General features: G+C 44.1%; 105 protein-coding genes, 4 tRNA genes and 3 pseudogenes (2 of these 112 running past the window's edge). 53 read left to right on the forward strand and 59 right to left on the reverse strand.

Going from position 1 to position 115,343, the window contains the following annotated elements; all coding sequences use genetic code 11:
• A protein-coding gene (gene pabB, locus EHO57_RS06835) for an aminodeoxychorismate synthase component I (protein ID WP_135644146.1) crosses the window boundary here: on the reverse strand, positions 1 to 504 show its start. Its footprint begins 1,332 nt before the window's first position; the window shows 504 of its 1,836 coding nt (coding positions 1-504); it begins with the start codon at positions 502 to 504; its stop codon lies beyond the left edge, outside the window.
• Positions 505 to 577: 73 nt separating this feature from the next.
• Here pabB and EHO57_RS06840 point away from each other — a divergent pair, with 73 nt between their 5' ends.
• Positions 578 to 2,704: an MASE1 domain-containing protein gene (locus tag EHO57_RS06840; protein ID WP_246050571.1), complete on the forward strand. Its 2,127-nt coding sequence runs from the start codon at positions 578 to 580 to the stop codon at positions 2,702 to 2,704.
• A 45-nt stretch (positions 2,705 to 2,749) separates the two neighbouring features.
• Positions 2,750 to 3,376 carry a TetR/AcrR family transcriptional regulator gene (locus EHO57_RS06845; protein WP_135644152.1) on the forward strand — a complete coding sequence of 209 codons (627 nt, stop codon included), beginning with the start codon at positions 2,750 to 2,752 and terminating at the stop codon, positions 3,374 to 3,376.
• Positions 3,377 to 3,394: 18 nt separating this feature from the next.
• On the opposite strand, the gene EHO57_RS06850 is transcribed toward EHO57_RS06845, so the two are convergent.
• Positions 3,395 to 4,324, reverse strand: coding sequence for an alpha/beta fold hydrolase (locus EHO57_RS06850; RefSeq protein WP_135644156.1), 930 nt, complete (start codon positions 4,322 to 4,324; stop codon positions 3,395 to 3,397).
• A gap of 218 nt (positions 4,325 to 4,542) precedes the next feature.
• Here EHO57_RS06850 and EHO57_RS06855 point away from each other — a divergent pair, with 218 nt between their 5' ends.
• Positions 4,543 to 5,433 carry a hypothetical protein gene (locus EHO57_RS06855; RefSeq protein ID WP_135644159.1) on the forward strand — a complete coding sequence of 297 codons (891 nt, stop codon included), beginning with the start codon at positions 4,543 to 4,545 and terminating at the stop codon, positions 5,431 to 5,433.
• A gap of 131 nt (positions 5,434 to 5,564) precedes the next feature.
• Here EHO57_RS06855 and EHO57_RS06860 read toward each other — a convergent pair whose 3' ends face one another.
• On the reverse strand, positions 5,565 to 7,064 hold the full coding sequence (locus tag EHO57_RS06860; RefSeq protein ID WP_135644161.1) for an aminotransferase class I/II-fold pyridoxal phosphate-dependent enzyme: 1,500 nt from the start codon (positions 7,062 to 7,064) through the stop codon (positions 5,565 to 5,567).
• A 77-nt stretch (positions 7,065 to 7,141) separates the two neighbouring features.
• On the reverse strand, positions 7,142 to 8,206 hold the full coding sequence (gene prfA, locus EHO57_RS06865) for a peptide chain release factor 1 (protein WP_135644163.1): 1,065 nt from the start codon (positions 8,204 to 8,206) through the stop codon (positions 7,142 to 7,144).
• Between the two features lie 40 nt (positions 8,207 to 8,246).
• Between prfA and EHO57_RS06870 the strand changes: the two genes are divergently transcribed.
• Positions 8,247 to 8,870 (forward strand): hypothetical protein, encoded by a 624-nt coding sequence (locus tag EHO57_RS06870; protein WP_135644165.1) that lies wholly within the window; start codon positions 8,247 to 8,249, stop codon positions 8,868 to 8,870.
• Between the two features lie 23 nt (positions 8,871 to 8,893).
• A complete protein-coding gene (locus EHO57_RS06875) occupies positions 8,894 to 9,994 on the forward strand; it encodes a hypothetical protein (protein WP_135644168.1) in 1,101 nt (366 codons plus the stop codon).
• A 7-nt stretch (positions 9,995 to 10,001) separates the two neighbouring features.
• Here EHO57_RS06875 and EHO57_RS06880 read toward each other — a convergent pair whose 3' ends face one another.
• From EHO57_RS06880 to EHO57_RS06905, 6 genes are all read right to left on the reverse strand, one after another.
• Positions 10,002 to 11,051, reverse strand: a complete 1,050-nt coding sequence (locus tag EHO57_RS06880; RefSeq protein WP_135644171.1) for a hypothetical protein — start codon at positions 11,049 to 11,051, stop codon at positions 10,002 to 10,004.
• The gene (locus EHO57_RS06885; protein ID WP_135644174.1) at positions 11,048 to 11,515 is read right to left on the reverse strand and encodes an NUDIX hydrolase; all 468 of its coding nucleotides are present in this window, start codon (positions 11,513 to 11,515) and stop codon (positions 11,048 to 11,050) included. Before EHO57_RS06885 ends, EHO57_RS06880 begins: the two co-directional genes overlap by 4 nt.
• A gap of 34 nt (positions 11,516 to 11,549) precedes the next feature.
• Positions 11,550 to 13,121, reverse strand: a complete 1,572-nt coding sequence (locus tag EHO57_RS18925) for an MDR/zinc-dependent alcohol dehydrogenase-like family protein (protein WP_425460774.1) — start codon at positions 13,119 to 13,121, stop codon at positions 11,550 to 11,552.
• A 69-nt stretch (positions 13,122 to 13,190) separates the two neighbouring features.
• Complete coding sequence (locus EHO57_RS06895; protein ID WP_135644177.1) at positions 13,191 to 13,853, reverse strand: rhomboid family intramembrane serine protease; 663 nt, start codon at positions 13,851 to 13,853, stop codon at positions 13,191 to 13,193.
• Positions 13,850 to 14,539: a TetR/AcrR family transcriptional regulator gene (locus EHO57_RS06900; RefSeq protein ID WP_135644180.1), complete on the reverse strand. Its 690-nt coding sequence runs from the start codon at positions 14,537 to 14,539 to the stop codon at positions 13,850 to 13,852. The genes EHO57_RS06895 and EHO57_RS06900 overlap by 4 nt, the downstream gene beginning before the upstream one ends.
• A 66-nt stretch (positions 14,540 to 14,605) precedes the next feature.
• Positions 14,606 to 15,502 (reverse strand): fructosamine kinase family protein, encoded by an 897-nt coding sequence (locus EHO57_RS06905; RefSeq protein WP_135645409.1) that lies wholly within the window; start codon positions 15,500 to 15,502, stop codon positions 14,606 to 14,608.
• A 67-nt stretch (positions 15,503 to 15,569) separates the two neighbouring features.
• Here EHO57_RS06905 and EHO57_RS06910 point away from each other — a divergent pair, with 67 nt between their 5' ends.
• On the forward strand, positions 15,570 to 16,553 hold the full coding sequence (locus tag EHO57_RS06910) for a glycosyl hydrolase family 18 protein (protein WP_246050574.1): 984 nt from the start codon (positions 15,570 to 15,572) through the stop codon (positions 16,551 to 16,553).
• 4 nt (positions 16,554 to 16,557) lie between these two features.
• On the opposite strand, the gene EHO57_RS06915 is transcribed toward EHO57_RS06910, so the two are convergent.
• Positions 16,558 to 17,289, reverse strand: a complete 732-nt coding sequence (locus EHO57_RS06915; RefSeq protein WP_135644183.1) for a hypothetical protein — start codon at positions 17,287 to 17,289, stop codon at positions 16,558 to 16,560.
• Positions 17,290 to 17,520: 231 nt separating this feature from the next.
• On the opposite strand from EHO57_RS06915, the gene purT reads away from it, so the two are divergent.
• Entirely contained in the window at positions 17,521 to 18,684 is a 1,164-nt protein-coding gene (purT, locus tag EHO57_RS06920) for a formate-dependent phosphoribosylglycinamide formyltransferase (RefSeq protein ID WP_135644186.1), read from the forward strand.
• Between the two features lie 17 nt (positions 18,685 to 18,701).
• Here purT and EHO57_RS06925 read toward each other — a convergent pair whose 3' ends face one another.
• Positions 18,702 to 21,122, reverse strand: coding sequence for a 1-acyl-sn-glycerol-3-phosphate acyltransferase (locus EHO57_RS06925; RefSeq protein ID WP_135644188.1), 2,421 nt, complete (start codon positions 21,120 to 21,122; stop codon positions 18,702 to 18,704).
• A 278-nt stretch (positions 21,123 to 21,400) separates the two neighbouring features.
• On the opposite strand from EHO57_RS06925, the gene EHO57_RS06930 reads away from it, so the two are divergent.
• Positions 21,401 to 22,180 carry an LIC13411 family adhesin gene (locus tag EHO57_RS06930; protein ID WP_246050576.1) on the forward strand — a complete coding sequence of 260 codons (780 nt, stop codon included), beginning with the start codon at positions 21,401 to 21,403 and terminating at the stop codon, positions 22,178 to 22,180.
• Positions 22,181 to 22,246: 66 nt separating this feature from the next.
• Here EHO57_RS06930 and EHO57_RS06935 read toward each other — a convergent pair whose 3' ends face one another.
• The 4 genes from EHO57_RS06935 to EHO57_RS06950 all read right to left on the reverse strand — a co-directional run bounded on the left by EHO57_RS06935 (position 22,247) and on the right by EHO57_RS06950 (position 25,164).
• Entirely contained in the window at positions 22,247 to 22,609 is a 363-nt protein-coding gene (locus tag EHO57_RS06935) for an LIC13410 family lipoprotein (protein ID WP_135644190.1), read from the reverse strand.
• A gap of 69 nt (positions 22,610 to 22,678) precedes the next feature.
• Complete coding sequence (locus EHO57_RS06940) at positions 22,679 to 23,128, reverse strand: MarR family winged helix-turn-helix transcriptional regulator (protein ID WP_135644192.1); 450 nt, start codon at positions 23,126 to 23,128, stop codon at positions 22,679 to 22,681.
• Entirely contained in the window at positions 23,125 to 23,610 is a 486-nt protein-coding gene (locus EHO57_RS06945; protein WP_135644194.1) for a glutathione peroxidase, read from the reverse strand. The genes EHO57_RS06940 and EHO57_RS06945 overlap by 4 nt, the downstream gene beginning before the upstream one ends.
• Positions 23,611 to 23,778: 168 nt before the next feature.
• Positions 23,779 to 25,164, reverse strand: coding sequence for an outer membrane beta-barrel protein (locus EHO57_RS06950; RefSeq protein WP_135644196.1), 1,386 nt, complete (start codon positions 25,162 to 25,164; stop codon positions 23,779 to 23,781).
• Positions 25,165 to 25,319: 155 nt separating this feature from the next.
• On the opposite strand from EHO57_RS06950, the gene EHO57_RS06955 reads away from it, so the two are divergent.
• Entirely contained in the window at positions 25,320 to 27,113 is a 1,794-nt protein-coding gene (locus EHO57_RS06955; RefSeq protein WP_135698311.1) for a monovalent cation:proton antiporter-2 (CPA2) family protein, read from the forward strand.
• Here the strand turns inward: EHO57_RS06955 and EHO57_RS06960 are convergent.
• Together EHO57_RS06960 and EHO57_RS06965 are read right to left on the reverse strand one after the other, a co-directional pair.
• Positions 27,110 to 27,946 carry an endo alpha-1,4 polygalactosaminidase gene (locus EHO57_RS06960; RefSeq protein ID WP_135644200.1) on the reverse strand — a complete coding sequence of 279 codons (837 nt, stop codon included), beginning with the start codon at positions 27,944 to 27,946 and terminating at the stop codon, positions 27,110 to 27,112. The genes EHO57_RS06955 and EHO57_RS06960 overlap by 4 nt on opposite strands.
• Positions 27,947 to 28,163: 217 nt before the next feature.
• Positions 28,164 to 28,235, reverse strand: a tRNA-Gly gene (locus tag EHO57_RS06965).
• A 62-nt stretch (positions 28,236 to 28,297) separates the two neighbouring features.
• Here EHO57_RS06965 and EHO57_RS06970 point away from each other — a divergent pair.
• A complete protein-coding gene (locus EHO57_RS06970; protein ID WP_135644202.1) occupies positions 28,298 to 29,824 on the forward strand; it encodes a carboxypeptidase M32 in 1,527 nt (508 codons plus the stop codon).
• 3 nt (positions 29,825 to 29,827) lie between these two features.
• The gene (locus EHO57_RS06975) at positions 29,828 to 30,166 is read left to right on the forward strand and encodes a hypothetical protein (protein WP_135644204.1); all 339 of its coding nucleotides are present in this window, start codon (positions 29,828 to 29,830) and stop codon (positions 30,164 to 30,166) included.
• Positions 30,167 to 30,230: 64 nt separating this feature from the next.
• Here the strand turns inward: EHO57_RS06975 and EHO57_RS06980 are convergent, their stop codons facing one another.
• The 4 genes from EHO57_RS06980 to EHO57_RS06995 form a co-directional block, all read right to left on the reverse strand.
• A complete protein-coding gene (locus EHO57_RS06980) occupies positions 30,231 to 30,557 on the reverse strand; it encodes a YnfA family protein (RefSeq protein WP_135644206.1) in 327 nt (108 codons plus the stop codon).
• Complete coding sequence (locus tag EHO57_RS06985) at positions 30,557 to 31,039, reverse strand: DUF1801 domain-containing protein (RefSeq protein ID WP_135644208.1); 483 nt, start codon at positions 31,037 to 31,039, stop codon at positions 30,557 to 30,559. The genes EHO57_RS06980 and EHO57_RS06985 overlap by 1 nt, the downstream gene beginning before the upstream one ends.
• 132 nt (positions 31,040 to 31,171) lie before the next feature.
• Positions 31,172 to 31,981, reverse strand: a complete 810-nt coding sequence (locus EHO57_RS06990) for a hypothetical protein (protein ID WP_135644210.1) — start codon at positions 31,979 to 31,981, stop codon at positions 31,172 to 31,174.
• Positions 31,968 to 32,393 carry an ABA4-like family protein gene (locus EHO57_RS06995; protein WP_135644212.1) on the reverse strand — a complete coding sequence of 142 codons (426 nt, stop codon included), beginning with the start codon at positions 32,391 to 32,393 and terminating at the stop codon, positions 31,968 to 31,970. Before EHO57_RS06995 ends, EHO57_RS06990 begins: the two co-directional genes overlap by 14 nt.
• A 120-nt stretch (positions 32,394 to 32,513) precedes the next feature.
• On the opposite strand from EHO57_RS06995, the gene EHO57_RS07000 reads away from it, so the two are divergent.
• Entirely contained in the window at positions 32,514 to 33,164 is a 651-nt protein-coding gene (locus EHO57_RS07000; RefSeq protein WP_135644214.1) for a TetR/AcrR family transcriptional regulator, read from the forward strand.
• Between the two features lie 26 nt (positions 33,165 to 33,190).
• Here EHO57_RS07000 and EHO57_RS07005 read toward each other — a convergent pair whose 3' ends face one another.
• Complete coding sequence (locus tag EHO57_RS07005; RefSeq protein ID WP_135644216.1) at positions 33,191 to 34,009, reverse strand: PhzF family phenazine biosynthesis protein; 819 nt, start codon at positions 34,007 to 34,009, stop codon at positions 33,191 to 33,193.
• A 175-nt stretch (positions 34,010 to 34,184) separates the two neighbouring features.
• On the opposite strand from EHO57_RS07005, the gene EHO57_RS07010 reads away from it, so the two are divergent.
• Positions 34,185 to 34,832 (forward strand): NADPH-dependent F420 reductase, encoded by a 648-nt coding sequence (locus EHO57_RS07010; RefSeq protein ID WP_135644217.1) that lies wholly within the window; start codon positions 34,185 to 34,187, stop codon positions 34,830 to 34,832.
• A gap of 19 nt (positions 34,833 to 34,851) precedes the next feature.
• Here EHO57_RS07010 and EHO57_RS07015 read toward each other — a convergent pair whose 3' ends face one another.
• The 3 genes from EHO57_RS07015 to EHO57_RS07025 are packed head-to-tail and all read right to left on the reverse strand — an operon-like array spanning position 34,852 to position 36,192.
• The gene (locus tag EHO57_RS07015) at positions 34,852 to 35,241 is read right to left on the reverse strand and encodes a DUF423 domain-containing protein (protein WP_135644219.1); all 390 of its coding nucleotides are present in this window, start codon (positions 35,239 to 35,241) and stop codon (positions 34,852 to 34,854) included.
• Positions 35,222 to 35,815: a hypothetical protein gene (locus tag EHO57_RS07020; protein WP_135644221.1), complete on the reverse strand. Its 594-nt coding sequence runs from the start codon at positions 35,813 to 35,815 to the stop codon at positions 35,222 to 35,224. The genes EHO57_RS07015 and EHO57_RS07020 overlap by 20 nt, the downstream gene beginning before the upstream one ends.
• Entirely contained in the window at positions 35,812 to 36,192 is a 381-nt protein-coding gene (locus EHO57_RS07025; RefSeq protein WP_135644223.1) for a TRL-like family protein, read from the reverse strand. Before EHO57_RS07025 ends, EHO57_RS07020 begins: the two co-directional genes overlap by 4 nt.
• A 91-nt stretch (positions 36,193 to 36,283) precedes the next feature.
• Between EHO57_RS07025 and rocD the strand changes: the two genes are divergently transcribed.
• From rocD to EHO57_RS07045, 4 genes are all read left to right on the forward strand, one after another.
• On the forward strand, positions 36,284 to 37,519 hold the full coding sequence (rocD, locus tag EHO57_RS07030; RefSeq protein ID WP_135644225.1) for an ornithine--oxo-acid transaminase: 1,236 nt from the start codon (positions 36,284 to 36,286) through the stop codon (positions 37,517 to 37,519).
• A 27-nt stretch (positions 37,520 to 37,546) separates the two neighbouring features.
• Complete coding sequence (locus EHO57_RS07035; RefSeq protein ID WP_135644227.1) at positions 37,547 to 37,876, forward strand: hypothetical protein; 330 nt, start codon at positions 37,547 to 37,549, stop codon at positions 37,874 to 37,876.
• Between the two features lie 138 nt (positions 37,877 to 38,014).
• A complete protein-coding gene (locus EHO57_RS07040) occupies positions 38,015 to 39,790 on the forward strand; it encodes a cation:proton antiporter (protein ID WP_135644229.1) in 1,776 nt (591 codons plus the stop codon).
• Positions 39,791 to 39,797: 7 nt separating this feature from the next.
• Positions 39,798 to 39,989: a DUF1289 domain-containing protein gene (locus tag EHO57_RS07045; protein ID WP_135644231.1), complete on the forward strand. Its 192-nt coding sequence runs from the start codon at positions 39,798 to 39,800 to the stop codon at positions 39,987 to 39,989.
• 114 nt (positions 39,990 to 40,103) lie between these two features.
• Here the strand turns inward: EHO57_RS07045 and EHO57_RS07050 are convergent, their stop codons facing one another.
• Positions 40,104 to 41,240 (reverse strand): glycosyltransferase family 4 protein, encoded by a 1,137-nt coding sequence (locus tag EHO57_RS07050; RefSeq protein WP_135644233.1) that lies wholly within the window; start codon positions 41,238 to 41,240, stop codon positions 40,104 to 40,106.
• A gap of 137 nt (positions 41,241 to 41,377) precedes the next feature.
• Here EHO57_RS07050 and folE point away from each other — a divergent pair.
• Positions 41,378 to 41,938 (forward strand): annotated as a pseudogene (gene folE / locus EHO57_RS07055) (GTP cyclohydrolase I FolE); the annotation flags it as partial.
• Here the strand turns inward: folE and EHO57_RS07060 are convergent.
• The gene (locus EHO57_RS07060) at positions 41,895 to 42,635 is read right to left on the reverse strand and encodes a lysophospholipid acyltransferase family protein (protein WP_135644237.1); all 741 of its coding nucleotides are present in this window, start codon (positions 42,633 to 42,635) and stop codon (positions 41,895 to 41,897) included. The pseudogene folE and the gene EHO57_RS07060 overlap by 44 nt on opposite strands.
• Before the next feature lie 236 nt (positions 42,636 to 42,871).
• Here EHO57_RS07060 and acs point away from each other — a divergent pair, with 236 nt between their 5' ends.
• The 5 genes from acs to mtnP all read left to right on the forward strand — a co-directional run bounded on the left by acs (position 42,872) and on the right by mtnP (position 49,979).
• Positions 42,872 to 44,839 (forward strand): acetate--CoA ligase, encoded by a 1,968-nt coding sequence (acs, locus tag EHO57_RS07065; RefSeq protein WP_135644239.1) that lies wholly within the window; start codon positions 42,872 to 42,874, stop codon positions 44,837 to 44,839.
• Complete coding sequence (locus EHO57_RS07070; RefSeq protein WP_135644241.1) at positions 44,836 to 45,630, forward strand: cobalamin-binding protein; 795 nt, start codon at positions 44,836 to 44,838, stop codon at positions 45,628 to 45,630. The genes acs and EHO57_RS07070 overlap by 4 nt, the downstream gene beginning before the upstream one ends.
• A gap of 72 nt (positions 45,631 to 45,702) precedes the next feature.
• Entirely contained in the window at positions 45,703 to 47,298 is a 1,596-nt protein-coding gene (locus tag EHO57_RS07075; protein WP_425460775.1) for a methyl-accepting chemotaxis protein, read from the forward strand.
• A gap of 136 nt (positions 47,299 to 47,434) precedes the next feature.
• Positions 47,435 to 49,036 (forward strand): methyl-accepting chemotaxis protein, encoded by a 1,602-nt coding sequence (locus EHO57_RS07080; RefSeq protein ID WP_135644246.1) that lies wholly within the window; start codon positions 47,435 to 47,437, stop codon positions 49,034 to 49,036.
• Positions 49,037 to 49,115: 79 nt separating this feature from the next.
• Positions 49,116 to 49,979 carry an S-methyl-5'-thioadenosine phosphorylase gene (mtnP, locus tag EHO57_RS07085; protein ID WP_135644247.1) on the forward strand — a complete coding sequence of 288 codons (864 nt, stop codon included), beginning with the start codon at positions 49,116 to 49,118 and terminating at the stop codon, positions 49,977 to 49,979.
• Here mtnP and EHO57_RS07090 read toward each other — a convergent pair.
• Entirely contained in the window at positions 49,970 to 50,827 is an 858-nt protein-coding gene (locus EHO57_RS07090) for an alpha/beta hydrolase (RefSeq protein WP_135644249.1), read from the reverse strand. The two genes, mtnP and EHO57_RS07090, sit on opposite strands and share 10 nt — an antisense overlap.
• On the reverse strand, positions 50,824 to 52,185 hold the full coding sequence (locus EHO57_RS07095; RefSeq protein ID WP_167882261.1) for an alkaline phosphatase D family protein: 1,362 nt from the start codon (positions 52,183 to 52,185) through the stop codon (positions 50,824 to 50,826). Before EHO57_RS07095 ends, EHO57_RS07090 begins: the two co-directional genes overlap by 4 nt.
• Positions 52,186 to 52,242: 57 nt before the next feature.
• Here EHO57_RS07095 and EHO57_RS07100 point away from each other — a divergent pair, with 57 nt between their 5' ends.
• Complete coding sequence (locus EHO57_RS07100; protein ID WP_135644253.1) at positions 52,243 to 54,045, forward strand: methyl-accepting chemotaxis protein; 1,803 nt, start codon at positions 52,243 to 52,245, stop codon at positions 54,043 to 54,045.
• Positions 54,046 to 54,061: 16 nt separating this feature from the next.
• On the opposite strand, the gene EHO57_RS07105 is transcribed toward EHO57_RS07100, so the two are convergent.
• The gene (locus tag EHO57_RS07105) at positions 54,062 to 58,003 is read right to left on the reverse strand and encodes a PAS domain S-box protein (RefSeq protein ID WP_425460768.1); all 3,942 of its coding nucleotides are present in this window, start codon (positions 58,001 to 58,003) and stop codon (positions 54,062 to 54,064) included.
• 202 nt (positions 58,004 to 58,205) lie between these two features.
• Here EHO57_RS07105 and EHO57_RS07110 point away from each other — a divergent pair, with 202 nt between their 5' ends.
• The 3 genes from EHO57_RS07110 to EHO57_RS07120 all read left to right on the forward strand — a co-directional run bounded on the left by EHO57_RS07110 (position 58,206) and on the right by EHO57_RS07120 (position 63,735).
• Positions 58,206 to 61,187, forward strand: a complete 2,982-nt coding sequence (locus EHO57_RS07110) for a DUF2339 domain-containing protein (protein WP_135644255.1) — start codon at positions 58,206 to 58,208, stop codon at positions 61,185 to 61,187.
• Positions 61,177 to 62,061 (forward strand): M48 family metallopeptidase, encoded by an 885-nt coding sequence (locus tag EHO57_RS07115; protein ID WP_135644258.1) that lies wholly within the window; start codon positions 61,177 to 61,179, stop codon positions 62,059 to 62,061. The genes EHO57_RS07110 and EHO57_RS07115 overlap by 11 nt, the downstream gene beginning before the upstream one ends.
• Before the next feature lie 510 nt (positions 62,062 to 62,571).
• Entirely contained in the window at positions 62,572 to 63,735 is a 1,164-nt protein-coding gene (locus EHO57_RS07120) for a hypothetical protein (RefSeq protein WP_167882262.1), read from the forward strand.
• Between the two features lie 70 nt (positions 63,736 to 63,805).
• Here the strand turns inward: EHO57_RS07120 and EHO57_RS07125 are convergent, their stop codons facing one another.
• The 6 genes from EHO57_RS07125 to EHO57_RS07150 all read right to left on the reverse strand — a co-directional run bounded on the left by EHO57_RS07125 (position 63,806) and on the right by EHO57_RS07150 (position 69,225).
• The gene (locus EHO57_RS07125) at positions 63,806 to 64,690 is read right to left on the reverse strand and encodes an SHOCT domain-containing protein (protein WP_135644260.1); all 885 of its coding nucleotides are present in this window, start codon (positions 64,688 to 64,690) and stop codon (positions 63,806 to 63,808) included.
• Positions 64,641 to 64,901, reverse strand: coding sequence for a carbon storage regulator CsrA (gene csrA / locus EHO57_RS07130; RefSeq protein WP_135584564.1), 261 nt, complete (start codon positions 64,899 to 64,901; stop codon positions 64,641 to 64,643). The genes EHO57_RS07125 and csrA overlap by 50 nt, the downstream gene beginning before the upstream one ends.
• The gene (fliW, locus tag EHO57_RS07135) at positions 64,902 to 65,351 is read right to left on the reverse strand and encodes a flagellar assembly protein FliW (protein WP_135644262.1); all 450 of its coding nucleotides are present in this window, start codon (positions 65,349 to 65,351) and stop codon (positions 64,902 to 64,904) included.
• A 100-nt stretch (positions 65,352 to 65,451) separates the two neighbouring features.
• The gene (locus tag EHO57_RS07140) at positions 65,452 to 66,717 is read right to left on the reverse strand and encodes a flagellar hook-associated protein 3 (RefSeq protein WP_135645419.1); all 1,266 of its coding nucleotides are present in this window, start codon (positions 66,715 to 66,717) and stop codon (positions 65,452 to 65,454) included.
• Positions 66,718 to 66,750: 33 nt separating this feature from the next.
• Positions 66,751 to 68,661, reverse strand: coding sequence for a flagellar hook-associated protein FlgK (gene flgK, locus EHO57_RS07145; RefSeq protein ID WP_135644264.1), 1,911 nt, complete (start codon positions 68,659 to 68,661; stop codon positions 66,751 to 66,753).
• Positions 68,662 to 68,688: 27 nt separating this feature from the next.
• Positions 68,689 to 69,225, reverse strand: coding sequence for a flagellar protein FlgN (locus EHO57_RS07150; RefSeq protein ID WP_135644266.1), 537 nt, complete (start codon positions 69,223 to 69,225; stop codon positions 68,689 to 68,691).
• Between the two features lie 236 nt (positions 69,226 to 69,461).
• On the opposite strand from EHO57_RS07150, the gene EHO57_RS07155 reads away from it, so the two are divergent.
• Positions 69,462 to 70,640, forward strand: coding sequence for a M23 family metallopeptidase (locus EHO57_RS07155; RefSeq protein WP_135645421.1), 1,179 nt, complete (start codon positions 69,462 to 69,464; stop codon positions 70,638 to 70,640).
• Between the two features lie 48 nt (positions 70,641 to 70,688).
• On the opposite strand, the gene EHO57_RS07160 is transcribed toward EHO57_RS07155, so the two are convergent.
• Positions 70,689 to 71,822, reverse strand: a complete 1,134-nt coding sequence (locus EHO57_RS07160; protein WP_135644268.1) for a citrate synthase/methylcitrate synthase — start codon at positions 71,820 to 71,822, stop codon at positions 70,689 to 70,691.
• A gap of 73 nt (positions 71,823 to 71,895) precedes the next feature.
• Here EHO57_RS07160 and EHO57_RS07165 point away from each other — a divergent pair, with 73 nt between their 5' ends.
• Together EHO57_RS07165 and EHO57_RS07170 are read left to right on the forward strand one after the other, a co-directional pair.
• Positions 71,896 to 73,146 carry a citrate synthase family protein gene (locus EHO57_RS07165; protein WP_135644270.1) on the forward strand — a complete coding sequence of 417 codons (1,251 nt, stop codon included), beginning with the start codon at positions 71,896 to 71,898 and terminating at the stop codon, positions 73,144 to 73,146.
• Positions 73,147 to 73,219: 73 nt separating this feature from the next.
• A complete protein-coding gene (locus tag EHO57_RS07170; protein ID WP_135644272.1) occupies positions 73,220 to 73,789 on the forward strand; it encodes a DUF1569 domain-containing protein in 570 nt (189 codons plus the stop codon).
• Positions 73,790 to 73,793: 4 nt separating this feature from the next.
• Here the strand turns inward: EHO57_RS07170 and EHO57_RS07175 are convergent, their stop codons facing one another.
• Positions 73,794 to 74,882 carry a hypothetical protein gene (locus tag EHO57_RS07175; RefSeq protein ID WP_167882276.1) on the reverse strand — a complete coding sequence of 363 codons (1,089 nt, stop codon included), beginning with the start codon at positions 74,880 to 74,882 and terminating at the stop codon, positions 73,794 to 73,796.
• Here EHO57_RS07175 and EHO57_RS07180 point away from each other — a divergent pair.
• On the forward strand, positions 74,881 to 75,495 hold the full coding sequence (locus tag EHO57_RS07180) for a hypothetical protein (RefSeq protein WP_135644276.1): 615 nt from the start codon (positions 74,881 to 74,883) through the stop codon (positions 75,493 to 75,495). The genes EHO57_RS07175 and EHO57_RS07180 overlap by 2 nt on opposite strands.
• 111 nt (positions 75,496 to 75,606) lie before the next feature.
• Here the strand turns inward: EHO57_RS07180 and hpt are convergent, their stop codons facing one another.
• Both hpt and EHO57_RS07190 read right to left on the reverse strand, forming a co-directional pair.
• Positions 75,607 to 76,149: a hypoxanthine phosphoribosyltransferase gene (gene hpt, locus EHO57_RS07185; protein WP_135645423.1), complete on the reverse strand. Its 543-nt coding sequence runs from the start codon at positions 76,147 to 76,149 to the stop codon at positions 75,607 to 75,609.
• Positions 76,146 to 76,640, reverse strand: coding sequence for a SixA phosphatase family protein (locus EHO57_RS07190; RefSeq protein WP_135644278.1), 495 nt, complete (start codon positions 76,638 to 76,640; stop codon positions 76,146 to 76,148). The genes hpt and EHO57_RS07190 overlap by 4 nt, the downstream gene beginning before the upstream one ends.
• Positions 76,641 to 76,718: 78 nt before the next feature.
• On the opposite strand from EHO57_RS07190, the gene EHO57_RS07195 reads away from it, so the two are divergent.
• Positions 76,719 to 77,393: a hypothetical protein gene (locus tag EHO57_RS07195; protein ID WP_210410021.1), complete on the forward strand. Its 675-nt coding sequence runs from the start codon at positions 76,719 to 76,721 to the stop codon at positions 77,391 to 77,393.
• A gap of 83 nt (positions 77,394 to 77,476) precedes the next feature.
• Here EHO57_RS07195 and EHO57_RS07200 read toward each other — a convergent pair whose 3' ends face one another.
• The 5 genes from EHO57_RS07200 to EHO57_RS07220 all read right to left on the reverse strand — a co-directional run bounded on the left by EHO57_RS07200 (position 77,477) and on the right by EHO57_RS07220 (position 83,056).
• Positions 77,477 to 78,574 (reverse strand): quinone-dependent dihydroorotate dehydrogenase, encoded by a 1,098-nt coding sequence (locus tag EHO57_RS07200; protein ID WP_135644280.1) that lies wholly within the window; start codon positions 78,572 to 78,574, stop codon positions 77,477 to 77,479.
• A 10-nt stretch (positions 78,575 to 78,584) separates the two neighbouring features.
• Positions 78,585 to 79,652 (reverse strand): ABC transporter permease, encoded by a 1,068-nt coding sequence (locus tag EHO57_RS07205; protein WP_135644282.1) that lies wholly within the window; start codon positions 79,650 to 79,652, stop codon positions 78,585 to 78,587.
• A complete protein-coding gene (locus EHO57_RS07210) occupies positions 79,649 to 80,584 on the reverse strand; it encodes an ABC transporter ATP-binding protein (protein ID WP_135644284.1) in 936 nt (311 codons plus the stop codon). Before EHO57_RS07210 ends, EHO57_RS07205 begins: the two co-directional genes overlap by 4 nt.
• Positions 80,585 to 80,681: 97 nt before the next feature.
• A complete protein-coding gene (locus EHO57_RS07215; RefSeq protein WP_135644286.1) occupies positions 80,682 to 81,686 on the reverse strand; it encodes a patatin-like phospholipase family protein in 1,005 nt (334 codons plus the stop codon).
• A gap of 125 nt (positions 81,687 to 81,811) precedes the next feature.
• Positions 81,812 to 83,056 (reverse strand): class I SAM-dependent RNA methyltransferase, encoded by a 1,245-nt coding sequence (locus EHO57_RS07220; protein WP_135644288.1) that lies wholly within the window; start codon positions 83,054 to 83,056, stop codon positions 81,812 to 81,814.
• 54 nt (positions 83,057 to 83,110) lie between these two features.
• Between EHO57_RS07220 and EHO57_RS07225 the strand changes: the two genes are divergently transcribed.
• The 9 genes from EHO57_RS07225 to EHO57_RS07265 all read left to right on the forward strand — a co-directional run bounded on the left by EHO57_RS07225 (position 83,111) and on the right by EHO57_RS07265 (position 86,606).
• Positions 83,111 to 83,196, forward strand: a tRNA-Ser gene (locus EHO57_RS07225).
• 12 nt (positions 83,197 to 83,208) lie between these two features.
• Positions 83,209 to 83,297: transfer RNA gene (locus tag EHO57_RS07230), tRNA-Ser, on the forward strand.
• A gap of 40 nt (positions 83,298 to 83,337) precedes the next feature.
• Positions 83,338 to 83,784, forward strand: a complete 447-nt coding sequence (locus EHO57_RS07235; protein ID WP_135644290.1) for a hypothetical protein — start codon at positions 83,338 to 83,340, stop codon at positions 83,782 to 83,784.
• Complete coding sequence (locus EHO57_RS07240) at positions 83,738 to 84,169, forward strand: hypothetical protein (RefSeq protein ID WP_135644292.1); 432 nt, start codon at positions 83,738 to 83,740, stop codon at positions 84,167 to 84,169. The genes EHO57_RS07235 and EHO57_RS07240 overlap by 47 nt, the downstream gene beginning before the upstream one ends.
• 10 nt (positions 84,170 to 84,179) lie before the next feature.
• Positions 84,180 to 84,256: transfer RNA gene (locus EHO57_RS07245), tRNA-Arg, on the forward strand.
• A 293-nt stretch (positions 84,257 to 84,549) separates the two neighbouring features.
• Positions 84,550 to 84,729: a hypothetical protein gene (locus tag EHO57_RS07250; RefSeq protein ID WP_135584600.1), complete on the forward strand. Its 180-nt coding sequence runs from the start codon at positions 84,550 to 84,552 to the stop codon at positions 84,727 to 84,729.
• The gene (locus tag EHO57_RS07255) at positions 84,713 to 85,204 is read left to right on the forward strand and encodes a WbuC family cupin fold metalloprotein (protein ID WP_135644294.1); all 492 of its coding nucleotides are present in this window, start codon (positions 84,713 to 84,715) and stop codon (positions 85,202 to 85,204) included. The genes EHO57_RS07250 and EHO57_RS07255 overlap by 17 nt, the downstream gene beginning before the upstream one ends.
• Positions 85,205 to 85,598: 394 nt before the next feature.
• Entirely contained in the window at positions 85,599 to 85,880 is a 282-nt protein-coding gene (locus tag EHO57_RS07260; RefSeq protein WP_135644296.1) for a hypothetical protein, read from the forward strand.
• Positions 85,881 to 85,895: 15 nt separating this feature from the next.
• Positions 85,896 to 86,606 (forward strand): lysophospholipid acyltransferase family protein, encoded by a 711-nt coding sequence (locus EHO57_RS07265; protein ID WP_135644298.1) that lies wholly within the window; start codon positions 85,896 to 85,898, stop codon positions 86,604 to 86,606.
• Here the strand turns inward: EHO57_RS07265 and dapF are convergent, their stop codons facing one another.
• The gene (gene dapF / locus EHO57_RS07270; RefSeq protein ID WP_135645428.1) at positions 86,607 to 87,476 is read right to left on the reverse strand and encodes a diaminopimelate epimerase; all 870 of its coding nucleotides are present in this window, start codon (positions 87,474 to 87,476) and stop codon (positions 86,607 to 86,609) included.
• Positions 87,477 to 87,628: 152 nt separating this feature from the next.
• Between dapF and EHO57_RS07275 the strand changes: the two genes are divergently transcribed.
• Positions 87,629 to 88,489: a class I SAM-dependent methyltransferase gene (locus EHO57_RS07275; protein WP_135644300.1), complete on the forward strand. Its 861-nt coding sequence runs from the start codon at positions 87,629 to 87,631 to the stop codon at positions 88,487 to 88,489.
• Between the two features lie 162 nt (positions 88,490 to 88,651).
• On the opposite strand, the gene EHO57_RS07280 is transcribed toward EHO57_RS07275, so the two are convergent.
• Complete coding sequence (locus EHO57_RS07280) at positions 88,652 to 89,407, reverse strand: HAD family hydrolase (protein ID WP_135644301.1); 756 nt, start codon at positions 89,405 to 89,407, stop codon at positions 88,652 to 88,654.
• A gap of 117 nt (positions 89,408 to 89,524) precedes the next feature.
• On the opposite strand from EHO57_RS07280, the gene EHO57_RS07285 reads away from it, so the two are divergent.
• From EHO57_RS07285 to EHO57_RS07295, 3 genes are all read left to right on the forward strand, one after another.
• Positions 89,525 to 91,129 (forward strand): NAD(P)-binding protein, encoded by a 1,605-nt coding sequence (locus EHO57_RS07285; RefSeq protein WP_135644303.1) that lies wholly within the window; start codon positions 89,525 to 89,527, stop codon positions 91,127 to 91,129.
• Positions 91,129 to 92,292 carry a hypothetical protein gene (locus EHO57_RS07290; protein ID WP_135644305.1) on the forward strand — a complete coding sequence of 388 codons (1,164 nt, stop codon included), beginning with the start codon at positions 91,129 to 91,131 and terminating at the stop codon, positions 92,290 to 92,292. Before EHO57_RS07285 ends, EHO57_RS07290 begins: the two co-directional genes overlap by 1 nt.
• Positions 92,293 to 92,406: 114 nt before the next feature.
• A complete protein-coding gene (locus tag EHO57_RS07295; protein WP_135644307.1) occupies positions 92,407 to 92,778 on the forward strand; it encodes a VOC family protein in 372 nt (123 codons plus the stop codon).
• Between the two features lie 63 nt (positions 92,779 to 92,841).
• Here EHO57_RS07295 and EHO57_RS07300 read toward each other — a convergent pair whose 3' ends face one another.
• Positions 92,842 to 93,042, reverse strand: a complete 201-nt coding sequence (locus EHO57_RS07300; protein ID WP_135644308.1) for a hypothetical protein — start codon at positions 93,040 to 93,042, stop codon at positions 92,842 to 92,844.
• A gap of 68 nt (positions 93,043 to 93,110) precedes the next feature.
• Positions 93,111 to 93,845: an LIC10067 family putative lipoprotein gene (locus EHO57_RS07305; protein WP_135644310.1), complete on the reverse strand. Its 735-nt coding sequence runs from the start codon at positions 93,843 to 93,845 to the stop codon at positions 93,111 to 93,113.
• A 124-nt stretch (positions 93,846 to 93,969) separates the two neighbouring features.
• Here EHO57_RS07305 and EHO57_RS07310 point away from each other — a divergent pair, with 124 nt between their 5' ends.
• The gene (locus EHO57_RS07310; RefSeq protein ID WP_135644311.1) at positions 93,970 to 94,743 is read left to right on the forward strand and encodes an enoyl-CoA hydratase/isomerase family protein; all 774 of its coding nucleotides are present in this window, start codon (positions 93,970 to 93,972) and stop codon (positions 94,741 to 94,743) included.
• A gap of 71 nt (positions 94,744 to 94,814) precedes the next feature.
• Complete coding sequence (dcd, locus tag EHO57_RS07315) at positions 94,815 to 95,345, forward strand: dCTP deaminase (protein WP_135644312.1); 531 nt, start codon at positions 94,815 to 94,817, stop codon at positions 95,343 to 95,345.
• A gap of 15 nt (positions 95,346 to 95,360) precedes the next feature.
• On the opposite strand, the gene EHO57_RS07320 is transcribed toward dcd, so the two are convergent.
• The 4 genes and pseudogenes from EHO57_RS07320 to EHO57_RS19065 form a co-directional block, all read right to left on the reverse strand.
• The gene (locus tag EHO57_RS07320) at positions 95,361 to 98,552 is read right to left on the reverse strand and encodes a SpoIIE family protein phosphatase (protein WP_135644314.1); all 3,192 of its coding nucleotides are present in this window, start codon (positions 98,550 to 98,552) and stop codon (positions 95,361 to 95,363) included.
• 189 nt (positions 98,553 to 98,741) lie between these two features.
• Positions 98,742 to 99,677, reverse strand: a complete 936-nt coding sequence (locus EHO57_RS07325) for a hypothetical protein (RefSeq protein WP_342776452.1) — start codon at positions 99,675 to 99,677, stop codon at positions 98,742 to 98,744.
• Positions 99,674 to 101,539: pseudogene (locus tag EHO57_RS19060) on the reverse strand (SpoIIE family protein phosphatase); the annotation flags it as partial. The gene EHO57_RS07325 and the pseudogene EHO57_RS19060, both read right to left, overlap by 4 nt.
• 1,013 nt (positions 101,540 to 102,552) lie before the next feature.
• Positions 102,553 to 102,859, reverse strand: a pseudogene (locus EHO57_RS19065) (HAMP domain-containing protein); the annotation flags it as partial.
• 184 nt (positions 102,860 to 103,043) lie between these two features.
• Between EHO57_RS19065 and EHO57_RS07335 the strand changes: the two are divergent.
• Positions 103,044 to 104,342, forward strand: a complete 1,299-nt coding sequence (locus EHO57_RS07335) for a dicarboxylate/amino acid:cation symporter (RefSeq protein ID WP_135644316.1) — start codon at positions 103,044 to 103,046, stop codon at positions 104,340 to 104,342.
• On the opposite strand, the gene EHO57_RS07340 is transcribed toward EHO57_RS07335, so the two are convergent.
• Positions 104,339 to 106,777 (reverse strand): ArnT family glycosyltransferase, encoded by a 2,439-nt coding sequence (locus tag EHO57_RS07340; protein ID WP_135698312.1) that lies wholly within the window; start codon positions 106,775 to 106,777, stop codon positions 104,339 to 104,341. The two genes, EHO57_RS07335 and EHO57_RS07340, sit on opposite strands and share 4 nt — an antisense overlap.
• A gap of 103 nt (positions 106,778 to 106,880) precedes the next feature.
• Here EHO57_RS07340 and EHO57_RS07345 point away from each other — a divergent pair, with 103 nt between their 5' ends.
• Positions 106,881 to 108,191, forward strand: coding sequence for an MATE family efflux transporter (locus tag EHO57_RS07345; protein ID WP_135644319.1), 1,311 nt, complete (start codon positions 106,881 to 106,883; stop codon positions 108,189 to 108,191).
• Here the strand turns inward: EHO57_RS07345 and EHO57_RS07350 are convergent.
• Both EHO57_RS07350 and EHO57_RS07355 read right to left on the reverse strand, forming a co-directional pair.
• A complete protein-coding gene (locus EHO57_RS07350) occupies positions 108,181 to 109,629 on the reverse strand; it encodes a Vgb family protein (RefSeq protein WP_135644321.1) in 1,449 nt (482 codons plus the stop codon). The two genes, EHO57_RS07345 and EHO57_RS07350, sit on opposite strands and share 11 nt — an antisense overlap.
• Positions 109,626 to 110,570 carry a site-2 protease family protein gene (locus tag EHO57_RS07355; RefSeq protein ID WP_135644322.1) on the reverse strand — a complete coding sequence of 315 codons (945 nt, stop codon included), beginning with the start codon at positions 110,568 to 110,570 and terminating at the stop codon, positions 109,626 to 109,628. Before EHO57_RS07355 ends, EHO57_RS07350 begins: the two co-directional genes overlap by 4 nt.
• 141 nt (positions 110,571 to 110,711) lie before the next feature.
• Between EHO57_RS07355 and cysE the strand changes: the two genes are divergently transcribed.
• Both cysE and EHO57_RS07365 read left to right on the forward strand, forming a co-directional pair.
• On the forward strand, positions 110,712 to 111,425 hold the full coding sequence (cysE, locus tag EHO57_RS07360; RefSeq protein ID WP_135644323.1) for a serine O-acetyltransferase: 714 nt from the start codon (positions 110,712 to 110,714) through the stop codon (positions 111,423 to 111,425).
• 99 nt (positions 111,426 to 111,524) lie between these two features.
• Positions 111,525 to 111,791 (forward strand): hypothetical protein, encoded by a 267-nt coding sequence (locus tag EHO57_RS07365; protein WP_135644324.1) that lies wholly within the window; start codon positions 111,525 to 111,527, stop codon positions 111,789 to 111,791.
• 138 nt (positions 111,792 to 111,929) lie between these two features.
• On the opposite strand, the gene mpl36 is transcribed toward EHO57_RS07365, so the two are convergent.
• Positions 111,930 to 112,835: an RlpA family plasminogen-binding lipoprotein MPL36 gene (gene mpl36 / locus EHO57_RS07370; protein ID WP_135644325.1), complete on the reverse strand. Its 906-nt coding sequence runs from the start codon at positions 112,833 to 112,835 to the stop codon at positions 111,930 to 111,932.
• A 103-nt stretch (positions 112,836 to 112,938) separates the two neighbouring features.
• Here mpl36 and EHO57_RS07375 point away from each other — a divergent pair, with 103 nt between their 5' ends.
• A complete protein-coding gene (locus EHO57_RS07375) occupies positions 112,939 to 113,847 on the forward strand; it encodes a tetratricopeptide repeat protein (protein ID WP_135644327.1) in 909 nt (302 codons plus the stop codon).
• Positions 113,801 to 114,826, forward strand: a complete 1,026-nt coding sequence (locus EHO57_RS07380) for a tetratricopeptide repeat protein (protein WP_135644328.1) — start codon at positions 113,801 to 113,803, stop codon at positions 114,824 to 114,826. The genes EHO57_RS07375 and EHO57_RS07380 overlap by 47 nt, the downstream gene beginning before the upstream one ends.
• Here the strand turns inward: EHO57_RS07380 and folP are convergent.
• Positions 114,823 to 115,343 carry the 3' portion of a dihydropteroate synthase gene (gene folP / locus EHO57_RS07385; RefSeq protein ID WP_135644329.1) on the reverse strand. Its footprint extends 352 nt past the window's final position, so 521 of the gene's 873 nt are visible here — the last part of the coding sequence; its start codon lies off the right edge, out of view; its stop codon occupies positions 114,823 to 114,825. The genes EHO57_RS07380 and folP overlap by 4 nt on opposite strands.

Genomic DNA, 115,343 nt, shown 5'->3' on the forward strand with positions numbered 1-115,343 from the left:
GAAGAACAATTTTTCTAAAGATCCTTCCTGTCGGATCCGTAAAGGAAACGTATAATTCACTTGGTATACTTCGCCTTTATACAAATAGTCTTGGATCTTTCGGATCGCTTCCTTATACTCCTTTTGTTCTAGGCTTGGATCTAATGCGGCGAAATAGCCACGGTCCTGAAACTTTTCCTCCCAAGAAATGAGCTCTTCCGCCTTTACTTTGTGATACTTTTGAAAAACACCAAACCAAAGAAGTGGCTCGCTCCGAAATTCAGAACCATTCTCATAATCCTCGTTTAAGAACAGTTCTCCGACCTCATACGAGATCCAACCTGCCGCAAAATTACCTTTGGCTATTCTATCTTGAATTTCTAAGAGTATTTTCCTTACTTCGCTTCGTCGATTAGTAGTAAGGATTTCATTCGGCTCCGCGATGATAGGAATGCCTTCCGACGAAAAACCGCTTCCTAAAAATATAAACGGTCGATCGGGATTGTTGCGGAGATCCGGAATCATGATTTGGCCTTAAGTGCCTTATTCTCACCTGCTTCCGAATCCTAAAAGCGAAATGAAAACGATTCGGGGATTAATGTTAGAACAGTCCAAAAGAATTTTAACGTCCGTAGCCAAGATTTGTCTAGTTGCTCTCGTGTATTTTCTACTCGGGAAACTGGGACATAGCCTGAGCGTGTTTTCAGACTATGCTTCTCCCATTTGGCCGGCGTCCGGTTGGAGCCTTGTCACTACTCTTCTTTGGGGAAGGATTTCCTTGCCCGGGATTTTTCTAGGCTCCCTGATTTATAATAGTCATATTAAATCCGAATTCTTGTCTCATCCGGAGGCTTGGAAATTTGTCTCAATCGCTGCGATCATCGCCCTGGGAAGCACTGTCCAAGCAGGATTAGGAGCATATCTCTATAGACGATTCATTCCGAGATTGGACTTAACTCAGAGCACATCTTCGGTGGTTCGATTCCTTTGGATAGAGACCCTGGTTTGCATGATCGCTCCAACTATTGCCAATGCCGGTTTGTTCCTAGCCGGTGTTGTGGATGCTCATTCCATTCTACCCACTTGGATCATTTGGTGGATGGGAGACTCTCTGGGAGTCTTTGTTTACTTTCCATTTTTCTTAAGTTGGCTCGGACCGAATATTACTCAATTCAGGGCTCACTCTTGGAAAGAGAGCCTAGGACTGGTTTCCTTTTTGCTTTTGCTTGGAGGAGGGATATTTTATTTCTTCCGGGTAAATGAGATCCCGGCCTACTTTCCATTGTCCTATCTACTCATTGTAGTCATCGCACTCGCTTCTCTCCGATTCGGCGGAAAGGAATCTTCTCTAGTAATGATCGTCGTTTCGATCTTGGCAATCGTAGGAACGATCAAGGGAAACGCCTATTTCTTCGTTCCTTCTAAGGAAGTCGCTTTACTCGCTCTCCAGAGTTTTCTATCCGCGGTCTCTATCGCATCTCTTCTTGTATTGGCAGTTGTCCAAGAAAGAGCGGTAGTTGAAGACGAGCTAGTTCAATCGCATCAGGATCTCGAGAAGTTAGTAGCGGAAAGAACCAAGGAGTTAGATCAATCCTATCATTTCTTGGGAACTAGCGAGGCCATTTACAAAGGGCTTTTCGAGAACGTCCCGATCGCGATCTTCGAATGCGATTATAGAGGTGTAAAAGAAAGATTAGAAAGTCTTCCTAAACTCACCAAATGGGAATTCAACCGATTCCTAAAGACGAACCAGGATTTCGTTTCCGAATGTTATGATTCGGTACGGGTCATAGATGCGAACCGTGAGTCCGTGAGATTATTCCAAGCAAAATCGAAAGAAGAAGTGCTTTCTCTTGCAGTGGAATTCTTTCGAAAAGAGAACCAAACTTCTTTTAGAAAATTACTGTTTAGGTTGAATTTCGGGACCAGGATCCTGCAGACAGAATCAGTACTGTATGATAGCGAAGGGAAACCTTTCGAAGCCGCAATCCGTTGGTCTCTTGCCCCTGAGTTCGAAGACACTTTCTCTTCCGTTATCATCACAGTCGTAGAGATCACTGAGAAAAAACAGGCAGAGAGACAGCTCAAGGCTTCCCTCAAGGAAAAAGAAGTGATGTTGAAGGAGATCCACCACAGAGTAAAAAATAATCTGCAGGTCATCTCTAGCTTATTCAGTCTCCAGTCCGAATACGAAAACGATCCCAAGATCCACGACGCATTCTCCGAAAGCCAGAACCGGATCCAAACTATGGCTTTGATCCATGATGAACTCTATCAATCAAACGATCTGGGAAATGTAGAATTCTCCGGATATTCCAAGAGACTTGCGGAGAAGATCCGAGCCGCTTACAAGATAGGAGGAGAAGTTCAACTGGAAATATACTCCGAGATCATTCATCTGGAGATCAGCCTTGCTATTCCTCTAGGATTGATCCTGAACGAATTACTTACCAACTGTCTTAAATACGCATTTCCGAAGGACTTCATTCCGGAAGGAGGAAGGCCCATTGTTCAAGTCCGCCTGAAGAAAAACGGGAATACCGTTAGCATGGAAGTCTCGGATAATGGGGTTGGGCTTTCCAGTGAATTGGATCAGATCTCCACCCCTTCTTTCGGTCTTACTTTGGTCCAAGTACTTACCAAGCAATTGAAAGGGAAGCTGGACTTTTCCGGTTCCAAAGGAACAGGCACAAATTTCCAAATCCGTTTTGATCTTCCGGATTAGGAAAATTCCTTGCGTATCCTTCTCCAAATTGGAGGAAGGAAACCTATGAGAACAAAGGCTCCTAGTCCGATCGCAAACAGAGCGGAAGCCAGAAGAGAACAAATACTCGAAGCGGCTCTGGATGTCTTTTCAGAGAAAGGCTATCATGATGCCGGCATCGCAGACATTGCGAACAAACTGAATATAGGACATGGGACCTGTTATCGCTATTTCAAGAATAAGCTGGATATCCTACATGCCTTGGTTGATCGCATCCTAGTTGGACTACTCGAAGTAGTAAAAAAAGAAAGCCCCGAAAAATCCAGCACCCTAGAAGAATATAGAGCTCAGATCAAAAGCATAGGTATGGAATTATTCCAGCTATTCAGTAAGGATCCTCGCCAAGCAAAGATCGTTTTCTTCGAAGCGATGGCTTTGGACGAAACGGTAAAAAGAAAAGTGCAGTTGGGAATCGACAAGAGTGCCAGGCTAACAGAACTTTACTTAAAGAACGGAGTCAAAAAAGGTTTTCTTAGAAAGGAATTAGATACGAGAACCGCTTCTCAAGCAGTAAACGCAATGATGTTTGAGGGAATTCGCATCAGCCTTTCTTCAAAGGGAGATTCTAAATTCGCGAAACGTTGGCTAGAAGAAATGCCCATCCTTATGTTAGAAGGAATGGGCAAACGATAACTCGGAACCGAACGGATCTTAATTCTCTAAGAACTTGACTAGATCCTTAGAAGTCTGTTCCGGAATTTCTTCCATGGGAATATGACCTGCTCCTTCATATGCAATGAACTTGGAGTTCGGTATATCCTTGGTCCAGTTTTGAGCATACTCCAGCTTTAACCAACGATCGTTCGTTCCCCACATGATCAGGGTCGGGGTCCTGACCTGTTTGATCGCCTCGGAAATCTTTGGATCTGTAAACTTTTCTCTAGCAAATCTAAAGAAATAATTATAGGCTTCTTTGTTTCCTTCCCTTCTTGAGAGATCCACATACTTATCCTTCGTTGCTTGGGTTACTTTAGAAGGATCTCCATATACTTCCATCACGCTATTCTCTACCAGAAAACTAGGAAGCATATGCCTAGCGACGGGGCTAACTACGGGATGACTTGCAAGACCGATGATAAAAGGCAAAGGTTGTGCATATCCGGCAGCGTCGATGAGAACCATCTTCTTCACTTTTTGAGGATACTTCAAAGAGTAGTTCCAAGAGATATATCCCCCCATAGAATTACCGACTAAATAAAAAGAATCCACTTTCAAGGATTCCAAGAAACGATTTACGATCTCTACGCCTTCCTCTAAATTCAATTTTTCTATATCTTTAGGCGGCCCGGTAAGTCCATGTCCCGGCAGATCTATCCGAATGACTCTATAATGAGATTTTAATGTTTCGGCCCAAGCATCCCAGGTATGCAAAGAAGCGCTCACCCCGTGAAGCAAAACGACTACTGGCCCCTTCCCTTCATCCCTATAATGAATGTTAAGATCGCCGATCGGCGCGAACTTAGATTCGGAGTTTGCATACTTCGCTTTCAATTCTTCAAAAGGATCCGAGCCCAAGCCCAGAAATCTGCAAGACTGAAAGAGAAAGATCCCCAACAAAAAAACATGTACTATTCTTTTCATATTTCTTACCTAACTAGTTTCTGTTCCCCTTTAATGGAACAGGAACATAGACATTTCCTCTCATTACGGTGTATAGAGAATTTTTGAAAAACCCAACTGAACACCGATCAATATATTTTTAACCACGATTTTCGCTTATCTATCGAACATTTTTCTATTGACAAAACTGAATGACATGTCATTCTTATATTCAACCCCTGGTGAGGAGATCAAATCCAATGGTACAAGTGGATGTTTTTTGGGCCTACGGCCTGGGAGCCGGTTACGCAATGGCCGCAGCTCGCCAAATCAAAAAATTGCAATCCGGAGAGAAGACGAAAGGTAGCCTTCCTTCCGTGACAAAAGAAGAAGGAAAAAATCCTTTTTGGAAGAATATATACTTCATTACCAATCTTCTCTATCTTTCCTTATTGTTCGCGCCTTCCGGTCTTTATCTGGTTTGGCAATTCACAAGTTGGGAAACCATGCATGCGGGAGATAAGGGAATGCCTGGATGGCTCGTCGCTCTCTTTGGACTAACGAATGTTTCCCAAGGTATATTAGGCTTTTGGGTTGTTTGGGCCTTGTTAAAGGCAGGTAAAAACTTCTTAGCTTATTTGCAGATCCCTCTCGGATATTTCGGTATGTTCTTCATTTTGGTTCATGGTTGGGACGGAACTGGTTACAAAAGATTCTTTTCCGAATCATTGGATCAATTCCAGAACGGTTGGACTTGGAACACGGCTGCCAACTGGTTACTTTCCGACGTAGCCATTACATTGTACGTAATGGGAGTGATCCTAGTCCCTGTGTTGATCTACACATTATTGAAGATCGAAAAGGAAGGTTGGGAATTGGGGGGAAGCGGAGAATTCACTGTCCGAAATTCTCCGTCGGCATTCTCTTCTACAATTGCTTTCTTAGCGACTGTGTTTGTGGGAGCACTGGGACTCGCTATTCTCTGCAGTGCGATCTTGCATCAACTCGGTTGGATCTTAGGAACTCTATTCTCGGTTGCGGGAATCTATCTATTAGGAATTTCTAAATTCGGGATCTTTCCACTTTTATATAGAGCGGTTCTACAAACGAAGGAAGAAGGAAAACTGCAGACGGCGCATTCTGCTGCCTAAAGCCAAACAACAAATGAAAGTTTTGATCCAATGAAAGGATCAGATCATAATTGGATATAAAGATAATTCTTTCGCTGTCGCTTGTACAGAACGATAAGAAAGTATTGAACGGTCCAAGACCAAGCCCTGGGTTAATCTCCTAGGGCTTTTTTGTACTCCTGGATTAAAAATTCAGGATTCTCGCGACCGATAGAAATCCGGATCAGACTTGGATCCAATCCTACTTCTCTTAAGAAACCTCTACCTGCCTCGGTGGAGACCAATTCATAATGAGCTAAATACATATAAAGCATGTTTAATGTGAATTCAGTTCCGAAACTTGGACCTTTGAGTAGGTTCAGAGAATCATAAAAAGACTCTAGAGGAACCGCAGGCTCTATCGTGATCACTCCGCAATGCAGATCCTTGTCTCTTGCGATCTTAGAAAAATTCCCGTGATTTTCCTCGGAGCCACTCCAATGAACCGCTTTGATTTTAGGATGTTTTGCAAAGAAGTCCGCAAGGATCGCAGCGTTTCTACCAATCTCTCTCACTCTTTCCGAGTAGCCTTGTAGCTCAAAGGCCATTCGCTCGACATCTCTGCGATACGGAGTCTCTAAATACTGAGGACATTCTTTCTTCAATCTTTCGAAATACGGAGAGTTAGGATTTAAGAAGAGTGCTCCCATCATTACGTCCGCATTCCCAGATGCGAATTTAGTCAAACTTTCTACGATAATATCTGCATATGGTGTCAGGTCTACTACTGCGGAACCTGCAACAGAAATATCCGCCACCAAAGGTATTTTATATTTTTCTAATAGTTTTTTCAGCTCAGGATAATCCGGGACCTGGATCAAAGGATTTGTAGGGGACTCCGTTAGGATGGCCGCAACCTTATCTCCTTCCTTCTCCAAGAATTCTTCGAGCTCCTTTAGGTCGTTTACTTCGTGAAAGATACGAGAGCCTCTGGAATATTTTTCTAGGATGCGGATATTGTCCACATATAGCCACCCCAGTCGGAGCCAGATATTCTTTCCTTCTTCTTCTCGGATTTGATCCAATACCTTGAAAGAAGCATACACAGCATTCATTCCGGAAGTAGCCAGATGAACGCTTAAGCCTTTGTTTGGATATAAGGAAGAAAGGGATTGTATGACCCGATCGTAAGGATCCTCTTGTACGGAATCTTCTTTGTAAATGGAATCGATGAGTCCTTTCTTAAATAGATAGTCCTCAGCCTTGCGAGAAGAAACAAGACAACCCGTATGTTGGATAAAAGATAATACCTTGGATTCCGCTTCCTTGTCTTGCGGAATAGTGAGAGTAATTATACCCTCATCTTCTAGGATAACGGCTCCTTCTATTTGAAAGAATGAAACGATATGATCCGCAGCTTTTCGAGAATTAAGAATGAACTGAGGCCCTTCCACTCCCTTGGACTCTCGATTGAAGTCCAAGATCCTTTCGATATACGCGTGAGCGACGAAGCGAGGGTATCCGGCTTTCAAACGAGAAAGTGTCTCCACTCTTTTTTCTTCGTAACCGATCACATCAGCTACTTCGGGGAGGCTCATGGAAACTGCGTGTATATTTGCGAAAGGGATCCTTTCTCCGCAAACCCTGCGATGCGGTTCTATCTCTTGAATCATACTACCAATACCATCGCAAAATTTAGGATCTAAACTTCAATCTTAATCGGTATGGTCTTAGAATTTCTAAGATCATTCTAAGACGCTTGGGCGCTTGCCAATCTTTTCACTCTGTCCTCTTCCGTTAAGGCGTTGATCAGATCGTCCAAGTCCCCTTCCATTATAGCCGAAAGATTATGACTAGTAAACCCGATACGATGATCTGTACATCTTCCTTGCGGGAAATTATAAGTGCGTATCCTTTCGGAACGATCTCCGCTTCCTACCATTTGTTTCTTCATAGCATCCGCGACAGCCTTCTTCTCTTCTGCCTGCTTCTCAAGGATCCTAGCGCTCAAGATACGCATAGCCTTAGCCTTGTTCTTATGCTGGGACTTCTCGTCCTGACAAGCGACTACAACTCCAGTCGGAATATGCGTAATACGGACCGCAGAGTCAGTCGTATTTACGTGCTGCCCTCCCGAACCGGAAGACCGATATACGTCTATCCTCAAATCGTTCTCATTGATATTGATCTCGGATTCTTCGGCTTCCGGCAAGACTGCAACCGTAACAGCACTGGTATGGATCCTTCCTCCGGACTCAGTCGCAGGGATCCTTTGGACCCTGTGAGTTCCCGCTTCGAATTTAAAGAGATCGTACGCTTTATCATTCTCGAGTGCGAAGATGATTTCCTTGAGTCCGCCAATCCCAGTCGGAGAAGACTCCACTATCTCGTGTCGGATGCCTTGCTTGTCGGCATATCTGGTGTACATTCGGAATAGATCGGAAACGAAAAGGCCAGCCTCTTCTCCGCCGGTCCCAGCACGGATCTCGATCAGTATGTTTTTGCCTGAATTCGGATCTGGGGGAAGAAGAAGGATCTCCAATTCTTTCTCTAAAGAATCGATCCGGTCGACGGCAGCGTTCTTCTCTTCTTCGTACATGGAACGCATGTCTCCGTCTTTTTCTGTCTTCAGAAGTTCTTCTGCGTCCTTCTTGTCTTGGAGTAATTTTTTATATTCGGTGATCTTGTCGAATAAGGGCGTAAGTCGGGAACGTTCCTTATAAAGGCGCTTTAAATCATCCGGATTGGATGCCGTCGTGAGTTCGTCGGATATTTTAAGGTATTTTTGTTGTATTTTTTCTAGTCTGTCTAACATAGAAACAGTATCCCATTGCCTTGGTACCCTACTCCTCTACATGGAAAACTACAATTCGATTCTTTCCGCAGTTTCCGATCAGATACTGAACCTACTGTCTGGTCTCAATTCTTACCGCAGTCCTTACGCCAAGACCATTGGTTCCCCTTCTCATTTTGTTGAGGAACTAACGCAAAAGGCATCTCTCCAAACCGGAGCCGCAAGTGCAGTGCTTGCTCTTCCCCCAGGAAAGTTGGGAGCCTTAACTTTGGCTCCAGAAGCTGTACTAGTCTTACGGATCCAAGGCAAACTGATAAAGGATATTGCCGCTCTTTACGGAAAAGAACACCAAGTGAATCCGGAGCTTCTTGCCTATTGCTTGTTCCAAGACAAGACTTCCTTCTTTGGTAATTTCCTAAAAGATCTAGGTGCCCGAGTTTTGATCCGTCCTGTTACCTGGACTATCTTGGAAGAAGCTACCTTCCAGATCGCGAAAGGATTCTTCCGTGGTAGAAAATTGCAAAGACCAAAGAAAAGATTTTGGCTTCCGTTATTCGGTTCTCTGCTATCCGGAGGTTATTCCTTCTTTGAGACTAGACAGATAGCAACGAGAGCCCAGAAATTATTCTCTAAAGATATTATTAGCGTCCCTTCCGACGAGCCTTGGGCTGAGGAAACTGCCTGAACCGATCCTATAAATTACAAACCATTCTTCGTATCTTCGCTTCTATTCTTTTCTTCCTTCTGATCCTTTCTTGCAAAAGCAAGCAAGAGAGCCTGATCGAAGAGATCAACGAATTAGTAGAAGACCAAAACTACGAGAAGGCTTCTTCTCAACTCAAAGACTATCTAGTTAAACCAAAATCGGACGATGAGATCCTTTCCTTAGAAAAGCCGGAGACCACCAGGATCGTAGAGCTTTCGTACGATAGAAAGAGATTGGTCTATCTCGAAGACAGCAAGTTGACATGGAAAGACTTGGTAGAAGGAAATAAGGAAACTAAGAGCTTGGACGAAGTGCCTGCCTCTATTTCCGTTTCTTCCAACGCAAACTTTGCTTTAGCGGAATATCCGATGGCAAACGGCTGCAGGTTATTCGCGATCTCTCTTAAGAATAACGACCTTCATTATGAAGCAGGGGCTCAGATCTCTTGTAGGAATAGAGGAGGAATTGCGGACGACGGTTCCAAGATCTACTACTTCGTAGACAACCAATTGTATGAGGAAAAAACAGTAGAGCCTCGCACTCCTAAAATGATCCTTCCCAAGGAGAAGATTGCGCCTCCGTTCCCAAATCTAAAGGCTCGCTTCTTTTTGTATCCGATCGGAAAGGACTTCTTACTCTTCTCAGGAAATGCAGGATCTTATTATCTATATTACGTGCAACCCGACAAGAAGACCTCGGAGAAAATAGACCAAGAGATCATCAGTCCTCTTCTGTATTATGGGACCGGAGACGCTGCGTATTATCTTGGCGGTTCGATCGGAAGACTTCATTTGCGAAGGCTTCAATTCGGAAAAGGAAAACCTTCCGTGAACAAATTGTTTACAGTGAGTAGAAAAGAGATCAATCCTTGGAAACTACCCGCTAAGAATGAGTTCGTTTCTAATTATTCAGGCAAGGTCCATCTTTGGGGACCTTCTCGCAAGAGCCAAGTTCTCCCTTTGCTATGCGAAAGGATCTGGGTTGTGGATCAGAACAAGATCCTATGCGAGAATGAAACGAAAGAATTTTATATCACGGGCCTGGACTTTCCAGAAGAAGACTGGACCATCCTGAAACTCTACGAAGAGTCCAGAGATAAGTAACTTCCTATTAGAAGAAGATATTGATGAGAAGATTTCCCTTTTGTCCTTCTAAGGGCTCGGGAGACCCGTATCTGGTTTTAGCAAAGCTCTTTCCAGGAAATTCGTAATCCCAAGTCTTTCCGGAAAATTGCACCTGGCCGCTGGACTCGAAACTAGAATTCTTGATCCATTCTCTGAACTTTCCTTCGTCTTCGACTGAACCAAGACCGATCCATTTACTGATATAGGTTTTCTTTACCATCTCATCCAAGGCGGGAGATTTTAGATCTTCGGTAAATACGACCCCGATTCTTCCGAAAGAAAGATTGGCTACCCAGACATTCGGAAGGATCTCATTCGGATTCGCTTGTGATCTTTTTTCTAGTTCAGAATCCCTGGATCTGTTCCTAAGTAAGGAACCTTCCGCAAACTTTCCTTCCGAGTCGAAAATATAAGCTCGTTCTTCCCAAGTACCACCAGGTCGGATCGTAAGTTTTCCTTCTTTCATTTCAGGAGAAGGAAGACAAATAGAACCTGCAAGGATCTGCACTCCGTAGATCTTGGAAAGAGTACTGAAAATTCTTTGGTAACTTTCCTTGGATGCCTCCGCGATCTGAAAGGTAGAGGTATCCTCTCCCAGAGAGAAAGAAGCGAGGTTCTTAGGTAATATCCTTTGGAAGAAAACAGCCATGTTCCAAGCAGATTGCTCCTTCTCCGCATCTAAGATCTCTTTGCGGGAGTCTATTAAGAAAAAGTAATTTCCTATTTCGGGAGGATACGCCACGATCGTTGTCTTTTGCAGCCATCCTTTTTCTTTTGCAAGAAGAAGAGGTTCTTCTAACCAGGCTCTGAGCCTGTCTTCTCTGGTAAAATATTCCGGCTTAAATTCTAATTGGACGATGAGTAAATTTCCGGATCTTCTGTCCCAACCCAGAGTTACTGTTTTTGTTTCTTTCTTAGAAACACGATTCTGGAACTCTTCGTCGCTCAAATTCGTAGCGGATAGAACCCAACCTATAAATAGGAATATAGGAAGTAATAGCAATGAGACGATTGCGTTTCTAGCAAATGGGCTCATAGCAGCCATCCTTTTGCTTCTAATTTCCCGTCGGGGATCAGAGGAGCGTATTCTTTTTGATAGAGCTTGAATGCGTCCAACATGTATTCGAAGAATAAACCGGTTGGATCGAAGGAAATTGCATCCACCCAATCCAAATAATCGTGTTCGTCCGAGATTTGGATCTCTCCCGATAAAAATTCTCCATGATATGCGATGATGACACAGGGATGATTTCCTTCGCTGACCCTATGCTTATGGACCATGATCGGTTTAGGATGGATCTTGATCTGGCAAGAATCTCCCATCTCTTCCTGTAATTCTCTGGAAAGACTGACAAGCCAATCTCCATAGAATTCGTCCTCGTTCATTCTGCCTCCGGGCAGATCGCCGAAACCGGACTTTTTATCTCTGAGGATAAGAAGATCTTTTCCCTTTCTCAAAAAAACTTTCTGCGTAATTTGAAAGAACCCGTGTTTGCTCAAAATTCTCGGCTCCGAAAAGTAACTAAATACTCGGTCAGGAGGCTCTATGCCTGACAATCACTTTTATATTCTCCGATTTTCTCGCGGCAAGATAGGCCTCTGGGATGGATTGAGAGTCATATTCCCCGCTGATCAATGCGTCCGAAACAGTTTCCAAGAAGCCAGGTTCCGATTCCAATAGTTCTCTCGTTCTGTGAAAATCACCGCAACGACTCGAGCTCAAGATCCCGCCTGTAAGGATCCAAGCCAGAAAAGGATTTGGATCCTTCTTTCCATTTTGAGAGATGAGGATAGAACCTCTGGGTCGAACCAAAGATCTTTCTTCTCCTGCTTTTGGGCGAAGGATAGGATCCAATTCGGAACTGGAACCTGCGATCGCAAAATCAAAATGGGGCAAGGTTCCCTGAAATTCCGGGCCTTGTAAAAAGGCCTCCGCCTCTTCTATACTTCCAACGAAGAATCGATGATTGCCTTTCGCTTTTAATTGATCGATCCAAATCTGTTCTTCTTCAGTAAGTTCAACTTGAGAAGATTGATAGATCCAGATCGGAGAAGTCTCCTGGATCCCCCAGATCAAATCCGAAAGATCAGGCCGAAGATAGGAAATGGATATCTCATCCACAACCATTTCCGTAAGATGAGAAATTCCCAGAGAAGTCTGACCGTTCGTTGTCTTTCTATGGATCTCTTTAGAGGTAAGAAACATAGCAGTCTCTAGTCCGGAAGGAGAGCCTGTGGTATCGAATACAAGATCGAAGGCATTTTTACAATCGGACCATTCGATCGGTTTAGATCCTTCTTCAGATCGATTCAATTCTTTCCCGATACGATCCTTCCCGGATGTATCGAATGATTTTCCAGTAAGGGCTTCTTCGGATTGATTTGACCCACTTTCGGATCGATCGATTGCGTTTCCATTGGGATCAAACTTCTTTTCGATCCCGGCTTCTTCCTTGCCTAAATTAGGAAAATAGAATACTTTATCCGCACCTACTGCAAAGGAAAGATCCTTTAGATCCTCATGTCTCAGGATGGAAACGATCTCGTAATTCAAATGATTCCTTTTTCGATACAGATCCAAGGCCGCAATCAAAAGAGAACCAAGACGTCTCGGCCCTAAGACGGCGATCTTTCGCGGCAATTCTTTTCCCTTTCTATTCAACGCGACTTCTACCCCATGCAAAGAAGCCGCAAAGGGTTCTAGTAAAACTGCTTCCTTGTCCTTGAGGGTTCCCGTTTCTATAAGAGTTCCCACAGGAGCTAAAATATAAGGCCCAAATCCGCCAGGAAGTCGATCGATCCCCAATACCATTCTAGTAGGACTATGCGTGGGAATTCCTACCCTGCAAAAAGGATCCTTTTCTTCGCCCCTTGCCTCGACTGTATCATTTATTTCTAATACGTATTTCTTTTTTGTAGAAGGATCCGAAACCAAGACCTCATGCCCGATCACCTGGGGCAAAGCGAACGGAAGAAATCTCCTGTCCAGATCGGTGGAACAGATCCCGCAGAGTTCCGTTTTGACGAGTCTATACCCTTTTCCGAGTTCTAAATAAGGAAGAGCATTTCGTTGGATCTTCCAGCCGGTTTCTTCCGAGCCTTCCATTTCGTACACGGATCTGCTAAAGGAGTCATCCGAGTTATAATCGAAGGCTGTAAAACTCACAAACTGCAATTATCTAGCTCCGACAAAGAATCCCAGTATAAGCAATAGGATCACGAATACGACATTCAATACAAAGCCGGTATGTAACTCCCTTTTGATCTTATTATTCATGAAATAAGCCGCAAAGACTACGGAGAGGAATCCTCCCAAGTGTGCCCAATGCGCCACTTGGTCTTTCGAGAACAAATTCGTGATATCGGAATACACCATCAGCCAGGCTACTGCAAACACAGGAAACGGATAGTTTCTCTTCTTTACTCGAATGGAGAAGGGAGAAAGAAGCGCCGCTACTGCAGCAAGACCGGAAACCGCACCGGAAGCTCCGATCGCCGGTTGGTGCTCTCCTAAGATAATTCCACGAACGAAAGAATCCAATCCTCCCGAAACGATAGCTCCCATGAAGAAGAATAGAAGCCATTTGGTTCTTCCGACTTTATATTCCACGATCCTTCCTAAAAAGAAAAGGAAGATCATATTCCAAAACAAGTGCATGAAGTCCGCATGCAGGAAAGCCATTCCGACCCATTTCCAAGGATAGAATTCCCCGGGACGACTGATAAAGAATGCATTCAGGATCTCTTCGGGAACCAGAAAATACAGAACGAATTGAGAAATAGAAATCAGCCCGACAAAGAATGCGGTTAGAGGAAATTCGAATAGATACGCCCTCACTTCTCCCCTCTCTGAATATAATAATTCAAGTACGACTTCAACATGGTCTTCAATTCCTGGAGGATTCCATCTGCCAACGCTTGGTCTTGGCTTTCCCTCAACCAACGACTCAAAACAGAATCAGTCACCTCGACCATGATCCGGGACATCACAGTCATCTCTTCTTTTTTTTTCATCCAAGGAATAACACCAAAGAATAAATCGCTTACGAAATTTGCGATAGCCCTGTTATTCTCGCGATCTATACTAACCAGTTGAGGATCCAAATTCTTATTCGACCAAATAGGGATAAAGCCAGGTTCGGTCTTATAGAATCGAGCAAAAGCATCGATGAGTTGGTCCACTAAGGATTCCCAGTTCGACATATCGGGCTTGCTATCGATAAAGTCCATGACCATATCGTTCACCCGAGCCAAATGCCTTTCGCCCGCAGCGCTGATGATAGCATGTTTGTTCGGAAAATATTGGTATAGGGAACCGATCGGTATCCCCGCCTTCTGAGCGATCAAATTAGTAGTGATCGCTTCTGTTCCCACTTCATCCAAGAGACCAGTAACAATATCTAAAATGTATTGTACTCTTTCGATCGCCCTCTTTTGAGAAGGGGACTTTCTCAGATTCATTTTTTCAGGCTTGTCCTGGGATGAAGAAGCGCGGGTGCTTTTCTGTTTTTTAGCTTTGGGCAAAGAGGTATCCCCGGACTCGGATTGATTCTTACTAAAGAACAGTTCCCGAAGATTCCTTCAAGAAAACTATTTCATACCGTAATAGCGAAGTATATGCCTGAGGCTGGTTAGATAGGAAGCGCCGAATAAATTGATATGCACTAATACAGGATACAATTGCCAGAATTGGATCCTGTCCTTTAAATTACCCGGATCCTCCATGCCGCAGGTGGCAAGTATCTCTTGCATTTCCTCCAGGTTCAGAGGGCTTCCGAATAACTGCAGCATCGCCAGGTCTTGTTCCGGATGAGAATAAGAAACGGAAGGATCGATCAAGTATGCATGTCCGTTCTTTGCCTGGAGAACGTTACCGGACCATAGATCCCCATGTACCATTCTTGGTTGGACACGATCCAATCCCCATTCTTCCGAGAACTTCTGAAAAATAGTTTGGATGGAACCAAGATCCTTGTCGGTTAATAATTTGCGAGTTTGGGCCAATTCGATCTGGGGCTTTAATCTTCTTTGCCAATAGAATTCGGAGAAGGTAGAAAACCACCCGTTCGCTTGCGGAAGGGATCCGATGAAATTATCCCTTTTCCAACCCCAGGATCCGAATTCGGTTCTATACAGATTTTTTAAGCTAGCAATTAGATCCTGTCTGAATCCGGCAGAAGAGCCTGTATCGATAAACTCCATCGCAAGAAGGGAGGTCTTTTCCAGATGCACTGTCCCGAGACATTCGGGGACCCTTACCCCAAGTCTGCACAATTGCTCCAGACCTTCTGCTTCTGCCTCCGCCATTTCTTTTTTGGGAATGATCTTGATCGCAAGACGAGAACCATCCGGTAGTTTGGCAAGGTATAGCTCGAACAGGCTGGCAGAATGAAAACTGATCTCAGCCTTCTTATTAGAGGATAGAATACCGAGCCGGTCTAATCCGTCTCGGATCAAGTCCTCCATGCCTGTATTCGTGATTGCCATCATTCGCATCCTTCCCAATTCTTCGACCCGGGATCTCCTATAAAAATCGGTGTCCGACTCTTCAGGATTGAAGAAAAATCAACAATCGGTTTCCTTATTATTACAGGACGAAGAAATGAATATCATTCCTATGCTTAGAATCTGTTTTACGATCCTGGCGCTGGCATCTCTATGTCCCTTATCCGCCCAAGAAAGCGGAGTATGGAAATATGCTCTAGGCAAGGACCTGAGCTTTAAGTCTTCCAAGTTCTGGGAGAAGGAATTCCAACCCGGGACGACTCTCTGTTTTACCGGAACAAGTATAAGTCCGGATTCCAAAGTAATACATCATCCCCCGCCTTCGGAGCTTCTGTTACATGGGAACAAAAAAGGAGTCCGCTGGTTCCCCTTAATTACCTTCTCCTCTCCCAAGACAGGAGAGAATATTCTGTCTTCTCCCACTCACAGAAGGGAACTGATCCATAACCTAGAAAAGTTCTTAGACCAATACCCGTATTACCAAGGGATCCATTTGGATTTCGAAGGAATGTCTACGAGTGTTGGTCCTCAATATAAGGATTTCTTAGTTCTCCTATATCCTAGAATGCAGAAGAAGAAAAAGGTCCTTTCACTCGCACTGTTTCCTCAGGAGAATTTTATACCTGAACTGGCTCAGTTCCACTCCTTTGTCTATCGGCAAAATCTCGCGGACGAAGTGGTGCTTATGGCCTACGATTATCACTCCCCTAAGACGAAACCTGGACCTGTAACCGATTACTCTTGGATGCAGAAGAATATGACCCTTCTTCTCAAGACATATAAGCCGGAACAGGTTTGGTTAGGGATCCCTTTATACGGTTATTTTTGGGAGAAGGGTACGGAGGCCCCTAAGGTCCTAACCTATTACAAGGACGGAAAATTCGCTTTGGACCATGGAAAGGAAAAGCAAGGCATCTATTTGATCCAAACTAAAACAGGAGAAGGTAGTCTAATCATCGATACCTCTCTTTGGTCAGAATATGCAAAAAACGTAAAATTAAGAGGATTGGCCTTTTGGAGAATCGGATTCTAGTAGATCATCTCATTCCGTAAACGATTCGAACCTGATGACTTTTGCCGTTCTCATCATTAATATTGCTCGTGCCCTTGTACTCCATGATCCTTTTGGATCCCATATCGTACACAAGATCGATTGGTTTTACGAAAACAGAAAGAAATGCGCTGTCTATCCTCAATCTAAGGAACAAGGAAGACTTTCCATTAAATTCCCCTTCCTTGGTCTTTTCTACAGTAAAGCGGAACTTATCTCTCTCTACAGGAACAAGAAAGTAAAGGCTCAGCTTCTTACCGGAACGCAATTCCTCCCAATGATCTTCTACAAAATAATCGAAGCCTCCATCCAAAGCAGAGGGACCATTATTCTCCAGGACCTTTTCCTGTAGAGGGTCACTGGTTTTGCGACGAGCATATAATTTCACAGAGTTCCCACCTAGGAAACTTCCTCCTTCCAAATACCCATCCCTATCATCATCTAATTGAAAGTCTGGAATATTCCTATTCTTAGCAAAGCTGATCCTCTTCTTGGCGAAGATCCTTCCTTCCGGATCCTTATATGTAACCAGAGAATGTGTGTGCTTTCCGTTCTCCCAATATTCCTCGTGATAATCTCTATAAAGTAGTTTGCCGGTTTCTAGATCGTATGCAGTGCCGATAAATCGTATTTGTTTCGCTCCAGTCCCCTGCAAATAATTAGGATAGGCACTTAGAAGAATCGTAAAAAGGGAAATAAATAGAATCTTTCGAAACATAGAGGAAGTTACTCGTTCTTGCGCGTATTTTCGGATCCGCGATCCTAAATTCTTATTTAGACTGCTTTTGTAAGAGAGTTCAATTTCCAGGCCCTAATAATTTCTCCCCGTTCTCCTGAAATTCTTTTGTTCGAGTTTGCGAGCGATCTTTCTAAACGGCGGAGTGCAAATCGGGCCTTCTATTTTTTCCTTCCCTTCCTTATTCGTATTTAGAAATTCTCCCAAGAACCTATGAAAAAGAAAATCCTTCTACTCGGCTCGGGAGAGCTAGGCAAAGAATTCGTGATCGCGGCCCAAAGATTGGGGCAATATGTGATCGCCGTCGACAGTTACGATGGAGCACCGGCTATGCAAGTAGCCCATGAAAGAGAAGTCATAGATATGCTGGACGGAAATGCCCTAGACCAAGTGGTCGCAAGGCATAAGCCCGACCTGATCGTTCCAGAGATCGAAGCAATTCGCACGGAACGATTTTACGAATATGAAAAGCAAGGATACCAAGTGGTTCCAAGCGCTAAAGCGGCTAACTTCACCATGAATCGAAAATCGATCCGGGACCTGGCCGCCAAAACTTTGGGATTAAAGACCGCAAAGTACGAATACGCATCCACTTTGGATGAATTAAAGAAGGCAATCGAGACTATAGGGATCCCTTGCGTAATCAAACCTTTGATGTCTTCTTCCGGAAAGGGTCAGTCTGTGATCAAGACTACTGAAGACATAGAACCGGCTTGGATCGCATCGCAAACCAAAGGAAGAACGGGCGCGTCCGAGATCATTGTAGAAGAATTTATCCAATTTGAATCCGAGATCACTCTTTTGACTGTGACTCAGAAAACCGGCCGCACCCTATTCTGTCCTCCCATCGGTCATAGACAAGAGAGAGGGGATTACCAAGAGAGTTGGCAACCTACCGAGATCTCCGACTCCCAACTGAAAGAAGCGCAAGAAATGGCGGATAAGGTGACCCGAGAACTAAGCGGTTCCGGGATCTGGGGAGTAGAATTCTTCTTAGCAAAAGACGCAGTCTATTTCTCAGAACTTTCTCCTCGTCCTCATGATACCGGAATGGTTACTTTGGCGGGCACTCAAAACTTCAACGAGTTCGAATTGCATTTGAGAGCCGTGCTAGGACTTCCGATTCCCGAGATCGTTCTGGTCCGAAAAGGAGCGAGTGCGGTAATACTTGCGGAGACAGAAGGGAATATCCCGAATTTCCAAGGTATAGACAAGGCGTGCGAAATGCCCGAATCGGATCTACGGATCTTCGGTAAACCGATCACTAAGAAGTACAGAAGGATGGGAGTCGCACTTACGTATACGAACAAGGACGAATCCATTTCTATGCTCCGCAAGAGAGCGACGCTGATCGCGTCTAAAGTAAAAGTAGATTAGTGAGAAGGTGTCGGATCTCAGGTTGGATCCGGCACCATATTCGCATAATACTGCAATAGCTCATTGTCCAGAGCCTTGATACTGTTTCCTTCTCTTTGGATAAACTTTCTGGCCAGTAATACTTTGATCCCTCGATTCAGTATCTCGGCAGTATCCTTAGTCAGATAATTTCCCTTTCTGGTCAAAAGCCTTTCCGAGATCATCTTTTCCAGGTCGGCGAGATTGATCTCTCCTCCTGCTTCCAATAGAAGTTTTGCGACTAACTGGTTCGGCAATATCCTATGGTGTGCCTGCCATTCTCTAGAGATCTCCATAGAAATGGAAAGAGTAGGATCATCTTCATGAATATAGCGAGATACCGGGATCGGTTCGCAGAGATCCATATACACTTCCGTTCTCTTAAAAAGAAAATCCTTATAGGAAAGATGAACATCCTTGCCCGCAAACTCCACATCTTCCGGAACGTTTTCGTAGGAAAGAACGATAGGTACGACTAACACTTCGCTTCCGGTATGCTTGAACGCATCTACGGATGTGGAAAGAATTCCTGTCTTGATCGGGATAATCCCGCCTGTTCTCGAGCGAGTCCCTTCCGGATAAACCAAGGTAGGAATTCCTGCTTCTAACATCATCGTGGAATATTGGGTCAAGCATTCCAAATAAAGAAGGTTCCGATTCCTTTTTCGGTCCACCATGTACGCACCGAGAGATTTTAGAACACGAGCGAGTCCCGGAGTTGCCATCACTTTCTTGTCGGCCGCATATCTGGGGACCGGAAGACCCAACCAGCGCAAACCGAATGCGACTTCTATCGAATCCAAATGAGATCTATGGGTCGGAGTATAAAGAATATCATAACGGGAAGCGAGCGCCTTGATCTCCTTGATCTGTCCTCCTATTTTCGGAAGGCCGCTCCCAGGTTTGAATCCTCCGATCGCAAAACGAGCTGGAGCTACTAAATGGATCAAGGACTCTCGGAAGAAGGGACTATATTCGTCCGCAATCTCCGAAACATAGAACTCCACAAGTTTTTCCAAGTTTCTGGTATGATTCTTTTCGTAAGTCTCCTCCGCCTCTTCCCAAAGTTTTATTTCCTTCGGAAGAAGTAAAAGATCCGTGCCTGCTTCTGTCTCTACTGCTTCCGAATATCTTTTCTCTAAAGACTTGATCTGCAGGCTCGCTTGCTTCAGGATCCTATCTGCCATTCCAGGTTGGGAATGCACATGACGAAGTACTCTTCTTCTCAGAGCTTGCTGGAATTCTTTTCCGGAGGCAAGAGTCAATCCGAAGCGCTTGCGAGCTGTACGGGAAATATTTCGGATATCGTCGCTTGTGGATTTGGAGACGAATCGGATCATTTCCGTAGGAGATACCTTGCGAGTTAAAACCTCGAAGAGAGTCGTATAAAAAGGAAGCTCCACCTTCTTCTCTTCTGCAAGATCCAAAATAGTGGAAAGAGAATAGGCCCCTTCTACATGACTCTCACTCTGGCTCATTTCTTTTTGGATGAATTCTTTAGGATTGAAAAATAATTCTATCCTCTCCAATAGATTTGGAGAGTCCTCGCCCGAGATCAGCTTTCGGATGAATCTTTGGCCGTAAGCCCTATTCCTACTGGATCTAGAAGTAGCAGTGGTGATCAAGTCCGCCAATCCGAATTCCATAGCAGGCTTTGTAGGGAGTTCCAGTGCGTTCAATAGATCGAGTATTTCAGAAAATCCTAAACTGATCAGTTCTCCCTCGAAATTGGAGCCGCATTCCGGGATCCCACTTAGGATCCCGCAAGCGATAGCGATCGGATTCTTCATGACCCCGACCAATTCCAAGGCGCGAATATCTTCAAAAGTCTTAATATGATTTCTTGGGCCCGAGAAAAGCCCTTCTATGACTTCTGATCCTCGCTCTCCACTGGAAGCTATAGAGAAAAAGCTATGCTTTCCCTTTGCCATTTCCGAAAGAAGGTTCGGACCGGCAACTGCGACGTATTCCAGATCCAGTTTGTCTTTTATTTCACGTACTTTTAAAACATAATCGGAGAATGTGATCGCATTCGTTTTCTTTCTGGTAGAAGAGGATACAAGCCCCTTAGTAAAAACTACAATTGTGTGTTCACCATTCTGAGAAAGAACAGAAGAGATCCTATCGATTACGTTCTCCGTTTGTCTGGAAGGAACCGCAATAATAATGATCCAAGATCCTTCGGATAAGAATTCAAAATCACTGACGATCCGGATATTATCGGCAAGAGGAACATGATCGTCCAGGAACTCGGCGCTCCTGTCCTTCTGCATTCTATCCGCATTTTTCTTATCGAAGTACCAAAGATAAAGATTCTCTGCCTTTTCCGAAAGGGATACCGAAAGATGGACTCCCATAGGACCGCCGCCGAAAATTGCGACGTTCTTATAACGGGATGGAGCTTCTTCCAAATCAATCATCAACTCATTCCAATTTAATGTTTATTTTTCCGGATACTTTCCCAATGGATTAAAGGAAGAAAACCAATAAAATTCACATGCTTTTTGCGATTGCCTTTCCCGTTTAAACCGAAAGCGTAGCGGTAACGCCTCGTATTAAGAAGTGCAATTGTCTTTCCATTGCGATGAATGAAACATTGAACTCAATTTTTCAAAGAAATTCCAGTTTTAAATCCGTATCTGCCCGATTTGGAAGAATAAAAAACGCAAGCTCCTCCTCGATTGCAAAAAGATCCTCTTTGATTACAAAACCGTTTTATTTCTCCCCTATCTTTCTTCTCACATTCTTAATGATCGATTGTTCATCCTATTGGGCTCACCGAAAAAACGATCTAGCGGACGTATTCACTGCCGGAGTAGAAAGTCCTGGTTACGGACTAGGAGTTAGGATCGGTCCGTTAGCTGGTGGATTCATTTTTCAGGGAGGAGAATCCGCACCCGGTAAAAGAGATCTAGGCACAGGTTATGGGCTCAGAGGAGGAAGTTACGGACCCTACAGATCCCAACAGCTCGTATTCGGCTTCTTAGGTGGAGAAAAATTCCATTCCCTTCCCAATACTCCGGAACCTACGAATCCGAGTCAAAAAGTGGAAACAAAACCTCAGGGGCAGGATCCGAATTCTTCCCAAGGATTTTTATTATTACCGGACGCTCCGGAGGGAGAAGAAGATCCGAATCCGACTCCCGAGTTAGCGAACGAAAGACAAAACACTAAAAGTTTTGAGATACGATATTTAAAATTTTATAATAACCCGGTCGAAGAAAGAAGAAAGGCTAAGAAGGCACTCTTTTATAAAAAATTCCTGGAAAGCCTAGATCCCGAAAAGAAGAACGAGGCAATCCAAGCTTACTTGGCCCAGAATCCCAAAAGTAAGGATGATTATCCTCTTGGGTTCCTATTCGAAGTTGAGATTTATATTTCTATTAAGTATGGGATCCGATTGGGTTTCAATATAGGGGAATTCCTGGATTTCCTATTCGGATTTACCGGCTTGGATCTAATGGAAGACGATCTATAATCTTTAATAAGAAGAAATAAAAAAGGCCGCGATCGCGGCCTTTCTCATACAAGTTCAAAAATCCGATTAAAGTTTGTATTCGTATTTTTTGATCACGCCTTTTTTATCTACGATCACTCTGATGAATTTGGTGTTTTCGTTGATACGGGAAGGTTTCTCAGCAAGGGTTTTGTACGAATTTTTTTGGTAGGTGGTAGATTCCATGTACCATTCTAATAGAGATCCGTCTTGGGTATTTTCTTCGACAGTAGGAGTTCCCAAAACCGCTTCGGCCTTGATCCTCTTGTCCCCTTCTTTGATCATGCTTGCTTCGATCGTGCGGATGTCCGAGTTAGGTTGGTATGCAGGCTCGGATTTTTTTTCCTCGGAGGAACAAGCTCCCAAAAAAAGAACTGCGACAAATAAAATCGCAGAAAGTATTCGTTTCATTCTAAAACTCCTTCAGCGCGAGTAGGCGCCATTTAAAGCGGCTCTATAGTTTTCGACAAAACGGATTTGTCACGCCGAATTTCTTACTTTTTCCTCTAGCTGATAGAGAAGTTTGTCTAAATCTTTTTTCATAGACAGCACTTTCTCAATAGTCATTCCGGAACCTTCCAACAAGAGTTCCGGAATACAAAGTGCTTTCTTACGTAGGTTGCGACCTTTGATGGTCAATCGAACTACAAGGGAACGTTCATCCTCATCCGACCGGGTCCTCGTTAAGAATCCCATCTTCTCCAGCTTCTTCAACAAAGGAGTGAGAGTACCCGAATCCAATAGCAAACGATCGCCTATATCTTTCAGAGCTATCGAATCCTTTTCCCAGAGAACGAGTAGTACCAGGTATTGGGGATAAGTTACGCCCAATTCTTCCAGAAGCGGACGGTACAATGCCGTTACCGCCCTGGAAGTCGCGTAAAGAGAAAAGCAGATCTGCTTTTCTAACTTTAAGGATTCGTAATTCAATTGGATAAGAGTTCCAGGATCTTGCTGTCTATTTTTTCAGGCGGAGTAAGAGTTGCGAATCTTTTGATCACATTTCCTTTCCTATCAACTAAGAACTTAGTAAAGTTCCACTTAATGGATTTGCCGAAGAGACCAGGCGCCTTCTTCTTTAAGAATTGATATACAGGGTGAGTTCCTTCTCCGTTCACTTCGATCTTTTTGAAAAGAGGAAAGCTCACTCCGAAATTCACTTGGCAGAAGTTTTGGATCTCCGAATCGGTTCCAGGCTCTTGGTGACCGAATTGGTCGCATGGAAAGCCAAGAATTTCCAATCCTTGGGACTTGTATTTCTCATACATTTCTTGGAGGCCTTTGTATTGAGGAGTGAAGCCGCACTGGCTTGCGGTATTTACGATCAGTAAAACTTTTCCTTTATAGTCCTCCAATTTTTTTTCGGTTCCGTTGTTTAGAGTAGCAGTTAGTTCGTATAAATTCTGAGCCACGTCTTAGTACCTCCTAGTTTACAAAATAGATTGTATACAATTTAATTTTGTTCAATTCTTTTTTAGAAGAATTCCAAAATCTTTCTACATTTTCGTCTATAAAAGTCCGCAAGACCATGGTCGGTTTGAATCTGTAAGAACCAATATTAAAGAGAAAATTTGAGGAGCTTAGATCTTAAGAGACAAAGAAAAGATAAACATTCGATCCAATCTGGAAGTAGTATTATGTTCATATGGATATATGGAGTCCATAGAACGTCTGTATTGGTATGTAAATCTGAGTAAGACTGCTGGATCCGGATTGTAATCCAAGGTTGCCGTGGCACCTCCTGTTTCGAATCCGTCCTTGGTATTCGTCACGATGATCATCTGATCCCGGTCCAAATATCTCTCGAAACGGGTACCAATTCTCCAATCCGGCAAGAATCGATACGCGATCCAAATATTCCCAACATAGACCTGTCTATACGCATTCGTGTCTCCACGAACGTAATAGGAAGCGTCAGGAGTGTATACTAGATCCTGGCTACTCGCTCTATGTTGGTACGCAACATCGAAAGAAGAAGCCAAGGTTAATGAATGAGTCGGCTTCCATTCCGCGATAAAGTTATTATAATATCGCATTTCCTTTGGGACCGCAGTGGGTTGCTCATTCCCCATAAACGTGTTCCAGCGAAGCATAATATTAGGGCGAGGATTGTATTCTAAACGAAAACCTCCGGACATATCCTTATTATTGTCCGTTACCACTTGGTAACCGTTATCCAAATGCAATTGGTACGAGAGTTTGTCTGTGATCTTGCCGCTTAAACGAAAACCGGAAACATAGTACGGAACGTAGTCCAGAGAGAAAGCCCTTGTATAAACGAAATTCTCATGAGAGATCCAAGACTCATATCCAAGATGCCCGAAGTAGATCCCGGCATCCAACCAAGTCGATTTTCCTAGTTTGATCCCACCGTAAGCTTCTTGCATGTTCCGAATGGATAACTCGTTCGAAGTTTTTCCGGTTGTCCCTTCTCCCACATAATTCGCAACAACCGAGGTACCGAACTGCAATGCCAATCTTCCTCGGTACTTATCCGTTTCTACCTTACCGTCCACGTACGCAAGATTGATATTGTATTCGTTTGTGCGAGTCGCTTGGGTGGTATAAGCGAGCTCTTTTGAATCCGGGCGATTGAGACTTGCATTATAATAACCGTCCACAAAAAACCCGAATTGGACAGGTATGACAGTACTCTCCTTCTTTTTAGGATTCAACTCTTCTGACTTGGAAAAAGTCTCCTCCTCTTCTTCTCCTTCTTGCGTTTCCTTTTGAGAAGAAGAGGATGCGTCCTTCTCTTGCGGGGACTTGGAACCCGATTTGGGAGCCTTGTCGGATCCGTTCCCCTCGGCCGATCCTTCTCCCGAATTTTTACCTCCGGATGGACTCTGTTGAGTGAATACTCTGGAAGGTTTCTGAGAGACCGAATTTTCTTCGGCTTCCGATTCGGAGACAGGAAAAGAAAAACCTATGGCAATCAGGATCGCGGTGATAAATTTATTCTTCATCGATTCCAATCGCTTTCCAGGCAAACTTCAAATCCATTCATTTTCAGTAGACTAAATTTTCTTTACGGGACCTTAACGATCCGATAGACGTTTATAACGCTTTTCTCAGAAAAAAGTCTAATTAAAATTAATCCTCACAAAAAGGAAACGCATTGATGGAAGAAAAAAGCCTGTTACTGACCGCCATTATTCTACTTACTACGGCAGTTTTATGTGTGCCCATTTTCAAAAAACTAGGAATCGGATCGATTATAGGGTACGTGGTGGGAGGGATCTTGATCGGTCCTCATGGAATACGCTTGGTGACAGGGGGCACTGAGATCCTTCATTTTGCGGAATTTGGAGTTGTATTGCTTCTGTTCTTGATCGGATTAGAGCTTCGCCCCCAAACTCTTTGGGTCCTAAGAAAACCGGTCTTTGGCATGGGACTCTCTCAGGTTGCATTCACCTCCTTCCTGCTCGCTGTTGCCATCGGTTATCTATTTCAATTGGGATTCTTGGCATCCATCATTTTAGGACTGAGTTTATCGCTTTCTTCTACCGCATTTGCTCTTCAATCTTTAGCGGAGAAGAACCAATTAAAGACATCTCACGGAAGATCCGCCTTCGCCATTTTACTTTTCCAGGACTTGGCCGTTATTCCCGTTATGGCAATTCTCCCTATGGCGGCTCTTACGCCGGAAAACTCAGGAGGAAATGGATTAGATTTTTATAAATTAGGTACGGCAGTATTTGCGATCTTCGTAGTGATCCTGAGCGGACGTTTTCTGATGCGGCCTCTATTCCGTCTGATTGCAGCTTCCGGAAACCACGAAATATTCGTAGCGCTATCCCTTCTTCTTGTATTGGGAGTTTCACTCGCAATGGAAAAAGTAGGACTGTCCATGGCCCTGGGTTCCTTCTTGGGAGGAGTGCTACTTGCAGATTCGGAATATAGACATGAATTGGAAGCCAACCTAGAACCTTTCAAAGGACTTTTACTCGGACTATTCTTCTTAGCAGTGGGAATGTCCATGAACTTGGAGATCCTTCTCCAACATCCATTGCTCATCTTGGGGCTGGCATTGGGTCTCATGTCCATCAAAGGGGTCGTGTTATTTGTCATCGGAAGGGTTGCAAAACAAAACTCGGATTCTTCCGTCAACCTTGCGGTAAGTATTTCTCAAGGTGGGGAATTCGCATTCGTGATCCTAAATGTGGCCTCCCAACTAAATGTATTGAGTAGGGAAATTGCGGATTATTCCATCGTCATCGTCACTGCATCCATGATGCTCACTCCTTTCTTCGGAATATTTAAGGAAAAATTCGTGAATCCTTATATTAACAAAGAAGAAGAAAAGCCTGCGGATCCGATCCATGAGCAGAATAGAGTGATCATCGCAGGCTTCGGAAGGGTGGGCCAGATCGTTTCTCGTATGCTCTATTTGCATAAGATCGGATTTACCGCTCTAGAGCATAACGCAGACCAAGTGAATGCCGCCAGAAAATTCGGGCACAAGATCTATTACGGAGATGCGAGTCGTTTGGATCTATTAAATGCGGCGGGAGCGGCGCAAGCAGAGATCCTTGTCTTGGCGGTTCAGGACGTGGAGCTATCGGTAAAGATCGCGACGATCGCTAAGGAGAATTTCCCGAATCTGAAGATCATTGCAAGAGCAAGGAACCGAGCTCATTATTTCGATCTTTTAGAACTAGGGATCGAAACGATACGCAGAGATACCTTCGCTTCTTCTCTTGAGCTTGCAGAAGAAACACTGAAGGATCTAGGATTCATGCCTTCGGAAGCGCAGTATTTCATTGAGAAGTTCAGAAGATACGACGAGGCAATGGTCAAGCAACAGTACAAACTTCGTCATAATGAAAAAGAACTGATCGCATTCTCCAGGAATGCAATTCGTCAATTAGAAGATGCGTTCGCGGCGGACATGGTGCAAAAGGAAGCTTCTTAAGGACAAGGATCCCGATAGGCATCCAAGCTTTGGTGTTTTAGAAAACCGGATAAACGGAGACCGGCGGATTGGGAGCAGAAATCGCTTTTGGTTGTTCCGTTTTCCGTATACTCGATCTGAAAAACTGCAGAACCCTTATTGGGAAAGACAGCTTCCTCAGAGCACCAACCGTCCACATAACAACTTTCTGTGATCGCCCAATCAAAGTGAGAGATCAAATTCGGAATTTGATCAGGATCATTCTTTAAACCGGCAGACATTCCTCTGGACCTGGCTGCGTTACTCACCCATTTATTAAAGCGTATCTGGTCCTCTGCAGTCAAAGGAAAGCCAGTACTATTTTGATAGCCATCCATATTATCCGGATCAATCCCGTCGCAGCCTTGGTTTTTAGCCTTCTCAAAACGAGCGGAAAGAATGGGACCTAGAAGATCTAGTCTTCTGATATCCAGCCATTGTTCGTCCGGAAAACCGGAGTATGCATTTCCCAAAATTTCCGGAGGGAACTTACTCGCATCGGATCTATAATTTTCATAAGAACCTACATCTATATAACAGATCACTTTCTTCCCGTTAGAATGCAATCGATGGATTACAGTCGGGTCCGAATCCGTAAGATCGGAATCTATATCAAAAACGTCTGCATCCACGGACTCATCCAAGGTGCCGCTAAATTGGATCTGAAAAGTAGTCCCCGGCGCTGGGATCCAAACCTTAGTTAAAAGATAGAATAGTATGGCGTCCTTTTCTCCGTTTGAAGTATTCTTGCAGGAACTCAAACAAAACGAGAAGATCAGAAGGCAGAAAAGAAAGAATCTAAAGAAGAGCATCATCCCATCGAAGCGAATTCGATTCAGATATTAGAGGGGTATTTTTGCAAATTCTCCAAGAACTAAACTTTAGGAGATAAAAATCTAGCTTAGAAAATTTACTTTGAAGAGAATACGTTTATTAAAGAAGAGACTCGACCTCTACACAGTTTCGTTTTCTGACGAAACCGTTCGAGCCCGTCTGCCGGGATTTTATAGTTATTAAGATGAGTTTGATTTTTGCGGGCAGAGGGACTCGAACCCTCACTAGAAGCTTGGAAGGCTACGGTGCTAGCCATTACACCATGCCCGCGATAGGATAGAGTCAGTTTTTGGTTGGAGGGCAGGAAGTCAATCGAAAAGAATGATTTTTGTATGTGGGAATCAGAACTAGCCAATTGGGAAAAAGAACTTCCGGCCTTTCGGGCGTATCGAGACGAATTTAGGACTATCTATCATCTCAGAAATATTACTGGGATCCTTCATTGGGATATGGAAGTTACCATTCCTCAAGAAGCCCAAGAAGAAAGAGGAGACCAACTTAGTTTGCTCTCCGGCTTGGCGCATAAATCGTTTGTCTCGGATTCCTTTCGAGCCCTGGCCGAAAAAGCTAAGGAAGAAAATTCCAGGTTAGATCTTCCCGGCAAAGAACTGAGGACAAGAGAACTAGATCTTTTGTTCAAGGATCTGGATCGTTCTTCCTGTTTACCTATCTCCTGGGTCGAAGAATTTTCCAAGATCACGAGCCAGGCCCATTCGATCTGGGCCGACGCCAGAAAGAAAAACGACTCCGCCTCCTTCCTTCCTGTGCTAGAAAAAATTATAGATCTGAGTTTTCAAAAAACGGAGTTCTTTGGCTTTCAGACAGAAGCATACGATGCTCTTTTGGATGAATACGAACCAGGAGCAAAGGCTTCCGATCTTGAAACTCTCTTCTCCGATCTGAGAAAATCTTTGGTACCATTACTTGCAAAAGCCAAGGATGCAGAGTTTCCCTTTGCAGGTGAGTTCTCGATCGAAAAGCAAGCTCCTTTCAATCAGGAATTGCCTGTTTTATTAGGTTTATCTAAAGAAGGGTTTCGTTTGGATGCGAGCGCTCACCCATTCTCTACTTCTCTCGGAAGTGCTGACAAGAGGATCACAACTCGTTACGAAACATCGGACCCTCTTTCTTCTGTGTATTCCGTTCTACATGAGACGGGCCATGCTCTTTATGAGTCAGGAATTTCTTTGATCCCCGGAAATCCATCTCCATTAAAGGATTCCGTTTCTTTGGGAGTGCATGAATCCCAAAGTCGACTCTGGGAAAATCAGGTAGGTAGATCCAAAGAATTTTGGGAAGGAATGTATCCTCTCTTCTTGCAAAAGCTTGGGCTCTCCGAATCTTCTCTCCCGTTTGCTAAGCTATATTCTTTCGTGAACAAGTCGAAGCCTTCTCTCATTCGTGTAGAAGCGGACCAGATCACGTATAATCTCCATATCATTCTTAGATTCCAAATTGAAAGAGCGATCTTCAAAAAGGAAATCTCAGTGAAGCAGATCTCTTCTGCTTGGAAAGAAGGAATGAAGGATCTCTTAGGGATCGATGTGCCTGACGATTCTAAGGGGTATTTACAAGATGTGCATTGGAGCGGAGGAGCCTTCGGCTATTTTCCTACGTATTCTTTAGGAAATATTTACGCGGCCCAACTCTACTCAGCCTTTCTGAAACAGAATCCGCAGTTTTCGGACGAGTTGAAAAAAAGAGAAACTTCTTCTCTCTTGGGATGGCTTCGAAAAAATGTTCATAGTAAGGGAAGAAGTTTAGAGGCTAAGGACCTGATTCGAAAAGCAACGGGAGAAGAACCCAATGCAAAGTATCTGGTAGAATATCTTGGCTCAAAAATCGCAGAACAAGGTTAGAAGATGAGCGGCGACGATAAAGAAGAATTAACATTGAAGTCTTTCGAAGAATTATCCTTCTTCGATAATCTTGCTCTTTTCTATCTTTGCAATGAGACCCCGCCTCAGACTCTTGCTCTAGCATTCCTAGTAGGAGACAAGAAAGTCTGCGGTTCGATGTTGGGGGTCATGGATTCCAAGAGACGAGCCTTTGTACATGAACTCATGGCAAAGCAAAACGATTTCCCGGAAGAAAAGAAACAGGCAGCAGTGCAAGGACTTCTAATCATCGCGGACGGATTGATCAGCAGGAACCTGATCCGCAAACAAGGTAAATTCTACTTCGGAACAGAGAGAGGTTAAAGCGGACCCGCTGAACACTCGGCGCAACTTTAGATCCGATTTATAGTTTCAGATCCGATCACACTCATCTAGGCGCGTAATAAATAATCGCTACTCCGAATAAGGCAACCGTAGACCCGATGAGATCATACTTGTCGGGCTGGAATCCGTCCACCTTCCAAGCCCAAAGCAAAGACATTACGATAAAGAACCCGCCGTACGTGGCATATACTCTTCCAAAAGAAGAAGGTTGGAATGCGGCGACCACTCCGTACAAGGCAAGTATTGCTCCGCCCAAAAATAAATAGAGAACAGACTTAGATTCCTTGTACCAAAGCCAAACCAAATATCCGCCGCCGATCTCGCAGATCCCGGCTAATATAAAGATCATTATAGATTTGAAATATTCCATCAGGATTTTCCCTTCCTTGTACTCGGTTTCTTGTCTGCAGATCTTTTCGCTAGCACTCTTTTGAGATCGATCCCTTGTGCTAAAAATTTCTTATCCTTTGTCCCGGGAGGCAAGGCCAATCCTTGTGAAATAAATCCTTGGATTGCAGAAAACTGGATCTCTTTTAAGGACCTATATTCCAAATATCGAATTTGCTTTTGATCTCCTAAAAGAACTTTCTTTGGATCTCGGTATAAGATTCCCCATTCGAATATCAATTGCACTCTTTCAGGAAAAGGAAAGATCCCGCAAACATATCCGGAGCTCTTGTCCCTGTAACCAATTGCCTTCCAAACCGGATATCCTCTCTCTTGCAATTCCGGGAAATGGGATTGAATGGATTTTCGAAGTTCGTCGACTATCTCCAGGATCTCTTCGGGCATAGGTTGGAGTATTTCCTGAATGATCTGTAGGTTTTTTTCCGGAGAACAATTTTCCTTCATACTTATAACAAGAGATGCTCTGGAATTCTATTACAGTAAATTTTTAAGGTAAGAAGGAAAACAAGGAACTGTTTTTATAGGATTGGGATCCCGGACCGGTCAAAAATATGACAGATCCAGGATCTCGTTTTTCTAATAGAGTGGTCTTCCGAGTATCGCATTAATAAAAACTGCGGCCACGAGTAGTGCATAACCGATCGAAACTGCAAATATGGAAACTCTTCCCCAGTTTTGTTTGATAGAGATAAAACCGAAGATCGGTAGCACCTGCAAGGCATGGATCCCGGCAAAATGAGCGATCCGAATATCCCCTCCGTTCTTACTCCAATTCACAAAGGGAAGTCCAGGTCCTCCATCAGGCACTCCTACAGAATGCGCTAATCTCGCAGACATCAATACTCCGAAGATAGAAGCTACTGCAAAGATCCATAGAGAAAATCGGATCCCTATCAGCAGTCGTTCGTCGATTTTAGAAGAGAGAAGTTTGAACTTACGGTCCATCAGGATCGCAACCGGTATCATTGGAAAAATGAAAAGTCCCATGATGCTGTAGATCGCTCCATCCAAGGCAGTACTCTGATTGAAATGGGAAATTACCCCTCTTCCTGCTTGCACAGTGATCAGAACCAATTCGACCATTAAAGAAACGATAAAGTACTTTTCCAATCTACTGGCGAAAGAGGGAAACTCTTTCAGTTCTGCCAAGAACCAACCCATGGTCCAGAGAAAGATCCATATAGAGACCGCAAACTTCATAGGCTTGATCCATACATTTAAACCTAAAAGCGTCCTTGGGTCCAATGTGGATAAGAGAAGAAAGACCGGGATCGCAATCAGAGAGACCAATCCCGTATAATAAGAACCCGGTTGATTCTTTCTGAGTTTAGAGAAAAATCCGTTACCTTCTGCCTGATTTAGGCTGAAACTATTAGATGCTTGCACGGTCTCCTCCTTTGATCCAGCGGATCACTTGAAAGAGCAAGTAACCGACTGGGCCGAACATTAGAGTCAAGAATAAACATGGGACTAGGATCCATCTGGAAATTCCCAACGCTTCGGCTTCTTTGGTTTCCCAAACCCCTAAGAATAGATCGAACGCAAGATAATGCACCCAACCCGCAAGAAGCACCCAAGGGTTTGAGAACAATAATGCAACTCCTTGCAGAGACTGGAAATTACCCTCTCCTCCAAAATTGAATGCCAAGACGATCAAATACAAAAGAGAAAGCGCAGCGGACCACGCCCCGCTTCTTACGGAGATCTTGGTAATCTTCTGGTTTGGAATAGCTGCGAGTAAGATCCAACCGACGATCGCGAAACGACTTGCTATCGTAAAAATCAATTCTGGACTCATAAAAATCTCTCCACCCCCTTCTATTAAAAGAGGTTTTACTTGCTAAAAGGAACGGATCCTTGTATGTTACTATTGGTAATACCAAATGTTACCAACGTCAACATTTTTTGGAAATATTTTATGCCTGCTAAGAAAAAAACAAAGAAGCCGGAAGGGGCCTATCATCACGGAAATTTGGCGGAAACTCTTAAGAACCTTGCTTTAAAACGCCTGGAGCTAAGCAAAGATTCCGGGTTTACGATCCGAGAGATCGCAAGAGAGGCAGGAGTCAGCCATGCGGCTGCCTATAGGCATTTTCCTTCTCGCATTGATCTACTCGCAGAGATCTCCAAAGAAGGATTCATTAAGATCACAGAAGCGTTTACAGAATCGGAAAAGACAGCTTCTCCCAATGATCCTTTCGATCGATTGCAAAAATTGGGTCTAGCCTATATTCGCTTTTGTATCCAGCATCCAGGATATTATAGAGCTATGTGGCATACCGATCTAGGCTGCATAGACGATATGACAGAATTGCAAGAAGCGGGTAAGCAATCCTTTCTGAAACTTTGGGAGACTATCTTAAGCTGTGAATCCCAAGGAAATGCAGGATTCTCTCCCAGAGAAATGGCGGCTGCGGCCTGGTCCATCGTTCATGGATATTCTGTTCTCATCAGCGAAGGCCAGATGGAAAATCCACTTCTTCAGATCAATAAGAAGAACGCGATCGAAGAAGCGGAGAAGATCCTGAAAATCCTGAACGTCGGTCTTATAAAAAGGACCGGGAAGTAAGATAGCTTGCAAACTCTAAGTAGTTTTCATTCTAGATAAAAGTTCCCTTTCATATAGAGTTTGCAAGTCCCTCCGATGCGAACCCTTTCTCCCAGGTCTTCGCAGAGAAGATGCCCTCCCCTCTTAGAGGTTTGATAGGCTTTCAGATTTTTCTTTCCTAATCTCTCAGACCAATACGGGATCAAAGTGCAATGAGCGGAACCAGTGACAGGATCTTCAGGAACCCCTTTGGCAGGTGCAAAGAATCTGGATACAAAATCATAAGGCTTTCCTGGATCCGCAGGAGCAGTAACGATTGCTGCAAAATACGGTAGCTCTTTGATCTTTTCAAAATTAGGAACAAGATCTTGCACATCCGATTCCTTCTCGAAAAGAAAAACAATATCTCTGGCTGCGAGCACCTGCTTAGGAAGTTTGCCAAAGCATTCCCCGAAATCCTTTACAGATTGATCGAGAACGACCGGTGCTCTCGATGGAAAATCCAGATAATATATGCCCTTCTCCTTAAAGACTTGTAAGATCCCACTTTTAGTATGGAAACGAAGAGAAGTAGGAAGAGTTTCGGCCCCTTCTTCTAATTCGTAGATCACAAAGGCGGAAGCGAGAGTTGCATGTCCACAGAGATCTACTTCTACTCCAGGAGTGAACCATCTCAGATCGAACTCTCCCGATTTTCCATTGGGGCGATAAAATGCCGTCTCGGATAGATTATTCTCCGCGGCTAATTGCAAGAGCAACGAATCAGAAGGCCATTCTCCCTTCCAAGGTACGACTGCGGCAGGATTTCCCTTAAATAGGGAATCGGCGAAAGCATCTATCTGATAGATCTTATATTCTTCTTTCATATCGTAACTCGGAAGATAACTCTTTCTTCGGAAAGAATACAGCTACAGTTTTCCTTCTTTTTTCCAATACAGAAATTATAGACAACCTTATCTACAAAGAAATGTCTAAGGACATGATGTGCAACCAATCAAGCACATCGACATGTTTCTTCGGAAAGTATTTAAGGAGAAGGAAATGAAAATCGGGATCTTAGGAACCGGAATGGTCGGAAACACGATCGGATCCAAGTTAATCGAAAAAGGATACGAAGTCAAAATGGGCTCTCGATCCGTGCAAAACGAAAAAGCCGCAGAATGGGTGGCCAAATCCGGAAGCAAAGCCTCTCAAGGAACGTTTAAAGATGCGGCTGCATTTGGTGAGATCTTATTCAATTGCACCAAGGGAGAAGTAAGTATAGAAGTTCTTCGCCAAGCGGGCGCCGAAAATCTAAAAGGCAAAATATTAGTAGATGTCTCGAACGCCCTTGACTTCTCGAAAGGAAGACCTCCGGGACTTCTTACGGATAGTCACAATTCTTTGGGAGAAATGATCCAAAAGGAATTTCCGGATGTGAAGGTGGTCAAGACCCTGAATACTACAAACTGCTCGATCATGGTGGATGCTTCTTTGATCAAAGGAGAACACGATATCTTCATTTGCGGAAATGACGCTGCCGCCAAGAAAACGATCTCCGACCTTCTCGTTAAAGACTTCGGTTGGAAGAATATTGTAGATCTAGGAGATATCGTGGGAGCAAGGGCAGCAGAGATGCTACTCCCTTTATGGGTCCGCCTATACGGGATCTACGGACATGCAAACTTCAATTTCCATATCGTAAAGTAGATCCTAGTACGAAAAAGTTTCAGTCTTTCTGAATGAAAGCGGAGTAAGCCATAGAGGACCAACCGAGAAGAAGGGCCACTCCTCCGAAAGGAGTGATGGCTCCTAGGATCCTCACTCCACTGATCGCGAGAATATAAAGAGAACCGGAAAAGATCAAAACACCGGAGAAGATCAGCCAGAATCCTATTCGTAAGGATTTGGATTCTGTCGTTTTTTCGCTCAGTGCCAATGCCAATAACACGACCGAATGGATCAGATGATATTTAGATCCTGTATCGAAAATTGCCATTAGGTCTGGAGTTAAGATCGATTTTAATCCGTGAGCCCCGAAGGCTCCCAAGGCGACTCCTAGGAAACCTAGAAGCCCTGCGAAAAAGAGTAAGTTAGAATTAGAATTTTTGGATGCCATAACTATGAAACCGGAGACATTTCCTTCTGAATAATCCAAAGATATACATCGTGTTTTCCACGTCCAGACGACTATCGAATAATGCTTCGATAGAATATTCCTTCATTAGATCCTGTAGTTCTTCATAAAAACTCTTTCGACCGAAAACGAAATGTATGGGAATGAATGAGTCGTTAGAACCCTGTTTAACTGGTAAGAATAATCGAACCCCGAATTGGCAGCCCTTGCTTTCTCCCTCGAAGCGAACGATCCTATGTTCCGACCAATCCCATCCATCCAAGGAAGCATGAAACATATCTTTATGAGGTAAAGAAGTAGTAGTACGGATCAAACCATCAAAGACTCCTGTCCTCAATTTCGTAGAACTCGCACCGAAATGGATGGAAGGGTCCCGAAAGTTCACACCGTTGATGCTTACATCGTTATCGGGAGGTATTCCTAAACCGGTAGGATAAGGTTCCGGATTTCTTCGGACAAGAGCGCGGTTCTCCATCATAGGGACGCAGAAATTCAGGCTCATGCATTCCGCAAGAACCAAGAGAAGAAATAGGATGTTTCGGTTTACTGAGCTCATTCCTTCTTCAGAAGTCTTTGCGGAAGCTTGACCCCAATCCCGCTCACTCTCGTACATTTCTCAAAGTAAAGAGCGAATAAGAAAGACCTATAACTGTAATCTGTCTGCACATCGAATAGAAGATCGGCCTTGTCCTTGATCGCATTCTGAACGGCAGCCTCATAACTCTCGTCTCCGGTATACACTGCCCAAAGCCAACTAGTGCCACAGGAGGTCCCTTCTAATTTTCCGATCGGTTCCATTCCTCTTACATCCGAATAACTTTGAGAATAGTACCAACCGGGAGATTTGATATTGGTATAAAGACAGTTCGTAAGGAACATAATCGCAGAAAATAAAGGGATCAGGAACGGAACTCTACGAAACGAATTTTGCATTTGCTAATTTTCAACAAGTTGAAACACAAAAGTCAAGGTAAAATACCGAAATCTCCTTGTGCCTCTCTTCGCAAAGGAGAATGAAGTAACGATGCGGACGCAATCCTCACAATTCTATCTAGATATCGAAAAGAAATACGGTGCCTTCAATTACGAACCACTTCCGGTCGTTTTGGAAAAAGGTAGAGGTATCTTTCTTTGGGATACGGAAGATAGAAAGTATTTCGATTTTCTTTCCGCGTACAGCGCAGTGAATCAAGGACATTGCCATCCTCGCATCATCGACACTCTCAAATCCCAAGCCGAAAAATTGACCTTAACTTCTCGCGCCTTTTATAATGATCAACTCGGTCCTATGGAGAAATTTTTATGTGAGACCTTCGGCTTCGATCGAATGGTTCCCATGAATACTGGGGTCGAGGCGGCTGAGACCTCAGTCAAACTCGCAAGACGCTGGGGTTACCAAGTGAAGAAGATCCCAAAAGACCAGGCCAAGATCGTATTCGCAGCAGGAAACTTTTGGGGACGAAGTCTAGGCGCGATCTCCGCATCCACAGATGACAATAGCAGAGGCGATTTCGGCCCATTTATTCCCGGATTTTCTATCATTCCTTTCGACGATCTGGACTCTTTAGAGAGGGAACTCAAGGATCCGAATGTTGCAGCATTCATGATGGAACCGATCCAAGGAGAAGCAGGAGTCATCCTCCCTAAACCAGGATATCTACAAGAAGTTCGCAGGCTTTGCTCCGAACATAATGTTTTACTAATATTTGATGAGGTACAAACAGGCCTTGGAAGAACGGGAAAACTTTTAGCTGGGGATCATGAAGCTGTAAAACCGGATCTTCTGGTTCTCGGCAAGGCCCTCTCCGGTGGAACTCTGCCTGTCTCGGCAGTCCTTTCTTCTGATGAAGTCGTTCTTACTTTGAAACCTGGGACCCATGGCTCCACCTTCGGAGGGAATCCATTGGCGGCGGCAGTTGCCACTACGGCCGTGCAAGTCTTATTAGATGAGAATCTTTCCGAGAACGCCGAAGCAAGGGGAATAGAATTCAGACAAATGCTTAGCCGACTCAAAGAAGAATATCCGGACAAAATCCGCGAAGTCCGAGGCAAGGGTTTATTAAACGCAGTCGAATTCTTTCCGGATGAAACAGGTCCCAGAGGAAAAAAGATCTGCTACAAGCTCTTGGATGTGGGAATACTCGCCAAGCAAACACATGACCATACGATCCGTTTCGCTCCTCCTCTTTGCATCACTAAAGAAGAGCTAGAAGAGGCGACGTCCCTGATCTTATCCTCTATCCGTAAAACCCTTGACTAATCTTTCAAAATTCGGTTTTTTGAAAGTATGCAAGCCGAAGATAAAAAATACATCAGAGTGTGGCAGAAGCTAAGCGTATCCGAAGTTTCTTCTCAATTGATGATCATAGACGATCTGTACGGCACTTGCGGCAAATGCAAACATCTAGGCTTGAATTATACCAAGGATAGAGCCTGCCCTGAATGCGGGACCAAATTCAAGTATTTAGCTACGAATCTCAAATCTGCGGCCGAGATCGCAAAAGTACTGGCAAGGATAGAAAAGGAAAATCTGGATTTCATCCTGATCGATAGAGAGGATTATAATCTATCCAAGGCCAAAGACGCGGTAAAGGATCTGTTCAAATCTCAGGACTGAGACCTTAAAAGTCGAATTCGCTTATCGGAGAGGCTCTCCGAAAATCAAAGAAAGTGAATGGACTGATTGCAGGAATTATTTCTTTTTGTAATATCGTAAAATCTAATTTACTTCGAAGGGAGAATTCGGACCGATCAGATGGAACATTCGCTCAGCCTATTAACAGATATCGCACTCAGTATCATATTTGCCACGCTTTTCTCCCATATCGCTAAAGCGCTAAAGCAACCCTTAGTCCTTGGATACGTAGTCGCCGGATTGTTCATAGGACCCTTACTCGGACCTTATATCGACTCCAAACTCCATATAGGCTACGTTCATAGCGAGGACAGTATAGAGCTGATCTCGGAGATCGGGCTCATCCTATTATTGTTCATCATCGGACTTGAGATCGATCTGAAAGAATTAGCTCGCATGGGAAAATCCATGTTCGCTCTGGGAGTTCTGCAATTTTTCTTGGGAGTGATTGCGGCTTGGTTCGCATTTAGGACCTTCTTCCCACCGGCTCCCGGAAATTTCGATCTGCTTTATTTCGCGATCGCATTGTCCCTCAGTTCTACGATGATCGTAGTCAAACTTCTCCATGATAAATTCGAGATCAGTACTGTTGCCGGAAGACTGACCATAGGGGTTTTAGTCCTACAAGATATCTGGGCGATCCTTTTCATGGGAATACAACCGGATCTACAAGACCCTCAGATCTGGAATGTGTTAGGATCCTTAGCAAAAGGCTGCGCTCTTGTATTGATCGCATTCGTGATCAGTCGCTACGTTCTCTCTAAACTCTTCTTATTTGCGGCTTCTAAACCGGAATTAGTACTGATCACTTCTATTGCCTGGTGCTTCTTCTTATGCGGTGTCGCAGAAAAAGCGGAGCTCTCCAAGGAAATGGGAGCCTTGATCGCAGGAGTGAGTATCGCTGCGTTCCCATACGGCGCGGATGTGATCAGCAAACTCTCTGGGATCAGGGACTTCTTCATTACTCTATTCTTCGTAGCATTAGGAATGAAGATCCAATCTCCAAGTGCAAGCGATCTAGGAATAGCATTCTTAGCGATAGGATTCGTCCTGCTCAGTAGAGTGCTGATCATTGCGCCTACAGTTTATTTCTCAGGCAAAGGATTGAGAGCAGGGATCGTAGCCGGATTGAACCTGGCTCAAATCTCCGAGTTCTCCTTAGTCATCCTTGCTTTGGGTGTTCAAAAAGAACATATCGGAAAAGAGTTACAGGCAATCGTACTCACTTCCATGATTATCGCCTCTATTATCTCCACCTACGTGATCTTATTCAACGACAGGATCGCAAGAGGGATCATGGCATTCGTCTCCTTATTCGGGGTAAAAGACAAAGGAGAACCGTTAGAATCCCAGATCACCGGCGAGACCAAAAGAGATATCGTTATCCTTGGATATTTCCGGATCGCACAGGGATTGATAGAAGGGATCGAAAAAGACAGACCTTCTTGGTTAAAGAGGATCCTGGTAGTGGACTTCAATCCTATCTACAGACAGACCTTAGAATCCAAAGGAGTTCGTTGGGCCTACGGAGACTTGGCGAATCCGGAAAGCCTTCATCATTTAGGGATCGAAGAAGCGAGATACGTAGTCTGTACTGTCTCCGACATGATCTTAAAAGGCACGACCAACCGAAGACTATTGGAATCCTTAAAAAGCATCTGCAGACATCACCAACCTAGGATCATTCTTACTACGGACGATCCTAAAGAAGCGGACGTGCTTAGAAATAATGGGGCTGCCCATGTGATCGTCCCAGGTAGATTGTCCGGACTTTCCCTGTTCACAGAATTAAGGGGAATGGTCGAAGATAGCGGCGGCTTAAGTTCTGAAAAAACAGCAAAGCCGAAAGCCAAAAAGACTTCGTCCAATAAGAAGAAGGCTGCAAGAGCCAAATAGTTTTTCTATGATTGTTCGTTCGCCCTGCATCAAAATCTGCACCATGGATCCTGAAACAGGGCTCTGCGAAGGTTGCTTTCGGACCTTAGAAGAGATCGGTCGCTGGGTCATATACACGGAAGAAGAAAGAAAAGCAATCCGGATCAAGATCGAAGAGAGAAAGGAAACTCTCGGAAAAGATTACTTTCGAAATCTATAATTTTCCTTTTTGCAACACGCATTTAAAAACGTTTTAAGTCCTTCTATCGAAATTCGATAAGCAATTCAAACTTCCATTGATAAAGCTTTCGATTGATCCCACAAAATCGAGAGCTTATTGAGTATTTCTCATTTTGAGAACTCTAAGATACTCTCCCACAACTTGATGCGCCGACTTCTTCCAATTGAACCGTTTCGCATTCAGAAGACCCGATTTCACTTTCGAGTTTAATTTCTTTGAAGATGCAAGCAAACCAAGTAGATTGGTCTCGAACTCTTGGGAATTTGTAGGGTTAAAATAGAAGGCAGAATTTCCTAAGATCTCAGGCAATACGCTCGCATCCGAAGAATACACAGGACATCCGGAGGACTGGGCTTCTACCGGAGGAAAACCGAAACCTTCGTAGAGAGAAGGATACACGAGTAAGCCAGCGGCAGAATATAAAATGCTTAATTCATCTTCCGACAGATACGGAAGTACATGGATCTTATGCTCCCAACCTTTTGCTTCTTCTTTCAGATACTCAGGTAGTTTGCCTCCCGCGCCGGCGATCACCCAGTTCTGTTTGAGTTTTTTCTCCGACCAAAGAGACTTGAAAGATCTCAAAACGAATCCGAGATTCTTATGCTCCTTGCCTATTCCTACGCTCAGTAAGTATCCGGATGCCAAATCGTATTTTTGCAAGAACGACTTCTTCTCCGAATTGCTTCGCGGATAAAATACATCTTGGTCCAGACCGTTATAGATGGTCTTCATTTGATCGAACGAAAAATCAAATACCTCATGCACATCCTTGGCTGTAAAATCGGAGACGGTAATTACGGAAGCGGACCTTCTTCCGATCATCCAAAACACCAAGCGAAGATAGATCTGTTTTAATAAGGAAGAATGAAACTGTTTCATTCTGAACGGAATGATATCGTGAATGGTTACGATACAACGATCCAAATATTTCAACGGAGCATTGAAATGAGGAATATCCAATAGATCAAAATTCTCCATCTCACGAATTCCTTTCCATTCGGAAAGGGAGTAGATACCTGCCCGATATTCCAAAATTTGGTATTGTTTCAAAACTTTCGGTGCTAGGTTTTTCTTTAAAAGTTCCGGATCTCCTAGGAGAGTGATGGCGATATTCTTTTTAGAGGCAAGCCCCGCCAGTTCGTTCAGAATTCCTTTGATACGTGATCCGATCCCGGAATGGGCGATCATTCTTGCATCGAAACCGATTTGAATCCATTTTTGAGCCATCGAACTTGTAAAGGCCATCCTATAGAACTAAGTCGGAATGGCAAGCCGTTCGATCGCTTTTCCCTTGAAAACAGGATTAAACTGCTGAGACTTGTCCAGATCATAGTCTAAATAAAAATATTTTCCTCGTTCGGGCGGAGATACAATTGGAAGAAGAAGTCACAAACATACTGAAAGCGATCGGAGAAGATCCTTCGAGAGAAGGACTCGTAAACACTCCTAAGCGAGTTCGCAAATCCTACGAATTCCTAACTTCAGGTTATAGAGCGGATATGAACTCTATCGTAAACGGAGCTATCTTTGAAGAGGATAGTCAGGGTATGGTTCTGGTTCGAGACATAGAAATGTATTCCCTCTGCGAACATCATCTTCTTCCTTTTTTTGGAAAGGCACATGTAGGCTATATTCCCAATAAGAAGATCATCGGTATCTCTAAGATCCCTAGGATCGTAGATGTGTTTGCGAGAAGATTACAGGTACAAGAAAGAATGACCGAGCAGATCGCTTACGCACTTATGGAAGTGCTAGATCCTCTCGGTGTAGCAGTAGTGATCAAGGCAAAGCATCTTTGCATGATGATGAGAGGAGTAGAAAAACAGAACTCCGAGCTTTTCACTTCCTGTATGCTCGGAGAGTTCAAGACCAATATGGTGACTAGGAGCGAGTTTCTAGATCTAATTCGGACTGGTTCGACCTAACAGATTTTTTGCTTCTAAGCTCTTCTGCTTTTTGCTCTGCTCGAGCTTTGTTTTCGAGCATTGCTTTCTCCACTCGCAACCTTTCTTTTTCGAAACCGGCCTCGTCCAGATCTCTTGGAATTAGGATCGGTTCCCCGTAAGAGATCACAAAGGTTGTGAATGGTTTAGGGATCCTGTGCTTGTCCCAAGACTTAGCAATCCACTGTCTTGTGCATTCATAATGAAAAGGTAAGATAGGGACCTGAGATACTTGGGCGGCCGCGATGACTCCCGGTTGAAGGATCAAAGCCGGACCTCTAGGCCCGTCAGGCGTGAACGCAGCGGGAAGATTTTTTCTCAAGTGAACGATCATTGCCTTTAAGGCCTTTGAACCGCCTTTGGAAGAGCTCCCGCGAATACTTCCGTTACCGAATCGGTGCACCACTCCTGTAATGAAATCTCCATCCTTTGATTCGGAGATCAAAACGGCTAACTTACGATTTCTATTCAGATAAGGTGAATAAAGAACGTTCGTATGCCAAATGCTGAGAATAAACGGCTTTTTCAAAGGATAAAGAGAGTTAAAATGCTCCTTACCTAATTCCACCTTTCTTGAGGTGAGTCCGATGATCCTCTGTAAAAAAACGACTAGAGTGGGCACCAACCAAACTAATAGCTTACGCTTAAAACTATTGCGAGTATCCAATTTTTCCGACATTGGGGCGAGCTTGTTGAAACGCGGTCGGGGAGCATTCCTTTTTTTATAACAAACAAGATTTTATGTAAAGCGCCTGAAGTAGGAAGAGTTGCCTTCAATCGGAAAATTCAAAGCGGCTGCCCTATTCATTTTTTCCGCCAAGCTTTTATCAGGATCGCATTCCTGTTTCCGTATGAGAGAATGAGTGGACAGCCATATTTTATTTAACATCTTACTTGATTTTGCGGAGGAGAACGATGGCAAAAGAAAGAATCGTCCAACCATTTTCTCATTTTAAGAAAACGGCAAACATCACTCTAAAAGATTATAAGGCATTATATAAGGAATCCATTGAGAACCCCAAAAAATTTTGGGGAAGGGAAGCAGGAAATCGACTTACCTGGTTTAAGAAATGGGACAAAGTACTAGAACACGATTTTAAGAACGCTAAAGTAGAGTGGTTCAAGGGAGCTAAACTAAACGTCTCCTATAATTGCTTGGACCGACATCTGGATACTCCTCTTAAAAACAAAGCTGCCCTGATCTGGGAAGGGGACAACCCTCTCGAGTCTAAGACCTATACCTATCACGATCTTTATAGAGAAGTGAACAAGTTTGCGAACGTACTAAAAGCGAATGGTATCAGGAAAGGGGATGTAGTCATGGTGTACCTGCCCATGATCCCCGAACTCGCGATTACAATTCTTGCATGTACTAGGATTGGAGCGATCCACTCCGTAGTTTTCGGAGGCTTCTCCCCCGAAGCATTAGTGAGTAGGATAGAAGATTGCAAACCTAAGATCATCATCACGTCCGACGGAGGATACAGAGGCGGAAAGAGTCTGGATCTGAAGAAGGCTGTAGATACTGCATTGGACCAAACCAAGGAGAAAGTGAACGATGTAATCGTGGTCCGAAGAACGGGAGAAGAAACCGTTCTTAATTGGAAAGAAGGCAGGGACCATTGGTGGCATTATCTCATGAACGATCCGGAACTTCCCGCGTATTGCGAACCGGAACAAATGAATGCGGAAGATCCTCTCTTCATTCTGTATACCTCGGGCTCCACAGGAAAACCGAAAGGGGTTCTGCATACTACGGGCGGATACTTGCTCGGAGTGAATATGACCTTTTATTATGTATTCGATATCAAGCCTACGGATACATACTGGTGTACTGCAGATATCGGTTGGGTCACCGGTCATAGTTATCTTGTCTACGGTCCTCTTTCGAACGGGGCTACTTCTCTCATGTTTGAAGGAGTTCCTACATATCCGGATGCAGGAAGATTCTGGGACGTGATCGACAAACATGGAGTTACCATCTTCTATACTGCGCCTACCGCGATCCGTTCCTTAATGAGAGAAGGAACCGATCTAATCCAGAAACGAAGCCTGGAATCTCTAAGATTGATCGGCTCCGTAGGAGAACCGATCAATCCGGAAGCCTGGGAATGGTACTTCGAGAATATCGGAAAATCCAGATGTCCCGTAGTAGATACTTGGTGGCAGACAGAAACGGGAGGCATCATGATCTCGCCTTTGCCGGGGGCAATCGCTCAAAAACCAGGATCGGCTACCCTTCCCTTCTTCGGAGTGGAGCCGGTATTACTGGACGATGGCGGAAAAGAGATCAATTCAAAAGGAGAAGTTAGCGGCAATCTAGCGATCAAATCTCCTTGGCCTTCTATGATGAGAGCCGTGTACAAAGACCCAAAAAGATTTTACGATACTTACTTCTCCATTTATAAAGGTTACTACTTTACGGGGGACGGAGCAAGAAGGGACAAAGACGGTTATTATTGGATCACCGGTCGCGTAGACGATGTGATCAACGTCTCCGGTCATAGAATTGGTTCCGCAGAAGTGGAAAGTGCCCTTGTAGAAAATCATTCCGTGGCAGAGGCTGCAGTCGTAGGCTTCCCTCATGATATCAAGGGCCAAGGGATTTACGCATATGTTACCGTAAAAGAGGGAGTGACCACAAATGACTCACTCAAAAAAGAGCTGATCTCCACGGTGGAAAAGATCATCGGTAAGATTGCAAGACCCGATGTGATCCATTGGGCTCCCGGACTCCCTAAGACTAGATCCGGAAAGATCATGAGAAGGATCCTGCGTAAAATTGCAGGCGGAGAATTCGAAGGCTTGGGTGATATTTCCACTCTAGCGGATCCAAGCGTTGTAGAAAAATTAATAGAGGACAAGAAGAAGTATCACAGTTGAGTCGCGTTGGGCCGGAAAGAATCGTTTGTTTAACGGAAGAAACGACCGAACTTCTCTACCTTTTGGGAGAAGAGGATAGAATCGTAGGTATCTCTGCGTACACTGTCCGTCCTCCCAGAGCCAAGGAAGAGAAGCCAAGAGTTTCCGCGTTTATCAACGGGAATATAAAGCGTATCAAGGAACTGAATCCGGACTTGGTCATTGGGTTCTCAGATATCCAAGCGCAATTAGCTCATGATCTAGTCAAAGAAGGACTGAACGTTCTCGTAACCAACCAAAGAAGTTTGGAAGAAATATTTCAAACTATTCTAATGGTAGGCGGACTGATCGGAAAATCGACCGAGGTGATCCGTTTAGTAGAAAGCTATCGCAAAAGACTGGAAGAGATCCGATCCAGATCTTCTTCTAAGCCTAAGATACGGATCTTCTTCCAAGAATGGGACCAACCCATTATTACTGGGATCCGCTGGGTTTCCGAGCTCTTAGGGGTTCTCGGAGCAGAAGACTGCTTCTCTTATTTGAAAGAGAAGTCTCTCGCAAAGGACAGGATCGTGACCTTTCACGATGTGGCAGAATCTAAAGCAGACGCCATTCTAGGAAGCTGGTGTGGAAAGCCTGTGGACTTCGATTGGGTTCGCTCCCGCGAAGAATGGAAAGATTTACCTGCAATTAAGAAAAATCTTATATTCGAAATGGACCCGGCGATCATACTTCAACCCGGCCCTGCCTTATTCGAAGAAGGCATTCTAGAATTAGAGAGGATCCTGGACAAAGCCAGGGCCTCGATCTAATAGCGGCCTGTCCGCTATTCAAATTTGAAAATAAAGACAATATTTTAGTCGGAAGGTCAGCGAATGAGTTCCATCGTAAATTCAGGAATATCGGAAGAATCGTCCATTACAAGAATCTGGAAAAACGGAGCGATCGTGATCAACCGTATCCGTCTAGGTCTGGTGGTTCTATTCGTGCTGACCCTGATTGGCGTTTCTAAGACCAACCATCCTACTCAAGTAATCGCTCACTCCGTAGGAACAGGGCTGATGGCTCTCTATTGTCTTTTAGAATTCTTTTTAGCGAGAGGCGGTAAGGTAGGCATCTCTTTCCAAAAGACTTTGGTCGTCTTGGACGTGATCATTCTTTCTGCGATCATGGCCGCGGACTGCAGCATTAACGCAGTCGTTGCCAGAGATACATTGGCGAATATGATCCTGTTCTTTATTTACTTTTATATAATGATCTACTCGGCTCTCTTGGGACAGAAGAGTTTCGTTCTTTTGATCGGATTTCTTACTGCTTTGGGTGTTGCGTTTGCTTTATACATCGGATGGAAGAGCGGCCTAGTATTAACAGAAGATGCCGCCAAGTCAAAAGATCCGGACACTCTTATTTTTTCCGTCCAGATCGTTAAGATCGGTTTCATGGTCACTGCCAGCGTGATCTTGTACCAATTGATGCGTCTTTTCGATAATCTTACGTCAGAAGGATCTCGTCTTTATGGCGAGACAAAGGTCTTCTTAAACCGGATCGAGGAGAATCAGACCGTAATTCGCAATTCGGCGGAAAACCTGGACGACTCTATCGGTAAATTCGCAGGTTATATCTCTCGAATCGGTGAGAAGATGGAATCGCAAGCTGCCGCTCTAGAAGAAGTGAATGCCGTACTAGAAGAACTTTCGGCAGCTTCTCACAATAATACACAATCGATCGAACGACAGAACGAAAGTCTTTCCGGACTAGCGAGTAATTCGCAAAAACTGGGAGAGATCATTGGGAATATCACGGAGTATAGCGAAGCTCTTTCTGCATTTGCAGAAGATAACAAGGCGGATATGGAAAACGTTACCATCGCCGCTGAAAAGACGAACTCTTACTTAGTGGATATCTCTAGTTCCTTCAATCGGGTAGACGAGATCAATCAAATCATGGGTGAGATCGCAGATAAGACAAATCTTCTCGCGTTAAACGCATCTATCGAAGCAGCTCGTGCGGGTGTAGCCGGAAGAGGATTTGCGGTTGTAGCGAACGAGGTAAGTAAACTCGCAGACTTTACTTCGGAAAACGCGAAATCGATTTCGACTATCGTGAGACAATCCCAAAGTTTTATTAACGAGGCAAAGACCGCTTCTGCAGAAACAGGAGACCTGACAGAGAAACAAAAGTTCAAACTGATCGATACCACGGATCGCATTATACGAATGAACGATCTCTATAAGGAACAGAAATCTATTCTGCAGAAATTTCTAACGGAACTGTCTCATATCAAAGGAGCTTCTACCGATATTTTGGAATCTACTAAAGAGCAAACTGTAGGCCAAAATGAGATGATCAAGACCATGGGGCAGTTGGAAAAGGACATAAACGAGATCAGCGAAGACTCGGGCCGTCTAAATTCCGAGATTGAAAAGATCAAGACCCAAGCGGGAGAACTTCGGATCTTGAGCGGACATTCCTCAACTTAAAGTTTCCTTTAAGGCCGTTGGTCCTAACGTAAATTTCCGTCTATTCGGAAAGACGGTCTCTCCGACCGATCTTTCCGGAGGATTCAGATCCAAATACAAACGTATTCCTCCGACTTTCGCTATAAGAGGAATAGGAATGGAATTCTCCAAACGTAAGGCCGACTCGGCAGACAGCACAATTCTGCAAATCTGGAAGAATGGAGCGATCGTGATCAATCGCATCCGTCTTGGCTTAGTAATTCTCTTCATTGTTTCTTTGGCAGGCGCTTACAAAAGCTTTCAGCCATTGCAATTCTTAGTACATGCGGGCGGCACCGCTTTCATGGGTTTCTATTGTATTCTTAACTTTATCATGAATCGGAGAAAAACCATATCCGTTGGATTTCATAAGACATTGGTCTTATTCGATGTAAATGTCCTAAGTATCACTCTCATCTTGGATTGCTTTGTGAGCCCGGATATTGCCGCAGGCACTCTTAAAAACGTGGTTCTATTCTTTATATATTTTTATATTATGATCTACTCATGTTTACTAGGTGAAAAGAATTTTGTACTTCTGGTAGGGCTAGTTTCTACACTAGGAGCTAGTATCGCCTTGGGCTGCGCCCTAATGAACGGTGCCGGATTCGTAATGGATCCGGAACTCGCAAAACTTCCTCATAATTTAAGTGCTTCTACAGAGATCATTAAACTTGCATTTATCATGGTAGCGAGCGTGATACTGGCCCAACTCATGAGGCTCTTCTTGAAATTAACGGAAGAAGGGAACAGACTCCATTCAGATGCGGAAGTTCTGCTCGAAAAACTGAAACAAAACCAAGTCTTTATCAATAGCTCCGCAGAAGGTTTAGAAGATTCTATCTTCAAGTTCGCTCAGTTTATCAATCGCACGAGTGAGAAGATGGAGTCTCAGGCAGCCGCCTTGGAAGAAGTAAATGCGGTGTTAGAAGAACTTTCGGCGGCTTCTTCCAATACTTCCAAATCGATTGAGAGCCAGACAAAGAGCCTAAACGAACTGGTAGAAGATTCCCAAAAGTTAGAAGGGATCGTTTCGAATATCACGGAATATAGTTCCGCTCTTTCTAGCTTCGCCAAAGATAACAAGGAAGATATGGAGAATGTTACCATTGCTGCGGAGAAGACGAAATCTTATCTAGTAGATATTACGAATTCATTTAATAAGGTGGATGAGATCAACCAGATCATGGGAGAGATTGCGGATAAAACCAATCTTCTCGCATTGAATGCCTCGATAGAAGCGGCAAGAGCCGGAGCAGCGGGGCGCGGATTCTCAGTCGTAGCGAACGAAGTGAGTAAACTTGCCGAATTTACCTCGGAAAATGCGAAGTCGATCTCTATTATCGTCAAGCAATCCCAAAATTTTATCAACGAAGCAAAGATCGCATCTACTGAAACGGGAGATCTAACCGAGAGACAGAAGTTTAAGATTTTAGATACTTCGGACAGGATCGTGCGAATGAACGCACTATATCTTGAGCAACGGAATATCATTCGTAAATTCTTAAGCGAGTTGGACAGCATTAAATCCGTTTCAAATGAGATCAACGAATCTGAAAAAGAACAAGGAGTGGGCCAGAAGGAAATGATCCGAACCATGTCGCAATTGGAAAAAGATATCAATGATATCAACGAGGACTCGAGCAACTTGAACTCCGAAATCGAGAAGATCAAGACCAAGGCTTCCGAGTTACGGGTGCTCAGCAATAATTCCAACTAAGGGTTTATCTCCTTCTTCTTTACAAGGCGACCGGTATTTCCTTCTATGGAATTTATAAATCCCGATCAGGAGGAGAAGAATGGGGACCAAAGTAAAAGCGGCAGTAATCGGAGGAACGGGTCTCTACAGTCTTGATGGAATGGAACTCGTTGAAGAGGTCCTTCCCGAAACTCCCTGGGGCAAACCCTCCGATACGATCAAGATCGGAAAGATCCAAGGCAAACTGATCGCATTCCTTCCCAGACATGGAGTCGGGCATTTTCTAATGCCTCACGAAGTTCCCATGAAAGCAAATATCTGCGCCCTGAAGATCTTGGGTGTCGAAGAGATCGTAGCTTTCAGCTCCGTAGGTAGCTTGAGAGAAGAGATCAAGCCGATGGATTTCGTTCTTCCTGCTCAGATCATAGATAGAACTAGAGGAAGGGAATCTACCTTTTTCGGAAAAGGCGTAGTTGCTCATGCACCGTTTGCGGATCCTTTTTCAAAGAATCTGAGCGATCGCATTAAGAAAGCTGCAGATAAGATCAATCTTCCCATTCATGAGAATAAGACTTTAGTTTGTATGGAAGGTCCTTTATTTTCCACAAGAGCAGAATCCCATATGTACCGTTCTTGGGGAGCCGACATCATCAATATGAGTGTTCTTCCGGAAGCGAAACTCGCAAGAGAAGCGGAGATCGCTTACCAAATGATCTGTATGTCTACGGACTATGATTGCTGGAGAGAGAATGAAGAAGCAGTCACCGCCGAAATGGTGATGGGCAACCTTAGCAAAAATGCAAATACAGCTAAGAAACTTTTAACCTCACTGATCTCCGATCTTGGGAATGGAGATGATCTGAGCTTAAAGAACAGTACTAAATTCTCGATCATCACTGCTCCAGAACGCAGAAATCCGGATACAGTTGCCAAACTGAAAGTAATGTTCCCGGACTATCTCTGAACCTTAGCTTTTCCTCGATTCGCATGGACCGAATCTAGAACATCAGAAAGAGCCTTTTGGTATTTCGGATAGAAGGAAAGATTATTATGATTCCCTCCTTCTATCCGAATGAATCTCACTTCCTTTCCCTCTTGGTTTGCAACTTCGAATAACGCTTTGCCCTGTTCAAAAGGCACGATCTCATCCTGGTCTCCGTGAAAGATTGTGATAGGGGACTTTGTATTTCCGATCTTCTTCTTTGAATCCAAAGTAAAAGACAGAAACCAACTTGGAACAAAAGGATAAAATTCCTTAGCTAAGTCCGCCATAGAAGTATAAGGAGTTTCTAATAGAATATGAGCGGGAGAGGTTTTAGTTCCTAACTCAAGTGCGACTCCCGTTCCTATGGAACGGCCGTAAATAAGGATATCATTTTCTTTTTTTGCCTTATGATCTTGCAGATAAGAATACCATTTTTCGGCATCTTCATACATTCCTTTTTCGGTCAATCTTGCTCTGCTCTTTCCGTATCCTCTGTAGTCCGTCATCAAAAGATCCCAGCCTCTCGGCACCAGATCCTCCGCTACTCCACCCCAGGATCTAAGACTTCCGGCATTTCCGTGAAAGTATAAGACTGTACCTTTTGAGGGTCCTTTTGCAGGGAAGAAGAGTCCGTAGATCTTCTCTCCGTCCTCTAAATCCAGTCTCACTTCTTCAAATCGATATGGAAAAGAATACGTATAGTCTTCAGGCAATACTTCCGGAAAGAAGATGAGCTTGTCCTGGTTATAATATAATAATCCGACCAAGCCCAAGAATATAAGAAGAATTACGGAGAGAAGATAAAGCATTGTCTTCAGAAATTTCATTTAGCCTTGATCTCTCGATTCCAAAGCTCCTTTCCTTCCGAATCGAAAACCTTAAGGTTCAATACTCTTTGCTTTAGTGGTCCCGTGATCTCCACAGTACCGAAATTCCTCTTATCGTCCACTAACGTGCCTTCTACTCGGATCGGGTTCTTTTCTGTGATCGGAGGATGCGTAGAAGAAGTCAGAGGAGAGACCGTAAAATCATAGAGAGGATATTCGAATCCTTCTTCCAAATAGGCTAATTCCGTAAAGTGCCTATCCCCAGTTAAGAAGATCACATTCTTCAATTTCAATTTTTTGATCTTAGAAAGAAGAAGATCCCTCTCTTCCGCATAAGTGGAATAATTCTCGAAGACCGACAAAGGGTTCAAGACCTGTCCCCCTACTACTACGAATTTAAATGTGGCCTTAGAGAAGGCAAGCCCGTTGACCAACCAATCCAATTGACGTTTTCCGAAATAGGATCTTTCTCCGGTTTTATTATCGTTCGCTGTCCTAAAGCTACGGTCGTCAGTCAGAAAGAACTGAGCATCTCCCCAAGTAAAGGAACCGTATATTCCTTTTTTAGAATAGTTAGGATTGGCCCAAAAGAGTTTGAACATTTCTTCTGCGGTAGCTCCCATCCAAAAAGAAGTATCTCCATCATTCGGCCCCCAATCATGGTCGTCCCAAATAGCATATTGATGCACATTGGCAAGTAGAGGTTGCAATTCAGGCAATGCTCTTTGTTCGGTATATCTATAAATGAATCCAGTGCGAGATTCCCAATCAGGTTCTCTAAGATAAATATTATCCCCCATCCAAAGCATAAACTCGGGATTCTTAGAGGCGATCGCTTTATAGATAAAGTATTCTCCGCCGTAAGGCTTGGCCTGGGTATCGTATTTTGGGTCGTTCACGAAGGCACAACTTCCTAGAGCGAATTTTATATTCGGAGGTCCGGAAGGCTTTCCGATCCAAATTGTTTGGGTCTTAAACCTCTGGATCGTCTTTGGCTCCTGGTATTTTCCGTTTACGTAAATTATATAGTCGTAGCTTTTCCCAGGTTCCAGTTCGTCTGCGATAAGATGAGCAACGTTTGCATTCTTATGTTCCGAAATAATTTCTTGAGTAAGATGTTTCCTTTTTGGGTCGTCCGTTAAGAAATACTCCGCATATACTTTTGCAGGTAATTTTGTTTGAACCCAGATCTTTACCTCTTTGTGAGTTGAGTATCCCAGCATAGGACCCGATCTAATAGGTGAAGGCGAACCTGTGTCGGATGTAATATTTTTACCAAATACTGACAAATAGCAGTAAAAGAATCCAAACAGTAAAATGAACAAATGGCTGGATGATAAAAGCTTATTGCGTCTCATAGTCCAGAAATATGCCTTAGGGCAAACTTCTTTCAAATAAAAAAAGGCAGAATTAGGATGGATAGAGGGGAATCTAGAAAAATACGATGGAGATTAACTCTCGGGCTGGAGCTACTCACCTCAGTTTTAGCGGTCCCACTAGCGGTGCTATTTGTGATCGTATCGGGAGGATACGATTTTCAAAAATCCCTCGCTCTGATCGTTACCTCAACGATAAGCTTATGTACTTCTTATGTAATCCCTGCTATTCGCTTCTTTTATTTAGGTAGGATCTTATCTTCCCTCGAACCAACTAACTGGGAGAAGTTGAACACCAATGGAAAATCCCAGATCAAAGCGAGGCTCTTGAACTTCCCTCTGGTCAATACGATATTCTATGTCGTGCAATGGACGTACGGGATCCCTGCCGCCTGGAAGATGATGCATTTTGTTTTTACTCCGAATCTACTGGAGTCCATGCCTTTTGTAATTATGCCTTTCATCATTTATCCGATCTTAGGTGTTTCGCATTTCTTTCTGACAGAGTCTATTCTTTCGGAAGTATTGGAATCGGATAAACTCATAGGTATGCCTGTGGATGAGAAATCCGTCCGAAAGATCTCCTTATTTACCAGGATCATTGCTACCATCGCTTCCATAGCTTCTCTACCTATCATTGTGATCGGCGATCTATTGATCGAAGAGACTTCCGGTTGGATCAAACTGGGAGACGTTAGGATCACTTTGGCTCTGACTATGTTCTTCCTTCTGATCACAGTAGTGGTCGCTTCCCTCTTGCTAGCCGCTAGTATCCGCAGGAATTCCAGGAATATGTCCGAGACGTTTTCAGAAATGTCTCAGGGGGAATTAAATCTACTGCTACCCATGATATCCACGGACGAGTTAGGAAGAAGCAGCAAGATGATCAACGACTTCGTAAAGAGATTACGTATCGTAGTAAAGACAGTGATCAAAGAATCCGAAAAGCTCTCTCAAAGCTCCAAGGTACTGGAAGAAAAAACCAAACACCTTGCCACCAAGATGCAGGAGCAAGCGGCCTCCACAGAACAAATGAGTTCTGGAGTCGAAGAGATCGCGGCCTCTATACAATCCACTTCGGATAGAGCGGAAAGCCAATCGGAAACTGTAGAACAGGCAAGGAATTCCCTATCGGAATTAGAGGACCGGATCCGCAACGTACACACTTCTCTCTTGGAAACTAAAAATGATGCGGAGAGAATGAGATTAGAAACTTCTAATGGAGAATCGGCACTTTCCAGTACCAGAAACGCAATGTCCGAGATCGAAACCAATACTGCTAAAATGGAAGCTAGCGTGAATGTGATCCATGAGATCACCGACAGGATCGGCTTACTCTCCTTGAACGCCGCCATAGAAGCCGCAAGAGCCGGAGAGGCAGGAAAAGGTTTCGCAGTGGTAGCGCAAGAGATCTCCAAGCTCGGAGAACAGACCCAGGAAAATGCAAAGCGGATCCGAGCAACATTGGCAGAAGCCGTCAAAGCAACTAACTCAGGAAGAGAGGTATTGGGAAATACCGAAGTTGCGTTTAGAAGGATAGGCGACACCGCTCAGAATACTTCAGAGAGGATCTTGAACGTTTCTTCCTTGTCAGAGGCCCAATTGGTCGCGAGCGCTAGAGTAAAGAATGCTTTCTCGGAATTGATACGGTCCGCAGAGGAGATACGAAATCATACGAAAGAACAGTCGCAAACCTCTTTAGAATTTTCTAAAACGATCGGGTCTATTTCCGAGGCTACCGAATTCCTGAACGAAGTTGCAAACGATATAGATACTCTTGCGGAAAAATTGGCAACCCAAGCGAGTTCCTTGAAGAAGGAAGTGGAATTCTTCCGGACTTAAGCAAACTTCAAAGACATTAGGTCTTAGGTAGAATTACCTTAAATACGGTCTTACCCGGTTTAGAAGAAAATTCTATTCTTCCTCCGTGCTTTAAGACGATCCTTCGGGAGATATCCAAGCCGAGTCCGCTTCCTTCTCCGGGAGCCTTGGTTGTATAGAATGGATCGAAGATCTTTGCCTTGATCTCGGGCGGTATTCCTGGTCCGTTATCCGAAATAGAAACGGATACATCCGAATTGGAATCCTGGATAGAGATCTTGATCTTTCCTTTGAATTGCATTGCTTGCAGAGAATTGTAGATCAGGTTCGTCCAGACCTGGATCAGATCGTCGGGATAGGCAGGAATGATCGGTCTGGCTTGGAAATCTAGTTCTACCTCAACCCCATTCTTGATCTGGTTGTGATAGATTGTGAGCACCGTTTCGATATTTTCCGCCAGATCCGTATCGATCTTCCCTCCGCCCGAATCGATATGCGCAAAACTTTTGAGCGCATAAACGATCTTAGAAGTACGATCCACAGCCAAACGGATCGAAGCCGCATTCTTATATGTCTGGATCTCTTCGATCGCAAAATCCAAAAGTGCAAGATTCGAATTCGCGCTGAATATTTCGGAGAACTCGTCTAGATAAGAATACATTCCCACATCCATAAGTCTGTCGGCAAGATCGTATGAATTTTCGAATCCCATATTACTCAGGCGATTCTTCAATTGCTTCAGTATATTTCTTCTTTCTTCTCTGGAGACAACCGTTTCCTTATTCTTAATTCCTTGGCGAATGAACTCGGATAATTTCTTGATATACTTAGGCTCAGCCTTTGCAAAATTAGGACCCAATTTTTCTAGACGTTCCGGAGAGGAATCCAAATAGGCTCTTAATTCTCCGCTCAATGCAGAAATGGCGCCTAACGGATTATTGATCTCGTGTGCGATCCCCGCTACTAATTGTCCTAAGGCAGCCATTTTTTCGGAGAGGATCAATTGGTCTTGGGTCTTTCTCAAATTATCCAGTGCAGAGGCGAGTTCCGAGGTTCTGGTTCGGACTGCGACCTCTAGTTCCTCCTTTGCCTCTCTTCTTTCCGAATTGAGTGTCAGTTGAGTGACTTGCTCTGCAACTGTGACCACGAATTGCTGTTCATAACCCTTCCATTTTCTTTGGCCACCCCTATGCTCTAAGCAAATGACTCCGTGTAATTCCCCTCTTAAGAAAATAGGAGAATCCAATAAGGAATCTATTTCCAAGGGAATACTATAGGATTCCGCAAATTCTTTCGTGCGAGGATCGTGAACTACATCCATAGCATCTACGAATCTTTCCGACTTGATCGCAGTTAGATAATTCGGATATCCCGAAAGGTCCATAAACGCAGGCTTCATAAATTCATTGTACTTTCTATCCCAGCCGATAGCCAGAGTAAGGCGCTCTCCACCTTTACCGCCGAACAACCAAATGGAGGCACGATCGCATTCCAATGTTTTCGTACACATTTGCACTAAATGCTTTAAGCCAGATTCCATATTTCCGGAAGCAAAGTCCGGGTCCGTAGCCATATCCAGAAGCATTCTAGTCTGTTCGGATAGCCTTCTTGCTTCTTCTTCTTTTTCTCTAGCGACTGCTTTGGCGAGTGTATTGTCTTTTGATATAGCAACTAACGCAGGTCTTCCCAGTAGATTTACTGTTCTTGCAGAGAATATGGTATCCACAATGGTATTGTCTTTTCTACGGAAGGACACATCTATATCTCTTAATATCCCTGTTTCCTTGAGTTGCTTAACAAGTTTGGCCCTTTGTTCCGGATCCGCCCAGATGCCGAGTTCCACTACAGTCCTTCCGATCGCTTCTTCCTTATTGTATTGCATTAACTCATGGAACATCGAGTTTACATTGATGTATTTTCCCGTTTCCAGATCGGAGATAGTGACCGTATCCGGATTCATATCGAATACTTTCTCGAATAGATCCTTACTCTCTTCCAATTGAGCGAGATACTGGTCTCTTTCGGACTCAACCTTCTTCTTATCCGTTATATCGATAAGAAGTGCGAGAAGTACCATCTTATTTCCGAGCATAAACACTCTGTTCCCGGAGATCACATGTCTTTCGCTACCGTCGGAATGGTTGATCGCCGCTTCCACATTCTTGGACCAACCTACCTCTTCTAATTCTTTGCGGATCTTGGCGCGATCTAGATTTGTCTTCCAGATCCCCAATTGAAAAGAAGTCCTTCCGATGATCTGTTCTTTAGTATAACCTATAAGTTCGCAGTAAGCTTCGTTGACCTGCATGTATGTTCCTGTTTCCAGATCGGATAAGGAAACAGCAGCTGGGTTCATTTGGAATATCTTCTCGAAAAGCTCCTTGTTATGACGCACTTCTTCGTTTAATCTTTTGGCTTCCGCTTCCGCCTTGGCCCTTTCCGAAATATCGGTGCCCAAAGAGATTACATGCGGCCTTCCATTCAGATTGATCACCCTTCCGGAATAGAGCACAGGGATCGATGTACCATCCGTCGAAGTGAATATGGTCTCTATATTATTGATCTCCCCTTTTTCCATGAGTTGGTTGTAGATCTTAACTCTCGTTTCCGGATCGTTGTCCCAGACCGGAAGTTCTATCGTTTCCTTACCGACTACTTGTTCACGAGTGACCTTGACGAACTCCATAAATCTTTCGTTCACATCCACGACCTTCTTGGAGACAAGATCGGTAAGTACAACGTAAGAGGGGATCAATTGGAATAATTTTTGGAATAGCTCTTTACTCTTTTCTAATTCGGAAGCAAGGTTCCTAAGATCTTCCTGAGCTTCCTTGATATGAGTGATATCGTGCCCTATTGCGAGTATCTTTCTTTCTCCTCCAGTCTCCAGTACTCTGGCAGAGAATAAAATGGATCGGATCTTTCCGCCAGGACTGCCCATCTTGACTTCGAGATTTTCCACTACTCCCTTTTGGGTCAGCAATCCTCGGATCAATTCGCGATCTTCGAGATCGTAATATACTCCTAGTTCCACCGGAGTTTTTCCGATTACTTCTTCTCTTGTCTTTCCGACGAATTCCAAAAAAAGGTCGTTTGCTTCTAGATAAGTGCCGTCCGCTCTGGACAATGTAATTGCGGTAGGATTCAAGCGAATGATTTGGCTCAGGATCTCTTGGTTTTCTTTGAATTCTTCGAGTAGTTTTTGTTTTTCGAATTCTTCTCTAACCCTATCCGTGATAGGTACAGTTACCGTGAGTAATTTTAAGGATCCTCCGAACTCGATCGGGTGAGCCGAGAATAGTCCCCAAAACTCTTCTCCCAATCGATTCATAAAACGGATCTCTAGATCTCTTACGAATCCCTTCTTCTTGATCGCTTCTATGATCTCAGTTCTTGTCTCTGGAGAAGACCAAAATCCCAATTCTACTCCGGACTTGCCTAGGATCTCTTCTTCGGAGTACTTGACTTGTATGCAAAATTGTTGATTTACTTTCAGATACTTTCCGGTCTCGATCTCGGTGATTGCCATCGGAAGAGGATTCATATCGAAGAATCTTTCCAGTACTTCCCAGCCTATCTCCGTACCGGCGCCAGGATTTTGAGAGGTCTCATTCGATTTCGGAAGACGAACATGCAACCAATAAGAAGTCTCCTGCCCTTCTTCTCCCTTGATCTTAAGAGCCTGACAGAACATTGTCTTTGAGGTTCCATCTTTAGAAGAGAACGTATCCAAGAACCATTCGCTTCTTTCTTTTAATTTTAGCTTTTCGGGAAGGGTACTTGCGACATTTGAGATCTTGGAGAAGCTGATCTTCAAGAGTTCTTGAGATGTATAGCCTATAAGTTCGGCGCCTGCGGGATTCAGGTCTAAAAGCTTACCCGACCCGGAGAAGACGAAAATACCGTCTTCCATACGATCAAAGAACTGCTTTAAAAAATGTAGATTTGAAACGGAAGATTCCAAGCTTTTGACCAGCACCTAGAGGCCTTCAAATACTAATCGACTCAAGAACGGTAGAAACTATTTTTCTTCTCCTTCCTTTTTTTTCGATCAAAACGATTTTTTTGATGGGGAAAGGCGAATCTAACGTTACCGGCCCCGATATCCGCCTGAATTATAACCGTTCAAAGGCGTAAAAATAAATTTACATCCGTAGAGCCTATGATGAACTCATTCGCCTATGTTGGAAATGCTTGGTTTTTTTGCGATCCTCGCGGCCATTTTTTACTTAATCTTCCCATTTATCTTAAGTTCTCGTATTAGAGAGCTTACTACCAGGATCCAAGAATTAGAGAAACGATTCGGAGAAGGGACCACAATGCCTGAAACCTCTCGTCCTCTCGAAAATGAAAAACCAAGCCAGAAAGAAGAAAAGCCCATCCAAGTTAGAGAGGCTTCTCCGAAAGTCGCAAAGACCGTTTCGGCTCCGGCAAATTCTCCGAGTACGATCCCTTCCCCGCAAAAACAGGAAAGAATAGAAAAGATCCAGGAGCCGGCCCAAAGATCGGAGGCTTGGCAAAGGTTCGAAAAGCAAATCGCCGAAAATTGGACCGGGATCTTAGGAACGATCATCTTGGTGATGGGCGTTGGCTTTCTAGGCATCTACGCTGCACTGAATATGTCTCCCTTCTTCCGATTCTTAATGGTCTTGGGAATCGGCTTAGCTCTTTTCGGAACATCTGTCTTCTTGATCCGAAAAGATTTCTGGGAACAGATCGGATACTGGCTAAGAAGCGGATCGGGAGCAGTCGTACTATTTGCCTGTGTCTCCTCCGCATCGGTTCCGGGAATGAAATGGATCCAGAGCGAATTTCTAGCGTTAGTTCTCATTCTTGTAGGGGTCACGATCAATCTAGCTCTTGCTTGGTTCTCTTCTTTGCAAAGATTTGCGAGCTTACATATCATATTGAGCCTGGTCTCTCTCGCGATCCTTCCTTTCACTACATTGATCTTCTTCCTGGGAATGGGAGTTTCATTTTTCAGCGTGCTTCTCTCTTATAGAGCAAAGTGGGAATTCCATCTTTTACAAACGACACTCTCCTTCTTAGTTCTGAATTTTATCTATAAGACGCATTTCTCTTTGGCGGCCCCTATTCTGGACTCTATGCAATCCAGGACTTGGGGGATCTTAGGGACCTTGCTTGTCGGCGTAGCAGCGATCCTAGTACATTATAGAAAAGTATACTCCTCCGAAAAATTCGAGGCCTTACCTTTTGTCACTCATTTGTTCTCTTGGGCTGGGATCGGTCTTGGACTTGCCTTATACTCGACCGGATCCGTTTGGAATCCACTGATCCTGATCTTAAGTTCCGTTTTACTTTTCTTCTGGGCAAGAACCGCAAGAGAAACGAAGAAGATCCGTTGGCTCTATCTAACCGACAGTTTAGTTTCTCTATCGATCGCATTCGTTGGAGTTTTACTTTTAAGTAGATTGGAGATCGACAAATTCGCGATCACTGTCTTCTCTTCTTTGTTATTTTCGATCTTCTTCATCGTAGCTTCCGAGGAGAAAGAGACATTCTTGCAAAAGGTAGGAGCAGCGCTTTTGCATTTCTCTTGGGGACTTTTCTTACTTCTTCTCTTGGAAGATCAGTCTTCCTCGAATAAGGTGGGATTTATCTCCACTACGGTAACTTGCTTAGGAATGCTTGCGCTTTCGTTCGGGATACAGATCTATGATTCGATCCGAAACAAGAACTCAGCGACAGCAGTAGACGATATCTATGGTCTTTTAGAAGGACATAAAATCTCTCCGTCAGGGATATTTGCAGGTTTATTCGCCTCCGCAATCTGTTTCTTAGCGTTTCCTTGGCAGTACTCCGAATTTTACCTCCCAATCTTCGGAATAGTTCTCTTGGCGATCCGGCAAAATCGGAATTGGAACGGTTTAGGAATAGGATTGTTCCCATTTCTACTTGCCTTACACGCGTTAGTGATCTATAGGATCTCTCATTTAGAACCTTGGGATATATTACTTAGGGATCTTCCTGCGATTGTATTCAGCTTCTTATGTATTCCTCTTTCTAGAATTAAACTAAATTCAGAAAAAACCCTATATTTTTCCCAACCGGGGGCTATATTATTTTCTTCTCATATACTTTTCCTAAGCTACTGGGTCGCAAATCCGATCTCTCCCTTTTTACCGGGGATCTTGTGGCTCCTTCTTTCCGTATTCTACCTGGAAGCTAAGGTATTCTTCGAGAAGAAACAGGAAACTTGGAATCAATCCTGGAAGTCGTCCATCATAGCGAGTAGGAATGTTTGGGCAGTCTTTGCGATTTCCTTTGTGGTCTTGTTCTTAGGTGCGCATATTCTAGTGCATCTACAGTCCGAATATTCCTTCGGGATCTTCAAGATCCGATTCTTGATCCAGATCTTCGCCATAGCGATTTTCTTATACTGGGCAACCAGTTCGTCCTCTCAAACATTCGATACTCTTTGGGACAGGATCCTTCCTTTCTTCTGGGAACTGAGTGCGATCATGGCAACGATCGCGATCGCATTAGAAGTCCCGAATCAGTGGTTGGCAGTAGGCTGGATCCTCTGGGCATTCTTGTTAGAATGGATCGGGTACAAATTCCACGCACGGGTCTCCAGATTCAGGTTCTATTCTCTTTGCTTTTTCTGGTATTCTTGTATCCATGTTGGATTCGTTTCTAGCACGAATACGACTCCATCACTCTATTGGGCGGACCAAGAATGGTTCGGCGGATTGATCGCAATTCTCTTATTAACCGTTTACTTAGTGAGAATGTACAAGCTTCCCTATCGTGCAGGTTCCGAAGCAGAAGGCTTCCCATCTACGATCAAACAGATTGCGGAGAAGTTGGAGCCAAGATATAATATTGCGATCTTCTATCCTTTGTTTGCGGCGATCGCTCTCTTTCTCTATTGGAGTTTCGATTCTTCTCTTCTTACCCTTCTCTGGATGGTAGAAGTTTTTATTGTCTTTGTGATCGGACTCCTACTAAAAGAGGAACATTTCAGATATGTCTCTCTTGGTGCTATGATCGTTTGCTTGGTCCGATTGATCTTCTGGGATCTATCCAACTCTTCCACAATTACTAGGGCCCTAGTGTTCTTAGGCGTGGGAGGAATATTGATTTTAATGAATACACTTTACGGAAAATTCAAAAGCAAGGAAGGGTCCGATGCTGCGTAATAGATTTTTCTTCCTTCTTTCCCTTTTGGTCTCCGGTGGTTTGCTTTCCTTTTTAGCCGTCAAGAGCAAGGCGAACGTGCAATTGCCTGCCACCCTTTCTCCTGCATTCCAATTGTTGGGAAAGCCGATCAAGACGATCGATCGTTCCCTCACGAAACTGCTTCCGATCAATGATCTAGATGAAAAGCGATTAGGCGATTCAATCGCCTTGAGATACGAATCCTATTCCGATCCTACCAGTCCGGATCAGATCTATCTCCGGAATTTGGTGTATAACCTGAGCGTAGGAAATTCCAAGAATTTCGAATATAGGGTTTTTATAATGGATACCTCTTCTCCGAATGCGTTTGCCATGCCGGGCGGAATTCTATTCGTAACCAAGGGTCTCTTATCAATGGTGAAATCTGAAGCCGAACTTGCCGCTATATTAGGGCATGAAATAGGCCACGTAGAACTATCGCATTGCATGGATGGGGTCAGAGGAGAGCTTCTAGCCCGCAAAATAGGCGCTGCAAGCCTAGGAGAATTCGCGGATATCGCTGTTGGCCTTCTCATCAGACCTTCTTTCAGCAAAAACCAAGAGGATGAAGCAGACCAGTACGGTTACGAACTATTGCGTAGGGAAAAGTATGACCCATATGCAATGGGAAGAACCTTCAGAAGATTAAAAGAAGCCACAGGAGAAGGAGAAGCGTCTCTTTCCCCCATCCAAGAATACTTTATGACTCATCCGCATTTGGAACATCGCTCCGAGAAGTTTACGGAAATGGCAAAAAAAGAGGATGAAGGCAGCTATTACGTAGGAGCAAAAAATCTAAACGAGCGTTCGTCTAGATATGAGCAGGAATACGAAGAGGAATTCGTAAAACGCTAAGCAGATCGGATAAAATTCCTTCTACAAAACGGAATTTTTCCCTTAGAAATCAGGTCATACACTCTTACTTTGCAAGGATAGCGAAGAGCATCCTAAGCGAGCAAAGTAGATCGTTTGGAAATAATTTATTTAAAATGCTCGATGAGCGTTTTCCAAATATTTTTTCCAAAATCACTCATATTCTTTCAGCAATAGGCCTTAAATTTAAGGAAATTGTATAGATCCAACTTAATGCTAAGAGGTTATTTACCCTTCCTTCATTGCTTATTAAAAAATCCGTAATTTATTGAAAAAGATCTGTATTTTCAGCCGGTTTTATGGGTATGGTATTTATGGAATGTTACCTAAGTACCATAACTGGCAACTTAGTTAACATATATCCAATTCTCTTCACTATTCTCACTACGTGAGCGGCCTCTTCGGAGGCCGCTCCGGTCTTTTGATTTTTTCTCTTGCTCTTGACGCTTCTTCCTGATGATTTGGGAAAAAAATTATTACTCAGGAATGAGAATGAAAAAAAGAGCATTGGCTATATTGGTAATTTACCTAATCGGTTTTTCACTCTTCGCGCAAGCCGGAGGAGCAAACCGACAGCCTCAAAAAAATCCACCCAACCCAAATCCACAGAACCAAAACAATGGACCGATCCAAAATACGAACGACCAGAACTCGAGTTCGAATTCTTCCAACGAAGATACGAGCACATACTCCGGTTTATTAACTATTTTGGAACTAGATGCCGTTAGTGGCGGTTTAGAAAAAGGCGGACCTCAATCCGTAAACGGGATCCTGAATAGCGTCCGTCTCGCAAGCAGTGTGCTAGGAGACGCACCCGAATTCTTTAAGGAGAATACTTCTACCACGCCGGTGGGAACAATATCTCCTAAGATACGATTGAGCCAGCAGCTTTCGGACAATACCTTTATAGGCTTCAATTATTCCCTGGGGGAAAAATCCGAAACCAAGACTACCACTACCAGTACTTCCAATCGTTTTACCGAAGATACGATCAAGCCTACTACGAACGAATGGAAGATCCGATATGGTTGGGGACCTTTGAACCTTCTTACCAGGAAAGACTTCAGCTATGAATTCTCTTTCGGATACGGAAATTCTTCCACCACCGGTAACTATGGGAACTTTGGTCTGAAGCTTCCTGGGATGTCCGGAGGGGTTTCCGATGGGATCAGTGGATATGCGATCGGGGCCGGACAATTAAAGTACAATATTAGAAATTTCTCAATTGATTACGGTGTGGCCGTTCCTATGTGGGATTGGTTGAACTGGTACTTCCGTGGGGATTTCACTATGTTTTGGGGAAATATGAGCATGGCTTCCTTTCAAGCCGGAGCGGACACAGGAGGAACTGCAGGCTCCTATGCACCTGTGCAAGCGACCATCTTCAAATCCAAAGACGGTTTCTTCGAAGGGCTGAGCGGATTTACTTGGAGTTTCGAAACAGGCTTCGTGATCCGAATCTTCAATACATTCGGGATCAGAGTCGGCGGATTCTATCAGTTGAGCACTTTCAGCGTAGGTTCCGTCCAAGGATACAACGTCGCTCCAGGAACTACTCCTGTAGAGATCGGCTCCGTTGAGAATCTATCTTCCACTTTAGACAATAAGCAGTTAGGGAATTTCGGGGCTACTTTCGGTCTCGTTAAGAACTTCTGATACACTTTATCCATAAGAAGAAGTTCGATTTTGGATTTCTTCTTATGGAATATTAAAATATCCGAATTTATTAAAGATCTTTTAAGATCTCTGCCTTCTTCTTTTCGTATTCCGGTTTTGAGATCAGCTTCTTATCCAGTAACTCTTTCAGGGTCTTTAGCCTGTCTTCTACACTCTTAGGAAATTTTTTAGGTTCGCTTGCCGTATCTTTCAGGATTTGAGATGTCCAAAATCCAGTCTTCACACAGATTCGATTTGTCTCTTCCGCTTGGCCAGGCAAAGGAGAAAGAAAGTCTAAGCCTTCCGGACGTATCTCAGGCAAGTAAATGGAGTTTCGAGTAGACGGATCCGGCTTGCTGACCGGAACCAAGGTCCATTCTCGAAACGAATAAGGAGTTTGGAAATCCAAGACCTGTCCGATCTCGGAAAATTCCAAGATCAAACCGTCTGCACGATTTCGGATATAGAAAACGGTACGTCTGATCCTGAGGCCAGGACGAATGGGATCTTCTCGCTTTATAATAACTTGATATGCATGTGGAAGCCCATCCGATATATCCGCTTCCGCTTTGAACAGCAGCTCTCCTAATTGTGCAGTCTCTTCTTCCGTAAGTACCCTAATGGGATCTCTGGAGATGACTCCAGGTTCAGGAATGCCGGCGAATTTGAAAAGCTTCTGCCATCTGGTTACGAATTCTGTTTTATCCGTGGAATCTATCGGTGCGCCGGTAAGGACACTGGAAGCGATCGGCAGCCAAGTATCAGGCTCCAAGAAGAGAGGAGTTTCTGGACCCTTCTTCAGATAGAAAAGTACGATGGTCTCCGAAGAACTTGCCATTTCTTTCTTTTGAGAAGAAATACAAGAAATCGTTATAAACGAGAATACGAGAAGGAAAGAAAATAGATTAGGATTTTTCTTTTTTGCCCGAATCGGATTTTTTAAGCATGCTGCCAATTTTGCCCAATTCCTCCGGCTTAATTTTAGCTCCCGCAGCTTTCTTATTCTCTGCTTGGATCTCTCTATACACTTCGGCCCTGTGCACGGAGACTTCTTTAGGAGCCTTGACCCCGATCTTTACTTGGTCCCCTTTGATATCCACAATGACGATCTCTATATCGTCGCCGATGATTATGGATTCATTGGTACGTCTAGCTAGTACAAGCACTTAGGACATCTCCACAGTGGCACTTTCCAGGATCTTTTCTCTTACAGAATGGATCTCATTGCGAGAAACGAATTGTCGACCGGTTAACTCTTGCTTATTGATCAGGATTGGTCCTTGTAAATTCGCTGTCATAGAAGCCGGATCGTCGTTCGGGATGGTCACTATGACTAGTATCAACGCTTCTAAAACATCCTGCAACCCGATTTGAGAGATCTCTTCGGAGCTAAGAAGCGGTTTGTATTCTTTTTTAAAGAGAGAAGGAGGTATGACCACGAAAGCAAGGTCCACCTCATCTACGGATTGAAGCCATTTGAATACGGACTCCTCGTCCTCTTCGATTAAGGCGAAACTCTTATAATTGCTAAAACCTAAGAGTCCCTCCGGAAATTTGATAAGTTGTCGTTCCGAAACTTTTATTTTCCCGAAAGGTTTGCTTTGGATCTCAACCATTGACCGACCTGTTATTCAGCGCCAGAGCGCTCTTAGTTTATTGCTTTTTCTATTCTCTACAAGAAGAATTCCCGGTAGGAAATCCTACCGGGACACCGGTTTATCTTAAAAAGTCCATCAAGGTAGATTTAATCACCTTAGAACCTACGTTAAGCGCGTACTGATGGATCGTCTCTAACCACTTCATATTCATGATGGTTTCAGGGAAATCGATTCCCTCATTCTTAGCGAGTAACTCAGTCATGTACGATTTATCGAAAGATACTCTTTGAGAATGCTCTTCCATTCGGTTCATTCTCGCACCCACGATGGATCTATAACGAAGAATATTCTCCAGAGCCAGATCCAAGTCTTGGATATCTCTTCCTGAAATCCTCTCTTGGTCCTTCTGGATCAAGTCGTTCCTGAACTGGATCAATACGTCGAATACGGAGAGACCGGTTACGGTAGCAGACTTACTATAATTATTAGGAGGCTCCGAATTCGCAGGATCGATGAGGCCTATATCCCTAAGCATGGTCCCTCCATCCACATCCTCCAACCAGACCTGGTGAGGAGCAGTAGAGCTTAAACTGATATTATCCTGGGCGAGCTTGTTTGCTTTAGCTTCGATCGGAGAATTATTGATCTTATCGATAATATCATCGATCGTGTCGCCCGCAGAAACTTGGATCTCTACTCCGTCTATTTTGAACTTCTGATCCGAAACCGCTACATAGCCGGAGTTATCCACGCGACTAGTCACGCTCATATTCGTTCCCCAGAAGACCTTGTTCCCGGGAATGGTGACAGGAATATATTCGCCTTTCTCGATCTCTCGGAGCTGTTCTCCGATATCGCCGCGGTATTCAACTCCGATATATTGGTTCTTAAGTTCCAATCCTTGGAGGCCTTTGATCTTGGATTCGATCGGTTCGAAAGGAGGTCTTTCGATCACATGACCGCCGAACAAAGGTCTTCCGGTAGCATCTCTGGTATTTGCGATATCAACTAACGCACGAAGTAGCTCGTCGATTTCCTTACCGACAGCGACTTCCAATTCGAAGCCTTTATCTCCTTGATAAATACCGTTGGATGCCTGGACTGCGAGAACCCTCGCTCTTTGGAAAAGGTTTCCTATTCTATCCAGCTCTCCGTCTATCTGCTGAAGTCTGCCAAATCCATCGTCAATATTGGATTGAAACGTATCTAGCTCGTTCAAACGAGAACGAAAGAACATTTGGTTCGTAGCTCTTCCCGGTTCGTCGGAAGGAATACGTATCCTCTGTCCTGTGCCCAATTGGTTTTGGGTTTCATCCATAGCCACCTGGTGACGGTTCAATGTCCTCACCAGACTGTTATTTTGCATCATGTTAGTGATCCGCATCATGGCTTCGCCTCCTTGCTATTCCCCGCGGAATTAAGCGCCCAACCTATTGATGATCGTATCCAGGATCTCGTTCATGGTATTGATCATCTTAGCTGACGCGTTATACGAATGTTGGAATTGGACCATATTGGCCATTTCCTCGTCCAGGCTCACACCCATAACCGATTGTCTCATGTTCTCAAGTTCAGTCATGAGATCGGTTTGGATCCCCCATTCTTGTTTGGCTTCTCTTGCTTCTGTTCCTAGTTTAGAGATCAGACTATTGTAGAAATCGTCCGTTGTCTTGGAATAATCCACCATTACAGGATTGTTTCTAAGAGAAGAAGCCACTAAGAGAGCGTTGCGACCGTCCTTATGACCGCCAGGAGAATTATAGTCTCCTGTTCCGCCCACATCCTTACCGCGAGCTGCGGCGATATTCGCCACGTTATTCGCTATATGCTCATTGATCTTAAAATGAGAAGAAGGATGAAAATGCGGAGTCAAAGTGATATCTTCCGGCTTAGACTGCAACTTTGTGATCTCGCCCAAGCGCTTGTAATCGTAAGCACCGGAAGGACCGGAAGCCATCAGGATCCCCGTTAAACCGACAAGTAGATCTCCGGAGTCCTCGATATGTCTGAGAACGAAATTCTTTTTAGGAGAATCTTCCGCAACGGTCGCCTTAAGAGCGAGTTGGTTGTCGTGATTCATGTATGCCACGACGCCCACTTTGGACGCGTTGATCCTTTTGATGATACCGTTTAAAGTATCGTTCGCAGAATAAGGAACAAGCACCTGAGTTTCCTTCTCGTCCGGACGAACAAAGGTCATTGTCCCGCTGATCCCGATCGGGCGATCCGGATCCAAAGTATTCTTTCCAGTCACTCTAAAGATGGCAGAGATATCGTTCTGTCCGTCACCGTCCGAGTCGTATTCCCCAAACGTATTCAATGCCAAGGAACGAATATCGAAGAAGTTCAGGTTCGTATTTCCATTCAGACCAAATCCATCTTTGTGGATCTCATTGATCACATCCATCACGTTGACCGCAAGAGAGTCGACTTGGTCTATCTTCTCGCCTAGGATCTTGTCCCTGACCTCGATCAAACCTTGCAAGCGTCCTTTACGAAGAAGCACCGGATCTCCGGTAACCTGCCAGTAAAGATCGAGTAAACCGTCTTTAGAAGGATTTCCTAATATGTCGATCTTGTTCAGCTTACCGCCTTGCACCAAGATCTGCTGACCGATAAAGACCATCAATTCGTCTTCATCACTTCTACCGATATTGATGTCGGTTAAGCTAGCTAACTCTTGCAAAAGAGAATCTCTTTTGTCATAAAGATCGTTCGGTCTATCTCCGAGGGCTTCCGACTTAGCGATCCTTTCGTTCAAAGTGCGGATATTCTCACCGATGGTATTCAAATGCATCGCGTGAGATTCGATTTCCCTATTCGCCTGATCGCGAAGCTGAGAGAGTTTGCGATACACATCTTCTACTCTACTTCCCAAACCTTGCGCCTTTTCTAGGACCACGGAGCGATGAGCGTTGTCTTCCGGATAATTAGCCAATTCTTCCCAAGAAGACCAGAACTTATCCATGAGAGTTCTAAGAGTAGTACCGTTCGGTTCGTTGAAGATATTCTCCGCTTGGTATAAATACTCGTTCTTAGCGGCCCAGTAATCCTTCACACCGGAAGTCTCAATAATACGATCGTCGATAAAATTATCTCTAACTCTCTCGATAGAAGCGATCTCCACACCCTGGCCTATTTGACCCGGAACATGTGCCCTATTTAAAGAAGGTTCATAGAGAGGATCCGTGGCTTGCATTACCACTCTCTGGCGAGAATAATGTTTATTATCCGCGTTCGAAATATTGTGCCCAGTAGTTTGCAAGGCTTGCTGGTGAGCAGCCAAACCTCTTTTACCTATTTCCAATCCGGAGAATGTGGATCCCATGCTCTCTCCCTCCTAACCAAAATGCCGTTACGCCGAAGCGTTCACGAGGACGGACGAACGTTTCCTTTTTCCTCTTGTAGAGGTGGAATTCTCATCCTCGTATACGGCGACTTCTCCGCTATTTGCGTTGTTACGCATCGCATCTATAGTAGCCGTTAAAAATTCCTGTCTGGTGCGGATCAACTTGTCGTTCGCCTTGATCCTATCCTTCAATCTGTGCACCGTATCTTTCAATCTAGTACCGAGTTGCTTCAATCTGTGCTCGGATTCACGATCTATCTTATTTAAAAAATCAGTCAGAGTTAGTTCGCCTTCTTTAGGAATTCCTAAATTACTTGAAGTATAAACATCTTGGATGGCGACCATGCGAACCCTTTCTAGTTCGCTCGCGTGAACGATCAGCTCGTACGTCTTTTTGGAAATCACTTCCAAGGACTTACCATCCGCCTTGGTCACAGCTTCCGTTTTATTTTTTTCCAACTCCAGGATTTCGGAGTACAGGCGGATCTCGTCTTCGAAAAGAGAGCATATCCGTTCCAACCATTCCTCTTTGTTTGATGTCATTGTCCGGTCCCTGTTCTTTGTTTCGGCGGATTCCGGATTTTTATAAGGGGTTTTTTTGAAAATACGAAAGCCCGTCCGAACAGTTCTCAAGAAGGAAGGGCATTTGTCCGACAGGGAGTTTGGACCGAAAAATTTAGAGACATAATTTTCAATCAAAACGAAAGAAAATATTTCTGTACCAATAAACGTCTCATTCCAATATGCGAATGAGATCCGAATTGCAGTCCCCTTCTCCTATGTGCTCTTATTTTGATAAAGCGATCGTTTTCCTACTCTTACTTTGCCTCTTCTCCTTCTCTTCTTTTGCGAAGGAAGATACATCTAAAAAGAAAGAAGAGCCCAAAAAGGGATCTGTGCTTTCTAAGTTTGGCTCGAGAGATCCTAAACTGAAGAATGGCAAAACAAAAGAAGAAGGCAAAAATACTTCTAATGTAGCGGGCAAGACCGCTAGCGCAAACAAGAAGGACGAAAAGAAGAAGGCGACGACCAGTACTGCAAAAAATACGGTCATCACCAAGAAAGGTCCGAAGCGCCTCCACGGAGAAGTGGTCGAAAAGAAGGAAGAGCTTTTCTCATTCGTTCTTTCCGGAAGGAAATTTGCGCAAGGAGAGCTCTTATTTTTAAAGATCAAACCTCTCCCGAGAATATTGGACAAATTAGGGAATTTTAAAATTACTTGGGAAGGGACTGAGCTTCCTTTTTCTCAGAAAGACGGATTTCTTTTGGTATTCATTCCCATCTCTCCGGAGTTTTCCAAACCGAATGGGATCTTAGAATTAACTGAGAAGCATTTATTCTCCAAAAACGAATCCAAGAAATACGAGATCCCGGTCCAAAAAACGAATTTTGCTACTTCTAAGGTCTCTCACCTTACCATGGATAAGCAATACACTTCGGAAGAGTTGTCCGAAGAAACCAAAGCATTCATCAAGGATTGTTCAGAGGCAAAGGCAAAGGCATTTCAGTCCAAATCAGAAATACAGATCGATTCCGATTTTGCATATCCAGTCAAAGACCCAGTCTTAAATAGTCCCTTCTACAAACGTAGGATCTATAATAAGGAGAAGGGTCGCCCTCACGGAGGATCCGATTTCAAGGGCGGTGTAGGCGAGCCGATTTACGCGATCAATGATGGTACCGTAATACTTGCAAGATCCATGTACTATGAGGGAAACTTTACAGTCATCGATCACGGTTTAGAAGTATATTCCTTATATATGCATCAGTCTGAGCTCTTAGTAAAACCGGGAGATAAGGTGAAAAAGGGAGACTTGATCGGTAAGATCGGTTCCACAGGAATGTCGACTGGGCCGCATTTGCATTTAGGCCTGAGAGTTCTGGGAACTATGATCGATCCTTTGTCTGTGGTGCAAACGGAACTATTAGGCTCTAAGCCTTTGCCCGAAAAGAAATAACGGACGAGTTTATCTTTCCTCGTCCGTAATATTCTTTCTTTATCATTTTCAATTCCAGAGCTTTCCTTCTTCTCCGATATAGATCGCATCGGGTCTGAGAATTCTTTCTTTCAATTGTTCAAAACAATGAGCGGTCCAACCACCGGCCCTTGCCATAGCGAATACCGGAGTGAACAGTTCCGTAGGAAAATCCAATCCATGCAAAAGCAAAGCTGTATAGAATTCCACATTGGTTTGCAGTACGCGATCCGGTTTATATTCCTTCAATAGAACAAGTGCAGTCTTTTCCACATGCATTGCCAGATCATAGAAATCTTTCTTTTCTTCCGTATCATATAGGATCTTAGAGGCCTTTGCTAATACGTCGGCGCGTGGATCTCTCATCTTATAGATCCTATGTCCGAATCCCATAAGTCTCTCTCCGGTTTGGAGTTTTTCTCTTAGGATCTTCTCCGCGTTTTCCTTAGCACCTATCTCGAAAACAGTGTCTAACGCAGGCCCGGGAGCTCCTCCGTGCAAAGGTCCTTTTAGGGCTCCTAATCCTCCTGTAACTGCAGAGATCATATCGGATTGAGTGGAGATGATCACTCTCGCAGCGAAGGTAGAAGCATTCAGTCCATGATCGCAAACCGTGTTTAGATACGTATTCAAGGCTCTTACACTTCTTGCATCCGGCTCGGTGCCTTTAAGCATATAAAGAAAATTCGCAGCGATATCCAGATCCTGTCTAGGTAATACAGGGGCCAATCCCTTGCTTAAACGAAACGCCCAGGCTACGATCAAAGGAAATGTAGCAAGAACGGCCATCGCATCCTTCTTCGCATCTTCCTTTGCAGATCCTAAAGAAAGTGCTGCGGATCCGATCCTCAAGATATCGATCAGCGGAAGATGAGCATACACTGCTTCTTCTATGATCGTGCGTATCACCTTTGAAAATCTTCTAGATGATCTAAGCTCTTCCGCAAACAGACTTACTTCGGTTGGCTTGGGCCTTCTATCGTTCCAAAGCAGAAAGATGGTCTCTTCGAATACCGCCTTGCCTGCAAATTCGTCCACATCGTAGCCGGCGATGATCAATCTTCCCGCCTTACCATCTACCAAGGACAGCTTGGTTCTCGCGGCAGGGATCCCGTCCAGGCCCGGACTATAGAGTTTCTCTTTTTCTTGTTCAGAGAGAATCATGGTTTCCTCCTATTTTTACCTTGAGTTTAGTGGATTGACAATCATTCGTCAATGTTGATTATATTGTCAATATATGAGTTTTTCCCTCAAAAAGCCGTTCTTAAGCGCGGAGGAAGTAGCCACTGTTCTAGGGGTAGAGATCCAAACCATATATGCATACGTTAGTCGAGGCTTGCTTCATTCCGAATCCGGAGGGAATAAGGACAGAAGCAAGAGATACAGAAGGGAAGATGTAGAACAACTGCTTCTTCGTAGAGAAGAAAGAAGCCAACCTGGAAAAACAGCAAAGACCGCACTCTCCTTAGGCCAGCCTGTTTTGGAATCCTCTATCACTCTCTTGGGAGAAGAAACGCTATTCTATAGAGGCAAGAATGTACTCCACCTAGCAGAGACTTCTAATTTCGAGGAAACTGCCGCACTCCTTTGGGAAGCCGAAGAAGTGTTTCCCTTCCGACAAGAATGGCCAGTAATTTCTCAGGAAGGAATAGAGATCCTAAATCGGATCGTTGACCGACCCATTTTGGACCGCTGTAGGATCTTAATTCCATTTTTGGAATATGAGGACCCGAAAGCTTTTCGAAAAGACTCGAAGACATTCCGTAAGACCGCCTCTAATATTCTCCGATATCTCACTCTATTTGCATCGGGCTTTCATTCTTCTTCGGGCTCTATTTCGGAGACTTTACTTTCAAGTTGGTCGGAAACCAAGAAGTCCAAGGAACCCAACGACTTAACTTCCAGACTCAGACTTCTAGAAGCGGCATTGATACTCTCCGCCGATCATGAACTGAACGTGTCCTCTTTTACGGCGAGATGCGTAGCTTCCAGCGAGGCCTCTCTCTACCAAGTGGTTCTTGCCGGACTCGCTGCCTTGTCCGGACCCAAGCATGGCCAGCTAACAGAGAAGGCAATCCTTCTCCTTTCGCAAGCAAACGGAAATAAGAAGAAGGATAAACAACTCTTAGAAGAGAAATTAAGAAGTGGAGAAAATATCCCGGGCTTCGGTCATCCTCTCTACAAGAAAGGAGATCCCAGAGGTAGAAAGTTGATCGAAATGGTCTCGCGGTTTTTCCCGAATGATGCAGATGTACAACTCTATCTACAATTCTTAAAACAGATGGAAGAACTTTTAGAAGATTATCCTACAATCGATGCCGGACTCGCACTCGTTTCTAAAGCTCTCAGGCTTCCGAAAGGAGCAGGCATTGGGATCTTCGCAATCGGTAGGACTGCAGGTTGGTTAGCTCATGCAATGGAACAATATGATTCCGGAAATTTGATCCGGCCGAGAGCAAAGTACATCGGAAACCTTCCCCAAGAATGATCAAATTCTTGACTCTTATGTTCTCTTGGGTTAGTTATTAGAAAACAAAAATATAAGAAATAGTGAGTGCTTCATGTCGGATCCTAATTTTTCCAGAAAGGAATTTATCCAAAAAGCGGTGGCTGTCGGAATTCTTACGAGTTCAGCAACCGTATTAGGATCTTGTTCCAACGCTCCTGCGGGTATAAAAGAGAGAGGTCTTATTCTCTCTAACTTTTCGGAAGTAGGCGTTGAATTAGAAAAGTTACTTCTTTCTAAAGAGATTATTCCTTATGGAGAATGGAATCCGAGCCAGATACTTCTACACTGTGCACAAAGTATCTATTATTCCATTAAGGGTTATCCGGAAAACAAATCCGAGATCTTCCAAAATACTTTAGGTAAGATCGCCTTCTGGAATTTTTCCAGAAAAGGAAAGATGTCCCACGATCTGAATGCACCTATCCCAGGGGCGGATATTTTACGAGCGGACGTTTCCATTCAGGAAAGTGTTATCGAATTACAAAAATCGATCTCTGCGTTCTCTCATTATACTGGAGAATTTGCCCCACACTTTGCGTATGGAAAGCTGACGAAGCAAGAATACGAACTCGCTCATGCGATGCATATTGCAAATCACTTAGATTACGTGACTCTGAGTTAGTATTCTACTCTTCTATCTTTACACTGGAGAGGATCTTTTCTACGGACTCTTCGTGTCTTCTTCCTTTGATCAAACTCTCGGAGATCAGAAAAACCAGAGTATATGGTTCTTTATGTTTCGATAATATAAAGATCCCCGTCTTTGCGTATCTTGGCCTAAGAACATCGTAGAAGGTCCAGAATTTCCCGTAATATCTGTCTTCGAAGCTCTCTCGTTCCAATTCATTGACTTCTTGGATATCGCCCCTTTCCAAAAGGGAATCCAAGAATTTCTTGAAATCGTTCACTAATTGGGTATCGTCCTCGAATCTCTGCGGATAATAAAAGATCCGGATGGAAGGATAACGACTCCAATCCGTTTCACTTGTAGAGATAATTCCCGCAATCTGTCCGACTCCTGTCTTACTCTCCAGACCCAAATCCTTTGGATTATGAAAATAGAAATCTTCAGGAAGATGCACGCTTAGCTTTAGATCAGGATTGCTTAAACTACGAGTAGATTCATCGAATCCCCAGTTCGTTAGATCCTTTTCTTCAAAAGTAGGCTTGAATTGGATATAAGCCACCCAGACTTCCGTCAACTGAAGTGCCTTGAAACTGGAAAGTCCCGCAGCAAGAATGAGGAACCCTAACAATCCAATTTTATAATATACTTTATTTTCGATCAGCCGGATAAGAAGAACCAAAACCGCATACACTGCGAGAAATAAGATCCCGGATCTATTCTCGAAGAAACCTGTCAGAAAACAAATCAACACCGGGATCAAAAAGAAGGAAGCCTCTATCCAAGGGACAAACTTAGTCGTAGGACGAGCGATCCCTACTTCCGCAAAGATAGCGGGAAGCTCCACTTTGGTTTCCAATTTACGGAATGCGACTACGATCCCCCAGAACAAGAATCCCGAAGCGATATAACCTACCAATGCCAGACCGATCATCCAGAACAAAGGAAGATGAGCTTCATGGTAGAGAAGGAAATAGATCGCAAAAACGGAATAAACGAGGAAGAGCTTTTGAGTTAAGGAAAGTTCTTGCAGCCGACGAAGCGCGGCGGTTCCCTTCTCCCAACCTGGAATTTTACGGAGTAAATTAATGAACCAGATCACCCAGTTTTTCTCCAATCTAAAGGCGGACTTTGACAGGTTAAACCAATCCGTCGACGATCTGGTGAGAACCTATAACGCCATCGTCCAATTTCTGGATCTGATTTCAAATCTCTTTCCAGTGGATTTGGTTTTGGTTTTGCTCCTTTCTATTCCCCTTCTCTATATAATCAATACCCTTTCCCCTTCGTCTCCCAGGATCAATTATACGATAGCCGTCGTTTTTGTTTCCGGACTTAGATCTTTTTTGAGTCACGCTATATACGAAACTTGGAACCTATTTGCGGTTTCCAAGACGGCAATTTTGCTCCTTCTTCCGGCGTATTTTTTGGTCCTACTCAAGCTCTTGGTTTCTTGGGGAAGAAGATACCGGATCCGACAAAAGGCTCTTTCTCCTAGAAACCTAGAATCGTCTTTCGAGAATCTGCAAAAGACATATCGCACCTTGTCCGCGGAAATCTATTCGAACCTAAGTAAAAGTGAAACCAAAGGATTTGTGGATGGGGAAAGGCTTCTACCATCGATCAAAGAACTAGAAGAATCAATTGCAGGCTTAAAGACATTGATCCAAAAGCCAGAGACTCAAAGCGGCGATCTTCAATGAAATCAAAAAAGAAGACTGAATTAAACAGAATAGGAGAAGCTAACGCTCGAAAAATTCGGATAAGAATAAAGGAGCAAAATAATTCGCATTCTTATCAGCGGCTCGAGTTCCTTATTCCTGAAAGACATAGATCCCAGGAAGATTTCTAAACTTCCCGTCATAATCCAAACCATAACCGATCACGAATTCTTTTCCGATCTTCCAGCCCACGTATTTGATCGGATAATCCACTGCTTCTCCCCCTTCCTTAAAAAGAAGTGCCGCCACTTCTAAGGAGGCAGGTTTTTTCAACAGAATATGGGCAATCAGGAATTTCAGGGTCTTTCCGGTATCCACAATATCCTCTACAATGACGATATGCCTATCTTTGATGTTCGCATCCAGGTCCTTAACCAGTTCCACCTCTCCGACAGATTCGGTTCCTTGGTACGACCTTGCTTGGATAAAATCCAACTCTACCGAAAAGGGAAGTGACTTGGTTAGGTCCGAGAAGAAGTATACTCCTCCCCTCAACACACACACGAAAAGAGGCGACTTGTCCTCATAATCCTTTCCGATCTGCCTTCCTAATTCGGAAACCCTTGCATCAATCTCTTGTCTTCCGATCAAGACGCGAAAAGGAATATTATCTAAATGTAATGAGTCTTCTTTCATGGGATCCAGAACCTGACTAGTTTGCATTTTTCTATTCCAACATCTTCCCAGGTTTCCGAACTCGAAACCAGACTAATAAAGGAAGAAGTAGGGAATTTTTCGAAAAGAGAAGACCCTGGATCTTTAAGTAATAGAAAATTCGCAAGATCCTCGAATCCGGGATTATGACCGATGCATAGAACGCTTTCTTTTTTCGGATCGATCCCCCGAATCAAGCGTATCAGATCGCTATAATCCGCTTCGTAAATCTCGTCCACAATATGAGTTTCCTTGGAGAGCGAATAAGATCCTTCTAGTATATGCAAAGTTTCTTTAGTTCTCTTCGATGGCGAAACAAGGGCGAGATCCGTCGAAAAAGAGATCTTCTCCATATATTTAGCAAGAAATTTTGCGTTCTTCCTTCCTCGCTTAGAGAGAGGACGATCCTTGTCTTTGAGAGATAAATCTTCCCAATCAGATTTGGAATGTCGAATGAGATGGATCTGTTTCAAATCTAGAACCTCCTCCAATAGAATGGAATCTGGAATTTCATTGACAAGGATCTTTCTCAGAGATAAAACACTGGAGCTATGGCAAAGATCTATCTTGCAATCGGGGCAATCCTTCTATTCGCTTATCACCCCGGCATTTTTGCTCAAATTGCAGGTACTCCGGACGAAGAAAAGGCCAAGAAGGAACTACAGATCCAATGGTCCAAGAAATTCCCAGGAGACAAAATCTTGGACGTGCAAGCAACAGGAAAACCTAAACTGATCCAAAAGGATTCGAATGAGGAAAGTGGCAATGCCGATCTTCGTTATAAATTCTCCTTCTTTGTTACAAGTCGCAAGAAGGAAGGACAGACCACAAAAACTCCCGTTGGTGTCATCTATCAATTCGTGAGAGACAGAGGTTGGATCTTTGCGGATATGGGAATGGCAAGATCCGTAGTAGTGACAGAACCAGGCAAAGAACCTCCTTCTAAAGACGAGGTCTACCAAGCAGTCGAAGAAGCAATTTTAGAGGAAAAAGGAAAATCTAAAACTGTCGAGGCGATTCGACTGAAAGAACCCGAATTCGGACAAAATGTAACCGCTACGAAAGAAATATTCTGGTTTCGTTATGAAGGAGAATACGAGTTTTCCGAAAATACAAACAAGACGATATGCACCGACATAGTCATTCGACTCGTAAAAGAGCAAGGCTCCTCGAATTGGAAAACAGAATGGGACGATAGAGGAAGATGCAAATCCTCGGATGAATGATGATCTCACCTTCGCGCTTCTATTTCAGTTAATTCAATTTTTCTAAAATATAGATCTAAACGGTAAATGCCTAAAGACCGGAACTAGATCCGATCTTTACCGACCAATTCGGAGATCGAATTGATTCCCGCCTTCTTCATGGTCTTATCCAAAAACTCCAAGATCCTCATCGGCAATAAAGGCCCGTTATAAACGTAACCTGTATACACTTGGATAAGATTCGCTCCAGCCAGGATCTTTTCGAGGGCTGCTTCACCGGAATCGATACCACCGACTCCGATAATAGGAAGACTTCCTTTCAGGATAGAATACGCATAACGAATGAGATCCGTAGATCTTTGACGAAGAGGTCTTCCGGAAACTCCGCCCTCTTTCTCCACATTCGGATAACGAGAGAGCACTGTCTTATCGATAGTAGTATTTGTGAGGATCACTCCTGCAAGTTGCAGTTCCGGTAGGAGCTCCAACAAAGGCTTCAGTTCTTCCTTCTCCATATCCGGTGCGAATTTCACGAAAGTCGGGATCGGGAACTTCCCTCCTAAACCATTTCGGATCCCTTGCATGAGCTGTATTAGATTTTCCTTTTTTTGGAAATTCCGCAATCCGGGAGTATTAGGAGAAGAGATATTGATCACAGCGTAATCCGCATAAGGAGTCAGCTTCTGCAGAGAATAAACGTAATCGTGAACTGCGTCCTCTTCGGAGACTAGCTTTGTCTTGCCTACATTGATCCCTCGGACGCAATTTTTCTTTTGTGTCTTTAAGGTTGCTTCCGCGAGATCAGCACCCGGATTATTGAAACCCATCCGATTGATGAGGGCCTGGTCTTCTTGGTAGCGAAAGATCCTTGGCTTCGGATTTCCAGGCTGCCCTTGTCCTGTGATCGTTCCTACTTCTATGGAACCGAAACCGAGTTTGGATAAGAAAGGATATAATTCTCCTGTCTTATCGAAACCTGCACCTAAGCCAACCGGATTTGCGAATTCTATCCCTGCCACTTTGGATCGCAGCCTTTCGCTCGAATAAGAAGTCAGACTTTCTAAGATCGGAAATGCAAACGGGACCCTTTGGGTAAGGGAGAGTAAACCTTGCGCAAGATGATGAGCCGTTTCCGGATTGATACTTAAGAATAATGGTTTTGCAGTTCTTTCATAGACCCATTGTTTCCAGTCTGAATTCATTCCCTCTCCTTTAAGACCAACGGAAAATACGAAGTCCTGCGCCCAAGAATGCCAAACCGATCCCGATCATCCAGATACAAGGATAAACGATCTCAGCCAATCCCGAACCTTCAATGAAAACTGCTCGGAGAGAGTCTGCCATCAAAGTCAACGGAAGATGACTGATAATCGGAAGTGCCAGATCCGGAAAATTCTTATAACTGAAGAAGATACCGGAAAGCACCATCATAGGAAAGGTAAACGCGTTTACTAAACCGTTCCCAACCTGGGAACTTTGCGCTCTGGAACCGACAAAGATACCTATACAAGCAAATACAAAATTGCCTGTAAGAAAGACCAGAAAGGCCGCGATCGGGGATCCAAAAAATGCGGTATCGAAAACTCCAAACGCAAAAGTTAAGAAGATGATCGATTCTACAATGGTCACGACCAAACGAGTAAAGAAGAAGGAAAGAACGAAAGCCAGTTTATTCATAGGAGTGGCGGACATTCTTCTCAAAAGCTTTTTCAATCTCATCTCGATGAGATTCCAGCCCACTCCCCAGAGGCAAGAGTTCATGACGCCCATGGCAAGCATTCCCGGAACAAGATAGTCGATATATCTGGTTCCCTTAGAATCCAATTTTCTAATATTCGAAACCTTCTTCTCCGAACTAGACTCCGACAACAAAGCGTTAGAAAGAAGAAGATAATCTCTCTGAGCGTTTGCATTGCTCGGATCGAAGGAAAATTCTAAATTCCCATTTTCATCTTCTTTTACTAAGAGATTGATCTCTCCTCGTTTGAGAGCCTTAACTGCGTCTTCTTCTTGCAATACGCTAGGAAGAATGACTCCTAATCCGTCCGAGTTCCCACCCACGGATTGAGTGAAAGCCTTTTCGATCCGGGAGACCAACTGATCCGCCTCGTGAGAAGAAGAAAGGACGGCAACCCTTGTCTGTGGGACTCCCTTATTTGCAAATGCAAGTCCCAGAACTCCTGCGATCGCAATCGGAAAAATAAATGCCCAGAAAAGGATCCCAGGTTCTCTATAAAATTCCTTTAACTGGATCGTGACTAGATGATAGATCTGTTTCATTCTCCCAACCCTCTTCCTGTCATAGAAAGGAATAAGTCGTCCAAGGTCTTCTTATGACATTCTAATTCTTTTAAAACGATTCCTGATCTAGAAAAGGAATCCAACATTGCGGGAAGATAATCGGTGATCCTTTCTACGAAGACTCTTCCCTCTTTGGATTCCGGATTCCAAGTGAATTTGAATCTTCCCTTTTCGGGAAGATGTCCGATAGGATCTGCACCGTTTTCCAAGGAGAAACGAACGATCTCTCCTCCGCCTAATTTTCCTAAGAGATCGGATAGGGTTCCTTGGTCCAAGATCTTTCCCTTATCCATTACGATAATCCTTTCACAGAGGACTTCTGCTTCTTCCATGTAATGAGTGGTGAGGATCATCGTGGTTCCATACGCACGAAGATCTTCTAGGATCTTCCAAATATCTCTTCGGGCTCCCGGATCTAAACCGGTAGTAGGCTCGTCCAAGAAAAGGATCTCCGGTTTATTCATAATGGAAACACCGAGAGCCAATCTCTGCCTCTGTCCTCCGGACAAACTATTCACGAATGACTTGCTTTTTTCTGTGAGCTGAGTGAGCTCCAAGATCTCATGTAACCTGGATTCAGGCGCCTTATAAAAACTTCCGAACAATTTCAAAGTTTCCCAAACGGTGGCCCGATCCATGAATCTGGTCTCTTGCAATGCAAGACCAATATTGCTGCGTAAGTATGTTTCGTTTTTAGACCAACTCGTTCCTAGAATAGTGATCTTACCTGCGTCAGGTGTCTGGATCCCTTCCAGCATTTCTATGAGAGTGGTTTTACCGGCCCCGTTCGGACCTAGAAGACCTACAAACTCTCCCTTGCGGATCTCTAAGGAGAGATCGTTTACTGCGATCACATCCTTGAACTTTTTTGTAACATTTTGAACGGATATAATCGAAGTGGAATCGGACACTGTTTATCAACCCTTTGCTTAGAATGGGGAAAGCGGTTCCGGTTTCAAGAAATTTCGAGAAGAGAGACTCTCATTCGGATTTCTGAAAGAGAAAGGATCAGGAAGGACGAGCGAATTTCTCCGCTTTCTTTATCCAATCTTTCTTAAGATAATCCAGGATCTTATCCTTATTCTTTAAGGCGTCCGATTTCCCGAGCTCGTATGTTTCCCTCACACCCCTGGCATTTGTATAATCGAAAGAAGTGATCGGAAGCGGTCTAGAAGGACTGACCAAGAAACAACGGTCTAAGAGACGAGGATCCTTTCCAACAAGGGTGGTCTGTTCGTAATGGATACCGATCACCTTCGCATTCGGAGGAAATGCTTCTAACATCAAGTTATTGGTAAGACCTCCGTCCAAGTAGTATTCCCTTCCATGGTTTTGAAAGGAAACGATAGGCGGAAGAGAAGAAGAATTCATAATGATCTGTTCTATCACGGCAGGATCCCTGAAATCGGCTTCTGTAAATAAGACTTCCTTCATGTTCCAGTTCCGTAACACACGAAAGGTTCTCTCCGTATGCAAACCCTTGCCTCGATCTCTTTCGTCTTCGATGAAGGCCCTGCCGGTCTCCGCAATCAATCTTGCCAAACGGAAGGTATTCTTGTGAGCCTCGTCCTTAGGAAATGCCTTGATCGTATGAATGAAAACCTTAGAGCCAGAGCGAATGATCTTCTGGAAATCCATCCCGAATCGTATGGTCTGGCGATACATCTCCTCATGGGGGAAGGCCTTCTCTCCTCTAAAGAAACGAGTGAAATAGAAATTACGAGGATTCTTACGAACGATCCTTTCGAAGAAGGAAACCGTTTCTTCTTCCGTTTCGGAAAGAAGGCAAAGGACCATGGCGGCTCCGGCGGAAACTCCGGACACCTGTCTGAGTTTCAATCCCCAAGACTTGAGTTCACGACCGAAGCCCAAACCGTAGAAAGCCTTGCAACCACCGCCCGCAATCGCAAAGCAGATCTCGTCTTCCAACCAAATCCCTTGAAAAACTCCTTCTATCTTAGAAGTAGGCTCCGGCTTACGTGAAGGAAGTTCATAGTCATCCAGAATGGGCATATAATTCTTCTCTTCGCATAGGATCTATAGTCAATTTCTTTTGAACAGAAAAGCACCGAAAATGAAAAAGTACAAGTACAAGGTTCAGGTGCAATTTTCTATCTCCGCAGCAAAAATCAAAGAGATCAAAGTTCCAATCGAACCAGTACTTCGAAATGCTGGGTTCTCGGAAAGAAATCGGTGAGAACGATCTCTTTCAATTCGTATCCCATTCCTTCCAATACTTTCAGATCGCGGGCCAGAGTAGTATGATTGCAACTAGAATAAACGATCCTCTTGGGCCTGAGTCTATTAAAGAAATCTAATAATGAAGGCGAGGCACCGGCCCGAGGAGGGTTCAAGATACAAAGCTCCACTCCGGACTCAGAGAGTTCCTTTGGTAAGGAAGAATCCAGATCCAAGGCGCTAAATTCCAAATGAGAGAATCCGGCTTCTTTAGAATTTCTTTTTGCTGCTTTTACGGAAGACTCGGACAACTCAAAACCGGACAAAGACCCGACTCGAGACGCGATCGCCAAACTGATCAATCCGGCACCCGAATAAAACTCCAAGACCTTGCCGGTCTTCTCCGGGATCCAGGATCGGATCTTTTTCATCCAATCTTCTAAGAGAAACCGATTTACCTGAGTGAATCCGTCCGCAGGAATGGACCATTCTAGTTTTTCCGGCAAATAGGGACCGATCTTTACTTCCGATCTATCATATTCAAAGACTTCTCCGGAGGAAAATCTGAGCTTCCAGTCCTTAGGACCCGGTATTTTCTTCTCCAAATTCTTCCGAATAAAATCGTTCATCTCTTTCGGAAGATGCTTACAACCTTCTTCCGGAAAGGGGACCAAAGAATTGGAATTCTCCTGAAAGAATCCGGCTTGGATCTTTCCCTTCGATCTTTGGATCTTGATCTGAGCGGTATTTCTATATCCTTCCGAAGGTCCACTGAGGATCTCGATCTGAGGCATCTCCGTTCCGGAAAATCGGGAAACTCTTACAAAAGTCTCCAGCAAAAGTTCCTTTTTAATACGAAGCTCTTCTTCGTAAGATACATGGCGATACGAACAGCCACCGCATTCCGGAAAAGAAGTGCAATCGGATGCGATCCGAAGAGGAGAAGCTGTTTTTACCGCTACGACCGTTCCCCAAATCAGTTTAGAATTTTCTTTATCGATCCGGATATCTACGATCTCAGCGGGAATACCGGCTTTGACAAAAACGGTTTTGTTTTCCGAATGAGAAATCGAAGTACCAAGATTCGCCCATTTCTCGAGCTTGAGTCCCGAGATTTCTCTAGGTCGAAAAACCTTGGCCTGAAAATTCTGAGATCTCTTTCTTCTGATCCCCGACTTCTTCGCACGGTTCTTTTCCGTACCCATAGGTAAATCACCTTGACAGGGTCCCCCATCTTGTCAGTAAAGTAATCCTTAACCGGAGAAGTGGCCGAGTGGTTTAAGGCAGCGGTCTTGAAAACCGTCGTGGGTAACTCCCACCGTGGGTTCGAATCCTACCTTCTCCGAATGGAAATCATGGAGATGTGCCTGAGCGGTCGAAAGGAGCAGTTTGCTAAACTGTCGTATGGGGTAACCTGTACCCAGGGTTCGAATCCCTGCGTCTCCGAAAATTTCCTAAACAAAACCTGATCGCGGGAACAAAAAGAATGTCTGACCAGAGATTCAACACCCGGGAATTCCTGGAAGAGACAAAGCGATTGTTAGAAGGGGATGACTATCCCAATCTTTTTGCCGCAATCTCCTATATTCCTTTTTTTGGATGGGCTCTTCCTTGGTTTTTCAGAAGACGCCAAGAAATTTGCAAGTTCCACGCAGTCCAAGCCATCAAGCTCAACTCCGGTTTTGTATTTTTATATCTTCTAGTTTGGTTCTTAAGAGAGTTTCCTATCTTGAGCACCGTACTTAGATGGATCCATGCGAATCCTATCGTTACGGATTTTATCAGCTATGTCGCTTGGATTTCCTTATTGGGTTATGGGATCTTAGGAGCCCTCCAAGCATACCAGGGCAAATTATTCGTATTACCTTTCTTTCCGGAAATAGAGAATGAAGTTCGAAAAATACTCAGCAAAATTCGCGGATCTCAAAGCTAAGGCTCTAGGACTTGTTTCCCCGTATTGGGAACAAGCCGTTGCATTCACAAGAACGGAAATCTTTCGTGTCTATCTAGTCACCCTTCCCCTCTTTGGGAATTGGCTTCTAGGATTCACCTTCTTTCCCCAAGAAGCGGAAGTATATAGACATTCCAAACTTGCCTTATTGAACGTTCTCTACTTCATCGCATTTCTAATGGTATCTTGGTTCTTCTCTATGATCCCGGTTGCAGGACCCTGGCTAGCCAATCTTGCGCACCTCGCTGGAGTGATTATCTATCTTGGCCTATCCGGTTTCCTGCTATACAATTACACTAAGGGAAAAAAACTGGTCCCGAAACTTCCGGCGGAGCATTTAGCACTGTTGGAAAAACGGCTCTTCTAAGCCAAAACCCGCGCCCATAGCTCAGCTGAATAGAGCGTCTGACTACGGATCAGAAGGTCGGAGGTTTGAATCCTTCTGGGCGCACCACATGGCAAATTCTCGCTTCGCGAGAACCGAGCTCTCCGCTTAAATCTGCGAAGCACCAAGCAATCCTCATTCAAATTCGGAAACTTCTTCTTGCCTGCTTGTCGCATCGCAGGATAACGCTTCGATCTCTTTTGCTAGCTCGTCCATTCCAGTTTCCTTTTATTTGGCTGTAGTACGCCGTATTAATTATGTCTCTTTAGGGATTAAATTATTTAGAAATTTTGTACCAGAAAACTTGACTTTAATACTGAGTCTCAAAAACGATAGTCTTAGAGAGAGACCGGGAACTACAGATGGAAAAGTGCCATTGCGCTCAAATCACGTTTGAAAGAATCGTAGAGACTGCTAAACAGGAAGGAAAGGACTATCGCGAAGTAGTCAAGGCTTGCGGAGCCGCAGATACTTGCACCGCTTGCAAAGATTATCTGATCGCGTATTGTGAGCAGCATCTACAACTTGTCGCGGCCGGATAAACAACTCATAGATCAGGAGTTATTCCAAAAACTCCTTCCTATCGCTTCTTCTTCTGTTAGAGGAAGAACCAATCATAACTTTCACGAACTTCACGAACCCTACCAAAGATTCTTAAACGTACTAACTCGTGACACGTACGTACAAGCTCATCGACACAAAAACCCACCTAAGCCCGAAACCTTTTTAGTACTCAAAGGAAAACTAGGATTCATACTCTTTGCAGAAGACGGTAGAGTGCTCGAAAAACATCTACTCTCTTCCGAAGGACCGATTTACGGGATCGATCTGAGTCCGGGTGTATACCATACCCTGGTATGCCTTTCGGATACTTGCATTTGCTTCGAAGGAAAATCGGGACCATATGATCCGACCACGGACAAGGAGTTCGCGTCTTGGGCTCCTTCCGAAAATCAAACCGAGAAAACCGAATACTTGAACTATCTCAGAGGCCTATTCGAGGCATCTGAGATCTAAGCTCGGTCCTAGCGCTTTGGATCGAAAAGTATTTCGTACAATTCCCGGATTTTTTTCAAATTCCTTCCGGGTGGAGAAGGAAATGGGATCACCCTTCCCCGATTCGTCGCCGTACTCGTATCTCTCTCGTCTTCCGATTCTTTATAATTATGTCTGTTTAAAGGGGGGAGATTTTCTCTCTCCATAACTTAAACATTCGGAAAATGAAAGTCTCAAATTCAGTTCTTCTCGAGAGATTTTTTAAATTCCGTTGCTGAAAATCCGGTTTGAAATTTACGAAAACTGTTGCCATAGTATTTTCCCGGGCAAACATGCGAATGGTTTGAGTAGAATTGCGTAAAAAGCGATTTTACTCAGAATCCATTTGGACTTCCCCTTAACGGAAAGGAATAGTATGCCCGAATTCGATCAGATCGATCTATTCAACTATGCTGCTTACGGCAGCGAAGACGACCCAGAATGGGACGATATTCGAAATTATATACGCTCGAACTCTAGCGCCTCTAAGGAATACGAAGAGATCAAAAGAAATCTTTCTAATGTTCAACCGAAGCGCAAGCAAAGAGATTACGGAAGACCTAACAGAATGGAGACGAACTCTCCAGGGTCGGAGCCGAATTCTCCTAAGCAGGGTGACCAAGATAAGAAATGGTGGAGCGTTTTCTTAGGAGAGTAGCAAGAGGTTCTTAGTGTGGAGAAAGAAGCAAAGACATATCTTCGGATCAAGAATTTCGTAGCGCCCTTCATTGGAATGGCGGTGAACATAAGTGCGTACGGAACGGAGAACCTAGTAACCGAAGGTAAACTCATCCTCACTTGCAATCACAGATCCGATATGGATCCTTTCATTCTTTCTTATACATTCCCCAGATTCATTTCTTGGATCGCTGCAGAATATACTTTCAGAATTCCTATCTTCAAGGATCTAGCAAAGATCGCAGGTGGGATCCCAATGTCCATCGACGGAAATATTTCCATCGGCTCCATTAAGATGATCCAACAAGTCTTTAAACGAGGAGATGTATTGGGTATCTTTCCGGAAGGCCATGATTATATGGTCAAAAACGATTTCAGTTCCGGAATGGTGGACTTTCATACGGGCTTTGCCGCATTCTCGATCCGTAATAAAGTGGATATTCTTCCTTCCGTGATCATTCCTGTCGAAGAGAGTTATTCGGATATCCCTATTCCGCCTATCGTGCGTAGCTTTATGGGAATGCCTAAAGAAGTCTGCGATATAAAGAAGCGTTCTATCTACAAGAAAGTCAAAGTAGTCTACGGAGAGAAAGTAGACCATAGGGAGTTTCTCTCCGGCACCTTAGAAGAGAATATGAAGCAACTTTCAGGAGAGGTCCGAAGCAGAATGACTAAACTCCTGGAAGGAAGTTATGTAGAAGCCTGATTAGACTTCTACCACTCCGGTGAATACTTCTGTTGCGGGACCTGTCATGAGTACATGTCCGGACTCCAGCCACTGCACTCTCAAAGTTCCCCCTCTCAGATCGATCCTTACATCCTTTCCGGTCCTTCCGGTAAGATGAGAAGCAGTCATGACTGAGCAAGCACCCGTTCCGCAAGCCAGAGTTTCACCGGCCCCTCTTTCCCAAGTCCTTTGGTAAAGATGGTCCTTTCCTCTTAGATTTACGAACTCCACATTCACTCTGCGAGGAAACAATGCCGTATGGTTTTCTATCATCGGACCGATCTCTCTCACAGGAAAAGAATCGGGATCGTCCACAAAGATCACGCAGTGTGGGTTTCCCATACTAACCGCACTGAATTTCAAATGATAAGAAGAATATCCAGGCTGCTCTGTGAGCCAAGCCAAAGGTTGATCAATGATCGGATTTTCATTTTCCCATTTTACAGGAACAAGAGAAGGAATGAGAATCGGTTTGCCCATATCCACGGAAACTTGTTCCACCTTATTCGAGCCGTTTACTTGCAGATCCAATTCTAGGATCCCCGCGCCGGTCTCTATCTTGGGTTGTTTCTTATTTGTTAGGCCGTGATCATAAACGAATTTTCCGACACAACGGATCCCATTCCCGCACATCTCGGAGGAAGATCCGTCCGCATTGTACATGTCCATTTGGAAATCGCCTTTTTGAGAAGAACGAATGAAGATGACTCCGTCTCCTCCGATCCCGAAATTGCGATCTGAAAGTTTTTGGATCTGCTCTGCGCTCAAACGCAAATCATCCTTGGTCGCGTCTACATATACGTAGTCGTTCCCAATTCCTTCCATTTTTGTGAAATGCACCTTTGCCAAACGTTTCTCCTTACGAATCGAAGAGGATAGTTCCATGCTTTTCGTCCAACCCGTACTCGAAAATCCAAAAAGCCCCGAAAGGCATTCGTTTTTTACTGGAATTTAGATCGAACCGCCCAAGGATAAACCTCATCTCCCAATCGGAATCCCTCTTGAACCAGATCTGTTACCTCTGCGGCAGCGATAAAAACAAAACCCTCTTTGTCGAAAACGGCATCCCCATCGTGCGTTGCCTGAATTGCACCCACGCCTTCTCCACATACGAACAAGAAGAACATTATGAAGGTTACTGGGACGACGAGACCAGTTATGATTTAGACTGGTGGGATGTGGCTCACAGAGAGATCTACCAAGACTTCATTCAAAAATTCATTCGCTCCCCCAAAGGGCGGATCTTAGATGTGGGCTGCGGACTTGGCTTCTTCGTAAAGACTGTGGGGGCTACTCGTCCCGGTTGGGAAGCGATCGGCTACGAGATCTCCGAAAAAGCAGTCCAGTTCGCAAGAGAAAAGAACGGGCTCAAGCAGGTGTTCCCGGGCATCGTACAAGACAGCGGATTGCCAAAAGAAAGTTTTGATATCATCACTCTTTGGGACGTGATCGAACATATCCCGAAACCTCAAAGTCTCTTAGAGTATTTATTCAGTCTGCTAAAGCCTGGCGGATTCCTATTCGTTCAAACTCCGAATTTCCCGGTCCAACTATTCAAGGCAAAACTGAAAGTCGCCATGAAAGGAATGCAAGAAGGCGGACATTATCTAGAAGCCAAAGATCATATCAATGATTACACTGAAAAGACACTTGGTCTTCTTGCGAAGCAATGCGGATTCTCTTCTGTCGAGTTTTCTATTTTAAAACCGATCGCTTCTGTTTCCGGGATTTCCGGCCCGAAAGCAAAGCTGGGGATCTTTCTGAAAAAGTCTTTTTACTACGGGACGCTACTTCTTTGGTATCTTACTTTCAAACAGATAAACTTAAATCTGACTTTATTCGCGTTGTTAAGAAAGAAATAGTAAGAGCTGTATTTATACGATATCTCTATTTCCTTTCTGAAAGGCTCGAGTTCTTTAAAACAATGTACTTATTGAATTCGATCTTACGAGCGATCTCAGATTTAACAGTGAGAATTTCCTAGTTGGAATTTTGAGTAATTCAGAAATGCAAAAATTTCAAACTCAAAGAACCAAATTCCCGTTTTCTAAACTTAAAATATAATTCAAAGCGGATGCAAGGTCCGGAGAATGCCAATAGGATTTTCCATCCAGGCTTTTCTTTTCGAGGACGGTTTTCTTTTTGCCGGAAGCAATCGGAGCGTCTAAATGAAACGTTTCCAGCCCCAAGGATAGGCCACCCTTAATATCGTCTTGCAGAGAATCTCCGATCAAATATGACTTTTTAGGATCTTCTCCATTTAAGGCTTTTTGAAAGATAACAGGAGATGGCTTCTCAGCTCCCGATTCTTCGGAAGTTACCAAACCGTATCGAATATCTTTAGGAAGAAGGACAGAAAGTTTCAATACTTGCGTTCTAAGAGATTCGTTCGTGATCAGAACGATGCTTTGCACTTCTTGCAATTCTCTGAGCAAGGAAAGAATTCGTTTGAATTCTGCCAAGTTTTCCTTCTTCCATTCTTTGATCCCATCCAAGAAAAAACGGAAGTATGCAGCATCCAGTCTTAGGATAAAGGCGGGATCCACTCCTTTATGTAAGAGTTCCGATATCTTTTTAAAGTAAAGGATCCGGAGTCGATTGACGGGATTTTCAGGTAGTTCCTTCTTCACTTCTGTTCGGACAGAATCATAGAGCTTTTTAAATTCCTTTCCGGAAGAAAAACCCAGAGACTTAGCGTTTGCCTCCAGACTTTTGATCGTTGCATAGTAGATTTTACTGGAATCGAAAAGAGTATTGTCCAGATCCAAAAGAACAGCCATAGGATGAATATTCGGATCTAGGCGCAAAAGCCAAGGAGAATGCTTTGGAAATCCAAAAGTAAATTTCTTTTTCCTTGCTTCTTCTTTGGCGAAAACTAATCTGCAATTCGCTTTTCTATGCAGGAAGATCGTTTTTCTAGAAAAATATTTCTCTCAGTCCTTGGCCTTTGTTTCGCATTACTCGGGATCGGTTCCTATTTCAGATGGAGAAAGAGAAGGATTGTCGGCTCCATTCTCGGGCCCGATCGCGAAACCGGCCATAGGCTCAGGGCCGCTCGTACCGATTTTTCTCCACAAGGAGAAAGGATCAAAACAAAGGTACTCATCGCAGGTGCGGGAGTCTGCGGTTTATCTTCCGGTTATTATCTCTCCAAGCTTGGGATCCAAGACTATCTCATCTTAGATCTGGAGCAACAAGCCGGAGGAAATTCCAGATACTCCGAAACGAATTCACTGAAATATCCTTGGGGTGCTCATTATCTTCCTCAACCGGGACCGGAAAGTGTGTTAGTCCGAAAATTCTTAGAAGAGAACGGCCTCATTCTAGGAAAAGACTCCCAGGGAAATCCTATCTATCCGGAAAAATATCTCTGCTTCGATCCCGAAGAAAGATTGTATTACCAAGGAAGATGGCAGGCAGGTCTGGTCCCTCGTAGATCGGGTGAACCGGATGCGCAAGAACTCTTGTTCAGAAAGATCATCAACCATTGGCAGAATCGGATCGGACGAGACGGCCATAAAGCTTTTTGCATTCCTATCGATCTTTCTTCTAGGGATCCGGAGATCGTCAAACTGGATCGCATTTCCTTCTCCCAATATTTAAAAGAACAAGGGATCCAATCTCCCGAATTGCTATGGTATGCGGATTATTGTACCAGAGACGATTATGGTGGGAATGCCAACGTTATTTCCGCTTGGGCAGGTCTGCATTATTTCTGTTCCCGTTTACGTTATGAAGAAGAATCCCCTCCCGTATTGACCTGGCCGGAAGGGAACGGATTTTTGTTGGAGCTCCTACAGAGACCTTCTCAAGGAAAGATCAAGACTGCGACTCTAATAGAAAGGATCAAAAAGCAAGGAAGCAAATGGGAGATCAATGCGTACGATGTGAACGGACGCAAAGATATTCTATTCGAAGCGGAGCAGGTGATCTATGCTCTTCCTTCTTTTACCCGAAAGTATATTCTGGGAGAGAAGGAAAGCTTTCTGCAAAATTTGGAATATTCTCCTTGGTTGGTCGCAAATCTATTTGTAGACGAACTTCCGCAAGGCAAAGGTCATCCGCCTGCTTGGGAGAATGTGATCTACAAGAGCAGATCCCTTGGTTATGTTGTTTCCACTCACCAAGATCTGCGCGCGCTTCGTCCTTCATCCGTTTTGACCTACTATCTTGCATTTGCGGAGAAGGATACTCTTGCCGCAAGAAGAGCCATGCTTCCTAAGACCTGGGAGAACTGGAAAGAAGAGATCCTTGCCGATCTGAAAAAGCCTCATCCAAATATCGAAAGTCTGGTCTCCAGGATAGATATCATGACCCATGCTCATGCAATGATCCGTCCGGTCCCCGGATTCATCTGGGGAGGAGAAAGAGAAAAGCTGGCTCGCTCCGGCCCGGGAATCCATTTCGCTCATTGCGATCTAAGCGGGATCTCCATCTTTGAAGAAGCATTGTACAGAGGGTTCGAAGCCTCCAAGAAAGTGCAGGCCCAAGGGAAAGCCTAATGAGCGGGCATACTAAAGAGAACTTGCCGGGAGAAGATAGAAGCAAATGGATCATCTCTCGTGCTTATGATCTGAGTTGGTTTATTGCCCCTGGGTTCCTGGCCGTGCTCATTGCATTTATCTCACATCAATTGGATTTCCCAAAAGATATCGGCTTGGGTTCGGGAAGAACCGATGGCAAAGCATTACCACCTTGGCTTTGGCTTCTGCTCATTCCGGGAGTAGACGTATCTCATGTATATTCCACCTTATTCAGGGCCTATTGGGACAAGGAAGTATGGAATCGAAAGAAGACCCTCCTTACCCTGACTCCTTTATTTTGTTTCGTATTCGCTTTGATACTTTATTCTTTCGGAAAGTTAGTCTTCTGGAGTGCAGTCGCCTATCTGGCAGTATTTCACTTCATCCGACAACAGTACGGTTTTCTTGCTCTCTATTCTCGCAAAGAAGAAGGTTCCAGCAATCTTTCTCTTTTATGGGATAAGGTAACCTTGTATGCAGTCACCATTTTACCGGTCGTGTACTGGCATCTCACTCCTGATACCAGACGTTTCGAATGGTTTATGGAAGGGGACTTCTTCTATTTTCCGAACGAACTACTTGCAAAGTCTGTCCATGTTCTTTTCTGGATCTGGCTTTTAGGATATGCTATAAGCCAGATCTATTATCTTTTGAACGAGAAACAGATCTCTCTAGGAAAGATCTTACTGATAACAAACACCTCTTTGGTTTGGTATATAGGCATTGTATACTTAAATGACGACTTTGCTTTTACTCTTACAAATGTAATCAATCACGGCATTCCATACATAGCCCTGGTATTTGCGTATTCCAGTTTTAGAAGAAAGAATCTTCCCTCAGTCTTTTATTCCGCATTCCAAAAGGGAATTCTTGCCCTTCTTCCTTTTGTATTGATCTTAATCATATTGGCATTTTCCGAAGAATGGCTTTGGGATAGTTTCGTTTGGAGAGAACATTCCGATCTGTTTGGAAACAAATCCGTAATACGATCGGAACTGGGGCTTGGCTTCGAGTTCATACTTGTTCCTCTTTTCTTTCTTCCTCAGTTCACTCATTATATTCTAGACGGTTTTCTATGGAAGGGCGGAGAGGACAATAGAGAGCTAAGAGGATTCTTGGGTTTCCAAAAGCTTGATCCTTGAATCAATATGCTCCAAATCCCCCAGGGACTGAAAAACGCCCTCCTTGCGGTTTTCCGATAGACAAGCTCGGTTTTCATCTCATAATGACGAAAAAGGAAAACAGGATCTACCTCAATGATCATCGTAGAAGGAATCGATTATATTGTAATACCAACGGGGGACATCGAATCTTCCGTTAAATTCTATTCCGAGCTCTTCGATTTCGAGACCTTAGAGGAGAAAGGAAATGAGTTCGCGATCATCGGCCTCGATTCCGTGAACATTAAGCTCCTCAATACCAACGGCGCAAAAAGCTCCCTTTCCGAAGTTAAGTCTCCTGTTTTAAGCTTCGTTTTGGACGTGGATGACTTTACCGAAGCGATCGTTGAACTCGAATCTAAATCGGTTCAGATCGTAAGAGGGCCAGAAGCAAGAGACGGGGGAGAATTTCTCCATTTCTTGGATCCGTCCGGAAACATTTTAGAGATCAATTATAAAGAAGACTGATCTTTTCAGAATTCGTCTTAAAAGTAAAAAGCCCTCGATCCGAGGGCTTTTTTATTGAAAAGCTTAGGAAAGTTTGTCTACAAAGGCGCCTTTGATCTTATAGATATCGCCTGCATAACTCGGATTCATTGCCTTTTGATCGAAGGTGTCCGCTTGCTTATTCTCATAAGGCTTATTAGCGACTCCTTCCATTTTAGGCATCTTGCGAGGGTCCGAGGAAGGCTTGTCCGGTAATCCAAGATATGCTGCAGTAATCGTGCTCATTTGATCCTCCCCTAACCGAATGCTAAACCAGTATTAAGAATAAACCAAGTATTTTTTTAGGCTTCATATTAAGGAAATGAGATTTCGCAATTCCCCTTGCCTGCCGTCACGAACATCTGAACGGTATAATAGCTCGGAAAGGTTAGAGTAGGCTGATAGATCCAGGTAGAAGTATCGTTCGGATTGCCCACATCCGTTCTTCCACAAGACTTGGAAAACTTAGAATACACCAAGTACGTATCGCAGCCTAACTTCACATTAGTAGGCCCTTCCGGATTTAGATCGATCCTGAGGGCTACTGTTCCCGTCTGGCCGGTAATCGCAAAGCTCTTGGAATCTGGATACGTTACCCCGATCTCCTCGCCATACTGATTGTTAAACGACTTGTAGCAGTCTATGTAGAATGTACTGCCATAGCAATTCATTGCAGTGCTGCCATTGTTCTTATCGCAAACTACGGCTCCGGAACCGGATTTAGAAAGGAAGAGAGTACCGGTAGAAGCTCCCGCAGGAACAACGGTTGTGATCTGCGTAGTGGTCGCAGTCAGAACAGTGGCCGATACCCCGTTAAACGTTATAGTATTATTGCTTGCGGTCCCGGAAAAAAGTCTCCCATTGATCGTGATAGAAGTTCCAGGGCTGGTACCGATCGGAGGAGATCCGGAAGGAGGATCGATCGAAGTGATCACCGGGTCGCCGATCCCCAACTCACTTGCCAGATCCGAGTTTTTGCTATTGGAGCAAGAGATCCCGAAGACGGAAATCATCAGAATTAAAACAATACCTTGCATCGAAGACCGCATTTTCCTTAACCTAGAACCGCTCGAATCGAACGGTTTTGCTTGCCGATCTAGAAAAACCGGGCAATCTACCCAATTATCGGAAGAAATACTTCGTCCGGGAATAAGATTTTTCCAGAAGGCAAATATGAGCGAAACAGTTCTTTATTCGATCGAAGATTATACGTGCATTATTAGTTTAAATCGACCCGAAAAACGGAATGCAATCTCTAGGGAATTGCTTCGAGAACTTATGTCCTGTATAGAAAAGGCAGGTAGAGACCCGAAAATCCGCGCCTTGGTCCTTTCCGGAGAAGGTTCCGTTTTCTGCGCAGGTGCCGATCTAAAAGAAAGGGCAGACATGTCCGAAAAGGAAGTACATCGTTTCTTGGACCAGGTAGGAGCCTGTTTCCAAGCGCTGGAAAATCTTCCGTTTCCAACGATCGCTGCTTTGGACGGAGACGCTTACGGCGGTGGATTGGAGATGGCTCTCTGCTGCGATTTTATCCTTATGAGCCATGAGGCAAAAGTAGGACTGACTGAAACCGGTTTAGGGATCATTCCCGGAGCAGGCGGAACCCAAAGGCTTCCAAGAAGGATCGGAAGAACAAAGGCATTGGAGCTTATTCTTACTGCATCCGTAATCAATGCGGAAACTGCTCTGGAGATCCAACTCGCAAATTCAGTCTGGCATGATTCCGCTTTCACTGCAGGAAAGAAGCTCGCAGTACTGCTTTCTGAAAAAGCTCCTATCTCTTTAAAGCTCGCCAAGTTAGCGATCAATGAAGGGGAAGGGAAAGACATTAAGACCGCCTTAAAGATAGAGAGAAAACATTATAATAAGACCCTACAAACCGAAGACAGACTGGAAGCCTTACGGGCTTTCAAAGAAAAGAGAAAACCCGAATTTAAGGGAAGATAGAAATTCGAAAAAGGGAAGCGACCCAAAGCCAGGACGCAAAAATAGGAAAAAACTAGGCATCGGAAAATCGAATGATTCTAACTGGAAAGGAAATTAAGAAGAGATTAGACAAGGACATAGTCATCGATCCTTATTCCGACAACAGGTTGAATCCGAACTCTTATAACCTAAGACTTCATAACGAGCTTGTGCGTTATACAGAGACCCCGTTGGACATGAAGAAGTCCAACCCTTCCGAAAACCTGATCATCCCTGAAAGTGGAATACTCTTACAACCGGGCGTTCTATACTTAGGAAGGACCTTAGAATACACCGAGACCCATAACCTAGTGCCTATGCTCGAAGGACGTTCTTCAATCGGTAGGTTGGGAATGTATGTGCATGTGACCGCTGGATTCGGTGATGTAGGGTTTAAAGGATTTTGGACCCTAGAGATCTCCGTTATCCAACCCTTGGTCATATATCCAAATGTGGAAATTTGCCAGATCTTCTACCATACCGTAGAAGGTGAGATCACCGAATACAAATCCGGCAAGTACCAAGGCAATAAAGGGATCCAAACATCTATGCTATACAAGGACTTCGAGAACGGAAAGTATTAAGAATACTTAATACTTTTAAGAAGCCTTGCTATCTCTCTGGATCAATCTCACTAATTTCTGAGCGCTTTCGTTTTCGGGATCCTTTTGCAGGGCGAGATGCGCGTATTCCAAGGCCAATTCGAATTGTTCCGTTTGGCGATATAGATCCGAAAGATTGATCAGGTTCATAGGATTATCCGGCTGGAGTTCTTCCATTCTCTTGGCTGCGAGAATTGCCTCGTCCATTCTTCCTATTCTGCGATTCGCCAAGGAAAGATAATACCAATACTCCACCAGATCCGGATCGGAGCCCAAATACTTGTTCAGGACCTCGACTGCCTTTGCGTAATTCTTTCCTTTAAAACTAAGAAGTCCCAGGAGTTTAGTGACCTTGGTGTTCTGGGGATCGGATTTATACAGTCCTTCGAGAGAGACTAGAGCCTCGCTCAAGCGTCCGCCCATATAGTCTTCTTTTGCTTTCTTATAGATGAATTTCCAGTCGATTGGATCGGAAAGTGAATCCGTCTTTGCATCCGTTTCAGGAGATTGGATCGGCAAATATTCTATCTTAAGAAGAGAAAGGTCGTCCGTTAATTCTCCCGAATCCAAGATCTCTTCCTCGATCTTGTTAAGATCCCCTTGGCCCTTTTCGACCAGTTGCAAGAAGAGCATCTCATCTTCGTTGATGGTCCTAACTTCTTTTTCTGGGGTAAGATCTAAGTCGTCTTTACCATCGGAACCGATGATCAGAACATCTCCCGGCTCTAGTCGAGTAGTATGGACCTTAAACTCATATTCCGAATCCAGACCGATCTTCCGAAGGGTCAATCCGGTTTCTAGGAACCCGGCCCTTCCGTCCCGATACATAACGGAGAAAGGGTGCTCCGCATTGAAGTACCAGACCTTACCGGTGTCGTCTTCGACCAGAACAAAAGTACCGGAGATCACCATAGATCCGTTAAAAGACTTAAAGACCGATTGCATCTCTTGGTAAATCTCAGTTAACCAATCGGCCGGACTTTCATCTAAGACCCTATCGTTTGCAGCAGAGCGAGCCAGAATGGAATTGATCACGACTCCCATGACCAAAGAGCCTCCGGCTCCTTGCATGGACTTGCCCATCGCGTCCCCATTCATCGCAAATGTGTAACGTTTGAAATCGTTTGGTTTTCCTAAGCGAAGATTTCCGGTAACGCAAATATCCCCGCCTAGATCCGCGGTCTTTCCCTTAAACTCAAATTGCTTTTTTTGGCGAAGAATGAACTGAGTTCCTACCTTAGAAGATTTATTAGCATTATAGAATAATGGCTTTGCAAGCAAGGAAGTCAGGAAGTAGTCCCCGTCCTGCTGTACTTTCAGTCTTTGTAATTCTTCTATCTTTTCGGAAAGTTCTCTCGTTCTTTCCCTTACCTTTGTGGCTAGATGCTCTGCATAATCCTGCAGTTCTCCTCTAGCCTTACGGATGGATGCCACCATGTTATTGAAGGAATCGGACAAGAAGCCTATCTCGTCTTTCAAGTCCACCTTGACTTCGACATCTAGAGCACCCTCGTTTACCCTTTCCATTCCGGAGAGAAGTCTGTTCAAAGGAGATACCAAGCTCTGGCGGAAGAAGAATGGAAATACCAAGAATACAACCACGAGAACCACACCCAAGATTATGGTCTGCTTGGCTGCAGTCGGGTGCATGAACTCTCTGTATTTACGGTAGGAGTATCCGACCTCACTCACGATATCCTTTTTGACATCGTAATTGATGTAGGTAACGAAATGTTGGTACTCGTCTAAGCTCTTTCTATAATGTCTAGAAAGTGCCGGCTGGAAGGGACGGAAGTAGAGAAGGACTTCTTCCTTCATGTGACCGATCAGCAGATCCTTTTCGTCAAAGGTGCAACTTCCATCCTTCTCTTTCCATTTTGCAAGAAGATGGTCCTTGAAGTAAGTAACGTCACCGCTTGCACCCTTCATGAATTTTCTTCCATCTACGCAGAAATCTTTCGGAAAGATATACTCGAGCTTGTTCGAGGTTACGAAGACTGCGGTGTTCAGAGATACAAGATAATCGAATAACTTCGTCTTAAGCTCTTTCCCTTCCAGATTCGGATTTCTCTCCAAGAATTTAAGGATAGAGGCTCTATAACCGCTGAAATATTCGTGAGATCCAACTAGGGTCTTCTTCAGGGATTCCCTAAAATTATCTTCTGCAAGAAGCTTGATATGCTCGAATAGGATCGTATTCTTAAAGTCTATCTCCAACTGAGGAAGACGCAGATCCAATTTATTATCATACTGAGAGTAATCTACGCTATTCGAACCGCCGGCCCAGTTCACGATATATTCCATCTCCGGCGGTTTCTTTCCACCTTCCAGAACCCGCGCCATATTCACGATACTCTTGGTATCGTATTCCGCTTCCTTATCCTGGTTCGAAATGAATACGAGGGCTTGCATGATCAACATAAGGGTCACGAATGTGATCCCCACGATCTTGACCATAAATGTGGTCTTCTCTTCGCTGAAGTTCAAAAAGATCACAAGGATCAAGAAAACTCCTACAGTCATTAATAGAACGATAGAAGTCAAATAGGTGGATCTTTCGATCCATCCGTCCCGACTGAGAATATTTGTTACCGCAGGGATCACTCCTCCGATGAGAAGGGCGCCCATGAAACCTCCGATCGCGAAGCGAGTGCTTCCGGATGTTTTCATCATTCTCCAGACCGGAATGATCAGAAAGCAGATCAGAACGAAGATACCGATCAAGATCGCGACATTTCTAGAAGCGGCCTCCGCATTGAAATCCCATTGATGAGCGGTGAAGTGATACTTTTTAGGAGAACTTAAGGTGATATAGAAGAAGTAAGAAACCCCGATAGCCATGATCGAATACAATACGATCAGCAGATTCCGATTCAGTTTAGGGTGAGCATTCTGCGGATAGCGGGACATGAACTGTCCAAGGTGGGTCAAGGCGGGAAGAATAAATCCCACAGTCAACCATCGATGGTAGGCACCGTTCGGATGATATAAGAAGGCCGCAAAGAAATACCCCGTACAAAAGAAGGAGAAGAATAAGGCTCCTAAAGCGAGATGGAAAGTACTTGGAGTCTTCTCCTTTACGAATAGGAAGAAGAGGGATGTAAATAGAAAGGCGAGAACAGATAACAAGCTTCCGAAAGAGTAATAATTCAGAAGAACGTCGTTTTGTAAGATTGAAAGTATTTCCATGCGCTTAAAAATTGATCGGTCCTAATATCGATTCGGCTGAGCGCATTTTGCGACTGAAATCGATCGAACCAAGAAAACAGCTACTTATAAATGGATTATATAAAAGCCGGAACAAATGCGATCAAACGAAAAAAGAATTTCTCGTTAAATCAGCTTTTTTATATAACACGGGCTATATAAAAAGCAAGTCTAAAGTTTATCAATTTCTTTCATCTGCAAAAAGGAATTTGCAGGGTACGCTCCGTAAGCCCCAGGCAAGACCCAACCTTGCAAGATCTGATTCCAGTTCTTCTTCTGGATCTTATTCAAGATCTTCAGGACGCCTTCCGTATTCAAGGTTTCTGAAAGAGTTATCTGCTTCAGAAAACTCTTATATCCTGAATTTCCAAGCTCTTTGTATAAGATCATCTGGGTCCGTACTGCCTTTGAATAGAACCAAAGTCCGAGGGAAGGATCCAAGGCACGAAAATCCTGCGAGAGAGGCAGATCCTTGCTCGGACGGGCTTCTTCTAAACTCCATTCGTCGGTGACCGCAGACAATTCTTCGGAGTCCAGTTTCAAGAGCCCTTTTTTGGCCAATAGGTAAGGTAAAAAGGACACGATCCCTTCGCTTAACCAGGACGGTTCTGTGAAATAAAAATGTCCTAGCTCATGCAGTAAGAGTGCAGGATACCCTTTGGGAACGATCCCGGGCTCCATGAATATTCCCAGATCCTTGCCAAGGTCTCCGGAGACATTGTTGTACCCACCGATCCTGGTCCCATTCAAAAAGACCGCGTCTTTCAGGACGAGTTTGATCTTGTTCTTTTCCGATTCGGGAAGGGACTTATAGATCGGGGCCGCCGCCTGGTGAAAATTTACTCCAGTATAAGATTCATAGGCATCTATCAGACCCTTGGTCTTTTCAAATGCGTATTGGTTCCAATCCTTCTCCGCGGTTTCATTTCGGATCTGGACTTGGATCTCTCCACCTCTTAAGATCAGAGGGAAAATGCTTTCAACTGGCTTCGTCTGGGATTTCTTATTGGACTGACCAAGGATCGGTAGAATGCAGATCATCAGAGCAAGGCAGATCCTGAGAACTCCCAAGATCCTCCCTGCCTTTGCATTCCTAAAGAAGATCAACGATCTCTCTCGATCAATCGGATCAACTTGTGAGCGTTCTCATTCCCAGGTTCTCTTTGCAAGATCTTGCGAGCGTATTCTTCCGCACGATCGTACATCTCCATCAAACGATAGATGTCGGAGAGATTGATGAGATTCGACAAATTATTCGGATCCACTTCCAAGAGTTTCAAGCTAGCGGTAAGAGCCTGATCGTACTTGCCCATCTTCTTGTTTGCGATCGAAAGATAGAACCAGTACTCGTGCAGGTCCGGATCGATTCCCAGATAGTTGCTGAGTACTTCGACCGCAGTTGCGTAATCCTTTCCTTTGAAGCTCAAGAGACCGAGTAGCTTATTTAACTTTTGGTTAGCGCTATCATGCAAGTATCCTGTCTTGAGAAGATCCAAGGCCTCGTCTAAGCGGCCTGTCTTGTACATCTTTTTGGCTTCTTCGTATACAGAATCGGTATTTAGAGCCTTGTCGATATGATCCGAGGATTCAAAGATATCTTGGATCTCGTCCTTCTTCGGTTCTCCTTGGAACTCTATCTTTAATAAGGAAAGGTCGTCCGTAAGCTCTCCTGTCTTGCGGATCTCTATCTCGATATCCTCTAGATTAGCCTTTGCAGTTTCCACATGGCGAAGGAAAAGCATCTCGTCTTCGTTGATAGTACGAATGGTTTCCTCAGGAGTTAGATCCACATCGTCCCTTCCGTCGGAGCCGAGGATGATGATATCACCCTTCTTCAATTGGAAACTATGCACTTTGAATTCGAACTCGGAATCCAAACCTAATTTCCGGAGAGTCAATCCATCTTCGATAAAGCTCGCCTTACCGTCCCTATACAAAACCGAGTACGGGTGCTCTGCATTGAAGTACCAACACATCCCTGTCTCATCTTCGATCAAATATAAAGAAGCGGAGATCACCATGGACCCGTTAAAGGATTTAAAGACTGCATGGATCTCATTATAGATCTCAGTTAACCATTGCTCCGGAGTTGCATCTAAGACTCTGTTATTCGCGGCAGAACGTGCAAGAATGGAGTTCATCACGACTCCCATTACGAGAGCTCCACCGGCACCTTGCATGGACTTACCCATTGCATCCCCGTTCATGGAAACGGTATATCTCTTGAACGAATCAGGGCGACCCAAGCGTAGATTCCCGGTAACACAAATATCACCGCCCAAATCAGAATGCTTTCCTCTGAATTCGAACTGTTTCTTTTGATGAATGATGAAATCCGTTTTTACCAGCTTGGATTTATTCGCGTTATAGAATAGAGGCTTTGCTAGCAAGGAAGTCAGGAAGTAGTCCCCGTCCTGCTGCACTTTGAGTCTCTGGACCTCTTCCATCTTCTCCTGGACTTCTCTAGTTCTTTCGCGAACTTTTTCTTCCAGGTTTTCAGCGTAGTCCTGCAATTCTCTTCTTGCCTGTTTAATGGAAGCAACCATGGCATTGAAAGAATCCGCCAAGAATCCGATCTCATCCCGTACCTTAACCGGCACGACTACATCTAGATCTCCTTTATTTACCTTTTCTACCCCGGAGAGTAAGCTGTTCAGAGGATCCACCAAACTATTCTTAAAGAAGAGAGGGAATAATGCGAGCACCACAAAGATAACGATCAATAAGATAATCGTTTGCTTCACGGTGGTCGGGTGCATGAATTCACGATACACTCTATAAGAAAATCCTACCTCGCTCATCTGTTGCTTTTCCGGCATGAATTTCATGAAAGCAACGTAATGGCCTAAGCCGTCTTTGCTCCTTCTATAGTGTCTGGTCTCGCTGGGTTTGAAATATCGGAAATAGCAGAGTATCTCGGCACGTAACTCTTCATCGCCGAGTTCTTTTCCATCCCAAAGGCAATCTTCTGACCAATGGGAGAAGACCTCGTCCTTAAATCCTTTCTCTGCGGCCCCGAGTCCGTTGAGGAAGGCCCGGCCCTTCTTACAGAAGGAACCTCCGACCAAACCTTCTAACTTATTCGTGGTAACGAAGGCTCTCTTGTTCCAGTTTTCTGCGCGGGTCAAGATCAAAGCTTTTGTCTCGGCCGGAGAAAGCTGTGGATTCGAATCCAATAACTCTCTGATAAATCGTTTGTATCCGCCGAAGTATGTATGACTTTTATCTAATAAAGAATTTATGGACCTTCTGAAATTCTCTTCCTTTAGGCCTTTGATCTCTTCATAGATGGTTACGTTCTTTAAGTCCGCGCCCACCTGTCTTAGATTTAGTTCTTTTTTAAGATCGTATTCGGAGGTGTCCAGATCGTCCTTGCTATCCTGCCAATGAAAGACATACTCTATGTCCTGGGACTTGACCCCGTTCTCTAGAGCTCTTTCTATATTCACCATACGCAAACTATCGTATTCCGCATCCTTCTCCTGGCTGGAAATATAAACGAGAGCCTGCATGATCAAACAAATGGTAAACAGAGTGATCCCGACGATCTTGACCATGAAGGTAGTACGTTCGGCACTATTGTTAATGAATGCGATCGCCATGAAGGAGAAAGCAGTGAGGAAGGAGATCACATTCGAGGTCATATAGGTCGAACGTTCCATCTCTCCGTCTCTACTTAAGAAATTCGAGATATTTGGATAAACCGCGGCGATCAGAAACCCGATCGTGAACATTAGGAGTGCGAGCCTTCTTTTATCCTTGGTAACTATGGCTCTCCATGAAGGAATTATAATGAATCCTACGAAACAGAAGAGAGCGATCACGATAGCAAGATAACGGCTTGCATCGAATGCATTGAAGTCCCAATGATGCGCTGTGAAGTGGTAGATCTTATCCGAGCTGGCGGTTAGGAAAACGAAAAGAGCAACCGTAACTACGATAACACAATACTCTACAAGCAGCACCCATTTGGCAACGCGCTGGTTGCTATTCCCGGGAAAGCGGATAAGGAACTGAGTAAAGTGGGCAACCGCAGGAAGCACCAACCCTCCAGTAAGCCAACGGTGATAAGCCGCAATCGGATGATATAAAAACGCAGCTATAAAATAGCCAAGCTCGAAGGCGCCGAAAAACAGGAAGCCTATACCAAAATGAGTAGTGGCTATGGTCCTGTTCTTAAGTGTTAGAAAGAAAATCCCGAGAAAAAGAGTGGTTAAAGTAACCAATAAACTTCCAAACGAGTAGTAGTTAAAAAGGACCAGGTCCCAAGAAATCGGATTTAACCCCATAAACTCCTATAGACGGCTTCGATTACCGGCGAACGAAACTGACTTCCAGCCTAACTTTATTTTTAGTTTGCCGACCTACTAATTTGAGACTAGATATCGGCGAAAAACGGCTAAGCCTTCACTATCATTTTGAAAAGGGAAAAATCAATAGAAAAATAAGAAAGCGACTCCTATTCTGTCGAGTATGTCCGTCTCTCCATCACAGCCGAGTCTTCTATCTCATCTGAAACTTCTTCTCGCTCAGAAACTTTGGTTTAGAGTGCTACTTGGTTTGGCCGGCGGATTGATCGTGGGCCTTTATCTCAGCCCAGAAAACGAATTTATATCCGTTAAGTACTCTAAACCGATCGCTGCTTGGTTAGGCCTGCCGGGGCATTTCTTTTTGATCCTTTTACAGATCATTATGATCCCCCTGGTGTTCTGCTCCATTGTACTTGGGATACATGCGGGGGAAACTTTAGAGAACCTCCGGAATTTCGGGGTACGGGCCTTTCTTTATTTCGTATTTACTACAGCGTTAGCCGTATCTATCGGGATCGCTCTCGCTAGCATAGTCGAGCCAGGACGATTTGTGGATCCTGCAGGGATCCCCAGAGCTCAGATCCCTGCCAAGGTAGCGAATACTTCCGAACCAGTTTCGATAGAGAAAATCCCCGAATTGATTATTTCTGTTCTGCCCAGAAATCCGTTCCAGACTTTCGCGAGTGGGGATATGTTGGGAGTTGTCCTTTTGGGTCTCCTAGTAGGAATAGCCCTCTTATCCATAGAGAGAGAGCACACTACCCATATCTTGCCTGTGTTGCACGCGATTTTTAGGACCAGTATGATCTTTGTAGAATGGGCCATGAGGATCGCGCCTTTCGCCGTATTCGGTCTGATCGCACAGATCACTGCAAAGATAGGCATTAAGGTTTTATTAAGTTTGGGAGTATACTTTCTAACTGTACTAGGGGGACTGGTTCTGATCTTAGTCATGTATTCTTTGCTTCTAATTCTACTCGCAAGAAAAAGTCCGATCTGGTTCATCAAGAACGCGGGTGAAGTTCAATTACTTGCCTTCTCCACATCCAGCTCAGCAGCAGTGCTACCTTTCACTCTCAAGACAGCGATCGAGAAAATGGGAGTGTCCAGAAAGATCGCCGAGTTCATCGTACCCTTGGGTGCCACAGTGAATATGGACGGGACCGCTCTCTACCAAGCAGTTGCCACTGTTTTCCTATCTCAAGTATACGGGATCGAATTAACCGCGACTAGCCTGGCATTTATCCTGATCGCAACGGTGGTCGCTTCTATCGGAACCCCGAGTACTCCGGGGCTAGGCATCGTTATCCTTGCTTCTATTCTAGCGGGAGTAGGAATTCCAACAGAAGGGATCGGGATCATTCTAGGTGTGGATCGGATCCTAGACATGTGCAGGACCACAGTGAATGTAACCGGAGATCTAGTCGCCTGCAATGTATTCCAGAATCGAGAAGATCTTTAAGGCTCTATCTTCCTTAAGATAAGTTTGGTTACTACCACGTTAGATCTTCCGGGAACTAGAACCTTAAACTCTAAATTTCTCATTTCATTTTCCGAGATCTTAAACACTAAGCTCTTACTTTCCTTTGCATCCGATCTTTCCAAAAGAGTTAGTTCCGTTTTTCCGCTATCTGCTGAGATTTGGAACTGAGCTCGATCCAAATCATTTCCATGAAAGACGATCTCATACTTTCCTTTGGGTAAGGAAATAAACGGCCCGTATACCAAGGGACCTTCTTTTCGAGTGGAATAGATCTCTAGATCCTTTCCAAAATATCCGGTGTATGTTTTAAATCCACTTTCTCCCATTTTCCATTCGTAAGAGGTTGGAGCAAAGGATTGCTTTCCCTCGGTGTTCTTTTGGATCCGGAAAACACTCTGATGGAAACTGATGAACGTAAGAGCATCCGGATACCTCTCCTTGGTGGGGATCGGATAAGAACCTCTTAGTTTCAGATCCGTGATCTTTTGGAAACTTAGATTCGGATGCTGCCCGAAATAAGCAGTACTCTGGATGAGATACGGTTGAAATCCAGCATCCAGCAAACCTTCTGCCCGGCCAAGGAAGACTTGCGTATTCGAAAGAAGATAGGTCCTTCTTCCATAAACAAAACTGAATATACTTGCGAGGTTCTCGTCTGTCGTAAAGAATACAGAGTTACCGGTCGGCAGAGTCTCGGAGAATTTTTGAAACTCAGTATGGAATCCATCTAACATATGAGTAAACAGGAAAATTCGAGATCTCATCCAAGAATGCCCTAGACTGACTAGAAGCAAAACCCCGATCCCAATCTGTCTCCATCTTCCCCTCCATAAAGAAAAAGAGAAGAGACCAATTCCCCCTAAGAGTAAAACAACAGGGATAGAGAATAATACCCATCTTCTGGAAACCCAGAGATGATCCGGAGAAATACTAGGATTATATAAATAACCGAGTAATAGTAAGGTCCCGGAAAATACCCAAGGCAAATGTCCGATCCTTGGATGAGAAAAAAGCAATCTATCGTATCCGAAGGCTGCCATGATCAAGAAGCTAATCGGGACGTACCAAAGAAAGATCGGCAGAGAGTTCAGGGCAAGTTCTGAGGATGTTCGGCCCTGGCCGAAAATCGCAAAATGCATCGGTCTCAAGAAGTAAGCGTATCCGAAGAGAAGAAAGAAGAATAGAAAAAAGAAAACTCGTAAGAAGGCTTTTCGTTCCTTTACGAATTCTTTGACCTTAAAAGAAAAACCTGCAACAAAAGAGATATTCCTTAGTATCGAAATTAGGAAAACAAATCCAATCGATATGGCCCCAATGACGGAAAGAGTACGCAGTGATCCTTCTCTCCATAGATCCAAGAAATACGGTTTAGAAAAAATGTATCCGTATACAATCCCTAAACAAAAAACGAAGGAAGCTCCAAAGAATAAGAACACCGATTTTTTAAAATGCTTATTAGCAAATAGAAATGTATAAAAGGAAAAGAAGGCTAAAGCAGGGATCAAAAGTAAACTATCCACTCGATTGAATGAATTTAGCCCGAGCAAGACCCCAGGTAAAAAGAGCAAAGAGTCTTTCTTTTGATAGAGAGTCTTATGGATCGTGTAAAAGGAGAATAAAAGTAGGAATTGGCTTACGGATTCGGAAAGAGGAATACGAACGCTCCAAATTTCCGCTGGATTCAGAGCGAATACTGCTGCGCAAGCGATTCCTCCCATACGTCCCAATACATTTCGAGCAAGCAAATACACAAGGCATACGGATAAGATCCCAAAGAGAGAGTTCACTCGGAGTAAGCCATCCAATCCTCCTAGATCGTAACCGATAGCTAAGTAAGAAGGAAATAGATGGTAGAATTGGATCGCAAGAGAACCGATTTCCTTAGAAAGTCCTAACTCTGCATTGGAATAGATGCCTGGATAGCCGAGAAGAATCGAATCCCCTAAGATCGATCTGAGCTTTTCCAAGTTGGGATCGTAAAGATGCAAGCCTCCATTTTTTGCAATCTGCACTCCTGAGATCGCATAGACTCCGGGATCTCTTCCCCCCAAGAGAAATTCTGTGGGAAAGAAAAAGTACAGATACGCAGTGAATCCAAGAAGAAGGAAGAGAAGACAGCTCTCATAAGAAAGAGAGATCCGATAGGATGATCGATTATTGCTCCGATCTCGTTTTGACCGAAAAACAAAGTATCCCGATACTAAATTGATCGCAAGTAAACCGAAGGACAAACTATCTAAGCTATAAATATTCAGAACGATCGTGATCAAAGCGATGATTCCGATCAAAGCAAGATAGGAGCTTAGAGATAGAACCCAGTTCTCTAGATCCCTACTTCTTCCCTTTACTAAAAGGAATAGATGAGCGAAATAAATGAATACTAAAGAAAGAATGGAAAAGAAGATTTGCGACATTCAAAACAGTTGGAAGAATAAGCCAAAACCATGAATAACATACGGAAAGTTCCAATGCAATGTTCTTTCCTGATCGACTGATAAAAAAGGAAGAAACCTTTCCTTGGACAAAAAGTTTTTTCAACTTACCTTCTATAATATACTCGCAAACCTCACTGTTCCTTTGACTGGACTGGCCGACACCGCAATCTTAGGACAACTCGAGACTCATACATTTATGGCGGGGGTCGCCCTATCTAACGTACTATTCGATTATCTATTCTGGGGATTCTCATTCTTAAGGATGAGCACCACCGGACTCACCGCACAGGCCGAAGGAAACAGGAATACAATAGAATCTTTTCAGATACTTCTCCGCTCCTTAGTAGTCGCGAGCCTGGCAGGTTTTCTTTTACTCCTTCTGAAATATCTTATAGGAGAGATCGGTTTCTCGTTTCTACAAGGAGAAGAAGAAGTAAAGGCCTCCGGTTACGAATACTTTCATTCCCGTATTTGGAGTGCACCGGGAGTTCTTTGCAATTTTGTGCTCATGGGTTGGTTTTTAGGAAGAAGCAAGAGCGGTATTGTTCTTGCTGCTACCATCCTTGCAAACCTATCCAATTTCCTTTTGAACATCTGGTTCGTTCTCTACTTACATTGGAATTCGGCAGGAGCAGGATATGCGACTACGATCAGCCAATATATCATGCTGATCTTCTTTTTAATTCCCCTAACGAAAGAAAGGACCAGATTAGGGGAAGTATATGATAAAATTAGAATATTCTCCTTATCGGGGTTTAGATCCTTATTGTCCTTGAATTCGGATATTTTGATGCGAACCCTTCTTCTGATCAGTACCTTTAGTCTTTTTAGAAATTACAGCTCCGGCTTGGGATCTGAGGTTCTCGCGGCAAACGCGATCCTACACGAGCTTATTCTTGTCGGAGCGTTTTGGATAGATGGCGCAGCAGTCGCTACGGAGACGATCTCCGGAACTCTAAAAGGGAACAAGGACTTCGAAGGATTAAAAAGGATCCTGAAACTCGGGATTATCTCCGGATTTGCGATCTCCTTTTTCTTTTGCTTCTTGTTCTTAGGATTTTCAGAAAGAATGTTCGGGCTCTTCAGTAAATCCAAACAAGTAGTATTCTTAGCACAAGAATATGGGTATTGGATCCTGCCGGTCTTACTCTTGGGGGCGACCGCATTTATCTTTGACGGATTCTTTTTAGGAATGTCTGAGGGAAAGACTCTCAGGAACAGTATGGTCGTTAGCTCTTTAGTCTTCTTTCTTCCGATCGCCTATTGGGGAAAGTTAGAAGCAAGCAACCATATCCTTTGGCTCTCCCTGACTTCTTATATGTTCGGTAGGACTCTAACGCTTGGAATCATCGCATATAAAAAATTCTTTGTAAGAAAAGCGCTCAGTTTGTAGAGAGGTCTGTTCCTTTTGGCAAGAGGGTCACTTCTATCTCCGCAGGAAGAGGCCTCCAAAAATCCGAATCCTTTGCCTTAAATAGAATAGGAGAAGGGAGATTATTCCATCCTTCGCTACGATACAGATCCACTACATCTTCTCCTTTTTGATACGAGCGAGAAGACTCGATTTTTTCGGGTTTGATAGAAGAGATCGGAACCCAACCGAACCCTGGAATATATAGATCCAGAGTATCCGTAAAGGAAGGTTTAGAAGGATTAGAAAAAGATAATGTTTTAACCGGGCGGATCGGGATCCCGGAATCCAATAAGGATTTTTTCAGTCCGTCCCAATCAGAACGGAATAGCCTTGCATCAAATATCTTATCTATGAAATAATTCCCAGCCTTATCTTTTACGGAGACCTTGTTCTTAACAAAGGGTGAAAGATCTACGGGAATTTCTTCCTTCTTCTTCAAGAAATCGTCCAAAACGTAAAACCTTACGTTCGTAGTTCTTGCTTCAAAATGATATTCCAGTGTTTGAGCGCCTTTCGGATCATCTATACCGAGCTTCTTTGATAAGGCTCGAGTCCCCATTACCATGTCTCCCCTGAACTTGGGATCCTTGGTCTTTAGATTTCGGATCCTTTGGTGTTCCGTAGTTGGCGGAGGAAGAAGCCCTACGACTCCTCCTACGAGACTTGCCTCATCCAAGGAATACTTGATCTTAACGTTTACCAAATACGTGGACTCTCCGGAAGAAAGGAAACGATCTGTTTCCACAAAGGAAACCTTCTTAACCTCTCTGCTGGTACGATCCACCACATAAATACGACTTCCTACAATCGCGATCCCTCGAATATCCTTAGAAGGAGAACGAATGGAACCAGTGATCTTTCCGCTGTTTGGATCATATCTGTAAACATTTCCGTCAGAAGAATCCGTGATCCATAGACTATCTCTTGCAAAGCAAATATCCTTCGGTTCGGATCGATCCGTTAAGAAGCCCCCTAAAAAAGTCTGAGACCCTTTATCGTAAACGGTTACCTTTCCCGAATCGGCATCCAGGATATATAAGTAATTTTGAAAGTTCGCAATGCCGCCTATCTTATCTATAGGGACTTGGATCCTCTCCGTAACCCCTCCCGTATTCGGCTCCACTTTCAAGACCACTCTCTTGCTGGCCACGAATACTCTTCCTTCTCTTGGATCGAAATTCAAACCGGCAATGAACGGAATACCCAAATTATAAGCTTCTTGTCTGCCCGCAGGATCCACCTTGATAATGGCTCTTCTCTTACTATCCGCGAACCAGAAATTAGTCCCATCATACGAGAGTCCGTACGGACTCTCGGTGAGTTGAATGTCTATGTCTGTCTCTTCTTGTGCTTGAGCGATCGGACTAGTGAATAGAAAGATAGAAAATAAGATCGGATATGTAAGTATTCTTTTCATCGGTTCAGTAAATTGAGTAGACCATGCCAAAGTTCTTCTCCCAAACTCGGCTGCAGTCCGGCAGAGGTAACAACTGTAATGGGTGAGATCGGAAAGATAAGTACCAAAGATAGTAATATACTCCATCCGAAAATCTTGCGGTATTTATCCAAAGGAGAAGGGCCATCCGGAATATAAGGATGTTCCACTCGGATAAAGTAATAGATGAGTAATCCCCAAACAATCCACGAATAATTCCAGATCGCAAGCAGCAGAAAGGCGGAAAATAAATAATAGATCCACCTTCTGTATTTCTCTCCTACAAGAGAGTAGATCACATGTCCTCCATCTAGTTGCCCAAACGGAAGAAGGTTCAGCGCAGTGATCAATAGACCCACCCAGCCTGCAAACGCTAGAGGATGATATTCCACGCTGAACAAATTCGGATCATACGGCCCTAGGATCTGCTGAGATGCGAAATATACAAAGACGCTATTCCCAAAACGGATATCCACGAGATCCGAATTAGAAAGAAGGACCGAAGTCCTCTCAGCAAAAGAAACCAGTGTAGAATATTTCAGACCGATCCATAGACAAGGAATGGATAGAACCAAACTCATTGCAGGTCCCCAAACACCGATATCGAAGAGTTGCACCTTATTTCGGATCGGTTCTTGGATCTTGATCACCGCCCCCATCGTCCCCACTGGAGCAAATGGTACCGGAAGAAAATAAGGAAGAGTGGAACGGATCCCATAGAATTTCGCTGCCAGATAATGCCCCATCTCATGACAGAGAATAATGAACAAAAGAGAAACTGAATATGGCCATTGAGCCGAGAAAACACGGGCAATCGTCTCCGAACTTTCGAACGGGATCGTGAAGATCGTATCTTGGAAAGTAAGAGTTAAGAAGGTCAGAAAGAATAATAAAATATGCAATCCGTACTTGGGTCTGCTCAATGCTCTAATCCGTTTTCCTCTAGAATATATCTCGAATAGACTCTCAAAACGATTCCTCCTTTACAGACCGACCGGAAGCCTCAGGCTTATTCATAATTACATTTCAGGATCTTTTCGATCCTCATTCCCTAGGATAAGACATTGTTCGAGAATATCAAAGCGATCCGAAAAAACGATCCCGCCGCAAAATCATATATCGAGATCATAGTCTGTTATCCTGGTTTGCATGCGCTTTGGTTCCATTCAATCGCGCATTTACTATATCGGATCGGACTTCCCTTAATCCCAAGGATGATCAATACATTCGCTAGGTTTTTGACCGGTGTCGATATTCACCCGGGTGCGAAAATTGCTCCAGGAATTTTTATAGATCACGGCCAAGGAGTTGTGATCGGGGAGACGGCCGAAATAGCAAAAGGCTGTCTGATCCTACAAGGGGTCACACTCGGAGGAACGGGAAAAGAAAGCGGCAAACGGCATCCCACTCTAAAAGAGAACGTGGTCGTCGGAGCAGGAGCCAAGATCCTAGGGAATATCGTCATCGAGACAAATGTGCGTATCGGCGCCGGTTCCGTGGTACTCAGGGACGTTCCTCCGGATTGCACTGTAGTTGGTGTTCCAGGCAAAGTAGTACGATCTAAGATCGATTTCGGAAAAGAAGGAGAAAGAATGCTAGATCACGGAGAACTTCCGGATCCAGTGGCCAGGGTCTTCTCCATTCTTGTGGAAAAAGTAGATACTTTGCAGAAAGAAGTAAACGAACTCTATGCGAGAGTCAATCTTTCCGAGAAAAAACCTGCCGAAAAGAAAGGAGATGATGAATTGAACGAATTCATCCATGGCGACGGAATTTAATTTCCAAACCAATTGTTTCGGATTTTTTTTGACAAGCTGTCTTGGCCCTTTAAGATTGCGCTACAATAAATATACGATTAGCATCGTCCTCGAGGGGTTATGAGATCCAAATTCTTTTCCGTTCTATTCTGCCTAACGCTGGGAGTCCTGGTTGCGATTTCCAATTGCAATCTTCTCGTAAACCATAACGATCTGTGTGCAAGTGACCTAAAGAATTACGACGAGTGTTTCACTCTACTATTAGCTACGGATGCCGGCTGCGGACAAGGGGTTGGGATCTGTACTCCTGCCTATGTTCAATTGGCAAAGACGATTTGCGACAATCGAATGAAGATCCAGGGTTGCCGAGCGAGCAGCAAGCCGTAAGCTTTTCGGGAACGATCCCAAACTGACTCATTGACTCCCTGATCCAAAAGTTCTCTATTGTAGAACGCTTTAGGGAGAAGAAACAAAAAAGCCTCCGAGATCGGAGGCTTTTCCATTTTAAGGTCTAAGATAAAACTCTTATTTTTTAGGAATGAAACAATCCACTCCGTCTTCTTTGAGTTTGGATTTCAAGATATCGGCTTTTGCTCTATCAGTGAAATCTCCCATTTGAAGAACGAACATGCCGTCTCTTTCGAACAAGTAAACCTTCTCACCGTATTCTGCAGAAAGGTTCTTTCTATAATCTTCTGCCAAGCGGCTATTTCTGAAAACCCCTACTTGGACCGTTTGTCCTTTAGGAGCTCCTTTTACTAACGGTGCCGGAGTAGCGACTTTCTTAGGGGTCAACTTTTCAGGTTTATTATTATCTTTTAATAAAGCGTCTTCGTCGTCCAGACCTTCCATGTCTTCGGATTCAGCGGCGCCCGAGCCTCTGCTTACTACAGTCAAACCGACTCTGGCAATCCCAACGTCTTTGAATTCCAAAGAGTCGGCTGCTTTCTCGGATAAGTCGATGATCCTGTCTTTTACGAAAGGTCCACGGTCGTTTACTTTCACTAAGACCTCTTTATCGTTCTCGAGATTCTTTACCCGAACTACGGAACCAAGAGGAAGATTTGGGTGAGCGGCAGTCAATTTGGTCTTATCGAAGATCTCACCGCTAGCAGTCGGCTTTCCTTGGAACTTAGAACCGTACCAAGAAGAATAACCAACTTCGTCGAACTCTCCCGTATTGCTTTGTTGTCTAGGAGGGGTCGTAGCCTTGACCGGCTTATTATCCGCTAAAAGATCGTCTAGTCCTCTTTGGCTCGAGGAATTTTTTGCCAGGAGTAGGTCTTTCTTTGACTCCTGGTCCATAGGAGCGATTTCCTTCTCGAAGAAAATCTCGGATGGATCTCCGGAAGCGCTGATGCTTCTCCGAGTTTCGGAAGATGCGCATGCCGTTACTGTTATCAGTGCAAAGATAGCGGCTATCTGTTTCATTTCTTGGACCTCTGTCTCTATGGTTTATTTTCGGAGGATTTTGAATTTTTCCTGAAGTTTTTTTCAGGTTGTATTCTATGGAAATTCGGTCGATATTCCTCTTATGGCCGAAGCCGATATCAAAAGAAAGTTCAACGAAGCTCTCAAATTCGAGAAGGAAGGTAAGATCTCCCAAGCGGCTAAGGTATACATAGAGATCTTGGGAATGAATCCCAAATTCCAAAAGGCTTACTTGAACCTAGGAGCCCTGTATTCTCGGACTGGAGACTCCGAAAAAGCCATCAAGACCTACCAAAAGGCCTTGGATTTAGGAAAGACCCCCGAATTATATTATAATTTAGGCGTAGAGCTATATAGACTCGGAAGCCTGGACGCCGCAGTAAAAGCCTTAAAGAGTTCTCTCGAGTTAAACAAACGATACCTGAATTCCCATCTCCTGCTTGCGTATTGCTACAAGCAATTGGAGAGACCCGAAAAATCGGAACTCTACTTAAAAAATGCGATCAAGATAGATCCGAAAAATAAAACCGCGCATGCGGCCCTGGCCACCATCTATTTCGATACGGAAAAATGGGAACAGGCGCTAGAGGCAGCCAATCTTGCTCTTCAGATCAATCCGAACGATGCGAGAATGGAGATCCTTCTCACGGATCTCCATGTCAAACTCGGAAATTATAAACAGTCTTTCGAGGCCCTAAAGAAAGTCACCACGAGCGCTCCCGGTTTCGTTCAATTCACGGACTCGATCAAGACCGCAAAGCAGAACCCGAAAAAAGAAGATAAACTTTTCTTCGATAATTTGGAAGTACTCACCCGTAAAAAGCTGAACGAGTTCAAAGATAAGCTAACCATGTCCAAGGAAAGTCCTGAGGATTTTGAAGCTCCCCAAGCCCAGGACGCGCTTGATCTTTCCCTCATGTATTTGTTCCATGGAGATACGGAACGTGCCTTAAAGTACCTGCTCTATGCTCAAAAAAATCTGCAAGAAAATCCTGCGTCCGAAGCTTCTTAATAGGAGCGCAAATCTAGTTCTATTGTTAGGGCTACTCTCCGCCTGCCAATATCCGATCCGAGATCACGAAAGAATAGAAAGCGATCCATATTTCGTATATCTTCCCGCTACGGATTATACCCAGGAAAAAGTGGAATCCGTCCAGACTCCTTGGGCCGCCAAGTCTCATAGAGGGAAGGCGATCCTTGCTCCTGATAAAAACAATCTAGGGATCCTATTCGTTCGGAACTCACTCTTGGATGATGCGGAGGCAGAGTTTATCTCCGCCCAGAAACTTCTTCCGAACAATCCGGTCCCTTCTCTCAATCTATTACGTTTATATTATATATTGGATGATATTTCGGACGCGAAGAAATTCATGGAGGACTTTCTAAAACAAAATCCTCCTCTCGAAAGAAAGAAATTCGAGAACCTACTCATAGGATCCAATAGGGAAGAGGAACTTGTTATTTTCAGAGACGCTCTTTCCACCATTCCAGGACAAGAATTGTATGCTTGGGAAGGGCTCGCAGATTATTTCTTCACTAAACAAGAATGGTCTAAGAGCTATTTCTATTTAGAGAAGATCCTGCAACAGAGTCCCTATCATAAGAACGCAAGAGGGCTCATGGTGAAGATGGCCAATATTCTGGAAAAATGGGACGATGTTCTGGTTTTTGGGCTCAGCCTTACAGGAACAGGAGAAAGAGTCCCAGAGCTTGAATACTATATGGCCCATGCTTACTATGAGAAGAGACGCTATTCCGAAGCTTTGGAGTGGATCCAAAAAGCTCCCGAATCCGAAAAGGAATCCATCGTCTTTTTAGAACTCTGGAAATCCTGTTTACTCGCCAAGAATCCGAGAGCGGATGTTTCTCCTCTTCTCCCTTATTTTAGAAAATTGAAAAGTAAGGGAGTGCAATTCTCAGAAGAAGATTTTTTTCCCACCCTCACTCCGGAAGGAAAAGAGGCAATGGATAGAAATATCTTTGGTCGTTAATAATCCGTATTTGTAAGTTCCCAGGTCTTCATCGCTCTCAAAAAAGAAATAGGGGAATGAGTTCGGATCATAGGAACTCCCTTGGTCCAGAGATACATCTCAGCGATGACGGTTGGGATCTCCCTTTCTTCCACAGACAAACCCCCGAGTCCATTTCCTAAGAAAGATTTCTTAGTCACGGAAACCATGAGGCTAGGAAACTCATCTAGTATCCGATCGATTCTAGAAAGAACAGAGAAGCTGACCTTAAAATCCGGACTTAAGAAAAAGCCCATGCCAGGATCAAGAATGATCTTTTCCTCGGACACGCCCAGAGCCTGAAAGGCCTCTTTTCTTTCCCGAAAGAAATCGAGTACCCGGAACAATACTGTTTGAGGAGTCAGATCAGAAGATCGATCCGCTTTATCCCCATGATCTTGGGAGAACATAGCAATGTACTTGGTGGGAAGATGAGAGAATTCTTTTACCAGTCTTAGGCTTTCTTCGTCTACAAATCCGCGGATATTGTTGATATAGT

The sequence above is a fragment of the Leptospira langatensis genome (genome assembly GCF_004770615.1).
GTDB lineage: Bacteria > Spirochaetota > Leptospiria > Leptospirales > Leptospiraceae > Leptospira_B > Leptospira_B langatensis.

Coding starts and splice junctions, on each gene's coding strand:
- EHO57_RS07015 (WP_135644219.1), bottom strand. CDS start 35,241: ATGGCATCCAAAAATTCTAATTCTAACTTACTCTTTTTCGCAGGGCTT.
- EHO57_RS07110 (WP_135644255.1), top strand. CDS start 58,206: ATGTTGGAAATGCTTGGTTTTTTTGCGATCCTCGCGGCCATTTTTTAC.
- EHO57_RS18925 (WP_425460774.1), bottom strand. CDS start 13,121: ATGGAAGGCTCGGAAGAAACCGGCTGGAAGATCCAACGAAATGCTCTT.
- EHO57_RS06995 (WP_135644212.1), bottom strand. CDS start 32,393: ATGAGTCCAGAATTGATTTTTACGATAGCAAGTCGTTTCGCGATCGTC.
- EHO57_RS07000 (WP_135644214.1), top strand. CDS start 32,514: ATGCCTGCTAAGAAAAAAACAAAGAAGCCGGAAGGGGCCTATCATCAC.
- EHO57_RS07250 (WP_135584600.1), top strand. CDS start 84,550: ATGGAAAAGTGCCATTGCGCTCAAATCACGTTTGAAAGAATCGTAGAG.
- EHO57_RS07195 (WP_210410021.1), top strand. CDS start 76,719: ATGGCAAAGATCTATCTTGCAATCGGGGCAATCCTTCTATTCGCTTAT.
- EHO57_RS07205 (WP_135644282.1), bottom strand. CDS start 79,652: ATGAAACAGATCTATCATCTAGTCACGATCCAGTTAAAGGAATTTTAT.
- EHO57_RS06845 (WP_135644152.1), top strand. CDS start 2,750: ATGAGAACAAAGGCTCCTAGTCCGATCGCAAACAGAGCGGAAGCCAGA.
- EHO57_RS07120 (WP_167882262.1), top strand. CDS start 62,572: ATGAAAAAAAGAGCATTGGCTATATTGGTAATTTACCTAATCGGTTTT.
- EHO57_RS07040 (WP_135644229.1), top strand. CDS start 38,015: ATGGAACATTCGCTCAGCCTATTAACAGATATCGCACTCAGTATCATA.
- EHO57_RS07050 (WP_135644233.1), bottom strand. CDS start 41,240: ATGGCTCAAAAATGGATTCAAATCGGTTTCGATGCAAGAATGATCGCC.
- EHO57_RS07170 (WP_135644272.1), top strand. CDS start 73,220: ATGTCGGATCCTAATTTTTCCAGAAAGGAATTTATCCAAAAAGCGGTG.
- acs (WP_135644239.1), top strand. CDS start 42,872: ATGGCAAAAGAAAGAATCGTCCAACCATTTTCTCATTTTAAGAAAACG.
- EHO57_RS06870 (WP_135644165.1), top strand. CDS start 8,247: ATGGAAAACTACAATTCGATTCTTTCCGCAGTTTCCGATCAGATACTG.
- EHO57_RS07115 (WP_135644258.1), top strand. CDS start 61,177: ATGCTGCGTAATAGATTTTTCTTCCTTCTTTCCCTTTTGGTCTCCGGT.
- EHO57_RS07035 (WP_135644227.1), top strand. CDS start 37,547: ATGCAAGCCGAAGATAAAAAATACATCAGAGTGTGGCAGAAGCTAAGC.
- EHO57_RS07290 (WP_135644305.1), top strand. CDS start 91,129: ATGAGCGGGCATACTAAAGAGAACTTGCCGGGAGAAGATAGAAGCAAA.
- EHO57_RS07180 (WP_135644276.1), top strand. CDS start 74,881: ATGAACCAGATCACCCAGTTTTTCTCCAATCTAAAGGCGGACTTTGAC.
- prfA (WP_135644163.1), bottom strand. CDS start 8,206: ATGTTAGACAGACTAGAAAAAATACAACAAAAATACCTTAAAATATCC.
- flgK (WP_135644264.1), bottom strand. CDS start 68,661: ATGGGATCCACATTCTCCGGATTGGAAATAGGTAAAAGAGGTTTGGCT.
- purT (WP_135644186.1), top strand. CDS start 17,521: ATGAAAAAGAAAATCCTTCTACTCGGCTCGGGAGAGCTAGGCAAAGAA.
- EHO57_RS07215 (WP_135644286.1), bottom strand. CDS start 81,686: ATGCCCATTCTGGATGACTATGAACTTCCTTCACGTAAGCCGGAGCCT.
- EHO57_RS06915 (WP_135644183.1), bottom strand. CDS start 17,289: ATGTTTCGAAAGATTCTATTTATTTCCCTTTTTACGATTCTTCTAAGT.
- EHO57_RS07160 (WP_135644268.1), bottom strand. CDS start 71,822: ATGATTCTCTCTGAACAAGAAAAAGAGAAACTCTATAGTCCGGGCCTG.
- EHO57_RS06950 (WP_135644196.1), bottom strand. CDS start 25,164: ATGAAGAATAAATTTATCACCGCGATCCTGATTGCCATAGGTTTTTCT.
- EHO57_RS06855 (WP_135644159.1), top strand. CDS start 4,543: ATGGTACAAGTGGATGTTTTTTGGGCCTACGGCCTGGGAGCCGGTTAC.
- rocD (WP_135644225.1), top strand. CDS start 36,284: ATGCGGACGCAATCCTCACAATTCTATCTAGATATCGAAAAGAAATAC.
- EHO57_RS07200 (WP_135644280.1), bottom strand. CDS start 78,574: ATGAATTCAGACTGGAAACAATGGGTCTATGAAAGAACTGCAAAACCA.
- EHO57_RS07220 (WP_135644288.1), bottom strand. CDS start 83,056: ATGGGTACGGAAAAGAACCGTGCGAAGAAGTCGGGGATCAGAAGAAAG.
- EHO57_RS07375 (WP_135644327.1), top strand. CDS start 112,939: ATGGCCGAAGCCGATATCAAAAGAAAGTTCAACGAAGCTCTCAAATTC.
- EHO57_RS07285 (WP_135644303.1), top strand. CDS start 89,525: ATGCAGGAAGATCGTTTTTCTAGAAAAATATTTCTCTCAGTCCTTGGC.
- EHO57_RS06905 (WP_135645409.1), bottom strand. CDS start 15,502: ATGGCAATCACGAATACAGGCATGGAGGACTTGATCCGAGACGGATTA.
- EHO57_RS07095 (WP_167882261.1), bottom strand. CDS start 52,185: ATGAGACGCAATAAGCTTTTATCATCCAGCCATTTGTTCATTTTACTG.
- EHO57_RS06960 (WP_135644200.1), bottom strand. CDS start 27,946: ATGATGCTCTTCTTTAGATTCTTTCTTTTCTGCCTTCTGATCTTCTCG.
- EHO57_RS07025 (WP_135644223.1), bottom strand. CDS start 36,192: ATGCAAAATTCGTTTCGTAGAGTTCCGTTCCTGATCCCTTTATTTTCT.
- EHO57_RS07365 (WP_135644324.1), top strand. CDS start 111,525: ATGAGATCCAAATTCTTTTCCGTTCTATTCTGCCTAACGCTGGGAGTC.
- EHO57_RS07165 (WP_135644270.1), top strand. CDS start 71,896: ATGAGTTTTTCCCTCAAAAAGCCGTTCTTAAGCGCGGAGGAAGTAGCC.
- EHO57_RS07005 (WP_135644216.1), bottom strand. CDS start 34,009: ATGAAAGAAGAATATAAGATCTATCAGATAGATGCTTTCGCCGATTCC.
- EHO57_RS06935 (WP_135644190.1), bottom strand. CDS start 22,609: ATGAAACGAATACTTTCTGCGATTTTATTTGTCGCAGTTCTTTTTTTG.
- EHO57_RS07020 (WP_135644221.1), bottom strand. CDS start 35,815: ATGAGCTCAGTAAACCGAAACATCCTATTTCTTCTCTTGGTTCTTGCG.
- hpt (WP_135645423.1), bottom strand. CDS start 76,149: ATGAAAGAAGACTCATTACATTTAGATAATATTCCTTTTCGCGTCTTG.
- EHO57_RS06880 (WP_135644171.1), bottom strand. CDS start 11,051: ATGAGCCCATTTGCTAGAAACGCAATCGTCTCATTGCTATTACTTCCT.
- EHO57_RS07340 (WP_135698312.1), bottom strand. CDS start 106,777: ATGTCGCAAATCTTCTTTTCCATTCTTTCTTTAGTATTCATTTATTTC.
- dcd (WP_135644312.1), top strand. CDS start 94,815: ATGATTCTAACTGGAAAGGAAATTAAGAAGAGATTAGACAAGGACATA.
- EHO57_RS06840 (WP_246050571.1), top strand. CDS start 578: ATGTTAGAACAGTCCAAAAGAATTTTAACGTCCGTAGCCAAGATTTGT.
- EHO57_RS07150 (WP_135644266.1), bottom strand. CDS start 69,225: ATGACATCAAACAAAGAGGAATGGTTGGAACGGATATGCTCTCTTTTC.
- EHO57_RS07140 (WP_135645419.1), bottom strand. CDS start 66,717: ATGCGGATCACTAACATGATGCAAAATAACAGTCTGGTGAGGACATTG.
- EHO57_RS07045 (WP_135644231.1), top strand. CDS start 39,798: ATGATTGTTCGTTCGCCCTGCATCAAAATCTGCACCATGGATCCTGAA.
- EHO57_RS06850 (WP_135644156.1), bottom strand. CDS start 4,324: ATGAAAAGAATAGTACATGTTTTTTTGTTGGGGATCTTTCTCTTTCAG.
- EHO57_RS07380 (WP_135644328.1), top strand. CDS start 113,801: ATGCTCAAAAAAATCTGCAAGAAAATCCTGCGTCCGAAGCTTCTTAAT.
- EHO57_RS06955 (WP_135698311.1), top strand. CDS start 25,320: ATGGAAGAAAAAAGCCTGTTACTGACCGCCATTATTCTACTTACTACG.
- EHO57_RS07090 (WP_135644249.1), bottom strand. CDS start 50,827: ATGAAATTTCTGAAGACAATGCTTTATCTTCTCTCCGTAATTCTTCTT.
- EHO57_RS07010 (WP_135644217.1), top strand. CDS start 34,185: ATGAAAATCGGGATCTTAGGAACCGGAATGGTCGGAAACACGATCGGA.
- EHO57_RS07060 (WP_135644237.1), bottom strand. CDS start 42,635: ATGTCGGAAAAATTGGATACTCGCAATAGTTTTAAGCGTAAGCTATTA.
- EHO57_RS07305 (WP_135644310.1), bottom strand. CDS start 93,845: ATGCGGTCTTCGATGCAAGGTATTGTTTTAATTCTGATGATTTCCGTC.
- mpl36 (WP_135644325.1), bottom strand. CDS start 112,835: ATGAAACAGATAGCCGCTATCTTTGCACTGATAACAGTAACGGCATGC.
- EHO57_RS07240 (WP_135644292.1), top strand. CDS start 83,738: ATGAAGTTCGAAAAATACTCAGCAAAATTCGCGGATCTCAAAGCTAAG.
- EHO57_RS07320 (WP_135644314.1), bottom strand. CDS start 98,552: ATGGAAATACTTTCAATCTTACAAAACGACGTTCTTCTGAATTATTAC.
- EHO57_RS06970 (WP_135644202.1), top strand. CDS start 28,298: ATGTGGGAATCAGAACTAGCCAATTGGGAAAAAGAACTTCCGGCCTTT.
- EHO57_RS07300 (WP_135644308.1), bottom strand. CDS start 93,042: ATGAGCACGATTACTGCAGCATATCTTGGATTACCGGACAAGCCTTCC.
- EHO57_RS06980 (WP_135644206.1), bottom strand. CDS start 30,557: ATGGAATATTTCAAATCTATAATGATCTTTATATTAGCCGGGATCTGC.
- EHO57_RS06925 (WP_135644188.1), bottom strand. CDS start 21,122: ATGATTGATTTGGAAGAAGCTCCATCCCGTTATAAGAACGTCGCAATT.
- EHO57_RS07350 (WP_135644321.1), bottom strand. CDS start 109,629: ATGAAAAGAATACTTACATATCCGATCTTATTTTCTATCTTTCTATTC.
- EHO57_RS07080 (WP_135644246.1), top strand. CDS start 47,435: ATGGAATTCTCCAAACGTAAGGCCGACTCGGCAGACAGCACAATTCTG.
- fliW (WP_135644262.1), bottom strand. CDS start 65,351: ATGGTTGAGATCCAAAGCAAACCTTTCGGGAAAATAAAAGTTTCGGAA.
- mtnP (WP_135644247.1), top strand. CDS start 49,116: ATGGGGACCAAAGTAAAAGCGGCAGTAATCGGAGGAACGGGTCTCTAC.
- EHO57_RS07100 (WP_135644253.1), top strand. CDS start 52,243: ATGGATAGAGGGGAATCTAGAAAAATACGATGGAGATTAACTCTCGGG.
- EHO57_RS06975 (WP_135644204.1), top strand. CDS start 29,828: ATGAGCGGCGACGATAAAGAAGAATTAACATTGAAGTCTTTCGAAGAA.
- EHO57_RS06860 (WP_135644161.1), bottom strand. CDS start 7,064: ATGATTCAAGAGATAGAACCGCATCGCAGGGTTTGCGGAGAAAGGATC.
- EHO57_RS07310 (WP_135644311.1), top strand. CDS start 93,970: ATGAGCGAAACAGTTCTTTATTCGATCGAAGATTATACGTGCATTATT.
- EHO57_RS06985 (WP_135644208.1), bottom strand. CDS start 31,039: ATGAAGGAAAATTGTTCTCCGGAAAAAAACCTACAGATCATTCAGGAA.
- EHO57_RS07280 (WP_135644301.1), bottom strand. CDS start 89,407: ATGGCTGTTCTTTTGGATCTGGACAATACTCTTTTCGATTCCAGTAAA.
- EHO57_RS07260 (WP_135644296.1), top strand. CDS start 85,599: ATGCCCGAATTCGATCAGATCGATCTATTCAACTATGCTGCTTACGGC.
- EHO57_RS07335 (WP_135644316.1), top strand. CDS start 103,044: ATGTCCGTCTCTCCATCACAGCCGAGTCTTCTATCTCATCTGAAACTT.
- EHO57_RS07155 (WP_135645421.1), top strand. CDS start 69,462: ATGTGCTCTTATTTTGATAAAGCGATCGTTTTCCTACTCTTACTTTGC.
- EHO57_RS07295 (WP_135644307.1), top strand. CDS start 92,407: ATGATCATCGTAGAAGGAATCGATTATATTGTAATACCAACGGGGGAC.
- EHO57_RS07235 (WP_135644290.1), top strand. CDS start 83,338: ATGTCTGACCAGAGATTCAACACCCGGGAATTCCTGGAAGAGACAAAG.